Source organism: Desulfosoma sp. (assembly GCA_037481875.1).
Lineage (GTDB): Bacteria > Desulfobacterota > Syntrophobacteria > Syntrophobacterales > DSM-9756 > Desulfosoma.
In genome coordinates this window covers 288,358-403,700 of the sequence record JBBFKY010000001.1, presented here as the reverse complement: position 1 = coordinate 403,700, position 115,343 = coordinate 288,358, and the positions used below count along the sequence as shown (strand labels likewise).

General features: G+C 53.8%; 102 protein-coding genes, 1 tRNA gene and 1 other RNA gene (2 of these 104 only partly in view). 53 read left to right on the top strand and 51 right to left on the bottom strand.

The window, feature by feature from the left end; all coding sequences use genetic code 11:
- The 6 genes from ileS to pilB form a co-directional block, all read right to left on the bottom strand.
- On the bottom strand, positions 1 to 1,141 hold the 5' end (the start) of the coding sequence (ileS, locus tag WHS46_01785) for an isoleucine--tRNA ligase (GenBank protein ID MEJ5347407.1). The gene continues 1,649 nt to the left of window position 1, outside the view; 1,141 of the gene's 2,790 nt are visible here — the first part of the coding sequence; it begins with the start codon at positions 1,139 to 1,141; its stop codon lies off the left edge, out of view.
- A gap of 367 nt (positions 1,142 to 1,508) precedes the next feature.
- Positions 1,509 to 3,134 carry a chaperonin GroEL gene (gene groL / locus WHS46_01780; protein MEJ5347406.1) on the bottom strand — a complete coding sequence of 542 codons (1,626 nt, stop codon included), beginning with the start codon at positions 3,132 to 3,134 and terminating at the stop codon, positions 1,509 to 1,511.
- Positions 3,135 to 3,160: 26 nt separating this feature from the next.
- The gene (gene groES, locus WHS46_01775; protein MEJ5347405.1) at positions 3,161 to 3,451 is read right to left on the bottom strand and encodes a co-chaperone GroES; all 291 of its coding nucleotides are present in this window, start codon (positions 3,449 to 3,451) and stop codon (positions 3,161 to 3,163) included.
- A 121-nt stretch (positions 3,452 to 3,572) separates the two neighbouring features.
- A complete protein-coding gene (locus tag WHS46_01770; protein ID MEJ5347404.1) occupies positions 3,573 to 5,573 on the bottom strand; it encodes an ATP-binding protein in 2,001 nt (666 codons plus the stop codon).
- A 26-nt stretch (positions 5,574 to 5,599) separates the two neighbouring features.
- A complete protein-coding gene (locus WHS46_01765; GenBank protein ID MEJ5347403.1) occupies positions 5,600 to 6,817 on the bottom strand; it encodes a type II secretion system F family protein in 1,218 nt (405 codons plus the stop codon).
- Between the two features lie 10 nt (positions 6,818 to 6,827).
- Positions 6,828 to 8,579, bottom strand: a complete 1,752-nt coding sequence (gene pilB, locus WHS46_01760; GenBank protein ID MEJ5347402.1) for a type IV-A pilus assembly ATPase PilB — start codon at positions 8,577 to 8,579, stop codon at positions 6,828 to 6,830.
- A 288-nt stretch (positions 8,580 to 8,867) separates the two neighbouring features.
- Between pilB and WHS46_01755 the strand changes: the two genes are divergently transcribed.
- The 3 genes from WHS46_01755 to WHS46_01745 all read left to right on the top strand — a co-directional run bounded on the left by WHS46_01755 (position 8,868) and on the right by WHS46_01745 (position 11,670).
- Positions 8,868 to 9,152, top strand: a complete 285-nt coding sequence (locus WHS46_01755; GenBank protein MEJ5347401.1) for a PxxKW family cysteine-rich protein — start codon at positions 8,868 to 8,870, stop codon at positions 9,150 to 9,152.
- A 396-nt stretch (positions 9,153 to 9,548) separates the two neighbouring features.
- Positions 9,549 to 10,754 carry a transketolase C-terminal domain-containing protein gene (locus WHS46_01750; protein ID MEJ5347400.1) on the top strand — a complete coding sequence of 402 codons (1,206 nt, stop codon included), beginning with the start codon at positions 9,549 to 9,551 and terminating at the stop codon, positions 10,752 to 10,754.
- A gap of 16 nt (positions 10,755 to 10,770) precedes the next feature.
- The gene (locus tag WHS46_01745; protein ID MEJ5347399.1) at positions 10,771 to 11,670 is read left to right on the top strand and encodes a thiamine pyrophosphate-dependent enzyme; all 900 of its coding nucleotides are present in this window, start codon (positions 10,771 to 10,773) and stop codon (positions 11,668 to 11,670) included.
- A gap of 32 nt (positions 11,671 to 11,702) precedes the next feature.
- Here the strand turns inward: WHS46_01745 and WHS46_01740 are convergent, their stop codons facing one another.
- The 10 genes from WHS46_01740 to mnmG all read right to left on the bottom strand — a co-directional run bounded on the left by WHS46_01740 (position 11,703) and on the right by mnmG (position 23,751).
- Entirely contained in the window at positions 11,703 to 12,698 is a 996-nt protein-coding gene (locus WHS46_01740) for a beta-ketoacyl-ACP synthase III (protein ID MEJ5347398.1), read from the bottom strand.
- Positions 12,699 to 12,709: 11 nt separating this feature from the next.
- Positions 12,710 to 13,501 (bottom strand): SDR family oxidoreductase, encoded by a 792-nt coding sequence (locus WHS46_01735; protein ID MEJ5347397.1) that lies wholly within the window; start codon positions 13,499 to 13,501, stop codon positions 12,710 to 12,712.
- Positions 13,502 to 13,522: 21 nt separating this feature from the next.
- Entirely contained in the window at positions 13,523 to 14,332 is an 810-nt protein-coding gene (locus WHS46_01730; GenBank protein MEJ5347396.1) for a methyltransferase, read from the bottom strand.
- A gap of 72 nt (positions 14,333 to 14,404) precedes the next feature.
- Positions 14,405 to 15,757, bottom strand: coding sequence for a DUF1015 domain-containing protein (locus tag WHS46_01725; protein ID MEJ5347395.1), 1,353 nt, complete (start codon positions 15,755 to 15,757; stop codon positions 14,405 to 14,407).
- Positions 15,758 to 16,014: 257 nt separating this feature from the next.
- Positions 16,015 to 16,725, bottom strand: coding sequence for a DUF434 domain-containing protein (locus WHS46_01720; protein MEJ5347394.1), 711 nt, complete (start codon positions 16,723 to 16,725; stop codon positions 16,015 to 16,017).
- Positions 16,726 to 16,749: 24 nt separating this feature from the next.
- Positions 16,750 to 17,409 (bottom strand): DnaJ domain-containing protein, encoded by a 660-nt coding sequence (locus tag WHS46_01715; GenBank protein ID MEJ5347393.1) that lies wholly within the window; start codon positions 17,407 to 17,409, stop codon positions 16,750 to 16,752.
- Between the two features lie 513 nt (positions 17,410 to 17,922).
- Entirely contained in the window at positions 17,923 to 19,620 is a 1,698-nt protein-coding gene (locus WHS46_01710) for a long-chain fatty acid--CoA ligase (GenBank protein MEJ5347392.1), read from the bottom strand.
- 193 nt (positions 19,621 to 19,813) lie between these two features.
- Positions 19,814 to 20,800 carry an electron transfer flavoprotein subunit alpha/FixB family protein gene (locus WHS46_01705; GenBank protein ID MEJ5347391.1) on the bottom strand — a complete coding sequence of 329 codons (987 nt, stop codon included), beginning with the start codon at positions 20,798 to 20,800 and terminating at the stop codon, positions 19,814 to 19,816.
- A gap of 58 nt (positions 20,801 to 20,858) precedes the next feature.
- Positions 20,859 to 21,656 (bottom strand): electron transfer flavoprotein subunit beta/FixA family protein, encoded by a 798-nt coding sequence (locus WHS46_01700; protein MEJ5347390.1) that lies wholly within the window; start codon positions 21,654 to 21,656, stop codon positions 20,859 to 20,861.
- A gap of 202 nt (positions 21,657 to 21,858) precedes the next feature.
- Positions 21,859 to 23,751, bottom strand: coding sequence for a tRNA uridine-5-carboxymethylaminomethyl(34) synthesis enzyme MnmG (mnmG, locus tag WHS46_01695; GenBank protein ID MEJ5347389.1), 1,893 nt, complete (start codon positions 23,749 to 23,751; stop codon positions 21,859 to 21,861).
- Here mnmG and WHS46_01690 point away from each other — a divergent pair.
- Positions 23,750 to 24,748 carry a TIGR01212 family radical SAM protein gene (locus WHS46_01690; GenBank protein ID MEJ5347388.1) on the top strand — a complete coding sequence of 333 codons (999 nt, stop codon included), beginning with the start codon at positions 23,750 to 23,752 and terminating at the stop codon, positions 24,746 to 24,748. The two genes, mnmG and WHS46_01690, sit on opposite strands and share 2 nt — an antisense overlap.
- A 236-nt stretch (positions 24,749 to 24,984) precedes the next feature.
- Here the strand turns inward: WHS46_01690 and WHS46_01685 are convergent, their stop codons facing one another.
- Both WHS46_01685 and gltX read right to left on the bottom strand, forming a co-directional pair.
- Positions 24,985 to 27,186 (bottom strand): cache domain-containing protein, encoded by a 2,202-nt coding sequence (locus tag WHS46_01685; GenBank protein MEJ5347387.1) that lies wholly within the window; start codon positions 27,184 to 27,186, stop codon positions 24,985 to 24,987.
- A gap of 146 nt (positions 27,187 to 27,332) precedes the next feature.
- Positions 27,333 to 28,754 carry a glutamate--tRNA ligase gene (gene gltX, locus WHS46_01680; GenBank protein MEJ5347386.1) on the bottom strand — a complete coding sequence of 474 codons (1,422 nt, stop codon included), beginning with the start codon at positions 28,752 to 28,754 and terminating at the stop codon, positions 27,333 to 27,335.
- Positions 28,755 to 28,923: 169 nt separating this feature from the next.
- Here gltX and WHS46_01675 point away from each other — a divergent pair, with 169 nt between their 5' ends.
- The 19 genes from WHS46_01675 (at position 28,924) to WHS46_01585 (ending at position 47,711) form a co-directional block, all read left to right on the top strand.
- Positions 28,924 to 29,535 carry a nitroreductase family protein gene (locus WHS46_01675; GenBank protein ID MEJ5347385.1) on the top strand — a complete coding sequence of 204 codons (612 nt, stop codon included), beginning with the start codon at positions 28,924 to 28,926 and terminating at the stop codon, positions 29,533 to 29,535.
- Between the two features lie 559 nt (positions 29,536 to 30,094).
- Positions 30,095 to 30,625, top strand: a complete 531-nt coding sequence (locus tag WHS46_01670) for a DUF177 domain-containing protein (GenBank protein MEJ5347384.1) — start codon at positions 30,095 to 30,097, stop codon at positions 30,623 to 30,625.
- A 35-nt stretch (positions 30,626 to 30,660) separates the two neighbouring features.
- Positions 30,661 to 30,843, top strand: a complete 183-nt coding sequence (rpmF, locus tag WHS46_01665; GenBank protein ID MEJ5347383.1) for a 50S ribosomal protein L32 — start codon at positions 30,661 to 30,663, stop codon at positions 30,841 to 30,843.
- A gap of 33 nt (positions 30,844 to 30,876) precedes the next feature.
- On the top strand, positions 30,877 to 31,968 hold the full coding sequence (locus WHS46_01660) for a hypothetical protein (protein MEJ5347382.1): 1,092 nt from the start codon (positions 30,877 to 30,879) through the stop codon (positions 31,966 to 31,968).
- Positions 31,965 to 33,134 carry an acyl-CoA dehydrogenase family protein gene (locus WHS46_01655; GenBank protein MEJ5347381.1) on the top strand — a complete coding sequence of 390 codons (1,170 nt, stop codon included), beginning with the start codon at positions 31,965 to 31,967 and terminating at the stop codon, positions 33,132 to 33,134. The genes WHS46_01660 and WHS46_01655 overlap by 4 nt, the downstream gene beginning before the upstream one ends.
- Before the next feature lie 139 nt (positions 33,135 to 33,273).
- Positions 33,274 to 34,065, top strand: a complete 792-nt coding sequence (locus WHS46_01650) for an electron transfer flavoprotein subunit beta/FixA family protein (protein MEJ5347380.1) — start codon at positions 33,274 to 33,276, stop codon at positions 34,063 to 34,065.
- Positions 34,062 to 35,258, top strand: coding sequence for an electron transfer flavoprotein subunit alpha (locus tag WHS46_01645; GenBank protein MEJ5347379.1), 1,197 nt, complete (start codon positions 34,062 to 34,064; stop codon positions 35,256 to 35,258). Before WHS46_01650 ends, WHS46_01645 begins: the two co-directional genes overlap by 4 nt.
- A gap of 86 nt (positions 35,259 to 35,344) precedes the next feature.
- Positions 35,345 to 36,088, top strand: coding sequence for a 3-oxoacyl-[acyl-carrier-protein] reductase (gene fabG, locus WHS46_01640; GenBank protein MEJ5347378.1), 744 nt, complete (start codon positions 35,345 to 35,347; stop codon positions 36,086 to 36,088).
- A gap of 51 nt (positions 36,089 to 36,139) precedes the next feature.
- Entirely contained in the window at positions 36,140 to 37,393 is a 1,254-nt protein-coding gene (gene fabF / locus WHS46_01635; GenBank protein ID MEJ5347377.1) for a beta-ketoacyl-ACP synthase II, read from the top strand.
- A gap of 38 nt (positions 37,394 to 37,431) precedes the next feature.
- On the top strand, positions 37,432 to 37,884 hold the full coding sequence (rpiB, locus tag WHS46_01630) for a ribose 5-phosphate isomerase B (GenBank protein MEJ5347376.1): 453 nt from the start codon (positions 37,432 to 37,434) through the stop codon (positions 37,882 to 37,884).
- Entirely contained in the window at positions 37,881 to 39,200 is a 1,320-nt protein-coding gene (gene glyA, locus WHS46_01625) for a serine hydroxymethyltransferase (GenBank protein ID MEJ5347375.1), read from the top strand. The genes rpiB and glyA overlap by 4 nt, the downstream gene beginning before the upstream one ends.
- Positions 39,201 to 39,637: 437 nt before the next feature.
- Positions 39,638 to 40,747, top strand: coding sequence for a bifunctional diaminohydroxyphosphoribosylaminopyrimidine deaminase/5-amino-6-(5-phosphoribosylamino)uracil reductase RibD (ribD, locus tag WHS46_01620; protein ID MEJ5347374.1), 1,110 nt, complete (start codon positions 39,638 to 39,640; stop codon positions 40,745 to 40,747).
- 55 nt (positions 40,748 to 40,802) lie between these two features.
- Entirely contained in the window at positions 40,803 to 41,471 is a 669-nt protein-coding gene (locus WHS46_01615) for a riboflavin synthase (protein ID MEJ5347373.1), read from the top strand.
- Between the two features lie 313 nt (positions 41,472 to 41,784).
- A complete protein-coding gene (locus tag WHS46_01610; GenBank protein ID MEJ5347372.1) occupies positions 41,785 to 43,023 on the top strand; it encodes a bifunctional 3,4-dihydroxy-2-butanone-4-phosphate synthase/GTP cyclohydrolase II in 1,239 nt (412 codons plus the stop codon).
- Positions 43,010 to 43,471, top strand: a complete 462-nt coding sequence (gene ribE / locus WHS46_01605; GenBank protein ID MEJ5347371.1) for a 6,7-dimethyl-8-ribityllumazine synthase — start codon at positions 43,010 to 43,012, stop codon at positions 43,469 to 43,471. The genes WHS46_01610 and ribE overlap by 14 nt, the downstream gene beginning before the upstream one ends.
- 9 nt (positions 43,472 to 43,480) lie before the next feature.
- The gene (gene nusB / locus WHS46_01600) at positions 43,481 to 43,912 is read left to right on the top strand and encodes a transcription antitermination factor NusB (GenBank protein ID MEJ5347370.1); all 432 of its coding nucleotides are present in this window, start codon (positions 43,481 to 43,483) and stop codon (positions 43,910 to 43,912) included.
- Between the two features lie 551 nt (positions 43,913 to 44,463).
- Positions 44,464 to 45,243 carry a carbon monoxide dehydrogenase accessory protein CooC gene (locus WHS46_01595; GenBank protein ID MEJ5347369.1) on the top strand — a complete coding sequence of 260 codons (780 nt, stop codon included), beginning with the start codon at positions 44,464 to 44,466 and terminating at the stop codon, positions 45,241 to 45,243.
- A 15-nt stretch (positions 45,244 to 45,258) separates the two neighbouring features.
- On the top strand, positions 45,259 to 46,032 hold the full coding sequence (gene folE2, locus WHS46_01590; protein ID MEJ5347368.1) for a GTP cyclohydrolase FolE2: 774 nt from the start codon (positions 45,259 to 45,261) through the stop codon (positions 46,030 to 46,032).
- A 32-nt stretch (positions 46,033 to 46,064) separates the two neighbouring features.
- The gene (locus WHS46_01585; GenBank protein MEJ5347367.1) at positions 46,065 to 47,711 is read left to right on the top strand and encodes an AAA family ATPase; all 1,647 of its coding nucleotides are present in this window, start codon (positions 46,065 to 46,067) and stop codon (positions 47,709 to 47,711) included.
- Between the two features lie 181 nt (positions 47,712 to 47,892).
- Here the strand turns inward: WHS46_01585 and WHS46_01580 are convergent, their stop codons facing one another.
- The 4 genes from WHS46_01580 to WHS46_01565 are packed head-to-tail and all read right to left on the bottom strand — an operon-like array spanning position 47,893 to position 51,814.
- Entirely contained in the window at positions 47,893 to 50,358 is a 2,466-nt protein-coding gene (locus tag WHS46_01580; GenBank protein ID MEJ5347366.1) for an AAA family ATPase, read from the bottom strand.
- Between the two features lie 55 nt (positions 50,359 to 50,413).
- Complete coding sequence (locus WHS46_01575) at positions 50,414 to 50,644, bottom strand: KH domain-containing protein (protein MEJ5347365.1); 231 nt, start codon at positions 50,642 to 50,644, stop codon at positions 50,414 to 50,416.
- A 20-nt stretch (positions 50,645 to 50,664) separates the two neighbouring features.
- Positions 50,665 to 50,976, bottom strand: a complete 312-nt coding sequence (locus WHS46_01570; protein ID MEJ5347364.1) for an MTH1187 family thiamine-binding protein — start codon at positions 50,974 to 50,976, stop codon at positions 50,665 to 50,667.
- Between the two features lie 13 nt (positions 50,977 to 50,989).
- Positions 50,990 to 51,814, bottom strand: coding sequence for a sugar phosphate isomerase/epimerase family protein (locus WHS46_01565; GenBank protein MEJ5347363.1), 825 nt, complete (start codon positions 51,812 to 51,814; stop codon positions 50,990 to 50,992).
- 123 nt (positions 51,815 to 51,937) lie between these two features.
- Here WHS46_01565 and WHS46_01560 point away from each other — a divergent pair, with 123 nt between their 5' ends.
- Both WHS46_01560 and WHS46_01555 read left to right on the top strand, forming a co-directional pair.
- Entirely contained in the window at positions 51,938 to 52,288 is a 351-nt protein-coding gene (locus tag WHS46_01560) for a cupin domain-containing protein (GenBank protein ID MEJ5347362.1), read from the top strand.
- Between the two features lie 216 nt (positions 52,289 to 52,504).
- Positions 52,505 to 54,457 (top strand): acetoacetate--CoA ligase, encoded by a 1,953-nt coding sequence (locus WHS46_01555; GenBank protein ID MEJ5347361.1) that lies wholly within the window; start codon positions 52,505 to 52,507, stop codon positions 54,455 to 54,457.
- A gap of 185 nt (positions 54,458 to 54,642) precedes the next feature.
- Here the strand turns inward: WHS46_01555 and WHS46_01550 are convergent, their stop codons facing one another.
- The 3 genes from WHS46_01550 to WHS46_01540 form a co-directional block, all read right to left on the bottom strand.
- Positions 54,643 to 55,719 (bottom strand): hypothetical protein, encoded by a 1,077-nt coding sequence (locus tag WHS46_01550; protein MEJ5347360.1) that lies wholly within the window; start codon positions 55,717 to 55,719, stop codon positions 54,643 to 54,645.
- Positions 55,720 to 55,911: 192 nt separating this feature from the next.
- Positions 55,912 to 57,309 (bottom strand): class II fumarate hydratase, encoded by a 1,398-nt coding sequence (locus tag WHS46_01545; GenBank protein ID MEJ5347359.1) that lies wholly within the window; start codon positions 57,307 to 57,309, stop codon positions 55,912 to 55,914.
- Positions 57,310 to 58,405: 1,096 nt separating this feature from the next.
- On the bottom strand, positions 58,406 to 58,933 hold the full coding sequence (locus WHS46_01540) for a hypothetical protein (protein MEJ5347358.1): 528 nt from the start codon (positions 58,931 to 58,933) through the stop codon (positions 58,406 to 58,408).
- A 785-nt stretch (positions 58,934 to 59,718) separates the two neighbouring features.
- On the opposite strand from WHS46_01540, the gene WHS46_01535 reads away from it, so the two are divergent.
- Complete coding sequence (locus WHS46_01535; protein ID MEJ5347357.1) at positions 59,719 to 60,639, top strand: M28 family peptidase; 921 nt, start codon at positions 59,719 to 59,721, stop codon at positions 60,637 to 60,639.
- A 63-nt stretch (positions 60,640 to 60,702) separates the two neighbouring features.
- Here the strand turns inward: WHS46_01535 and WHS46_01530 are convergent, their stop codons facing one another.
- On the bottom strand, positions 60,703 to 60,933 hold the full coding sequence (locus WHS46_01530) for a hypothetical protein (GenBank protein ID MEJ5347356.1): 231 nt from the start codon (positions 60,931 to 60,933) through the stop codon (positions 60,703 to 60,705).
- A 136-nt stretch (positions 60,934 to 61,069) separates the two neighbouring features.
- On the opposite strand from WHS46_01530, the gene WHS46_01525 reads away from it, so the two are divergent.
- Positions 61,070 to 61,158: transfer RNA gene (locus WHS46_01525), tRNA-Leu, on the top strand.
- 134 nt (positions 61,159 to 61,292) lie between these two features.
- Complete coding sequence (locus WHS46_01520) at positions 61,293 to 61,643, top strand: sulfite exporter TauE/SafE family protein (GenBank protein ID MEJ5347355.1); 351 nt, start codon at positions 61,293 to 61,295, stop codon at positions 61,641 to 61,643.
- 29 nt (positions 61,644 to 61,672) lie between these two features.
- Here WHS46_01520 and acnA read toward each other — a convergent pair whose 3' ends face one another.
- Together acnA and WHS46_01510 are read right to left on the bottom strand one after the other, a co-directional pair.
- Positions 61,673 to 64,423, bottom strand: coding sequence for an aconitate hydratase AcnA (gene acnA / locus WHS46_01515; protein ID MEJ5347354.1), 2,751 nt, complete (start codon positions 64,421 to 64,423; stop codon positions 61,673 to 61,675).
- Between the two features lie 307 nt (positions 64,424 to 64,730).
- Complete coding sequence (locus tag WHS46_01510) at positions 64,731 to 65,117, bottom strand: VOC family protein (protein MEJ5347353.1); 387 nt, start codon at positions 65,115 to 65,117, stop codon at positions 64,731 to 64,733.
- A gap of 149 nt (positions 65,118 to 65,266) precedes the next feature.
- Between WHS46_01510 and WHS46_01505 the strand changes: the two genes are divergently transcribed.
- Together WHS46_01505 and WHS46_01500 are read left to right on the top strand one after the other, a co-directional pair.
- Positions 65,267 to 65,620, top strand: a complete 354-nt coding sequence (locus tag WHS46_01505) for a hypothetical protein (protein ID MEJ5347352.1) — start codon at positions 65,267 to 65,269, stop codon at positions 65,618 to 65,620.
- 167 nt (positions 65,621 to 65,787) lie between these two features.
- Positions 65,788 to 66,324, top strand: coding sequence for a bacterioferritin (locus WHS46_01500; protein MEJ5347351.1), 537 nt, complete (start codon positions 65,788 to 65,790; stop codon positions 66,322 to 66,324).
- A 90-nt stretch (positions 66,325 to 66,414) separates the two neighbouring features.
- On the opposite strand, the gene WHS46_01495 is transcribed toward WHS46_01500, so the two are convergent.
- Both WHS46_01495 and WHS46_01490 read right to left on the bottom strand, forming a co-directional pair.
- Positions 66,415 to 66,603 carry a hypothetical protein gene (locus WHS46_01495; protein MEJ5347350.1) on the bottom strand — a complete coding sequence of 63 codons (189 nt, stop codon included), beginning with the start codon at positions 66,601 to 66,603 and terminating at the stop codon, positions 66,415 to 66,417.
- A 155-nt stretch (positions 66,604 to 66,758) separates the two neighbouring features.
- Positions 66,759 to 67,562, bottom strand: coding sequence for an inositol monophosphatase family protein (locus WHS46_01490; protein MEJ5347349.1), 804 nt, complete (start codon positions 67,560 to 67,562; stop codon positions 66,759 to 66,761).
- A 320-nt stretch (positions 67,563 to 67,882) separates the two neighbouring features.
- Here WHS46_01490 and WHS46_01485 point away from each other — a divergent pair, with 320 nt between their 5' ends.
- The 11 genes from WHS46_01485 (at position 67,883) to cysS (ending at position 75,887) form a co-directional block, all read left to right on the top strand.
- Positions 67,883 to 68,482 (top strand): RlmE family RNA methyltransferase, encoded by a 600-nt coding sequence (locus WHS46_01485; GenBank protein MEJ5347348.1) that lies wholly within the window; start codon positions 67,883 to 67,885, stop codon positions 68,480 to 68,482.
- 15 nt (positions 68,483 to 68,497) lie between these two features.
- Positions 68,498 to 69,247: a YebC/PmpR family DNA-binding transcriptional regulator gene (locus WHS46_01480; GenBank protein ID MEJ5347347.1), complete on the top strand. Its 750-nt coding sequence runs from the start codon at positions 68,498 to 68,500 to the stop codon at positions 69,245 to 69,247.
- A gap of 18 nt (positions 69,248 to 69,265) precedes the next feature.
- Entirely contained in the window at positions 69,266 to 69,766 is a 501-nt protein-coding gene (gene ruvC / locus WHS46_01475; GenBank protein MEJ5347346.1) for a crossover junction endodeoxyribonuclease RuvC, read from the top strand.
- Complete coding sequence (gene ruvA, locus WHS46_01470) at positions 69,763 to 70,371, top strand: Holliday junction branch migration protein RuvA (protein ID MEJ5347345.1); 609 nt, start codon at positions 69,763 to 69,765, stop codon at positions 70,369 to 70,371. Before ruvC ends, ruvA begins: the two co-directional genes overlap by 4 nt.
- Before the next feature lie 16 nt (positions 70,372 to 70,387).
- Positions 70,388 to 71,407, top strand: coding sequence for a Holliday junction branch migration DNA helicase RuvB (gene ruvB / locus WHS46_01465; protein ID MEJ5347344.1), 1,020 nt, complete (start codon positions 70,388 to 70,390; stop codon positions 71,405 to 71,407).
- Positions 71,408 to 71,551: 144 nt separating this feature from the next.
- Complete coding sequence (locus WHS46_01460; GenBank protein ID MEJ5347343.1) at positions 71,552 to 71,764, top strand: dodecin family protein; 213 nt, start codon at positions 71,552 to 71,554, stop codon at positions 71,762 to 71,764.
- Between the two features lie 100 nt (positions 71,765 to 71,864).
- Positions 71,865 to 72,263: a cobalamin-dependent protein gene (locus WHS46_01455; protein MEJ5347342.1), complete on the top strand. Its 399-nt coding sequence runs from the start codon at positions 71,865 to 71,867 to the stop codon at positions 72,261 to 72,263.
- A 470-nt stretch (positions 72,264 to 72,733) separates the two neighbouring features.
- An RNA gene (rnpB, locus tag WHS46_01450) (RNase P RNA component class A) lies at positions 72,734 to 73,102 on the top strand.
- A 63-nt stretch (positions 73,103 to 73,165) separates the two neighbouring features.
- Positions 73,166 to 73,915 (top strand): 2-C-methyl-D-erythritol 4-phosphate cytidylyltransferase, encoded by a 750-nt coding sequence (ispD, locus tag WHS46_01445; GenBank protein ID MEJ5347341.1) that lies wholly within the window; start codon positions 73,166 to 73,168, stop codon positions 73,913 to 73,915.
- Positions 73,906 to 74,406, top strand: a complete 501-nt coding sequence (gene ispF / locus WHS46_01440) for a 2-C-methyl-D-erythritol 2,4-cyclodiphosphate synthase (GenBank protein MEJ5347340.1) — start codon at positions 73,906 to 73,908, stop codon at positions 74,404 to 74,406. The genes ispD and ispF overlap by 10 nt, the downstream gene beginning before the upstream one ends.
- The gene (gene cysS / locus WHS46_01435) at positions 74,403 to 75,887 is read left to right on the top strand and encodes a cysteine--tRNA ligase (protein MEJ5347339.1); all 1,485 of its coding nucleotides are present in this window, start codon (positions 74,403 to 74,405) and stop codon (positions 75,885 to 75,887) included. The genes ispF and cysS overlap by 4 nt, the downstream gene beginning before the upstream one ends.
- 34 nt (positions 75,888 to 75,921) lie before the next feature.
- Here the strand turns inward: cysS and WHS46_01430 are convergent, their stop codons facing one another.
- Positions 75,922 to 76,173: a zinc ribbon domain-containing protein gene (locus WHS46_01430; GenBank protein MEJ5347338.1), complete on the bottom strand. Its 252-nt coding sequence runs from the start codon at positions 76,171 to 76,173 to the stop codon at positions 75,922 to 75,924.
- A gap of 21 nt (positions 76,174 to 76,194) precedes the next feature.
- The gene (locus WHS46_01425) at positions 76,195 to 76,575 is read right to left on the bottom strand and encodes a NifB/NifX family molybdenum-iron cluster-binding protein (protein ID MEJ5347337.1); all 381 of its coding nucleotides are present in this window, start codon (positions 76,573 to 76,575) and stop codon (positions 76,195 to 76,197) included.
- A 307-nt stretch (positions 76,576 to 76,882) separates the two neighbouring features.
- Between WHS46_01425 and WHS46_01420 the strand changes: the two genes are divergently transcribed.
- Positions 76,883 to 77,338: a bifunctional nuclease family protein gene (locus WHS46_01420; GenBank protein ID MEJ5347336.1), complete on the top strand. Its 456-nt coding sequence runs from the start codon at positions 76,883 to 76,885 to the stop codon at positions 77,336 to 77,338.
- Between the two features lie 316 nt (positions 77,339 to 77,654).
- On the opposite strand, the gene WHS46_01415 is transcribed toward WHS46_01420, so the two are convergent.
- From WHS46_01415 to WHS46_01365, 11 genes are all read right to left on the bottom strand, one after another.
- Positions 77,655 to 78,947, bottom strand: coding sequence for a CBS domain-containing protein (locus WHS46_01415; protein MEJ5347335.1), 1,293 nt, complete (start codon positions 78,945 to 78,947; stop codon positions 77,655 to 77,657).
- Between the two features lie 540 nt (positions 78,948 to 79,487).
- On the bottom strand, positions 79,488 to 82,211 hold the full coding sequence (locus WHS46_01410; protein MEJ5347334.1) for a bifunctional acetate--CoA ligase family protein/GNAT family N-acetyltransferase: 2,724 nt from the start codon (positions 82,209 to 82,211) through the stop codon (positions 79,488 to 79,490).
- A 447-nt stretch (positions 82,212 to 82,658) separates the two neighbouring features.
- Positions 82,659 to 83,993, bottom strand: coding sequence for a GAF domain-containing sensor histidine kinase (locus tag WHS46_01405; protein ID MEJ5347333.1), 1,335 nt, complete (start codon positions 83,991 to 83,993; stop codon positions 82,659 to 82,661).
- Positions 83,994 to 84,003: 10 nt separating this feature from the next.
- Positions 84,004 to 86,655 carry a PEP/pyruvate-binding domain-containing protein gene (locus tag WHS46_01400; protein ID MEJ5347332.1) on the bottom strand — a complete coding sequence of 884 codons (2,652 nt, stop codon included), beginning with the start codon at positions 86,653 to 86,655 and terminating at the stop codon, positions 84,004 to 84,006.
- A 135-nt stretch (positions 86,656 to 86,790) separates the two neighbouring features.
- On the bottom strand, positions 86,791 to 87,495 hold the full coding sequence (locus WHS46_01395) for a hypothetical protein (protein ID MEJ5347331.1): 705 nt from the start codon (positions 87,493 to 87,495) through the stop codon (positions 86,791 to 86,793).
- Positions 87,496 to 87,499: 4 nt separating this feature from the next.
- Positions 87,500 to 88,789: a sulfite exporter TauE/SafE family protein gene (locus WHS46_01390; protein MEJ5347330.1), complete on the bottom strand. Its 1,290-nt coding sequence runs from the start codon at positions 88,787 to 88,789 to the stop codon at positions 87,500 to 87,502.
- A gap of 94 nt (positions 88,790 to 88,883) precedes the next feature.
- On the bottom strand, positions 88,884 to 89,294 hold the full coding sequence (locus WHS46_01385; protein ID MEJ5347329.1) for a response regulator: 411 nt from the start codon (positions 89,292 to 89,294) through the stop codon (positions 88,884 to 88,886).
- Between the two features lie 4 nt (positions 89,295 to 89,298).
- Positions 89,299 to 89,694, bottom strand: coding sequence for a response regulator (locus tag WHS46_01380; GenBank protein MEJ5347328.1), 396 nt, complete (start codon positions 89,692 to 89,694; stop codon positions 89,299 to 89,301).
- A 15-nt stretch (positions 89,695 to 89,709) separates the two neighbouring features.
- Positions 89,710 to 90,144, bottom strand: coding sequence for a response regulator (locus WHS46_01375; protein ID MEJ5347327.1), 435 nt, complete (start codon positions 90,142 to 90,144; stop codon positions 89,710 to 89,712).
- Positions 90,145 to 90,176: 32 nt separating this feature from the next.
- Complete coding sequence (locus WHS46_01370) at positions 90,177 to 91,958, bottom strand: ATP-binding protein (protein ID MEJ5347326.1); 1,782 nt, start codon at positions 91,956 to 91,958, stop codon at positions 90,177 to 90,179.
- On the bottom strand, positions 91,942 to 92,391 hold the full coding sequence (locus WHS46_01365; GenBank protein ID MEJ5347325.1) for a hypothetical protein: 450 nt from the start codon (positions 92,389 to 92,391) through the stop codon (positions 91,942 to 91,944). The genes WHS46_01370 and WHS46_01365 overlap by 17 nt, the downstream gene beginning before the upstream one ends.
- Before the next feature lie 407 nt (positions 92,392 to 92,798).
- Between WHS46_01365 and WHS46_01360 the strand changes: the two genes are divergently transcribed.
- Positions 92,799 to 93,728 (top strand): ATP-binding protein, encoded by a 930-nt coding sequence (locus WHS46_01360; protein MEJ5347324.1) that lies wholly within the window; start codon positions 92,799 to 92,801, stop codon positions 93,726 to 93,728.
- Between the two features lie 11 nt (positions 93,729 to 93,739).
- Complete coding sequence (locus WHS46_01355; GenBank protein MEJ5347323.1) at positions 93,740 to 94,141, top strand: response regulator; 402 nt, start codon at positions 93,740 to 93,742, stop codon at positions 94,139 to 94,141.
- A 248-nt stretch (positions 94,142 to 94,389) separates the two neighbouring features.
- On the opposite strand, the gene WHS46_01350 is transcribed toward WHS46_01355, so the two are convergent.
- The gene (locus tag WHS46_01350) at positions 94,390 to 97,002 is read right to left on the bottom strand and encodes a PEP/pyruvate-binding domain-containing protein (GenBank protein ID MEJ5347322.1); all 2,613 of its coding nucleotides are present in this window, start codon (positions 97,000 to 97,002) and stop codon (positions 94,390 to 94,392) included.
- The gene (locus tag WHS46_01345; GenBank protein ID MEJ5347321.1) at positions 96,999 to 99,641 is read right to left on the bottom strand and encodes a sigma 54-interacting transcriptional regulator; all 2,643 of its coding nucleotides are present in this window, start codon (positions 99,639 to 99,641) and stop codon (positions 96,999 to 97,001) included. Before WHS46_01345 ends, WHS46_01350 begins: the two co-directional genes overlap by 4 nt.
- 557 nt (positions 99,642 to 100,198) lie before the next feature.
- Here WHS46_01345 and WHS46_01340 point away from each other — a divergent pair.
- The 8 genes from WHS46_01340 to WHS46_01305 all read left to right on the top strand — a co-directional run bounded on the left by WHS46_01340 (position 100,199) and on the right by WHS46_01305 (position 105,282).
- Entirely contained in the window at positions 100,199 to 100,501 is a 303-nt protein-coding gene (locus WHS46_01340; protein ID MEJ5347320.1) for a DVU0150 family protein, read from the top strand.
- A 22-nt stretch (positions 100,502 to 100,523) separates the two neighbouring features.
- Positions 100,524 to 101,561: a sulfite exporter TauE/SafE family protein gene (locus tag WHS46_01335; protein MEJ5347319.1), complete on the top strand. Its 1,038-nt coding sequence runs from the start codon at positions 100,524 to 100,526 to the stop codon at positions 101,559 to 101,561.
- Between the two features lie 178 nt (positions 101,562 to 101,739).
- Positions 101,740 to 102,078, top strand: coding sequence for a hypothetical protein (locus WHS46_01330; GenBank protein ID MEJ5347318.1), 339 nt, complete (start codon positions 101,740 to 101,742; stop codon positions 102,076 to 102,078).
- Between the two features lie 118 nt (positions 102,079 to 102,196).
- The gene (locus tag WHS46_01325) at positions 102,197 to 102,412 is read left to right on the top strand and encodes a hypothetical protein (GenBank protein MEJ5347317.1); all 216 of its coding nucleotides are present in this window, start codon (positions 102,197 to 102,199) and stop codon (positions 102,410 to 102,412) included.
- Between the two features lies 1 nt (position 102,413).
- Positions 102,414 to 103,187 (top strand): hypothetical protein, encoded by a 774-nt coding sequence (locus WHS46_01320; GenBank protein ID MEJ5347316.1) that lies wholly within the window; start codon positions 102,414 to 102,416, stop codon positions 103,185 to 103,187.
- A gap of 49 nt (positions 103,188 to 103,236) precedes the next feature.
- On the top strand, positions 103,237 to 103,638 hold the full coding sequence (locus WHS46_01315) for a CBS domain-containing protein (GenBank protein ID MEJ5347315.1): 402 nt from the start codon (positions 103,237 to 103,239) through the stop codon (positions 103,636 to 103,638).
- Entirely contained in the window at positions 103,631 to 104,257 is a 627-nt protein-coding gene (locus WHS46_01310) for a DUF47 family protein (GenBank protein ID MEJ5347314.1), read from the top strand. The genes WHS46_01315 and WHS46_01310 overlap by 8 nt, the downstream gene beginning before the upstream one ends.
- Before the next feature lie 29 nt (positions 104,258 to 104,286).
- Complete coding sequence (locus tag WHS46_01305) at positions 104,287 to 105,282, top strand: inorganic phosphate transporter (GenBank protein MEJ5347313.1); 996 nt, start codon at positions 104,287 to 104,289, stop codon at positions 105,280 to 105,282.
- Here WHS46_01305 and WHS46_01300 read toward each other — a convergent pair.
- From WHS46_01300 to WHS46_01290, 3 genes are all read right to left on the bottom strand, one after another.
- Positions 105,223 to 105,621: a response regulator gene (locus WHS46_01300; protein ID MEJ5347312.1), complete on the bottom strand. Its 399-nt coding sequence runs from the start codon at positions 105,619 to 105,621 to the stop codon at positions 105,223 to 105,225. The genes WHS46_01305 and WHS46_01300 overlap by 60 nt on opposite strands.
- Positions 105,622 to 105,668: 47 nt before the next feature.
- On the bottom strand, positions 105,669 to 107,339 hold the full coding sequence (locus WHS46_01295) for an ATP-binding protein (protein MEJ5347311.1): 1,671 nt from the start codon (positions 107,337 to 107,339) through the stop codon (positions 105,669 to 105,671).
- Between the two features lie 178 nt (positions 107,340 to 107,517).
- Complete coding sequence (locus tag WHS46_01290; protein MEJ5347310.1) at positions 107,518 to 108,000, bottom strand: cyclic nucleotide-binding domain-containing protein; 483 nt, start codon at positions 107,998 to 108,000, stop codon at positions 107,518 to 107,520.
- A 421-nt stretch (positions 108,001 to 108,421) separates the two neighbouring features.
- Between WHS46_01290 and WHS46_01285 the strand changes: the two genes are divergently transcribed.
- Positions 108,422 to 111,040 (top strand): PAS domain S-box protein, encoded by a 2,619-nt coding sequence (locus WHS46_01285; protein ID MEJ5347309.1) that lies wholly within the window; start codon positions 108,422 to 108,424, stop codon positions 111,038 to 111,040.
- A 56-nt stretch (positions 111,041 to 111,096) separates the two neighbouring features.
- Here the strand turns inward: WHS46_01285 and WHS46_01280 are convergent, their stop codons facing one another.
- The 3 genes from WHS46_01280 to WHS46_01270 all read right to left on the bottom strand — a co-directional run.
- Positions 111,097 to 112,539 (bottom strand): sigma-54 dependent transcriptional regulator, encoded by a 1,443-nt coding sequence (locus tag WHS46_01280; GenBank protein ID MEJ5347308.1) that lies wholly within the window; start codon positions 112,537 to 112,539, stop codon positions 111,097 to 111,099.
- Positions 112,524 to 114,023, bottom strand: a complete 1,500-nt coding sequence (locus WHS46_01275) for an ATP-binding protein (protein ID MEJ5347307.1) — start codon at positions 114,021 to 114,023, stop codon at positions 112,524 to 112,526. Before WHS46_01275 ends, WHS46_01280 begins: the two co-directional genes overlap by 16 nt.
- 514 nt (positions 114,024 to 114,537) lie before the next feature.
- Positions 114,538 to 115,343, bottom strand: partial view of a hypothetical protein gene (locus WHS46_01270; protein ID MEJ5347306.1) — the 3' portion only. 616 nt of this gene lie beyond the right edge of the window; 806 of the gene's 1,422 nt are visible here — the last part of the coding sequence; its start codon lies off the right edge, out of view; its stop codon occupies positions 114,538 to 114,540.

Below are 115,343 nucleotides of genomic sequence, written 5' to 3'. Positions count from 1 at the left end.
TGGCATTCACGGCCGGATTGGCGTCAAAGACAAACTGCCCGGCAAAGAACGGCACATCCTCGGTGAAACAACCATCGTCGTCCACGGGGGAATACACATCCAACCCGTATTCCAGGGCCGTGTCATAGTCTTCCCGACCATGACCCGGGGCCGTGTGCACACACCCTGTGCCGGCATCCAGGGTTACATGGGTTCCGAGCACAAGACGCGACTCCCGATCGATGAAAGGATGGCGGCAGGTAAGCCCTTCCAGTTCACGGCTGGAAAAGGTTCGAACCTTTTCGTAGACGCTGATCCCAAAGGTTTTCATGCAGCTTTCCAAGAGTCCCTCGGCAAGAATCCACACCTCGCCGTTCACTCGAACGGCCGCGTAGGCGAAATCCGGATGCAGCGCAATGGCCAGATTGGCCGGAAGGGTCCAGGGTGTGGTCGTCCAGATAAGAACAAAAACGGGCACATCCTTTAATTCCGGGAAAGCCGCTCGACTTTCATCACTCAAGGGAAACTTCACATAGATCGACGGGGACACATGGTCATGGTATTCCACTTCGGCTTCCGCAAGGGCTGTTCGGCAACTGCAACACCAGTAGATGGGTTTCTTGCTTCGAATCACGCTTTCCCGTTCAAAAAACCGGCCCAGTTCTCGAGCAATGGTGGCTTCGTAGTCATAGGACATGGTCAGATACGGATTGTCCCATTCGCCCAAAACGCCCAGGCGTTTGAATTCCTCACGCTGAATATCGATGAACTTTTCGGCGTACGCACGACAATGTCTTCGAATCTCCACCTGGGTCATGCTTTTTTTCTTGAGTCCGAGTTCCTTGTCCACCTGGTGTTCGATGGGCAACCCATGGCAATCCCATCCAGGCACATAAATGGCGTCAAACCCGCTCATCTGGCGGCTCTTGACGATCATGTCCTTGAGAATCTTGTTCAGGGCCGTGCCTAAATGAATGTGGCCGTTGGCGTAAGGCGGACCGTCGTGCAGGATATAAGGTGTTCGGCCTGCAGAAGCTTGGCGAAGCTTTCCGTAAAGGTCCATGCGTTCCCACCGGGCAAGCATTTCCGGTTCGCGCTGGGCCAGGTTTGCCTTCATGGGAAAATCGGTCTTGGGAAGGTTCAGCGTCTTCTTGTAGTCCATCAGTCCTGTCTTAACCCCCTGAGTGTGGTGAAGTCGTGAATGCTGAGCGATAAGTCATGAATCGTGAAATCGTGGATCGTGATACCTTAAATCTTCCATCGTGTATCGGGTGAGTGTAAATCGCCAAGTCATTGACCGTCAAAGCACGGAGCCCAAATCGCACCATCGATAATCGCAAAAGCCTGAGTCGTCAACTCCGATAGTTTAAAGTCTCGCCCTCTTCCACACCCCCACACCCTCACCATTTCAAGACTCCACGACTCCACGATTCACAATTTCACGATTTCACGAAAAAAGGCCTCCCCGCAAGGAGAGGCCTTCCACGTGCAACTTAAAGGACCGGGAAGGAGTTCCCGAAAAATCCCTTTTAGTACATGCCGCCCATGCCGGCTCCGGCACCCGGCATTTCGGACTTTTCTTCCTTAGGCAGTTCCGCCACCATGCATTCGGTGGTGAGCATGAGGGACGCGACACTGGCAGCGTTTTGCAGCGCGGACCGAGCCACCTTGGTGGGATCAATGACACCGGCTTCATAAAGGTCGCAGAATTCGCCGGTTTCCGCATTGAATCCAAAGGCGCCTTCGCCGGCCTTAATCTTTTGGACGATCACAGAACCTTCTTCACCGGCGTTGTTGGCGATCTGACGAGCCGGTTCTTCCAAGGCTCGACGAACAATGTTCACGCCTTGCTGTTCTTCGCCTTCAAGCTTCAGATTTTCCAACGCCTTGAGGCAGCGCAGATAGGCCACACCACCACCCGGCACAATGCCTTCTTCCACAGCTGCGCGGGTCGCGTTCAAAGCGTCTTCCACGCGAGCCTTCTTTTCCTTCATTTCCGTTTCCGTGGCCGCCCCGACACTGATCACAGCCACACCACCGACAAGCTTCGCCAGTCGTTCCTGAAGTTTTTCACGGTCGTAGTCACTGGTGGTTTCTTCGATCTGGGTGCGAATCTGACGCACACGGCCTTCCAAAGCCTTGCGATCTCCAGCGCCGTCCACGATGGTCGTGTTGTCCTTGTCCACACGCACGGTCTTGGCACTGCCGAGATCCTTCAGGGTCACGCTTTCCAGCTTGATCCCCTTTTCCTCACTGATCACCTGGCCGCCGGTCAAAATAGCGATATCTTCCAACATGGCCTTGCGGCGATCCCCAAAACCCGGAGCCTTCACGGCGCAGACTTGCAAAGTGCCTCGTAGCTTGTTCACCACCAAAGTGGCCAAGGCTTCGCCTTCCACATCTTCCGCGATGATCAAAAGGGGGCGTCCCATCTTGGCGATCTGTTCCAAAATGGGCAGAAGATCCTTCATGCTGCTGATCTTCTTTTCATGAACCAGAATGAGCGGTTCATTCAGAACCACTTCCATCTTTTCCGGATCGGTGACAAAGTACGGGGAAATATAGCCGCGGTCGAACTGCATGCCTTCCACCACTTCCAACGTGGTTTCCATGCCCTTGGCTTCTTCCACCGTGATGACGCCTTCCTTGCCCACCTTATTCATGGCTTCCGCGATGATATTTCCAATGGTGGCATCGTTGTTGGCGGAAATGGTACCGACCTGAGCGATTTCCTTTTGGTCCTTGGTGGGCTTGCTGATCTTTTTCAGTTCATCAACCACGACCTTCACGGCCTTTTCAATACCGCGCTTCAAAGCCATGGGGTTGGCTCCGGCCGTCACCAGCTTGGACCCTTCAAAGTAAATGGATTGCGCTAGAATGGTTGCCGTGGTGGTCCCGTCCCCGGCCACGTCACTGGTCTTGCTGGCCACTTCCTTGACCATCTGAGCGCCCATGTTTTCAAACTTATCGGCCAGCTCGATTTCCTTGGCCACCGTCACCCCGTCCTTGGTCACCGTGGGACCACCGAAAGCCTTTTCGATCACCACATTGCGTCCCTTGGGGCCCAAGGTCACCTTGACGGCATCCGCCAGAGTATTCACACCCTTGAGCAGGGCTTCTCGAGCCTTGGTATCATAAATGAGTTGCTTTGCCATGAGACCGATCCTCCTTGTCTTTCGCTTTACTTTTCAATAATGGCCAAAATGTCGTCTTCTCGCATAATGAGCAGATCCTCGCCTTCCACCTTGACATCGGTACCGGCATACTTGCTGAAAAGCACTCGATCCCCCGCCTTCACATCCAAGGGACGACGGGTGCCGTCTTCCATGAGCTTGCCGTTCCCCACGGCCAGGACTTCCCCTTGAATAGGCTTTTCCTTCGCCGTATCCGGAATGATGATACCGCCGGCCGTCCGTTCCTCTTCTTCAATCCTCTTGATGACCACACGATCGTTAAGCGGTCGAAGCTTCATGGAACCCTCTCCTTTCCTTATAAAATCATGGATTTTTAAAGGATCACACCGAGGCTTTATTAGCACTCATCAAGAACGAGTGCTATATAATCACGAGGGTGAGCCTTGGCAAGAGGAAAAATTAAGGCTGAGGGAAAAAGACGCGGACACACATGGGAAAGGCGGCGGAGGAACCCACATGGATTCGGCCTTCGGCTTCTTCCACAAGGCGGCTCACGAGGCTGAGGCCCAGACCCAGGTGGCCTTCCTTGGTGGTAAAAAGAGGTTCGAACATTTTTTGGATCACGTCTTCGGAAACCCCTGCTCCGCTATCAGCCACCTTGAGCAGAATCCCAAAGCGGCCGTCTTCATGGGTGTGGCTTCGAGCGGCGATACGCACAAGACCTCCGTTCGGCAAGGCTTCCGCGGCGTTGGCCACCAGGTGCCAGAGGATCTGAAAGAGATGGCGCGGCACCAGAGTCACTTTGAGTTCTTCCGGAACATCCACATGGACTCGGTGTCGGTCCGTCAGGTGCTTGCTCATGGTCAGAGCTTCCAGGACCTGGCGTATGGTTTCGGCAATGGAGACGGGTTCGGGGCGTTCTGAGGCTTTGCCTTCTCGAGCGATCCATAAAAAACGGCTGACAAGTGTATTCAGTCGCTCGATTTCTCGAGTCAGAATCTCGTACAGGCGCTGTGAGACATCATCTTCCGCCCAGTGAGAAGCCATCATCTGGATGACGCCGCTGATGGCCGCCAAAGGATTTTTGATATCATGAACGACTTCTCCGGCCATTTTTCCGGCAAAAGCCAGTTGTTCCAGACGCTTCATACGTTCCTGCAGAGCTTTGAGTTCCGTTTGATCCTGAAACACAATGACACTGGCTCGACCCCTGGACACCGTTTCCAAGGGAGACATCGTCACCACAAAGGATCTTTTTTCTCCGCTGGAAGTTTCCTGCATGATTTCAAACACACGCGAAGGATTGCCCCGGTCTTGCGCCGCTTCCTTTGGCACAAGGTAGATGGATGGCGCGTGAAAACTTTGGGCCGTTTTGTCTTGTTCCCCGGCATTCGACAAAGGTGTTTCTTGGTTCGTCGCCGCAGAATCCGGGGATTGCTGAGCGTGAGGCTTTCCGTTTCCCGAGACTTTATCTGAGAACTCAAAATGAGCTTCCCCAGGCAACGCCGCTTGACGTAGGGGCACGGCGCGCCGTGCCCCTACGTTCGAAACCGTTTGTTTTTCTGGGAGTCCTGGCGTCCCGCCCGCAGCATGACCGGGCCGAAGGCTTACACTCCCAGGAACACCATCGATGGCCCTCACGGCCGGACAGCCTGCCAAACCGGGAAGCACCTGGTCGATGGGGCGACCTTCAAGGGGGTGCTCGGCAGTGTCCAGCAATCCCTGCGCCGCCCGATTGGCATAGGTGATAATCCCTTGAGTGTCTGTGGAAAGAAGCCCCGCACCCAGGTTTTCCACCAGCCGACGGTAAAAAAATTCCAAGCGTTCCATGTCTTGGCTTTGTTGGGCGGAAAGCCTTGCCGATTTCTGAAGTTCCGTGGCCAGATACCCACTCAGAAATGCCACGAGGAAAAATGCTGTCATTGTGACCAGCAAAGTATAGAAATACACGTCACTGGAAACGGGTGGTGTCCCTCTTCCCATAAAAGGCGAAGGATGCACCCAACCGAAGTACTGCAAATCCAGTAGGACTCCATAGGCGATAATCGCTGCTGCGGCCACAAGGAAACTGCCGCGGCGTTGAAACAACACAGCCGCCGCCATGATCAGGGCCATGTAGAGGAAAGGAAAGGGGCTGGTGACTCCGCCGGTATGGTAGATCAGAAAGGTGACGGCCATTATGTCAAAGGCAAATTGAGCTGCCGCAAAAAGTCCGTGACGCCATACCCTTGGCAGGACAAAGGCGCTGAAGAGGGTCACGGAAAAAAGCACCGCCGCGTAGATGTAAAGCGGCGTGAGCATCGGCTCCGAAACATCTCGGGACAAGCGAAGCTGAAAGACGAACGTGACGGCCAGCAGAAAAACCGCCGCAAGAAGCCTTAGCACAAGGTACGTGTGCACTTTGCGCTGAAAGGAGGCGTTTTCTTCGGCGCTTCCTGAACCGCGCAGGGCCTTCGTCATGGCCGAACTCGCTTCACCGTCCTCGATCATGCGCCTCGAGAGACCACGTCGGCCAATTGGAAAATGGGCATATACATGGCCACCAGCAATCCTCCGATGGTCACGCCGAGAAAAACAATCAGCATGGGTTCCAAAAGAGATGTCAGGGCTTCCACGGTAGCGTCCACCTCCTCATCATAGAAATCGGCCACCTTGGAGAGCATGCTGTCCAGAGCTCCCGTCGCTTCGCCGACGGAAACCATGTGGACCACCATGGGCGGAAAAATGCCGCTTTCCTGCAAGGGTTCCGAAAGGGTTTTGCCTTCAGAAACGGCCTGTTGCGCTTGCCGTATGGCTTTTTCAATCACGGTGTTGCCTGCCGTCGCAGCCACCAGTTCCATACTTTCAAGGATGGGAACTCCACTGCCCAACATAGTCCCCAAGGTGCGGGTCACCCGAGCCAAGGCCACCTTTTTGATTAGAATACCGAAGACAGGCACCTTGAGAAAGAAGCGGTCTGTGATGTCGCGCCCGCGCTGAGTCTTACGAAAACGTTGAAACAAAAAGCCGAGAATCACGAGGCCCAGGATCATCCAATGAAAATAATTCCTGGTAAAATCACTGATGTTCATGACAAGCAAGGTCATCGCGGGTAGGGAAACCCCGGCATCCTTAAAAAGGCCGGCAAAGACCGGAATGACATAAATGAGAATAACCGCGATGACAATGAAGGCGATGGCTACCACGATGGCCGGGTAGGTCATGGCGCCTCGGACCTTTTTCTTAAGCGAGGCGACCTTTTCCAGGTAAGCTGCAAGACGTGTGAGGGTTACATCCAAAATGCCGCCTGCTTCTCCGGCGGCCACCAGGTTAACGAAAAGCTGGTCGAACACTTTAGGATGCTTTCGTAGAGCGTCGGAAAAGGTGGCTCCTTCTTCCACATCTTTTTTGAGCGTTCGAAGCACCTTGCGAAAGGCCTTGTTTTCCGTCTGATCCCGAAGAATTTCAAGGCACTGAATAATCGGAAGGCCCGCATCGATCATGGTGGAAAACTGGCGCGTAAAAAGAACCAGATCCTTTTCCTTGACCTTTTCTTGAAGAACGGGAACGTATTCCAAAAGATCCTTGGGCTTGGGCTTAAGGGCTTTCAGAGAAAGCCCTTGACGTTCCAGCAGTTGGCGGGCGATGGTGATGTTGTCGGCCTCGATTTCCCCTTGAACCTTTTGCCCCTTACGATTGATCCCTTTATAGAGAAATTCCGGCATGGTGGACTCCCTAATCCCTCACCGTCGATCGAAGCACTTCTTCCACCGAAGTAATACCTTCTTTGAGTCTATTGATGGCGCTTTGTCGCAATGTCACCATTCCCAGTCGCATGGCTTCCCGCTTGATTTCCCCGGCTGAAGCCCCCACCAACACCAAATCCCGTATTTCATCGGTCATGGTCATCACTTCATAAAGGGCGATGCGGCCTCTATACCCCGTATTGGAACATGCCGGGCAACCTCGACCTCGATAGCACTTAAAAGTCCCCACATCTTCTTCTTTGACCCCGAGATCGATGAGGGCCTCCGGAGGCACCTCTTCCACCACTCGACATTCGGGGCACACTCGCCGAGCGAGCCGCTGAGCCATGACCAGATTCACAGCGGAAGCCACCAGAAACGGTTCGATACCCATGTTGAGCAGGCGGTTCACGGTGCTTGGTGCATCGTTGGTATGAAGTGTGCTCAAGACCAAATGGCCCGTCAAAGCCGCCTTGATGGCGGTTTCGGCGGTTTCAAAATCCCGAATTTCACCCACCATGATGATGTCCGGGTCTTGGCGTAAAAAGGACCTTAATGCCGCCGCAAAGGTGAGCCCAATAGCTTCATGAACTTGCACTTGGTTGATACCCGGAAGACTGAATTCCACGGGGTCTTCCGCTGTGGAGATGTTATGGCTGATCTTGTTCAATTCGGAAAGGGCGCTGTAAAGTGTTGTGGTCTTACCGCTTCCGGTCGGGCCGGTCACCAAAACCATGCCGTAAGGCCTGTAGATGGCTTCCCGAAACAGGTCCAATTGCTTGGGTTCAAACCCCAGCTTAGTCATGTCCAGCTGCAGATTGGACTTATCTAAAAGACGCAAAACCACTTTTTCCCCAAAAAGGGTCGGCAGAACGGACACACGAAATTCCATCTCGCCGCTTTTACTCTTGAGCTTGATACGGCCGTCTTGAGGCAGTCGGCGTTCCGCGATATCCAACCGGCTCATGATTTTGAGTCGGGAAATGATGGCGTTTCGAAGCTGGTAAGGAGGACGCATCACTTCGTACAGCAACCCGTCGATGCGATACCTTACCCGCATGATCTTCTCATAACACTCCACATGAATATCGCTCGCCTTCTTGCGAATGGCATCAAGAAGAATCAGGTTGACTAATTTGACCACCGGGGCTTCTCCGGCGGCGTTTTCCAGATGGGCTAGGTCAATTTCCTGAGACCCTTCCACCACCTCCGCTTCCGCTTCGTCACGGATCATGCCCATGACGGCCTCAAAACTTTCTTCGACTCCGGCCGTATGCACCGATTCAAAAGCCTTTTTGATCAAGCTTTCCGGAGCCACATGGACACGAATGTTCTTTTGCGTGATAAACCGAAGATCATCGATGGCGAAAAGGTTACCTGGATCCGAAATGGCCACATGCAACGTCGTGCCGATCAGGCCCAGAGGAAAAACCTGGTACTTTTGGATGACCTGAGGAGAAACAATCTTCAGGGCATCTTTGGGAGGCGTCAGGCGCGCCGGATTCACCATTGGAACACGAAACTGCTTGGCAAGAAATTCGGTCAGGATCCTTTCGTCGATGACACCCTGCCGAATGAGAATAGTCCCCAAACGATCCCCGTTTCGGCTTTGCTCTTGCAAAGCGCGCTCCAGGTCCTTTGGTGCGATCAGACCGGCTTCCAACAACAGTTGGCCGATCTTGTTCCTCTTGAGCGCGACTCGATCCGCGCTTCTACCCTGTCCATCCGCCGCCGTCATCATGGATGCTCGAATGTCCGCTCCCTGTATTGTTCACCATTCCAATGTCTCTTTAAGGGAATCGCCTTTTTTCGAAAAAACTTTAACCCGTTTTTGCCTCGTCCGGTCAGAGGCCCTGTGATTTTTAAACAAATCATGGGAGATCGAGAGGTTGCACGGGTTTGTCAGGACGAAATTTTTTTCGCTCCATTTGCAAAAAACGCGTCGCATCGAGCTTGACAGCGGCAATTTCATGAGTAGTATTACGCCGATTTTCGGGGCACATTATAAGAAAAAACGGAGGTGATCGCCATGATTTGTCAAACGGTGAAGGCGGGTGTGGACTGCGCCTTCATGACCAAGGCCGGCTGCGGGTACAATGGGGGCTCTTGCCATCAGGTGGTGGAGCAGTGCGAAGGGTGCCAGAGGATCGTTGAGGTCCCGGCGGGGCGTTTCTGTGCCAGTTATCCGAATCCCAGCATCAAGTGGAAAACGGGTCATTGTAATTTTGCGACCCATGTCAAAGCGCCTGTGACGACACAGCAAGCGAAGATTAACCCGCTCAAGGCCTCGAAGCGGGCGTCCAAGTCCAAGTAGTTCGCACCATCCTCCGGGATGACAAGGAGAGCCGCCCTAAGCTTAGGATGCACGGGCTTCGGCTCTCTTTTTTTGTCTCTACATACCCCCGACGGTGCGAGCGGGCAGGGTAGGTTCTCTCCATATTAAAATTCAGGCGTGGCATGCGGGGCGGACACATCGGTCCGCCCCTTCGGATCCTGCGCAAACCCCAAACGCATGAGGCCGTCCATAGGGTCCCTCGAGGCCATGTCGTCGAAAAGCCCCCCAAATCCACGCTACGGCCCTTTTTCGGCACAAACATCCACTTATTCCCATTGACTTGCAACGTTCGCATCGATATGTCAAAAACTCTTTCGACAAGGTCCATGGGCGAGACCTTTATTCCGCAAAAAGCAAAGAAAGGCTAACGTCAAAGTGGCGACCAAAATTCTTACCGGAAACCAAACAGCGGCCTTAGCGGCAAAGCTCTGTCGCGTTCAGGTGATTGCGGCCTACCCGATCACGCCTCAGTCCAAGATTCCTGAAGAACTTTCGGAATATGTGGAACGAGGTGAGCTCCAAGCGGAATTTGTTCGAGTGGAAAGCGAGCATTCAGCCATGGGCGTCTGTATTTCCGCTTCCCTTGTCGGGGCTCGCGCCTTCACCGCCACGGCCGCCAATGGGCTGGCGTATATGCATGAACAGCTCCATTGGGCGGCTGGAGCACGAGTGCCCATTGTCATGCCTGTCACGAACAGAGGGCTGGGAGCTCCTTGGACCATTTTGAACGACATGCAGGATAGCATCGCGCAACGAGACACGGGCTGGATGCAGTTTTATTGCCTGAACAACCAGGAAATCCTCGACCAGGTGATCCTTGCCTACAAAGTGGCCGAAAGGCTGTTGGTCCCTGTGATGGTGTGTTTTGACGGCTTTCGCCTTTCCCACACCATGATGCCCGTCGAGGTTCCTGACCAGGAAGCCGTGGATGCCTTTTTACCTCCTTTTACGCCGGCTTATCACCTGGACCCTGAACGACCGGTCAACATCAATCCGGTGGTTCTGACGGATCCCATTCCTGGGGCCGATGGTCGTCTGTACCCAGGCTATATGGGCATTCGACGCCGCCTTCAGGCGACTCTGGAATCCGCCCTGCCCGTCATCGCCGAAGAGGGGCGAGCTTTTGGGGAACGTTTCGGGCGAAGTTATGAAGACCCCATTTTCCGCTACCGGACCGAAGATGCGGACATTCTTTTTGTGACCATGGGTTCTTTGGGCAGTGAAGCTTCCGAGGCGTGTGACGTTTTACGAGATCAAGGCATCAAGGCCGGAGTGGCAAGCCTGCGTGTCTTTCGACCCTTTCCCAAGCGAGCGATCCGTGACCTTTTGGCCACACAAGCGCGTTTAGCCGTCGTGGAAAAGGCTATCAGTTACGGCCTGGAAGGAGCTCTGGCCACGGAAATCAAAGCAGCCCTCTATGGCCTTAATGGAAGACAACCCATAACCGCGGGCTACATCGTGGGGCTTGGAGGCAAAGACGTCAAACCTTTAGATCTCTGCGAGATCGCTCGACAAACCCTCAGCTTTGGCAGTCATGAAGAGGTCCCTGAACATTCCATTTGGTTTTCCAACGAAATTTAAAGAACAAGGACATACCATGCCGACCGCACTGATGGATCTTCCCGAAAAAGAATACATTCTTCCCGGCACGCGCACCTGCGCCGGATGCGGCCTTCCTATCGCCTACCGACATATTCTGAAGGCCCTAGGCCCCAAGACCATCGTGACCCTTCCGGCCTGCTGCCTCACCATTTTGCACGGCATGTACCCCAAAACGCCTGTGCTCGTCAATGCCGTGAACAACGTCTTCGGCGGCACCGCCGCATCGGCTTCGGGACTGGCCGCAGGACTCAAGGCCTTGGGCAAGGAGGACTATGTGGTGCTGGCCATGGCCGGAGACGGCGGCACGTTCGACATGGGTATTCAGGCGTTGAGCGGCGCTGCGGAAAGACAAACCAATTTTATCTATGTGTGTTACGACAATGAAGCCTACATGAATACGGGCGTGCAACGTTCCAGCGCCACACCTTCCGGAGCCATCACGACGACCACGCCGGTGCATCCCAAGGAACAGCCTAAAAAGGATTTCATTCAAATCATGGAAGCCCATCATCCGGCATACCTGGCCACCACCTGTTCGTCGTACCCCATGGATCTTTACGACAAGTTTTCCAAGGCACGCCACATTCAAGGAACCCGATTCATTCACTTGGCCGTGCCCTGTCCTGCCGGGTGGGGCTTTCCAACTCGAGAAACCGTAAAGATCGGTCGATTGGCCGTAGAAACCGGCGTGATCGTTCTTTATGAAGTGGAAGACGGAATTTTTCGCCTCACGGGAAAAAGCCTGAATCTGGCCAAGACGCGCCGTAAACGCCCCGTGGAAGACTATGTGAAGACTCAGGCACGGTTTAGAAAAATGACCCCGGAACAAATGGAAGCCTTCCAAAAAGCCGTGGATGAGCGTTGGGAAGGTTTTCTGGCTCGAGCCGGCATCTAAAAAGAAAGGGGGGCGGTTCGCCCCCCTTTCTTTTAGATCCAACGCATGAGGATACTTCCCCAGGTAAAGCCGGCGCCAAAGGCGGACATAACGAGATAGTCCCCCTTGCTCAAAAGGTTTTTTTCCAAAACGGCTTCGTAAAGGCACAATGGAATCGTGGCACCGGTGGTGTTGGCGTAACGATCAATATTGATGATGACCCGGTCCATGTCCAAACCCATACGATTGGCGCAGGCTTCAATAATTCTCAAATTGGCCTGATGGGGAATAAACACCTTCACATCTTTCCCAGAAAGCCCGTTGCGTTCCAAGATCTTGACGGAGACATCCGCCATTTCCGTCACAGCGAACTTAAAAACCTTCTTGCCTTCCTGGTACACATAGTGCTCCCGAGCCCTTACGGTTTCTTCACTGGCCGGGCGACGGCTTCCTCCGGCTTTCATGTGTAGATACGGCTCTCCAGCCCCATCAATCCTTTGAATAAAGTCTAGGACTCCGTACCCCTCTTCATCGCAAGGTTCCAAAAGGACAGCGCCGGCGGCATCACCGAACAAAACGCAGGTGTTTCGATCCGTATAATCAATGATGCTGCTCATGACATCGGCTCCGATGACCAAAACCTTCTCGTAACGACCCGATTCGATCATCATCACCCCTGTTGTCATGGAAAAGATGAAAGCCGAGCAGCCCGCCGAAAGATCAAATCCCCATGCCTTGTCCGCTCCGATGGCTCGTTGCACCAGGCACGCTGTGGACGGAAAAAACATGTCGGGAGTGACGGTCCCCACGATGACGGCGTCCACATCGGCCGGCGCGACCTGGGCACGCTCCAAGCATTCCTGAGCGGCTCGAGCCGCCATAAAGGAACAGCCCAAGCCGGGTTCGAGAATGCGTCGTTCACGGATTCCCGTTCGTGTGATGATCCATTCATCGGTGGTGTCCACCATCTTTTCCAAATCGGCATTGGTCAGTTTCCGTTCCGGAAGATATCGACCCACGGAACGAATACGCACCCCTCTTCGGCTCATGGCTCATCCTTTCACATCACGCCTTTGTAGTATCCGCCATCGATGTGGATGGAGGCACCCGTGATGTAGCCGGCTTGTTCCGAGGCAAGAAACGTCACCAAGGCCGCAAATTCTTCGGGGGTTCCCAAACGGCCCATGGGAATGGTGGCACGCCAACGATCGATGATGTTTTCCGGAGTCGTGCCTTCCTTTTGCGCCGTCACCACAGCCAGGCTTCGTACCCGTTCGGTCAACGTGTAGCCGGGACAGACATTGTTCACCGTGATGTTGTAAGGAGCCAGTTCGTTGGACAAGGTTTTGGCCAACCCGACCACGCCGGATCGAATCGTGTTGGAAAGGATCAAACCATCAATGGGTTGTTTGACCGAAACAGAAGTCATGTTGATGATGCGGCCCCAGCGCTTTTCCATCATGACCGGCACAGCTTCCCGTGTCATGACAATGGTGCTCAAAAGGTTCAACCGAAACCCGAAGTGCCATAGATCGTCGTCAATTTCTAGAAAGGTCTTGGCCGGAGGTCCTCCGGCGTTGTTCACCAAAATGTCCACGGTCCCGAAATGATCAAGGCCCTTACGAATGAACTCACGAGCCTGTTCAGAGACGCTGACATCGGCAGGAATCCCGATGACTTCACCTCCCGTAGTGGCCGCAATCTCTTCAACCGCTTTGGGGAGTTCGGGATCGTCCAGACCACAGATGGCCACCTTGGCCCCCTCCTGACACAAGGTCATCGCCACGGCCTTTCCCAAACCTTGACTGGCTCCAGCCACAAAAGCCACCTTGCCCTTAAGACCCAGATCCATAAGACCTCCTTTGCTCTCCGATCAGTTCTGTTCTTGATCCAGCCGATACCCCGCATGCAGCCGAAGCATCTCAGGGCTGTAGCGGCGACCGGTTTTATCGTAAATGAAAAAAGGCGGCATCACACGAAGATCTTGACCCGCTCCCTTGAGGCATTCCATGTGCACGAGCGTTGCCGGGGCCTGACAATGCGAATGAATGAGGGTCAATTGTTTAGGGCGCAATTTCGCTTCCAAGGCCCCCATGATCAGGTCGTCCAGCCGAGACGCCGGGTAGATCACGGCACAACGCCCACTTTGTTTTAAAAGGTAGGATGCGGCTTGAAACATTTCTTGCACGGTGCCGAAAATTTCATGGCGTGCCGCGGCTTTCTGATGATCGGGATTGATTCTGCCTGAGCCGAGTCGCCGATAGGGTGGATTTGAAATGACAAGGTCAAACCCTTCGGGTGGAAACACCTTTTTCACATGGTTCCAGTCCAGACAATGGATCCATACACGGTTTGTCAAACCGTTCGCTTCCACGTTTCTCACCGCCAAGGAAGCCAAGCGTTTTTGAATTTCCACCCCTTCCCAGTGTCTTCCCGCTTGTTGCACCGCCATGGCCAAAAGCACAACACCACAGCCGGTCCCCAATTCCATGATGCGATCCTCGGCTTTGACGCGAGTCAATCCCGCCAGCAGCACGGCGTCGATGGAAAACCGATAGCCGCGACGGTCCTGGTACAGGGTGAGAGCTCCCCCAAAAAGGCGGTCACAAGTGACCTCTTCCCCTTCTCCCAAAGATTCCGGTGACTTCGCTTCCGCCTCATCGAAACACATGGGATTGTGCACAATGTCAAGCCTGTCCCTTGAGCGGGCCGTCATGGGAAAAGGGGCAGCAGAAAGCCAAGGGGGATGAACAGGTCAGGAAACGGAAACACAGACCGTCTCTTTCACATCCATGGGATGCATGACAAGACCGCTGAAAACTTTTGGATAAAAATAGGTGGCCTTGTGCGGCATGATCAAGCCGGCACGAGCCACATCACGTACCTGATCCACACGGGTCGGGTTGACGAAAAAGCCCATGGCCGCTTGTCCGGCGGCTACGGCATGGAGCGCCGCGTCACGGTCATGACTGAATCGAATATTTTCGGCGTCTGAAAGGTACGTTTCATCCAAGCCCAAAAGACCTCGTAGAAAGAGGTGATCCACAACCACCACATCCAGCTCCTGCAAAACTTCAGGAAAGCCTTTCGGGGCGAGATAAGACCGGGCAGCCTTTCTGTCCACGTGAAGCACCCAATAAGCGTCACCTCCCTGACACACGAATCCAATGGCGGTTTCTTTTTGGACACGAAAAGAGTCCAAACAGTTCTGCCACCCTTCACGCCCGGCATCATTCATGGGAAAAGACAACACCTTAAAATAGGGTCGTCCCTTTTCGAGAAAAGCCGATGCCTTTTCGGCATTGAGCCGAGGCAGCAGTCTGTGGGTAGGAAGCACGAGCAGGCCGTCATCTTCCATGGGACAAAAATAGGTGAGCACGAAATGAAAAGGGGCATTGGAAGAAGCTTCCGGATGTTTTTCCATCATGAGCCGCCGGTAATTGAGGGCCGTCTCATAACGATGATGCCCGTCGGCGATAAAGATGTCCTTGTCGGCCAGCATGGCTTGAAGCTGCTGCACCTGGGTGGGATCACTCATGCGGTAAAGACGGTGGTCGCAGTTTCGATAGTCTTGGCATTCCAAAAGAGCTTTCTGTTTACAGTAACTTTCCAGCATGTGACGTACACGACCGTCCGAATCACTGAAAAGAACAAAGATGGGACTGAAATGCACGCCGCACTGCATTAAAAGGGAAAGTCTTTCCTCTTTCACCTTGTGAAAGGTTCGTTCATGAGGACGAACGCAGCCCTTTCCGAATTCTTCAAGGCGAAGCAAGCCAAAAAAACCTCTGCGAATCTTACGACCTTCTTGAAACGGATACTCCAGTTCATAAGGAAAAAAGGCCGGTTCGGCTTCACGCACGAGAATCCCCTCTCGGCTCCATTGATGAAGATATTGAGAGGCTCTTGTGTGAGCATTATCCTGAGCCGTGTCTTGGGGCGTTGTTTTTCCCAGTTCCAGGCGAATCATGTTGTAGGGATGCATGGCATAAAAGGCATCTTGTTCAACGGGACTGATGATGTCGTACGGAGGCGTGATCACGCGACCGAGGTCTCCGACCCGTTCCGGGTTATAATGGAGGGCACGAAAAGGAGCGACAACAGCCATGAATGCTTCGCCTTTCTTTGAAAAGTTTCTTGGTGCCTGTCCTGCCATGAGGACGCCTTTGAGCTTTGGAGCTGTAACAGCGCCTCCGTATCACACGCGCGTCATTGAAGCAAGAAGGGCATGCACCAGGATGCGACAGGTTTCTCCAAGAGGCGAAAACGGTGCGGATACATCTTTCCGCCCCTAAGGGTTCAATGGCGAAACGCTGAGAAAACCCTCCCTCGAATTCCAAGGCCTTTTGAAAGCCTTGAATTGGCTCATTCCCAGGCAGTCTGATGCATGCCATTGAGGACTCGAAAATCATAGCCGGAAAAGGGAAGTTTCATAAAATCCATCAGCCATCGAGCAAGATCGATCCACAACATGCAGGTTTCCAACACCACATGATCGCTGGAGGCAATAACTGCCTTGGAAAGGGGAAAATCTTTTTCCGGGACCGGCACAGCCCACGCATCACCCTGAAGGCCATGCCTTTGAAGGCTTTCCCTGTAACGAGCCGCCAATTCGCCGCTTCGGCTCAAGGGAGCATCAAACCGAAAGTGAACCTCCAAGGGCGCAAACGCCTGCAAGAACCTGCATACTAAATCCACAGCCGTGTCCGTGATCTGGGACAGGCGATAGTTTCGAGACAGGGCCGCCACGTCGCGCAAAGCTCCATCATTGGCCAGAACCATTGGTCTTTGAAGAAGAAGGCTTTCCACGGTGATGTGCACATTGTGGCCGTCCACCCATAAGGGGAAGCGGCGCCATCGAGCCCCACATACCCGTTTCGCCAGCCTTCGGGCCGCGCTCTTACGCGAAAACACACCACGCCAAAGGATGTCTCGATGGACGCGCACCAACGCGAAATGATTTCCCACCCATTGCAAAGCGGCTTCCCGAGGGTACCCTAGGTCCTGGAAAAGAAGAAAATCGCCTGCGGCTCGGTAAATTTTTTCGTCCGCATGCATCTGCCCTGGCCTCGGCATGTGAGAAGTCCCATACGGAAAAAGTTAACTTTCAGGGACTAGGTGAACGATGACGTAAAGGTCACCGGGTGGCCCCCCATACGGGGAATCTCCCCCGCGGCCGGCCATGCGAAGGCGCGCCCCGTCACTGACATTGGGCGGGATTCTCACGAAAACCTGTTCCAGGCGCTTTCCAACACGATAAGTGACCCAACGATTTTCACCCTGAGCCAAGCGCGATCTGGAAACCTCGATGTGCACTTCCAGCGAAGGGCCTTTTATTCCCGCAGATTTCTTCGAGGAAAAAGGCACCCGCTCCCCGACGTCCAATTCAGACCGTAACCATGGATCCTCAAAAGAAAAATCGTCCGCCAATAAGTGCTCGCGGATCCATGTAAGAAAGCCGTCTAAAGGGCTCAGTGGAAATGAAGGCCTCTGGGTTTCATAAGGGCAAAAAACTTGAGAAGACCTCACGGCGCTCGGCGAGAATCTCCTGGGTTCGGCATCATAGGCTTTCTTTTTTTCGGGATCTCCCAAAACTGAATAGGCTTCGTTGATTTCCTTCAATCTTTCTTCGCAGGCTGCATCCCCTTCGTTTCGGTCAGGATGATGTCTTCGAACCAGTTCTCGGTAAGCTTTTCGAATGTCCTCCCTGGAAGCGTCTCTGGAAACTCCAAGAATGCGATAGTAATCCTTGCGTCCCATGGGCTGAAACCTCCGCCCACACGTCGACTTGATAGGATTTCAAGTTCTCAAGCCATGACGGCTTCGGGTATCGATTATTGTAGCAAAAAAAGAAGGGTGAAGCACGGTTTCGGTTGACCAAGGGTGTGAGTTAAGTCATTGAGTCATTGAGTCGTTGAGTCGTTGAGTCATTGAGTCATTGAGTCATTGAGTCATTGAGTCATTGACTCGTTGAGTCGTTGAGTCGTTGAGTCATTGAGTCATTGAGTCATCGAGTCATTGAGTCATTGAGTCATTGAGTCGTTGAGTCATTGAGTCGTTGAGTCGTTGAGTCGTTGAGTCGTTGAGTCGTTGAGTCTTTGAGTCTTTGAGTCTTTGAGTCTTTGAGTCGTTGAGTCATTGAGTCATTGAGTCATTGAGTCATTGAGGGGTGAAGCATTGTCTCGGTTGATCCAAGAATGTGAGCGGTAAAGGGATCCGTTTCACAGGTGATTATGGGGCGGACACATGGGTCCGCCCCTACAAGAATCGACATTATGGGTTGGTTGAAGAGGCCTTCTGTTGGGCTTTGCGCAATTCTTCCGCTCTCAATTCCTTTCGTAAGATCTTGCCTACCATGGTCTTGGGTAACGATTCTCGAATCTCCACGGCTTTGGGCACCTTGTAAGCTGCCAGCTTGGATTTGCAAAACTGAATAATTTCCTCTTCCGTCACCGTTTCGCCGGGTTTGGGCACCACAAAAGCCTTGACCGCTTCCCCTCGGTAGGGATCCGGTACACCTACGGCGACGGCATCCAAAACCTTCGGATGGGTGTACAAAACCTCGTCGATTTCACGAGGATAAATATTGTAGCCTCCAGAAATGATCATGTCTTTCTTGCGATCCACGATGAAAAAGTAACCGTCATCATCCATCGTGGCGATGTCCCCGGTGTAGAGCCAGTCATCGCGTAGGGTTGAAGCGGTCTCTTCCGGCATGTTCCAGTAACCCATCATCACCTGAGGACCCTTCACCACCAGCTCCCCGGGCTGCCCTACGGGGGCTTCGCTCACTCCGTCTTCCAAGCTGACAATCCGTGCATCGGTGCTCGATACAGGAATCCCGATGGAACCAGGTTTTCTCATGCCGCTGATGGGATTCACATGAGTGACCGGGCTTGCTTCTGAAAGCCCGTAACCCTCCACAATGATGCACCCCGTCATTTCCTCGAATTTCTTCAACACCTCCACAGGCATGGGCGCGGAACCTGTGATGCAAAACCGAATGGAAGACAGGTCGTAGTCCTTGACCTTGGGGTGATTGATCAAGGCCACGTAAATGGTCGGAACTCCCGGGAACAAAGTGGGCTTGCTCTTGTGAAGAAGTTTCAGAAATTCATCGGCATCGAACTTGGGAACCACAATGGTCGTGCAGCCCCCATAAAGGGAAAAATTCATACAAACCGTCATGCCGAAAACGTGAAAGAAAGGAAGAATCGCTATGAGCCTTTCCCGACCCCACCGAAAATCAGGAAACCAGGCAGCGACTTGAAGCACATTGGCCAGAATGTTGCGATGGCTCAGCATAACCCCTTTGGATACACCCGTGGTTCCACCCGTGTACTGCAGCAGGGCGAGATCATCCAATTCGGCTTGACAGGCGTCCGTCACAGGGGCGTTCTTTGAGATCAGATGAGAAAAATTCACGATGCGACGGCCATCGTAGGGAACCGCCATGAAAAGATTCTGCTTCTTGGCTTTGATGGGATATAGGTACTTGAAAAGGAAAGGCAAATACTCTCGAAGGCTGGTCACCACCACCGTGTGGATTTTGGTGGCTCCCAAAACTTTTTCCACCTTGGGGAAAAGGTGGTCCAAAACAAAAAGCACCTCGGCCCCTGAATCGTTCCATTGGTGCTCCATTTCCCGTTCCACGTACATGGGATTGGTCATGACCCCCACGCCGCCTAACCACAAGGTGGCATAGTAGGCGATCATGGTCTGAGGACAATTAGGAAGCATGATGGCCACCCGTGTCCCTTTGCCCACCCCCATGTTCTTGAGAGCCTCGGCCAAACGCAGCACCTGATCCCAAAACTGCTTGTAAGTCAATTTGGCGCCGAAAAATTCCGTCGCCGTATTTGCGGCATACTTTTCCGCCGTCCGAGACACCAGGACCGGCAGCGACCAATTGGGAAACTCGATTTCCTGAGGCACCCTGCTGTTGTAATGTTTAAGCCACGGGCGATCCATGCACGTCCTCCTCCATGTCCCCTACCCTCACTACGCCGACCTTCCCCTTGACCCGACGATTTCCCCCTCCGAAACGTTTCAAGGCAGCAGCACGTGGGCCGGGGCGTTTGCACACACTCGACCATACAACACTCAAGCGTTTGCTCTCGGTGTCGAAACGTGGCCGCGCCCTGTCTCGACACCAAGGCTTCTCTTAACAGGTGCTCTTCAACTTGCGTACTTCTTCCGTAAAGGCCGGAATAAACTTGAACAGGTCTTCCACGATACCGTAGTCGGCTTTGGTGAAAATGGGGGCTTCCGGATCCTTGTTGATCGCCACGATGTACTTGGAAGATCCCATGCCGGCCAGGTGTTGAATGGCCCCGGAAATACCCACCGCGATGTACAGATTCGGGTTGACCACTTTGCCCGTCTGGCCCACCTGATCGGAATGAGGCCGCCAGCCGGCATCCACCGCGGCTCGTGAAGCTCCCACCGCGGCCCCGAGTTCCTTGGCCAGTGCTTCCAAAATGGCAAAGTTTTCCGCAGCCTTCATCCCACGGCCGCCTGAGACGATGATTTCCGCTTCCGTCAGTTCCACCTTACCCGTAGTATCCAGTTCTACACCCAAGGCTCGTGAGCGGGATTCCGGAAGAGTCGCTGTCACTTTTTCCACTTGAGCCTGCCGTGTGGCATCCGCCGCCTTGCAATCCATGACATTGGGACGGCATGAAATCATGGGCAAGGCCCCTTCAGCCCACTCACACCAGGCCAAACATTTACCGGCAAAGATAGGTCGCTTGGCCTTGATGACGCCGTCTTCACACACCACTTGAATACAGTCTTGAGCCAATCCCGTCTGTAACCTGGCCGCCAGCCGAGCGCTCAGATCTTTGCCGTCCACTGAAGCCGGCAACAACACCGCTGCCGGATTCCATTGTTCGATCAAAGAAGCCACCACCGGCACGTAGATTTCCGGCACATAATGTTCCAACGCGGGATCATCTGCCACAAACACCTTATCCACGCCATAATAGCCCAACTCCACAGCTTTATCGCTCACACCGGATCCCACGGCAATGCCGTAAAGAGGCAGATTCAAAGCATCGGCCACCTTTCGCGCCTCGCTGGCCACTTCAAAAGAAACACGCCGGAAATTCCCTGAACGAAATTCGGCAATCGATACAACACAATCGGCCATTTTCTATCTCCTTACGCTCCCATGGCGTTGAACTTCTGTTGGATTTTCAAGCCCTTACCTAAATCACCTTCGCTTCTTCATGCAGTGCCTTGACCAAAGCCGCGGCTTTGCCTTCCGTATCCAACCCGTCGTCGATGATGCGACCCGGCTTGCGCTCCGGAGGCATCTCCAAAGACACTATGCGAATCTTGGCGGCCTGGGATCCACATTCCTCGGCACTCAAACCCAAATCGGCAAGTTTTTTCATCTCCAAAGGCTTCTTCTTGGCCTTCATGATGCCGGGAAGAGACGCGTAACGAGGATTCCAGACGGCATGGGAGCCACCCATGGTCACCAAAGCCGGAAGCGTCGCCTGCAAGGTCACCTTGCCACCTTCGATGGGACGTTCAATGGTCACCGAAGAACCGTCCGATTCCAAAGAAACCGCCAACCCCAGATGCGGCCAGCCTAAAAGCTCCGCCACCATGGGGCCTCTTTGGGCCAAATCGTAGTCCACGGCCCGAGAGCCGCACAAAACGATGTCCGGCTGCAAGCCTTGCACGATCGCCGCCAAGGCTCGAGCCACCCCCAGACTGTCACCGCCGTCTAAAGCGTCGTCCTCCAAAAGGATCCCTTTGTCCGCTCCCATGGCCAGAGCCGTTCGAATGGATTCCACCACGCGCTGCGGGCCCCAACTGACGATGGTCACCGTACCGCCATGCTTTTCCTTGAGCCGAAGCGCGGCTTCTACGGCAAATTCATCATAAGGGTTGATGATCCATTTGAGATCCTGCGTGACGATGGATTGTCCGTCCGGAGCGATGCGAATAACCGATTCCGTGTCCGGCGTTTGCTTGAGAAGCACCACAATGTTCACGACCTGTCCTCCTTTTACTTTGTCACTTGCCGCTTCATCCTGCACAACGTCGCCCGCCTGCCTTCGGACGACAAAACCCTGCCTGAAAACAGTCGACGGCTAAAACACCGTCCTTTTACAAAGAATTGTCAACTCAAAAAATCACAGGCTCGCACCTTACACGAACCGACCCCCAAAAGCCAAGAAAAAAATGAATGACAATTCATTCATGAACGGCCAGAGCCGGTGCCTTTTCAGATGGATGTCGTTTGAGGTAGACCATCAGCACAGACAGAGCCGCCGGCGTCATGCCGGGAATGCGGGAAGCCTGGCCCAAATTCTCCGGGCGCACGGCCGTGAGTTTTTGTCTTATTTCATGGGAAAGCCCCGGGATCCGTTCGTAAGAAAAATCATCAGGAATACGCATTTTTTCCAGGTTCCGAAATTTGTGCATCTCTTTTTGTTGCCGCTGCAAGTATCCTTCATACTTGCATTCCACTTCCACCTGTTCTCGAACACGCTCCGGAAGGGGTTCTGAAGGCGGCGCCAAATGGGCCACATCGTCGTAAGTAAGTTCCGGTCTTTTCAAGAGCCGATCCAGGCTCAAGGGCTCCTCCAGGGGCGTGCTACCTTTAGACGCCAAGTAGGCGTTCACTTCCGCAGATGGAAACACTCTATGGTCTCGCAACCGTTTCAGTTCCTCTTCGATGGCATGCCTTCGGTCAACAAGCTCCTCATAGGTGTCCCGGGAATGAAGACCCAACTGGTAGCCCAACTCCAGAAGTCGAAGATCAGCGTTGTCTTCTCGAAGCCAGAGCCTGTATTCGGCTCTGGACGTAAAAATGCGATAAGGTTCATTGGTGCCGCGGGTGACCAGGTCATCCACCATGACCCCCATGTAGGCTTGGGAACGGTCCAGAATGAAGGGTGGACGCCCTTGGGCCTTGAGGGCTGCGTTAATACCTGCCCACAAGCCTTGAGCCGCCGCTTCTTCGTAGCCGGAAGTGCCGTTGATTTGTCCGGCCATAAAGAGTCCCGCCACCAATTTGGTTTCCAGAGTCCGCTTGAGTTGGGTCGGCTGGACGAAATCGTATTCGATGGCGTAAGCCGGTCTCATGACTTCCGCCTGTTCCAAGCCGGGAATACTTCGAATCAGGGTCAACTGCACTTCGTAGGGCAAGGAGTTGCCGGTCCCGCTGGCATAGATTTCTTCGGTGTCCAAGCCTTCCGGTTCCAGAATGATCTGGTGTTCTTCCTTGTGAGGAAATTTCATGACCTTGTCTTCCAGGGACGGGCAATAACGAGCGGAAACTCCCTTGATGGTGCCGTTATAGAGTGGGGAAAGATGAATGTGGCGGCGCACGATTTCGTGTGTGCGAGGGTGTGTGTGTCCCAGATGGCAAGACACTTGAGGCAGCTCAATGCGCTCGGTGAAGAGAGAAAAAGGTCGAGGATCGGTGTCTCCGGGTTGTTCTCGAAAACAACTGAAATCGATGGAACGTCGATGAAGACGTGCAGGAGTCCCGGTTTTCATGCGACCCAGTTGAAACCCCAAGTTTTTGAGCTGGTCGGCCAGGGCGATGGAGGGGAGTTCCCAGGCACGGCCGGCGGGAATGTGTGCCGTACCGATATGGATAAGGCCGTGAAGAAAGGTCCCGGTAGCCAATACCACGCAACCTCCGGCGTGAAAAACTCCCAGCTGATCCATAACACCGACGACGCGGCCTCCTTCCACAACCAGAGATTCCACAAGGCTTTGCTTGAGTTCCAGGTTTGGTGTCTTTTCGATTTCGTGTTTCATGACGGTGCGATAGCGCACCTTATCGTTTTGCGTGCGAGTGCCTCGAACAGCCGGACCTTTCTTGGTGTTAAGCCGCCGAAACTGAATGGCGGTTTGGTCGGTCACTCTGGCCATGACCCCGCCCAGAGCGTCCACTTCTTTCACCAGATGCCCTTTGCCGATACCTCCAACGGAAGGTGAACAGGGCATATGGGCCACGGTGTCCAAATAAAGGCTAAGGAGAAGGGTACGGCATCCCATGCGGGCGGAAGCGATGGCGGCTTCGCATCCCGCGTGGCCGGCCCCGACGACGATCACATCATAGGTGGAACTCATGGTGGTCTATCCTTCTGAACTCTTGTATACTTCTCACGTGATCTTTCCCGATCATGGAGGACCTTGGCATTCCATGTTTGACAGCGCCTTGCCCTACCGCGACTACAACAGTTATCTGCGAAGTCTCTTTCAGTGCCGCGTGCACAAGATCAGCCTGGATGCAGGACTCACCTGCCCCAACCGTGACGGCACTCGAGGAACCGGCGGCTGCATCTATTGCAACCCTCGCGGTTCGGGTACCGGCGCTTTTCATCAAGGTCTATCCATTCAGGACCAGATTCGAGCCGCCAAATCTTATCTTGCGTCACGATACAAGGCCAAGAAATTTTTAGCCTATTTTCAATCGTTCACCAATACTTACGCTCCCTTGGAAAAGCTTCGCCAACTCTATGAAGAGGCTCTAAGCGACCCCGATGTGGTCGGGCTCAGCATCGGCACTCGGCCCGACTGTGTTCCGGATTCGATCCTGGACTACCTCCAATCGCTTTCACAAATCTATCTCGTATGGCTGGAATACGGCCTGCAATCGGCCCATGACAAGACACTGGAACGTATTCGGCGCGGCCATAATGTGGCCTGTTTCGTGGACGCAGTGAAAAGGACCCGCGCTCGAGGATTACCCGTCTGTGTGCATGTGATCCTTGGACTTCCTGACGAAACCTTGGAACACATGATCGAGACGGCGACTTTTCTCAGCCGTTTGGATATCCAAGGGGTGAAGATTCATGTGCTCTATGTGGTTCGTGGAACGCTTCTCGAAAGCTTGTATCGGCAGGGACGTTATCGATGTCTGACAAGAGAGGATTACGTGAAAGCCTGTGCGGCATTTTTGGCACATCTTCCTCCCCATGTGATTGTTCAGAGGGTAACAGGAGATCCCCATCCGGATGAGCTGGTCGCCCCCCAGTGGGCTTTGGAAAAACAAAAAAACATTCAAGCTCTCTTGGCTTACATGGGGCGGGAACAACTCTTTCAGGGAAAATTTTGCAGACCGTAAGGATACGTCACCATTGAAAGTCAACGCACAACATGCGGGTCCGAAGCCCGTGTCCTCAACGAAAGACATGGTTTCAGGTCTGCAGGGGCGAACCGCCGCCTCGCCCCTACCTTGAAATGCCTTGAAACACCTTGGTATGGCCGCTTTACGGCCTGAATTCCAGGAGGGGCGAGCCGCCGCTCGCCCCTACTTTTTCGCCAACCCAAGGAAGCGCCGGCACCTCTGCATGGATCATCTCAGCAAACTGGAAAAGTCACCGTCAGAAGCAATTCTCTTTCTCCCTTGCGTTGCAGCCGCACAAGACAGCGATGCCGGTGAAGAATCATTTTGGCCAGTGGAAGATCCAGCAAGCGGGACTCATCCACGCGACTGGTAAAAGGGTAGAAGAAATGTTCGATATCATCGTCGGAAACATGCAAACCACAGGCTTTCACTTCAAAGAGGACACTGTTGAGCCCCGAGCTGGAAGAAATCTTCAGGGTGCCTCCGTCTTCAGGACAATAACTCAAAAGGGCTTCCACCAGGACATGTAAAGATTTCTTGATCAGGTCCCGGTCTAACATCAGTAAGGGCAAATCCGGCTGGAGGTGCGTTTCCCACCGTACAGCCTGGGCTTGAAGGCGCGGTGTAAGATCCTTGATGACTTCAGTGACCAAGGTGTTGAAATCGCTTTTGACGGGAACCACGACCACAGGCTTCAGATACTCTTGAATCCTTTCCAAAATGCTTTCCAGCCGTGCCATTTCTTTGAGGATAATCTGAACCTTTTGTCGATGAGGATCGTCTTCGGGCAGGCGAGTCAGAAGACGACGGGCAAATCCTCCCGCCACCGCAATAGGATTACGGATTTCATGAGCCAAGCGAGCGGAGATCTCGCTCAAGGTTCTCAGCTCTTCCGTTTGAATGATTTGTTGCTGAAGGGCGTGCCGTTCCGTCACATCCACCAAAAAGCCGTCCACCATTTGAACCTTGCCTTCCGCATCAAGAGCCGGCAAAGCATGATCCAGGACATAGATGGGTTGACCGTTTCGATGACGCAAGCGATATTCTTCGCGAAATTCTCGGCCTTCCCTTAAGCACTGATCCATGAGAGGCCAGATGCGGTCACGGTCTTCGAACCAGACTTTCTCTTTCCAAAAACGAGGCCTTTCCAAAATTTCCGCCTGAGACATGCCGAGCAGTTCTTCCACGAAACGATTGACGAAAACCATGTTTCCGTCTTTGTCCAAACGATACACCACCAGAGGCACCCGTTCCACCAGGGTGCGATACTTTTCTTCGGATTCCCGAAGCTCCCGCGTCCGAGCCTGAACCTTTTCTTCCAAGGTGGCGGCATACAGTTTGATCTGTTCCCGGGACATTTCCATGGACCCCAGCATTTCATCCAAAGCGTCAGCCAGGGTGCCCAGTTCTCCGGAAGGTCGCACTTCCAAGGGCCTGACAGCGCGACCCATGGCGATTTCTCGAGCAAAGGCGATCATACGGTCAATGGGGCGAGTAAAGATGTGCACAATGACATAGATGGCCCCTACCGAAAGGATCATGCCGAGGATGCCTAGGCCGAGCATCCAACGACGGTAGCGAACCGTCAAGGTCAAAGCGTCAGAGCGGTCCACTCCCACTTCCACCAGCGCTGCCGGATCTCCTCGATAGTTGGTCACAGTGTGCACGAGGAAAGCGTACGGTCGATTTCCTACCTTCGTGTTGATGTACCGAGGAGCGCCCGATTCATACACAGCGCTATAAGTTCCATGAGGTCTTTCAATAGGTTCGGGCAAAGTGGAGGCCACCACTTGAAATTCTTCGGGCCTCCCTTCGTGCGGCGATAGGATGGTCACATCCACATCACCGTGAAGCCGCATGGGCTCCAGAATCTTTTCGCTGAGGGAAAAGCCAACTTCCAAGAGGCCAACCAGCTGTTCCTGCCAATAGACAGGCACCACCCCGCGAATGCCATACCCAGTGGCTCCCAACTCCAGCCCATAGACCTCTCGGCCATCTCTGAGAACATTCTGAATCTGCTTTCGATAGGTCCAAAGCTCATCACCGAATTGATATAGCCTATGCAAACGCAGGAAAGAGCGCCCAGGAGGAATTTCAAAATGGAACTGGTGAATACCGTAATGGCGCCTCATGAATTCGTAGGCTGGATAGCACAATTGAAGGAGTCGTAGCCGGTCCCTGTCTGCGAGAGCTTTGGCGATTTCCGGGTTTCGAGCAAAACCGGAAGCCAAAGAGACCGCCCATTGCCCTCGCAATTCCAGTGTATGAAGAAAGGTTTTGTAGAAACTCTCGAGCCGTTGCTGTTCTTGACGCTGAATAAGGGTGTTTTGGCTGAGAATGGCAAGCCAGACAAGAGAACAGGTGCCGAAAAAGGCGAGGACAATAAAAGGCACAATGAGACGATAACGCAGGGGCAAACTTCTCAGTTGCTTCAAGGCCCAGGATTCCTTATTCGTATTCCCCACGTCGGTCGCCCGAAGCCGCGATATGTGCGGGCGCCATCCTCATCCATAGACATAGGAAACAAAAACGTGCGAGCCCTCCATGCCTTCTCACACCTCACGCGCAACTCGACCCGGATTCAGGAAGATTGCGCCTTGTCGTTCAAGGCTTCGATGTAAGCGCAGGCTCTTTGCAAGCGGTCCAACACGGCATCTTTTCCTAAAATATCCATGATCTCGAAAAGCCCAGGGCTCGCCGTTACGCCCGTTAGGGCGACACGCACCGGCTGAGCGATTTTTCCCAGTTTCACACCCATTTCCTCGGCCAATTCCCTGAAAATCTTTTCCACGGAATCTTCAGAAAATCGGTCCAATGCCCGCAACCGTTCCATGAGAAGTCTCAGGGGACGTGCCATGTCCGGGGTAAGAAACTTTCGAGCAGCCTGTTCATCGTAAGCGACTTCATCCACAAGGTAAAAACGTAGTCCCTCGGCCAATTCCTTTAGGGTGCGCGAACGAGGTTGAAGTGTCGCCACGGCCTTTTCAAGAAAAGCATCGTCTTTGTCGGGCAGATGAAGTTCTTGAAGAAAGGGGCGAAGAAGAGTTCGAATTTCCGAAGCCGGTTTTTCTCGAAGATAATGGGCGTTCAGCCACAGAAGCTTTTCCATATCGAAAACGCTGGCCGAAGATCCCACGCGATCCAGATCGAATTTTTCGATAAGCTCCTGTCGGCTGAAAATTTCCTGGTCTCCGTAAGACCATCCGAGGCGAACCAGGTAGTTCACCAGGGCTTCGGGAAGAAACCCCATCTCTTTGTAAGCCATGACCGATGTGGCCCCATGGCGTTTGGAAAGCCTTGTGCGATCCTGACCCAAAATCATGGGCACATGAGCGAATCGGGGTAGGGGAGCTCCCAGCGCCTGGTAGAGCAAAATTTGCCTCGGTGTATTGTTCACATGGTCGTCTCCTCGAATGACATGGGTGATTCCCATGGACACATCGTCGACGACCACGGCAAAATTATATGTGGGCATGCCGTCACTTCGAAAAAGGACCAAATCGTCCAGTTCCGCGTTGTCAAACTCAATGGGTCCCTTAATCAAGTCAGGAAGCACCGTGGTGCCCACTTGAGGGCATCGAAAGCGAACAACCCGACCGGGTCCAGGCCCCAAATTTTTGTCTCGGCATCGACCGTCATACTTGGGTTTTTTTCCAGCCCTGAGGGCTTCTTGGCGGCGTTTTTCCACATCTTCGGCGGAACATTCGCAATAGTAAGCATGCCCTGTGTCCAAGAGCTTTTGCAAATACTGTCGGTAGTATGCCATGCGCTGAGTTTGGTAAAAAGGGCCTTGATCCCAATCCATTCCGAGCCATTCCATGGCATTTAAGATGGCTTGAATGGATTCTTCCGTGGATCTTTCCAAATCCGTATCTTCGATGCGCAAAATGAAGATCCCACCATGGTGGCGGGCAAAAAGCCAGTTGAAGAGAGCCGTGCGAGCGCCTCCAATGTGGAGGTAACCTGTGGGGCTTGGAGCAAATCGCGTGATCACGGTGTCCATGGACGGGAGATCTCCTGAGTTGTTTTTGATCGACTGCAGCATGTCGTTTTTTTCATTATGCGCTATCATTTGGTCATTGAAACCAGGTTATCGCTTAACACAAAGCCAGGAGGATCTCAAGACGCCCGGGATCGCCTCACCAAGAACGAAAACAAGGAAGGAGCGGAACATGGAATGGAGTGCCCTGAATGAAAAGAGACGCTCGGTCAATTTTTTTGATCCCTCTGTAACCATCACGGCCTCGGATCTTCAAAAGATCTACGATGCAGCAAAGCTAGCGCCCTCTTCCTTTAACCTACAACCTTGGAAGGTGGTGGCCGTCCTTTCTAAGGAAGAAAAAGAGAAACTGAGGGCTGTCGCCATGAACCAGCCCAAGGTGACGGAGGCTTCCGCCGTGCTGGTTCTTTTTGGCAACACCCAGCAGTTTCTAGAATGCCAGGATGTGTTAGACGACCGAGTCACCAAAGGATACCTAAAAGCGGAAGCGGTCCCTCAGGTCACGGCGATAATGCAACAGCTCTACGGAGGTGAACGCGCTTTGGGCTACGCCTCTCGAAATGTGGGGTTATTCGCCATGAACTTTATGTTGGCGGCCTTGGACCAGGGTTGGGACACACATCCCATGGACGGTTTTGACGTGGAAGGCGTGCAAAAACTTTTCGGCCTGGACCCCAAGTATGTCCCGGTCATGCTCATTGCCATCGGCCGAAAGCGCCCCGACGCACCTTTGTTGCCTCGAGGAATGCGACGATCCTTTGAAGAGGTTTTCATTTTACGGTAAGGGTTCGCTTAAGCAGCGGTTTTCGAACCGAACGCTTCACATGGAAGAATCTTGCGTGGGTGCGCTGGTGTGCGTGCCCCCCGTTGCTGTTCCCTGAGCCTTTCAACGGTGTCGGAGGCCAGATAAACGCTCTTTTTTTGCAGCGGGTACGCCCGGGGACGCCCAAGCCGCACGGTCTTTAGCCTTGTGTCCGTTGCAGCCGGGTGTCTTGGGGCGAACACATCGGTGTCCCTCGACAGGCCCATGCCTTTTGTGCGGCCACGCGCCAGGGTGTGCTCCTTGCAGGCTCCACACCGCACCTCCCATGACGGACACTTAGGGGCGTCCCTACGGATGCCTCGCGGAGGGGCGCCCCGGCGTGTGCGCCCCGTTGCGGCGCCACGGGCCCATGAGGCGACCCTGTCTACCCTCTGGAGGCACCGTGTTCGCTTATGGGATTTCCCACGTGCCTATGTGCCGACTTCCAGCACGCATGGGTTTCAAAACGTGCAAAGTGTGCTTGACAGAAGGACGTTCCTGCCTATACTCAACGCTTTACTCGTGACCGTGAGAGGTATGCATGAAGATACGTGTGGATGAAATTCCAGATTCAGGGCGCCTGCTTCATGTCCATTGGACCCAGGATCGTTTGGAACGGATGCTGCCCCCCAACGATCCCAAAGGTTTTGCTTTGGCCCGGCCTCTCAACGTGGATCTGGAAATTCACAAGAAATCCGACCACATCGAAGTCACGGGAACCATTGCGGGGGATTTGGCTCTGAGGTGCGATCGCTGCCTCGATGAATACACTTCGACCATGCAGCGCGCCGTGCGAGTGCTCCTTTTCCATGAAATCCACGGTCCCGGCATGGAAGAGGTGGAACTGGAGCCTGATGAAATGGAATACGAGTTTTTTGATGGGGAGATCATCGAGGTGGACCGAATGATCGCCGAAGAAGTGTTTTTGGAGCTCCCCATTCGGTGCTTATGTTCCGAAGCATGTCGAGGTCTGTGTCCAGGCTGCGGCGCCAACCTCAACAGAGAAACGTGTTCGTGTTCCAAAACCAAGGCCTTTTCGGCTTTTGAAGTCCTCAGAAGTCTCAAACCGTGAATGCCTCGACGCTCATAGACAAGGAGATCCAAACCATGGCCGTACCTAAAAGAAGAACTTCCAAATCGCGAAGAGACAAACGTCGAAGCCATCTGCACTTGACGGCTCCATCCCTTTCCACCTGCCCCCAATGCCATGAGCCCTGCATGCCGCATCGCATCTGCCCGTCGTGCGGGTATTACAAAGGCAAGCCGGTTTTGGTCACGGAAGAAGTCTAAGACGGGGGCGTTGACCTTTGAAGGGCTGGGCCGATGGTCATCGCCGTAGATGCCATGGGGGGGGACACGGCCCCCGATGTGGTTGTGCAGGGTGCGCTCTTGGCGTCGTCTCGCACCCATGCGCGAATCCTTCTCGTCGGGGACGAGAAGCGCCTTCATCGATGCTTGGCCTCCGAACGGCATTCGCCGCCCGTCGATATTCTCCATGCTCCGGAAACTGTGGACATGGGGGACATCGGTCCTCTGGCCCTTCGAAAAAAAAAGCTCTCTTCTCTCTATGTGGCCATGGATCAATTGCAACGCGCTACCGTCGACGCGGTGGTCAGCGCCGGCAACAGTTCGGCCATTGTGGCCACGGCAACGCATCATCTGGGCCTGATTCCTGGACTCAAACGGCCGGCTCTAGGTGTGCTTCTACCATCCTTTGGCCCTGACGTGCTTTTGGCCGATGCCGGCGCTCACAGCGAATCCGGCAGCATTCATTTGGCGCAAACAGTCTTTTTGGCGGTTTCTTTTCTGAAACATTCCTGCGGTCGTCCCGATCCCAGCATCGGCATCCTCAATATTGGACATGAACCGACCAAGGGCCCACGCGCCATTCAAGGCGCCGTGAAACTTCTTGCAGAAACCTCCGCCCATCCCGTGCGTTATGTTGAACCGCACACGCTTTTTCACGGCACCGTAGACGCGGTGGTGTGCAACGGGTTTGTGGGCAACGCCCTGCTCAAGCTTCTGGAGGGAGTCTCCGATGCCGCCCGTCAATGCCTCAAAGCATTCTCAGACCCCGAGCTCAAGCAAAGAGGCGATGCCAAAGCGCCTCCACCTGCACAATGGCTTCATCGACTGGCTTTCAGAGAAATGGGGGCAGCTCCCCTTCTCGGGGTGCGTAAACCTGTACTGATCGCCCATGGCCGTTCTCAAGCTCACGAAATCGCCAATGCAATTCTGGAAGCCGAAAAGTTGGTGGAGCAAGGGCTCTACCCCAGCATGGAAAAGGATGGGGAACTTCTGGAGCATCTCACGGCCGTTCGGGGCCATTACACGAGATGGATGCTTTCGGGTCTCAAGGGACCATGGCGCTTCGGCACGAAGAAGCCGGAAACCGATAAAGGAGGACAGCCTTGAATTACTTTTTGACCGACGAACAAAAGATGATTCAAGAATTGGCCGCACAAATCGCTCGAGAAAAGATTCGGCCTGTGCGAGCGCAGTTGGACGAGGCCGAAGAATTCCCCACGGAGATTTTAAAAGTCTTGGCCCAGTCGGATCTTTTCGGGGTGTGTATTCCCGAGGAATACGGTGGTTTAGGAGGAGGTATTTTGGAAAACTGTCTGGCCGTGGAGCAACTGGCTCGAGCCTGTATCGGGGTAGCCACTTCCTTTGCCGCAAGCGGTTTGGGTGCTTATCCCATTTTGCTCTATGGATCGGAAGCCCAAAAAGCCGCTTATCTTCCGGACATCGCGTCCGGGAAACGGCTTGCGGCCTTTGCGGTGACGGAATCAGGAGCCGGAAGCGATGTCACGGCCGTTCGCACAACGGCCGTCAAAGACGGTGATTTTTATGTCCTCAACGGCACCAAGCAGTGGATTACGAACGGGGGTGAAGCGGACATTTACAGTGTCTTGGCCGTGACCGACAAAACCAAAGGTCCTCGAGGCGCCAGCTTTTTCATTGTGGAAAAGGGAGACCCGGGTTTTACTTTCGGAAAAAAGGAAAAAAAGCTGGGAATTCGTGCCTCGGCCACGAGGGAATTGGTGTTTCAGGATTGCCGTATTCCCAAGGACCGCTTGATCAGCCGGGAAGGCATGGGTTTCATCATCGCCATGAAAACCTTTGACAAATCCAGACCGGGTATCGGAGCCTTAGGGGTGGGACTGGCTCAAGGCGCTTTAGACATCGCCGTCGAATACGCGCGAAAACGCATCCAGTTCGGCAAGCCCATCATTACGTTTCAGGCCATCCAACACAAGCTGGCGGACATGGCCATCAAAACCGAAGCGGCTCGTGCTCTGGTCTATTGCGCCGCTCGGCACCTGGACACAGACCCGCCCGATGCCGGTAAAGTGGCTGCCATGTGCAAAGTGTTCGCCAGTGACGCGGCCATGGAAGTGACCACCGAAGCCGTGCAAATCCTGGGCGGTTATGGATACATGCGCGACTATCCCGTGGAAAAGATGTTCCGAGACGCCAAGATTCTTCAAATTTACGAAGGCACCAACGAAATTCAAAGAAACATCATCGGTCAGGAACTTAACAAGGAATATGGCCGTATGAAGGAAACGTTTTTTTAGCGCCCGTTTGAAATGCGCCGATGTTATCGGACAGGGCCGTCCATGAGCCCGTTCGCACTGCCAGGGCGGACCAATGTGTCGGCTCAAGCGAACGGGAGTTTTAAAACTTAGATTCAGCCATAGAAGGTCGCCGAAAACCATGAAAATCGTCGTCTGTATCAAACAGGTGCCAGACGCCAAAAACGTCCGCATCGATCCTCACACCCATACCTTGGTGCGTCAGGGCGTGGAATCCATCATCAATCCTTTTGATCTTTTCGCCGTGGAAGCCGCTCTTCGCCTTAAGGACTCCCACGATGCCCATGTGACGGCACTCACCATGGGACCACCGCAAGCGGAAGAGGCTTTACGGGAAGTCCTCTCCCGAGGTGTCGACGATGCGGTCTTGTTGAGTGACCGGGCCTTTGCCGGTGCGGACACCTGGGCGACAGCCACGGCGTTGGCCGCGGCCATTCAAAAACTTCAGAATGTGTCGCTCATCTTTTGCGGTAAACAAGCCATCGACGGAGACACGGCTCAGGTAGGCCCCGAACTGGCCACTTTGCTGAATATTCCCTATGCCACTTTTGTCAAGCACTTGGAACTTCAAGACAAGCACCACCTTCGTGTGGTACGCAAAACGGATGAAGGCACCGAGGAATGGCTTTTGCCTTTGCCCGCTTTGGTAACCGTTCTTCGTGATGTGGGTGATCCTCGGCTTCCATCCCTGAAGCACAAAATGCGCGCCAAAAAAGCCGACATTCCCGTGTGGGGCCTTAAGGATGTGGGACTTTCGGAAGACCAAGTCGGTCTTAGAGGCTCCTTCACCCAGGTGGTGCGCGTCTTTAGCCCGCCTAAACGTTCGGACCGATGGATGCTGGAAGGCTCCGTTGCCGAACAGGTGGAAAAACTTTACCAATACCTCAAAGAAGCCAAGGTTCCCGGTTTATGAAAGCACTCATCGATCTGGAAAAATGTACAGCCTGCGGCGTATGCCAAGATGTCTGTCCCGTAGGTGCGATTACGGTTTTGGAAACTCACGCTCAGGTTTCCGACGACTGCACCCTGTGCGGGATGTGCGTGGATACTTGCGAGTTTCAGGCCATAAAACTTCCCGATGTAGGCTCCGGCGTCGCGATCGATGCGGCGGCTTACAAAGGGGTGTGGGCTTTCGCGGAATGGCGCCATGGAGCGGTGCATTCGGTCAGTTATGAGCTTTTGAGTGCCGCTCGCCGCCTTGCGGACAAGAAAGGGGTTGAATGCGCCGCCGTGCTTTTGGGAGAAAACCTCGACGATGAGGCGGAGCACCTGCTTCGTTACGGGGCCGATGTGGTTTACGTGGTGGACCATTCGGCTTTAAAGCATTTTACGGATGAAGCCTACAGCCGGTGCCTTGTGGAACTGGTGCGAAGCAAGAAACCGGAAATCCTCCTTGCCGGAGCCACATCCATGGGCCGGTCCTTTATCCCTCGAGTCGCAGCCATGCTACGAACGGGCCTCACGGCCGATTGCACCGATTTGGACATCAGTGAAGAAGGTCTCCTTTTGCAAACCCGCCCAGCCTTTGGCGGCAACGTCATGGCCACCATCATCTGTCCCCACGGGCGCCCTCAAATGGCCACGGTACGCCCTCGAGTCATGCGTCCGGTTGTGGATCCACGCAACGGTCGAGTCGAACGGGTCACGATGTCCGAGGATGTTTTTCGTACGCGCGTGCAGGTCCTTAAGGTGACTCCTGAAGAAGACACCACGGCAAAACTTTCCGAAGCCGAAGTGATCATTTCCGGTGGACGGGGACTGCAAAAAGCGGAAAATTTCAAAATGGTGGAAGAACTGGCGCGGCTTCTAAAAGGAGCCGTGGGGGCTTCCCGCAGTGCCGTGGAAGAAGGCTGGGCTCCGGTATCCCATCAAGTAGGACAAACGGGACAGACGGTGTCCCCGACCCTTTATATGGCCATCGGTATCTCGGGGGCTATTCAACACATCGTTGGGATGCAAGGATCCAAAATCATCGTTGCCGTCAACAAGGACCCTGAAGCTCCCATCTTTGATGTGGCCTCCTGCGGCGTGGTGGCGGATCTTTTTGAATTCGTGCCGGCTTTCATCGACCGCATCAAGCGGGGTGGGACTTCAGACACTCCATGATCCTGAACCGCTGAAGGATTTTTACAGACAAGGTTTAAACGATATTTTGATCATTTGGGCGTGCGGCATAACACAGGGAGGAATCCATGGCGGAAACCAGAGTGGTTATGGTGACAGGAGCCAGCCGTGGTATCGGCCGAGCTGTCGCGGTGGCCTTTGCGGAACCGGGCACCACCGTGGTGGTCAATTATCAATCAGGGCGTGAAGCCGCGGAAGAAACGGCGCGCATCGTCAAAGAACGCGGCGCCCAGGCGGTTCTCAGCCCTTTTGACGTGGCCCACGCCGAAGCGGTGAAAGCGGCCTTCAAGGAGATCTCGGACTCTTGGGGACGCCTGGACGTCTTGGTGAACAATGCCGGTATCACTCGGGACAACATCTTGCCACGCCTCAAAGAATCAGACTGGGACGAGGTTCTGGCCGTGAACCTCAGGGGTGTGTTTTTGTGCTGCCAAGCCGCCATGCGCCCCATGCTCAAACAACGCTACGGTCGCATCATCAACATCACCTCCGTTGTGGGCTTTACAGGAAACGCCGGCCAGTGCAATTATGCTGCCGCCAAGGCCGGTATTCTGGGTCTGACGCGTTCGCTTGCTCGAGAAGTCATTTCCCGAAACATCACCGTCAACGCCGTGGCTCCGGGTTATATCGAAACGGAAATGACCCAGGCTCTCGGCGACGAGGCTCGACAAGCCCTTTTGGCCCAGATTCCCGCAGGACGCACGGGAACCCCAGAGGAGGTGGCTGCGGCCGTACGGTTCTTGGCTTCTGATGAAGCGGGCTATATCACGGGACAGGTGCTGCACGTGAACGGCGGCATGTTCATGGGATAGTCGCACGAAGCGACTCAATAGAGATTCTTGGGAAAGAACAACGAGGGAATCATGGCACAAGGCGGAAAGCGACGAGTGGTGGTGACAGGATTGGGCATGGTCACGCCCTTGGGGGTCGGCGTCGAACAGAACTGGACCAATGTGATCCGTGGTGTTTCGGGCATCGGACTCATCACACGATTTGACACAGAAGGATACGCCACACGTATCGCCGGTGAGGTCAAAGGGTTTCAGCCGGAAGACTTCATTCCCAAAAAAGACTTGCGCAAGATGGATATTTTTCTCACCTACGCCATCGCTGCCGCGCAATTGGCGGTTCAAGACGCGTCTTTGACCATTGAAGCCTCGGAAAGCCCTCGAGCGGGCGTGGTCATGGGGTGCGGTTTAGGAGGACTCACCACCATCGAAGAATGCCACAAAACCCTTTTGCAATCAGGACCGCGCAAAATCAGCCCGTTCTTTATTCCCATGCTCATCGGCAATATGGCTCCGGGACTCATCTCCATCCAACACCGTGCCAAAGGGCCCAACCTTTCCATTCAGACAGCCTGTGCCGCAGGCACGCATGCCATCGGACACGCCTTTCACCTCATTCGAGATGGAGCCGCCGACATTATGATCACCGGCGGGGTGGAATCCACTATCACACCCCTTTGTGTGGGCGGCTTTAATGCCATGCGCGCTCTATCCACACGAAATGACGAACCTGAAAAAGCGTCCCGCCCCTTTGACAAGGATCGGGACGGCTTTGTTCTGGGAGAAGGCAGCGCGGTGTTGATTTTGGAAGAGGCGGAACGGGCCAAGAGTCGTGGAGCGCGAATATACGCGGAAGTCATCGGTTTCGGCGCTTCCGGAGACGCTTACCACATGACGGCGCCGGCTCCCGACGGCGAAGGCGCCGTTCTGTGTATGCGGGCGGCTCTGGCCGACGCCGGCATTTCCCCTTGTGACGTCGATTACATCAACGCCCATGGAACCTCCACGGATCTGAACGACCGGTTGGAAACCCTGGCCATCAAGACCGTTTTCGGGGACCATGCCAAAAAGCTGGCCGTGAGTTCCACCAAGTCCATGACGGGGCACTTGTTGGGAGCCGCCGGAGGTGTGGAAGGGGCCTACACGGTGCTCGCCATTTATCATGACATCATGCCCCCGACCATCAACTACGAAACCCCGGATCCAGACTGCGATCTGGACTATGTGCCTAACGTAGCCCGTAAAGCCCCAGTTCGTGTGGCCTTGTCCAACTCCTTCGGGTTTGGTGGAACCAATGGCACGGTCGTCTTCAGAAAATGGACGGAATAAGAACAAGAAACCCTTAAAAGACTCCGTGAGTTTTTCCCATGAAAATCATGATCGGTGCCGATCACGCCGGCTTTGAACTCAAAGAAAAGATTGCTGAACATCTGCGCCGTGAAGGTCATGATGTGCACGATATCGGAACCTTTAGTCTGGATTCCGTGGACTATCCGGATTACGCTTTTACGGTGGCCCGAGCCGTTTCACGGGGAACAGTAGATCGAGGTATTCTTCTGTGCGGGAGCGGTATCGGTATGTCCATGGCCGCCAACCGAGTGCCCGGAGTGCGAGCGGTCCTGGCCTCGGAACCTTATGCGGCCAAGATGAGTCGGCGTCATAATGACAGCAATGTTCTGTGCCTCGGCGGACGTTTCCTCGGCTTGGATCTGGCTTTGGAAATCGTTGATGTGTGGCTGGCCGAACCTTTTGAAGGAGGTCGCCACTGCCGACGTTTGGATCTTTTGGACAATCCTTCCTCGTGGAGTCACCGTCAATGAACATGAAAGCCTTGGAAAAAACGGACCCGGCCATAGCAAAGGTCCTTCGTGATGAAGAGACCCGTCAGAAAAGCAAGCTGGAACTGATCGCGTCCGAAAACTTTGTCAGTGACGCTGTGCGAATCGCACAAGGATCGGTCCTGACCAACAAGTATGCCGAAGGATATCCAGGACGGCGTTACTACGGTGGTTGCGAGCATGTGGATGTGGCCGAATCTTTGGCTCAGGAACGTGCGAAAGCCCTTTTTCAATGTCTTTACGCCAACGTGCAGCCTCATTCGGGATCCCAGGCCAACATGGCGGTCTATTTCGCGCTGCTGGAACCGGGGGATACCATCATGGGCATGGATTTGCGCCAAGGAGGACACCTGACCCACGGCAGTCCTGTTAGCTTTTCCGGACGATTGTTTCGAGTGGTCTCCTACGGTGTCCATCCGGAAACAGAAACCATCGACTTTGACCAGATGATTCGGCTGGCTCGAGAACACCGTCCCAAACTGATCGTGGCCGGCGCCAGTGCCTATCCACGCCTCATCGATTTTGCCCGGTTTCGAGAAGTCTGTGACGAGGTTGGAGCCTTTTTGATGGTGGATATGGCGCACATCGCCGGCTTGGTCGCCGCCGGCTTGCACCCCACCCCTGTTCCCTATGCCCATGCGGTTACTTCCACCACTCACAAAACCCTGAGAGGGCCCCGAGGCGGTCTTATTCTTTCCAACGATATGGACCTGGGAAAAAAACTGGACAGTCAAATCTTTCCCGGCATTCAAGGCGGGCCGCTGATGCATGTCATCGCCGCCAAGGCCGTAGCCTTTCAAGAAGCTTTACAACCGTCCTTTAAAGAATACCAGCGACGTATTGTGCTCAATTGCAAAACTTTGGCCGATGAATTGCTCAAGCTGGGCTACCGTTTGGTTTCCGGCGGCACCGATAACCATCTCATGCTCGTGGATTTAAGAAATAAGGGCATCACGGGAAAAGTCGCCGAAGAGACTTTGGATCATGCGGGAATCACCGTCAACAAGAATTCCATCCCGTTTGATCCACAAAAGCCGAACATCGCCAGCGGCATTCGAATCGGCACTGCGGCTGTGACGACGCGGGGCATGGAACCTTCCCACATGCTTGATATCGCTCGGTTCATTGACCAGGCTCTGAATGCCGTCGGTGATGAGAAGCGCCTGGCTGAACTCAAACGGGATGTGGCTGCTTTTTGTTCCCAGTTTCCGCTGCATGCATGGTCGGAAAATTTCTCTGAACCCTGGGTCTCGGTGTCGGCATCGGGTGTGGCTCAAAAGGCGGGAGCCCTGCTTTAGCTGACAGCCTTTAGGTGTGAAACCTGACGGTCAAGACGCCGTCCCGTAAATGCATTCTGGCGCGGACATATCGGCCCATTCCTGCTCGAGGGGTGACACATCGGTCCGGCCCTACAGGGGGCTGCGATGACCCTTGGCCTATGGGGCCGTCACGTGCGAGGGGAGAAATGATGGGCCGATACATGGGTCCATGCCGACGGTTTGTGGCATATCGGCGCATGTATGGGTATAAGGGTTTGCCCCGGCGGTGTGGATGCAGGCTGCGCGGTAAAGCACTGTAAGGACGCACGGGTGTGTGCCCCGAAAACCTGCCCCGGTGAAGTGTTTAGGGGCGGACACATCGGTTCGTGCCTGCTCGACGGCGGACACATCGGTCCGCCTCTGCGTGGGCCAACATGGCAGTTCGACCCTGGGGTACGTTGCTCATGGAAGGCAGCATGGTTCAAGACGAGCATTTTATGCGGCGAGCCCTTCGTTTAGCCTGGAAGGGTCACGGACGCACAAGCCCCAACCCTCTTGTAGGGGCTGTGGTGGTGCGAGACGGAAACATTGTGGGGGAAGGCTATCATCAAAAACTAGGCGGCCCGCACGCTGAAGTGCGTGCCCTGCGTCGCGCCGGCGCTTCAGCCCAAGGAGCTACCCTCTACGTCACTTTGGAACCCTGCAACCACCATGGTCGAACGCCTCCTTGTACGGAAGCGGTTCTGAAGGCAGGGATCGCTCGAGTGGTCATCGGTATGGCCGATCCCAATCCAAAGGTAACGGGAGGTGGTGCGGAGCGTTTACGGCAAGCTGGACTTGACGTCACCATGGGGGTGTTGGAAAAAGAATGCCGTGCCTTGAACCAGCCTTTCATCAAGTGGGTGACTCGAGGCCGCCCGCACGTAACACTCAAATGCGCCGCCACCTTGGATGGGCGTATGGCTACACGCACGGGCGATTCTCGATGGGTCACGGGAGAAAAATCTCGGCGACTGGTCCATCAGCTTCGAGCCACCTTAGACGCGGTCTTGGTCGGTATCGGCACGGCTCTGGCCGACGATCCCATGCTCACGGCCCGTTTGGGTTCAAAATCTTGTCGTCAGCCCATTCGCATCGTTCTCGATACCCAGTGCCGATTGCCCTTGGCTTCCCGGCTTGTTCAAACCGCTTCACAAGTCCCCGTTCTTTTGGCCTGCGGCGAGACTGCTCCCAAGGTCGCACGGGAACGACTAATGGACCACGGAGTTCAGGTGGTCACGCTCCCAACAACCGCTACCGGCGTTGATCTGGAAGCCTTTTTGGATGAATTGGGGCGGCGTTCCATCACCAGTGTTCTGGTGGAAGGGGGAGCACGCCTTCATGGAACGTTCCTTGATCAGGGTCTGGCCGACGATTTTTGTTTCTTTTTTGCGCCAAAAATCCTCGGCAACGGCTCCAGCGTGCCCATGTTTCAGGGAAAATCCCGGTTGTTCATGCGCGAGGCTGTACCCCTACACGATTGTCATATGCAGCGCGTGGACATGGACTTTATGATCCGCGGACGTTTTCTGCCTGAACTTTATTGAAAGGTACTAACCGACCGTTTCCCATCGTTCGCCGTGTCGCTAGAGGTTTTTTCAGATGTTTACAGGACTTGTGGAATGTCGAGGGACCCTGCTGCGCGTGGAACGTCACGGAGTGGATGCGCGCATGGTGCTTCGATCGGAACGCGTTTTTACCGACATGACCCTTGGGGAAAGCGTAGCCGTCGATGGGGCCTGCCTCACGGTCGTCTCTTTTGACGGCGCTGTTTTTTCTGTGGATGTTTCGGCGGAAACCCTGGCGAAAACCACCCTGGGACGAAAGAGTCCTGGAATGTTGGTGAATCTTGAGCGGTCCCTGCGGGTTGGGGATCGCCTGGGAGGACACCTGATGCAAGGCCATGTGGACGGTGTGGGCACTCTGGTCCATAGACAAATGGAAGGCCGTTCGTGGCGTTATTATTTCACCGTCCCGGAACATCTTTCGCCGTTTATCGTGTCCAAGGGATCCATTGCCGTCAATGGCGTGAGCCTCACCGTAAACGGATGCAGCCCTGGCCGGTTTGATGTCAACCTTATTCCTCATACCGCCGAAGTCACCACGCTTGGCCTGCTCTCCCCAGGAGATCCGGTGAACATCGAAACGGACATCATCGCCAAGTATGTACAAAACTTTTTGCAGGCTTGGACCACAACATCCCCAAAGGACTCCACCGACCAATCCAAGGGAATCGACACGGCTTTTCTCAAACGACACGGTTTTCTCTGAAATCTCGGGATAGCCAGTGTCCGATCCCCAGGTTTTTCCGTCGAAAAAGAAAGCGACAAACGCCGTGCCTGTTGGGGCAGACCTATCGGTCCAACCCCACTCGATTCCTGGTAAGAGAAATCGAGGCTCGCTCTCCGAAGGTGTGCAAACAGCTCAAGGACCACAGAGACTTTCACGAAAAGAAACCCGTCTTGAGTCTCTTCGGTCGGCGTGTTATAGGTCACGCGTCTTGGCGCTCCCATGAGGTACGGCGCTCTCGGCAAAGGGGGAGAATCAAAATCCCCTGCATTTTTTGCGTGAAGGGAGTTTTCTCATGCCGCTTGCTACAATTCCTGAGGCTCTGGAGGACATTCGCCAGGGCAAGATGGTCATTTTGGTGGACGACGAAGACCGTGAAAACGAAGGCGATCTGTGCATCGCCGCTGAAAAGGTGACGCCGGAAGCTATCAATTTCATGGCCAAGTACGGCCGAGGCCTCATCTGCCTCGCCCTCACACCGGAATGGGTGGACCGGCTGCAGCTGCCCATGATGGTGCAACAGAACAAATCCTCATTTGGAACGGCTTTCACCGTTTCCATTGAAGCCCGCACCGGGGTCACCACAGGAATCAGTGCAGCGGACCGAGCTCACACGATCCTGACAGCTGTGGCCGACGACGCCCGCCCGGAAGACTTGGTCAGTCCCGGCCATGTGTTCCCTCTTCGAGCGCGAAAAGGTGGTGTTCTGGTCCGCACGGGCCAAACGGAAGGGTCTGTCGATTTAGCCCGACTTGCAGGCTTGAAGCCGGCTGCCGTCATCTGCGAAATCATGAAAGATGACGGCACCATGGCCCGTATGCCGGATTTGGAAAAATTCTCCGCGGAACACGGTCTCAAGATCGTTACCATCGCCGATCTCATTGAATACCGCATGCGCACTGAAAGCTTTGTGCAACGGGTTGCCGAAGCTCACCTTCCCAGCAAATACTGCCACGATTTTCGGGTCATCGCCTATAAGAACTCCATCGACGAATTCACGCACCTGGCCTTGGTCAAAGGGACCTTTGGGCCCGAGGATGAGGTCTTGGTGCGGGTTCACTCGGAATGCCTCACCGGCGATGTGTTTGGGTCGCTGCGGTGCGACTGCGGTGATCAACTACGGGCAGCCATGAGGCAAATCGATCGGGAAGGCCGAGGGGTTCTTCTTTACATGCGAAACCATGAAGGGCGAGGCATCGGGCTTGTGAACAAGATCAAAGCCTACGCCCTTCAGGAACAGGGCTACGACACTGTAGAAGCCAATGAAGCTTTGGGGTTCAAGGCAGATCTTCGAGACTACGGGATCGGCGCCCAGATTCTGGTGGACTTGGGCGTACGCAAAATGCGCCTCATGACCAACAACCCGAAAAAAATCGTCGGGCTTCAGGGGTACGGCATCACGGTCACCGACAGGGTTCCCATCGAGGTGGAACCCAATGAATGCAACCTGCATTACCTCAAAACCAAATGCCAAAAAATGGGACATGTGCTCCAGTGCTTCACGTCACAAGGGGTCGACAATGAAAGTGCATGAAGGACAACTGCGTTCTGAAGGATTGTCTTTTGGCATCGTGGTCAGTCGTTTCAACGACTTTATCTGTGAACGGCTCCTGGGAGGTGCGCTGGACGCTTTAAAGAGAACGGGCGCCAGCGAGGAAAACATTGAGGTGTTTCGAGTTCCCGGAGCTTATGAGATTCCGCTGGCGGCCAAAAAGCTTGCCGGAAGCGGCCGTTTTGACGCCGTAATTTGCCTCGGCGCGGTCATTCGGGGTGCCACGCCGCATTTTGATTACGTGGCCAATGAAGTGGCCAAGGGGATCGCCACAGTGAGCTTGGAGACTTCGGTGCCGGTCACCTTTGGTGTGCTCACCACCGACACTCTGGAACAGGCTATCGAAAGAGCAGGATCCAAAGCCGGCAACAAGGGTTTTGAAGCCGCCATGGCGGCTGTGGAAATGGCCAATTTGCTGAAAAGCATGTAAGCGCTGGGTATGGGAACACGTCGACAAGCCAGAGAAATGGCTCTTCAGGTCCTTTACCAGATGGACCTCAACCGCATGGCGCCGGATCGAGCCTTTGATCTGGCCTGTGCTTCTTTTGAGCTGCCTCAGGGGCCGAGGGCTTTTGCCAGGATCCTCGTGGACGGCGTGAGCGCCCATCAAAAGGACATCGACCGCCATTTGGCAGCCGCTTCCGAACACTGGCGACTCGACCGTATGTCTCCGGTGGATCGAAACATTCTACGCATCGCTCTTTACGAGATGCTGTATCGGGATGATATTCCACCGCGTGTGTCTATCAATGAAGCCATTGAACTGGCCAAGCGCTTTGGGTCGCAGGATTCCAGCGCCTTCATTAACGGCGTGCTGGACAAGATCTATCGCGAAAACCCCGCTTTTGCGACCCAAGCTAAGGAGGGGTGAAAAATCTGTCATCTCTTGCCAAGAGTCATCATTCTGTAAAGACGCTCCGCCAGTTCGTCGCCCTGAAAGGGTTTTCATGCCTTACCGCTAAAAAACGTCAAAACAGTGTTTTCCCATTATGTGGGAACGAGGCTTTTCCATCCATCGCTCCACAGCTCGATGCAGCCGCAGCACACGGAAGTTCGATTCGTCAAAGACGCCCAGTTCCTCCACGTGATCAAGGGTTTCAAGCAGCCGATCCGTTATCAGGTGCCCCTAGAGCTGTTCTTTCGGAAGCAATGCACGCCGACCCCTTCAAAGCACCGTCAAGGAAAGATCAAGCACCCTTGCCTGAAGCCGTAGACGTCTCCTCGGGTCCCTGGGTTCAAGGTTGTTTTACGAACAAAGAGCTCGAAGTGTACCCCGTTGCTGGACGGAACCCCTTGGCACGAACGCGCCTTTGCGGGCATGGCCTAAGAACGCCATTAAAGGTTGTCAGTCTTTCTGGGACGTATTAAAACGGGTGTGCAAGGTTCAAGCGCTACAGCTTTTCCAGGCAGGGAGGAAAACTTGTGAAGATTGCAGTCAGCGGCAAAGGCGGTGTAGGAAAAACAACCCTATCGGCTTTTCTGGCACGTTGGTTTGCCGAACATGGAAGATCGGTCCTGGCCATTGATGCCGACCCCGACGCCAATCTGGGTCATGCTTTGGGCATCACCGAGGCGTCCAAGATCACACCTCTGTCACAAATGAAGGCCTTGATCGCCGAGCGCACCGAGTCGGTGCCTGGAAGCTTCGGTGGTTTTTTTAAGATGAATCCCAAGGTGGACGATCTCCCCGAAAAGGTTGCTGTGCCCTGTGGTCCAGGTCTTCGGCTGATGGTCATGGGTGGGGTCAAAAAAGGGGGAACAGGGTGCGTGTGTCCGGAAAGTGTTCTTTTGAAGAACCTGGTGCACCATTTGATCCTTCGGCGGGATGAAGTGGTCATCATGGACATGGAAGCCGGCATCGAACACCTGGGTCGCGGCACTTCCAAGGCCGTCAACGCCTTGATCATTGTTGTAGAACCGGGACGACGCAGTATCGAAACAGCCTTGAAAGTGCAACAGCTTGCCGCAGATATCGGCATCGTCAATCTTTACGTGGTAGGAAACAAGATTCGTCACGAAAAAGACCAGACCTTTTTGCGGGAAAGCCTGAACGGATTCTCCTTTCTGGGTTTTATTCCCTTTGATGAAACCATTATCGAAGCGGATTGCGCCGGGGTTTTTGCCGACCGTATCAGCGAAACCACTCGAAAAGCCATGGAAGCCATCGCCGAGAACCTTAACCACCTTCAACCCATGTCCTGACAAGACGACGTGACCATGATCGACGTCCAAAGTCTTTTCGACCACAGAAATATTCACGTGGATAAGGTGGGGGTGAAAAACATCCGCTATCCCCTCACCGTCATGGACAAGAAAAACGGGGTGCAACATACCGTGGCCAGCATCAATATGTACGTCAGCTTACCACGGGAATTCAAAGGCACCCATATGAGCCGTTTTGTGGAAATCCTCAATGAGTTTTACGGACACTTGGACATTCGAGAATTTTCCAAAATCCTTCAAGCCATGCAATCTCGCCTCAACGCCGAATCCGCCCATTTGGAAATCAGTTTTCCTTACTTCATCGAAAAATTTTCTCCAGTGACCGCCACATCGGGGCTTATGGAATATTTGTGCCGTGTCAGCGGTTCCCTCAACGGCCAGAACGGTTTTGACCTCGTGGTCGAAGTCAATGTTCCCATTACAACGGTCTGCCCTTGTTCCCGCGAAATATCCGAACATGGGGCCCACAATCAGAGGGGCATGGCACGGCTTGCCGTTCGGTTTAAGAAATTTATTTGGATTGAAGATCTCATTCGCATCGTGGAAGAAGCGGCTTCCTGCGAAGTCTATTCCCTTCTCAAACGCCCGGACGAGAAATTCGTTACCGAAAAAGGTTATGAAAACCCTAAATTCGTGGAAGACGTGGTGAGAGATGTGGCTTACCGGTTGAAAAAGAATCCCAATATTCTGTGGTTTCAGGTGGATGTGGAAAACTTTGAATCCATCCATAACCACAGCGCTTATGCGTTCATTGAACGCACATTGTGAGGCACCGTTCAGCCCATGAGGATGCCACGCCCATGGAAGACACCATGGCCACCTTTGAAACGGTGTGCCGCGCTTTTGCCGACCCCGGCTTTTATCCTCATGATGTGACGTCGGTTCAGAGAATCGACACCCACATTTCGGCCGTGTTCCTCACCGGCACCTGGGTCTACAAGCTCAAAAAACCCGTCTATTTCGGCTTTCTTGACTTCAGAACCTTGGCATCGCGCTGCCATTATTGTCAGCGTGAAGTCAATCTGAACCAGCGTTTCAGCCGCGGCGTCTACGACAGAGTGGCAACGGTTCGAAAGGACATTTCAGGAAACTTGTCCCTGGATGGACCGGGATCCTTGGTGGAATGCGCCGTCGTGATGCGTCAACTACCTTCACACCAAAGTCTGGAAGTTCTTGTGTCCCAAAGCGCTTTGTCACCCAGGCACTGGCGTCAGTTGGGATATCATCTCGCCGATATTTACGAAAAAGCGAATAGAGACGATTCCATTCGCGGTTTCGGCACCCTTGTCGTCATTTCTCAAAATGTGATGGAAAACTTTGATCAGACTGCCCCTTTTGTGGGCGAATTGTTGGATGCGGAAAAATGGCGTCTTATTCGGAACGTGAACCACGCTTTCCTGGAAAACCACGGGGATCTTTTTGCATCTCGCCTGAAAGAAGACCGCATCTGTGACGGGCACGGCGACCTGAGAACGGATCATATTTATTTTTTGGATGACCGTATTCAGATTATTGACGCCATCGAATTCAATGATCGGTTTCGGTGTGGGGATGTGGCGGCCGATCTGGCCTTCCTCCACATGGACCTGGATCATCGAGGCGCCTTTTCGCAAAGTGTTCAGGTGCTTCACGCCTATGCGTTTCGATCCGATGACCCATCGCTTTACCGGGTTCTGGATTTTTACGCATGCTATCGTGCCATGGTGCGCGTCAAGGTCTTCTGCCTCAGGTACCGTGAACTGATAGAAAACGAAGGTCATCATCCTGAAGCTTTCGAACCTTCCCGCTGTCGAAATGATGCCGCCAAATACCTGGATTCGGCTTACATCTACGCTGCTACCATGACCCGACCCACCCTCTATGTGTTTTGCGGGCTGCCGGCATCGGGAAAATCGTTCCATGCACGCCGTCTGGCCGAAGCTTTTCGGCTTCCCATTTATCAGTCGGATGCTGTGAGGCGGAATCTGTTTCCGGATGTGGCCGACACAAAACCTGAGCATACCGAGTACGGCGCCGGTCTTTACCACAAGGATCGACGTGGCATGGTGTACGGTCACCTGCTCAATCTGGCCCATGAACAGCTTAAACAAAGACGTTCCGTGATCCTTGACGCTACCTTTAGCGAGAGAAAATGGCGGGAAGAAGCTGTTCGATTGGCTGAAGACCAGGACGCCAACGTGATTTTTGCAGAGTGCCGATGTTCGCTGAAAACCTTGGAACGACGATTAGTTGAGCGCATGGACAAACCGGGGATCTCAGACGCTCGAGCCCATCACCTTTCGCATTTCCTTGAAAAAAGTGACTTTATGATGGATGGTTTGCCTTTCCACAGCCATGTCCTGTGCGAGACCGAAGGCGATCCGCTGGAAGTGTTCCATCAACTCCTGGCAGACCTTTACACTCGGCAGTGCCTCCAAACCAGAAACCGGTTGGCCGCAAACGCTTAGCCCGTAACGGCGAAGGAACGACCTCAAGCTTCCACAACCTCTAACCACAGCATCAAGTGTGCCTTATTGTCAGACAACCGTTAAGGGCGGACACATCGGTCCGCCCTTAACGGCCGCGTTGGTCCCAAGCGCCCCGCTTACAAACCGTGAGGATCGCCCACCACGGCTGTTTTGAACGATCTTAGCGATCACAGGTGGGGCAACCGCCTCCACTCCCTTCATCCGAAGACTTTGTGCCGCCGTTTTCATCTTTGCCGAACTTTTTGACGATCTCGGCAATTTCCTTTAACCGGTCGTCGGCCTTTCGAAAGATCGTCCCTTCCGGATAGGTGCCGTCAGGCTGCAATTCTCCGGCAGGCACGCCCGTCAAAATCTCGATCCCTTCTTCAATACGGCTCACAGGCCAAATATGAAATTTCCCTTCTTTGACGGCATCCAGCACTTCTTGTTTGAGCATGAGGTTGCGGACATTCTTTTCCGGGATGATGACTCCTTGGTCTCCGGTCAAGCCCTTGTGGGCACAAATATCAAAGAAAGCCTCGATTTTTTGCGTGACGCCTCCCACAGGCTGAATCTCACCTTTCTGGCTCACCGACCCGGTCACGGCAATGCCCTGCTTAATAGGCACGCCCGACAAAGCACTAAGAATAGCATAGAGCTCCGTGCTCGAAGCGCTATCGCCGTCCACCATGCCGTAGCTTTGCTCAAAACACAATGTAGCGGTCAGAGATATAGGCTTGTTGTGGGCGAATCGCTCCTTGAGAAAACTGGTGAGGATCATCACACCCTTGGTATGAATATTGCCGCTCAGCTTGGATTCCCGCTCGATGGCCACCACACCTTCACGCCCCACGGACACCGTGGCGGTGATGCGGTTCGGTTTGCCGAATTCGTGATCCCCGGTCATCAAAACGGAAAGCCCATTGACCTGGCCCACTTTGGCACCCGAGGTTTCCACCCAGAAAATGTCTTTCTTGACCAGTTCCTTGACACGTTCCTCAATGAGGTTTGCTCGATAAATGCGCTTTTGCACAGCCTGATGCACATGTTCTCGCTTGATGAACTCGGAATTGTCCAAGGCTGCAAAGTAGTTGGCCTCCCGAAGCAGATCGCTGATATCCCCGAGTTCCAGGCTCAGTTTATCCCGATCCCCCGTCACTTCCATGCTGTATTCAAGCACGCGTGCAACTCCCGTACGATCCAGATGCCGAATCTTGTTCTCCTCACAGAACCGACTGATCATGCGAGCGCACTGAAGGACGGCATCTTCCTTGTGATCCATGCGGTCGTCGAGATGGGCTTTCACTTTGAAAAGTTTCTGAAACCGGTCGTCGTAGATATACATGAGGTAATAGAGGTACGGATCGCCGGTGAGTACGATCTTCACGTCCATGGGAATAGGTTCCGGACGAATGGTACGTGTGCTAAAAATACCGTAAAGTTCCCCGAGATCTTCAATCTTGATCACCCCGTCGCGCAGGGCCCTCTTGATGGCTTCCCAGGAAAGGTACCATTTAAGAAGGTCCAGGGCCTTCATGACCAGGTAACCGCCGTTGGCTCGGTGCAAAGCTCCTGGTTTGATCATGGTGAAATCCGTGAACAAAGCCCCGAACCAAGCCTGTCTTTCAATGCTTCCGAAAAGGTTGGGGTAAGCCGGGTTGGATTCGATGACTACTGGAGCCCCCTGGGTTTCTGAATTGTCGATAAGCACATTGACATCGTAACGGCGCATGGCCGCTTCACGAGGCGGCATGGGAAAGGGGCCCATCTGTTGCTGGCCTTCAGGTTTTTTCTTGAATTCTTCGATATTTTCAAGAATATCTTCCTGAACGGCCTTCAAGTATTCCAGAACGCCGGGTTCATCTTGATATTTTTCCAGATAATGTTCCAGCAGTTGACCGACGACGAACATGGCGATTTCATTATCGAGCTTGGCGTGCTTTTCTTTGAATTCGGCTTCTGCCTGACGAATGCGTTTGATGGCCGCCTTCATCTTTTCCTGAAGCTCATCACTTTTCTCGCGCAGAGCTTTCTTTTCCTCATCGCTCAGCTCGGTGAGCTCCTCCTGGCTCATGGGCTGACCTTCCTTATTGGCCGGAATAATGACCATGCCCACCTGAGAAAACTGCAAAATGAAGCCTTCCTCACGAGCCATCTCGGACAATTCGTCGATGATCTGACGCCGCCTTCGCTCAAAGCCCTGATGCACTTCGGCCTCTTTGGCACGGTAATCGTCACTGTCAAACACTTCGGGAATCTTGGCCTGAAGTGTCTGAATGAAGGCTTCCATGTCCTTTTTGAGTTCCTTGCCACGGCCGGGTGACAGGCGAAGACTCTTGGGCTCATCGGGTTGCTTGAAATTATAGACGTAACACCAATCCGGCGGTGTGGGTTCCTTTTTGGCCTGTTCTTCCAAAAAAGTGCGGGCGATGTAGGTGAGTCCGGCTTTGGCGGGGCCGGCAATGAAGATGTTGTAGCCTTTCTCCTTCATGCCCATACCGAACTTAATGGCGTCGATGGCCCGTTCCTGGCCCACGACACCTTCTTCCAAAGGGGTGAGAACCCCTGTGTGTTCAAAGGGAAAAGCATTCGGGTCCACGATCGCTCGAAGCTCTTCCACCGCCAGTTCCCTGAAATGTGTGGTCATGCCCTATCCTCCGCCTCTTCACAAAGGGTTCGTTGCCGCATCACCCCAAACGACTTCAGCCAAGAACTTCTAAACGGCACTTTTTCCCTACGCTGCTTGCCGCAAGCTGGACCACCGTTCTTAAAGCCTCAATGGTCTTGCCGCTTCTACCGATCACTTTGCCCATGTCCTCAGGGGCCACGGACAATTCCAAGAGTACCGTGTCGCCGCTGCTTTTTTCTTCCAAGACCACCCTATCCGGATGATCCACCAAAGCTTTTGCAAGATAAGACACAAGTTCACGCATGTCTTCCCCACCTCAATGCCTTATGAAGACGTCTCGTTCAATTTTTCCAAAACAGATCGTACTTTATCCGCCGGTGTGCCGGCGCGATCCCGTCGATCGTCAATCTTGATCTGGGTCAGGACCCTTTGCACACCCCTGTGAAAACAGCTTTCATGCATCGCTCGAACGATTTCCAAGATCTTGTCCAAATCTCCATAGATGATGGTTCCCATGGCTGTCAATTCGTAAGAAAGGCCGCTGGCTCTTAAAATTTTGACCGCACCGGCCACTTCATCGCTGAGGCTCGTCTTGCCCGTCCCTAAAGGAACCACACTTACTTCCACAATCGCCATGTTTGCCCCCTTTTCAGCGCTCAAGCATCCACGTTTCCGGAAGCATCTTATCTAAATTAACCAAGGTCTTTAACAAATGCTCCCTGGTATGCGGTTCCACCGTCAAAAGAGGTTTTCGCCCCTTTTGGACAAGTGTTTCAAAAAGAAAGGTAAAATTGATGGTGCCCATGCCTACGGGCAGATGGGCGTCTCGAGTGCCGTCGTTGTCGTGCAAATGGATTTCCAGAAGCCGTCCGCTCAAAACGTCAAGCCATTCCCTCAGGCTCGTTCGCGAAAAGGCGTGTTGATGTCCCACATCCAAACAAAACCCCAAATACGGCGAATCCAGCCGAGAAAAAATTTCTTCGTGAACCGATGGATCCTCTTCCCACACATTCTCCAGACACAAACACACATGCTGCCGATGAGCTCTCTCCACCAGAGGCTCCCATAACGCCAGAGCTCTCTGAATCCAGCCGCTCTTCTGTTCGCGATGATGTCGAGGATCATACCCTGTATGGCAGACAATGTGGGCCGGGCCAATGAGAGCCGCCACATCGAAAATTTGATGCCATCGCAGAAGGCTCACCTGACGGATGAGGAAGTCACAACTTCCCGCACACAAATCCCAAAATGGTCCGTGCACCGTCAGTCGGCATCCCCAAGACTTCAGCAGGGCCACCGTCCCTTCTAAAGCTTTCCAGTCCAAACGGTCCAGATCTTCCCCCGTAAAACCCAGTTCCAGATGAAACCTCTCCTGTCGAATCACTTCCATAAACTTGGGCAACATGGCCCAAGGCATATTGACATGCACGTGTCGAACACTTCGCGGCGTCCTTAGGCCGAAAAACCCTCCCATGTTTTCCCTTTCCCTCGACGATCCCTAAACAAGTTCTTGTCACAGCCACGCAAAACATCTAAATGCGAAAGGGTAAGATTCAAGTTTCCCAAAGACTTTAATTCAACGCCAGGAGTTTTGACCATGAAGATTCAATCCTACAAGGACATTCCCGGAACCTTTTTCGACAACGAAGCGGCTCGAGGCGTCACCGGCCGCGTGCTCATCGGATCACGGGACGGCGCCCAACGTTTCTATATGCGCCTCTTTGAAATCAACCCCGGTGGACACACCCCTTTGCACAGCCATGACTGGGAACACGAAATTTTTGTCCATGAAGGGCACGGCTCGGCTTACAAAGAAGGACAGTGGGTCCCTATCACTCAGGGAGACGCCGTCTTTATCCCTCCCAATGAAACCCACCAAATTAAGAACACTTCCGATAAACCCTTGCGCATCCTTTGCCTCATTCCCGCAGGTCCCCCGGAACTCTAAGGCACCTGGGTGGTGTTTGCCCATTTTTAACTTTTGTTCACGTGCAAAACCTGGTAGCATGACGGTGCGCTTCTATTCGTGGCCGTCAAACCTCGTGATCTCGCGATCAAGCCTCAGAATCTCATGTCGCTCCGCCTTCTCAGCTGATGGCATGCGGATGGAAGGAACTGGTGGGCAACTGGGAATGGACCACATTGATTGGAAACGGAGGCTTTCATGAGTCGACTGCTTTGGCAACCCAGCGAAGAGCGCATCCGCAGCACGAACATGTATCACTTTATGCAATATGTGAACGAAAAACATAGCAAAACGTTTCGCTCCTACGACGATCTGTATCGCTGGTCCATTGAGGACATTCCCACCTTTTGGGCGACGCTGTGGGACTATGCAGGCTTTGTGGTCAGTCGCGGCTATGACGAGGTGGTGGACGATGTGAAGAAGCTTCCGGGAGCCCGATGGTTTGAAGGAGCCCAACTGAATTTTGCGGAAAACCTTTTGCGTTACCGCGATGACCGGATCGCTCTCAGTTTTAAAGGGGAAGGACGCCCCACAGTGCACACCACCTATGCGGAACTTTACGACCAGGTGGCCCGGTTGGCGGCTTCCCTGAAAGCCATGGGTATTCAGCCCGGGGATCGCGTTGCGGGGTTTGTGCCCAACATGACGGAGACGGTCGTCGCCATGTTGGCGGCAACGAGTCTGGGGGCCGTCTGGTCTTCATGTTCTCCTGATTTCGGAATCAAGGGGGTTTTGGATCGATTCGGTCAAATTCAACCTCGCGTCCTCTTCACCGCCGATGGGTACCAATACAACGGCAAGACCTTCGATTCCTTGGAACGTATCAATGAGATTTTGAAGGATCTTCCCACCATCGAAAAGGTGGTGATCATGCCCTATATGCATTCGGAACCCGATGCGGGCCGAGTCCGAAACGGTGTTCTTCTTCAGGATTTCATGGCCAAGGAATCGGGACTTACTCTGGATTTTCGCCAGGTTCCCGCCAATCATCCACTCTACATTATGTACTCCTCGGGCACCACAGGCGTTCCCAAATGCATCGTTCACGGCGCAGTCGGAACCCTCATTCAGCACTTCAAGGAACTCAAACTCCACACGGATCTCACTCGCGATGACACCATTTTTTACTTCACCACCTGCGGCTGGATGATGTGGAACTGGCTAGTGAGCTCCCTTATGCTGGGAGCCCGCGTGCTCCTTTATGACGGCTCTCCTTTCTATCCCGACCCTGGAGCCATGTGGCAGATGGCTCAAGACGAAAAAATCACCATCTTTGGAACCAGTGCCAAATATTTGGCGGCCGTCGAAAAAGCCGGTGTCAAACCGAAGGAATCCTACGACTTGACGCCGCTCAAGGCCGTTTTGTCCACAGGCTCCCCTTTGGCCATCGAGAGTTTTGAGTATGTGTATCGGGACATCAAATCGGATCTTTGTCTGTCGTCCATATCCGGCGGTACGGACATTATTTCGTGCTTTGCTTTAGGAAACCCCATGGGTCCGGTCTATGCCGGTGAATTGCAATGTCGGGGTCTGGGCATGAAGGTGGAAGCCTGGAACGAAGACGGAAAACCGGTCATCGGTGAAAAGGGTGAATTGGTATGCACGGCGGCAGCACCGTCCATGCCCATCTATTTCTGGAACGATCCCGACGGCCAAAAGTATCATGACGCCTACTTTTCCACTTTTCCGGGCGTTTGGCATCATGGAGACTTCATTGAAATTACGGAGCACGGCGGCGTCATCATTTACGGTCGTTCGGACGCCACCCTGAATCCCGGCGGGGTCCGCATTGGAACGGCCGAAATCTATCGTCAGGTGGAAACCATTCCGGAAGTTCTGGACAGCCTTGTGGTAGGCCAAGATTGGGACAATGATGTCCGTGTCATTTTGTTTGTAAAACTTCGAGACGGATGCACGCTGGACGAAGACCTCATCAACCGCATCAAAACGGCCATTCGCATCAATACGACACCGCGCCATGTGCCCGCAAAGATCATTGCCGTTCCGGACATTCCTTACACCATCAGCGGGAAAAAAGTGGAACTGGCGGTCCGCAAGGTCATTCACAACCAGGAAGTGAAAAACAAAGACGCTTTGGCCAACCCCGAAGCCCTTGAATACTACAAAAACCTTCCGGAACTGGCTTCCTGATCAGGACTCAGAGGGCCGGCTGAAAACCGGCCCTCCTCCTGGAGGTTTTTTATCTTTAAGGACTAACTGAGAATTCAACATGGGCTGCTCTAAGGAATCCCGTTTCAAGGTGATCGGGGCGAGGCGGCGCCTTCCCCTCCATTCAATCTATCATGAACTGGTCTGAAGAATTCTCAGGCGGGCTTTTAGGCGACGTTGTCTTTCCCGGCATCCTTGAGCATAGCCAGGGCTATGGCTTTTTCTTCTTGAAAACGGCCCAGAAGAGCTTCCCGTAAAGAACCCCAAAACGCTCGACCCATTCGGCCTCGATCCCCATACACCGACTGAATGAGGGCCGCTTCATTCACGGAACCTTCACGCCCTCCCTGACGGCCCAAAGCCCGAATAAACATGTCAGCAGCTCGTCCCGGCCCATGCTGCACGGCCGTGCTCCACAAAACTTCTTGAACCGCTCGCGAGGCCCTGTTCACATCAATTCCGGTGGCTTCCACAATGGCCAGCCGTGCAGGCTCGTAATGGGTCTCGCGAATAAAAGCCTGCTGAAGCGCTGCAAAACGCTGCGGGTTTTCTTTAGCGATGGCTTTCCAAACTTGAGGCATCCTCCCTTGCGTGCTTCCCGTATCGGCGGGTCCGGCCGCTCGAAGCCGCTTGGCCCATTGAGGCTCATGATCTTCCAGGAAATCGAGAAATCGCGCCATGGTTCCGGGCTTGGAAGCAATCTGGTAAATGCCGTAAGATGTTCCGCCTCCAGGATCATACCCGATGGCTTCCACCCCTGCTTTTCCGGATTCGAACCGAGCGGATAAAAAACCTAGATCGTCGTGACCTGAAGATGGCGGTGATTTTTGCGTTGCTGGGCCTTCTTGTAAGGTGGAAATATCTTGCGTTCCTAAAGACGAGACGCCTGCACGGGAAAACCGAATCCCCGCGGAACCAAGATCTTTCCAGGTAGGCGATCCCGATCCCAAAGCGGAAGCCTTGATGTATGCCGCCGTGATCATGGCCTGCAGACTGGATGGATCCGCATTCTGGAATTCCGTTCGCACACGTTCCAAGCCTCGTCCCTGAGTCGGCGCCTGCATGAGGCTCATTTCTTCGCTTGCAGGCTGACCGGTTCCTTGCTCACCTTGTTCCGCTTCTCGCAGAACATTTTCAAAAAGCCTCTGCCCCATGGATCGAGCCAATGTGGCAGCCTGCTCTGCCGAAACCGTCGACCCCGACGTCGGGCCGGGCATCGTCTTGCGAATGAAGGACACTCCCACGTGGTTTTCCTCCTGTGCGGCACCTTTTTCCACGGCTGCCGGGATCGGCCCTTGACCCGGCTTGACGGCACATCCTTGTGCTGACTCCGGAGATAGAGGCTTGCAAAATCTAAGCCGAAAAAGATGAGTTAAAAGGCGCAAAGAAGCTGGGACGTATCGTCAGAGTTTTGACGTTACCGTTGTCATAAAATGTCATGAAATGGTGCGCCCCAGGGCTTTAGCCAAAACCTGATCGATCACATCGGGATCTGCGATGTTCAAGGCCAGAGCCGCCTCTCGCACCGTGATTCCGTCTTCGTGGGCTTTTTGGGCCACTTGGGCCGCCCGATCGTAACCCACAAGCGGCACGAGATAGGTGGCCAGAGCCAGGCTCTGCTCCACCATGGCAGCACAACGTTCCCGGTCGGCTTGAAGCCCCACAAGACATTTTTCCACCAACACAAGGGCGCTTTGGGTGATCAGATGAATGGACTCTAGAAGGGTGTCGGCCAGGAGCGGCAGCATCATATGGAGTTCAAAAATTCCTGCTTGTCCGGCCAGAGTCAGCGTCGTGTCGTTTCCCATAACTCGAGCAGCGGCCTGAAGCACAGCCTCAAGAATCACGGGGTTGACTTTACCCGGCATCATGGAAGATCCCGGTTGGACGGCGGGTAGCTGGATTTCTCCTAGACCGCAGCGTGGCCCCGAAGCAAGCCAGCGCAGATCATTGGCAATTTTCCAAAGGCTCACGGCAACCGTCTTAAGAGTCCCTCCCGTTTCCACCACGGCATCCTGACTGCTTTGGGCCTCAAAATGGTTCTGAGCCTCTCGAAATACACAGCCTGTTTCGGCTTCAATGCGCTCCAGGACTTCCTGCACAAAACCCGACGGCACACCCACGCCGGTTCCTACTGCGGTGCCCCCGAGGGCCACCTCACATAGCCGAGCCTGCACGGAACGCAGCCTTTCCACCGCCAAAGACACTTGGCGAGCGTAACCGGAAAATTCCTGACCTAGGGTGACCGGCAAAGCATCCTGGAGGTGCGTGCGGCCGATCTTGAGAACGTCGGCAAAGGCTTTGGCTTTTTCCTGAAGCGCTCCTTCGAGACGAACCAAAGCCGGAATGGTCTTGTCCTGGAGAAGGCGCCAGGCTGCAATATGCAGAGCCGTCGGAATGACATCATTGCTGGACTGGGCCATATTGACGTGGTCGTTGGGATGAACAGGATGTTTCCCCCCTCGGCGCCCCGTAAGGATTTCATTGGCACGCCCGGCCAGCACTTCATTCATGTTCATGTTCGTAGACGTCCCGGAACCTGTCTGAAACACGTCTACGGGAAACTGATCCCAGTGTTTGCCTGCTCGAACTTCGCGAGCCGCTTGACAAATGGCGTCCGCCAAAACGGAATCGAGCCTGCCGTGAAGCGCATGGACCTCCGCGGCTTTTTCTTTGATCAGCGCTAAAGCCTCCAGAAAGGGCCTGGGCATCGAACGCCCGCTCATGGCAAAATTTTCAATCGCTCTTTGCGTCTGCGCCCCGTAGTAAGCCGTCTCCGGCACCCATACTTCACCCAAGGTGTCCCGTTCCAGTCTCAAATTCTCGTGTTTCATTCTTTCCCCCCTCCTTAAGCTTGCTCGAGGCTCGCTGTTCGTCGGGACAGTTTGTGAGAAAATTGGCCTGTAACCGAACCTAGCCCAACTTTGTCATTTTTTGGCGTACGTTATTGTTTTTGCTTAATTTGTGTTTTTTCTTTTCCGCCACGGATTTTTCAGTCAACGCTCATAACACTCCTGGGCGGGCGATTTGGCAGCCCAAGAGCGTTGTCAATCTCTCCATGGATGCGTTCTGGCTTCGACCTATGCCAAATGTGAATCCTCTGCCCTATTAAGGTCACAAGATCTCGATCGCTTCTTTCTTCCTTAGATGCCCCCCGCCGGGCTCCCTCAGCGCTGAGGTTATCATCAAAATAGGTAGTGGTTAGATCGTCAAGCATAAGCCATACTCCAAGGCGAAAAGCTTTCGTTCTTGCACTAGGAGAGCCCCTGCAACTTTTTTGCGAATTCGTAACAAAACCGGGTTAAAACTTTGATAATGGTTCGAGGTTGCAGAACCTGTTGGGCGTTGTAACAGCAAAGTCCCTTCCCACGAGCTCCATTCCTGGTCTGCGTGGAAAAATTGATGGTATGGGCGAGAGGTTTGTGGATCTGGGGACGGCGTTCCATCCTGGCAGGTTGAGAATGCCGCTGGACGCCCCCAAATAGAAGGTGTTGCGAGAGACACCCGCGTGGCTTGTCAACGACGATCCGTTGCTAGGAGACACCATGGAGGTTCCTGTGGCGTAGGGGCCGGATCCTCCCAACCCGTAGGGGGCATTGCGGCTTCGCCTTCATGCGCCCTACGTTTTGGGTGGCATGGCTGGCAACTGGTTGGGTGGCATGGGTGGCGCATTACGCTTCGCTTCATGCGCCCTACGGGGTATGGGGTTGAGTTTGATGATGGGGGATACTGTAGGGCGGATGAAGCGAAGCGAAATCCGCCACCACCCATGAACCCATCTGTAGGGCGGATGGAGCGAAGCGAAATCCGCCATCACTCGATCACCCACGCGCACCGGATGGAGCGAAATGAAATCCGCGGTCATACATACCGAAGCAGAATCGCACGTCATACGCCCGCCAAACACAACGAACCGGAATCCGCTGCCGCTTACCCTAAAAATCGCAGCGTCCCCATGATGGCTGCCATAAGCCCGAAACCCAAGCCAATGGTCCATTGAAGCTGGGTGAACCGCTTGTCCATAGCCTCAAAACGAGCATTGGTTTCACGTTGCATGGCTTCAAAACGGGCGTTGGTTTCACGCTGCATCGCTTCAAAACGCTTTTCCATGGCTTCAAAACGCTTATCGACAGCCTCAAACCGTACGATCATTTCACGCTGCAGCGACTCAAAGCGTTTATCCATGGCTTCAAAACGCTTTTCGATAGCTTCAAAGCGCTTCTCGGAAGCCTTAAAATGAACAATCTGGATCTCTTTCAGGGCCCGCAGCTCTTCCTCGACCCGAACCACCCTTTCCATCAGGGAAAGTTCCCGCGCGCGCTGTTCGTTTTCCTTGACAAACGCGGTAAGCCTTTCCGAGAGAAGCTCATCGAGCTTTTCTCGAAAAAGGTGTTCCACGCTTTGCGCGATCCAATCCTTCACTTCCCTTTCGCTCAGAGATGATCCGGCAAAGCTCATGCGCCCAGCTCCCTCTTTCGGCGTGTTTTTTTAGAACTTTAGCAGCCGTGCCTGCTCCTGACAAGATCGGCCGAAAGGCTGCGTCGCCACAGCGCCCAAAGCCCAACCCATAACCCGTAGGGCGGATGAAGGCGAAGCCGTAATCCGCCATCCTTAGAGGTTAAGTGTAATCTGCTATCATTAGGCGCAACGCCGTAATCCGCCATCCTTAGAGGCTAAGTGTAATCCGCCACCATCAAATACGAAGCATAATCCTCCAAAACCACTCCCCCACCACCCCCCAATCGGTACCCATTCACCTTGTGCCTTGACACCTAATACAATGAGCGTACGCTGAATCGACGGATTCGGATGGGGCGGTTGGGGTGGTGCTTCCTTGCGGTGGAAGTTGTATGGCGTATCTCGTATGGCGTGGTTGGTATGGTGTTTTTTGTATGGCGTGGTTGGTATGGCGTAATTTGTGGGGCGTAGTCTGTACGGCGTAGTTGGTATGGCGTAGTTTGTGTGGAGTGGTTTGTGCGGTGTATTTTGTATGGTGTATTTTGTACGGCGCATTTCGCTTCGCTCCATGCGCCCTACGCTCCATGCGCCCTACGGTTTAATAAGAGCCAGGTTGATGAACGATGCCGTTGTCGAAAGAAGGCCATTCCCTGTACCATTCACTGACGGTTTGGTTTTCAAAGAAGCTTTTGAGAAAAAGAATCGGTCAAGGCCTGGGCGCAGGACAAGCACGTTATTGCCTAAGCTTTGTCATGTTTTTTTTGGGTCACACGACGGGGGCTGCCATGGCTGGTCCACTCCTGGTCGATCCCTCCCTGAACATGGTCGAGGTGGAAAAGGCTTTGCGAGACCATCTTCATGTCCTTACCGTGGAAATTGGGGAGCGCAGTGTTTTGACCCCCAAGAATCACGCTCAAGCTGCGAGTTATATCGCCGACACATTGCGGGCACAGGGGCTTCATGTCCGCGAAGAACCTTACCCTTACGAAAACACCACCGTGGCCAACATTCTGGCCGAAACCGGCCCTGAAAAGCCTCGACGTCGCTACCTTGTGGGAGCCCATTACGACTCTCTAGCAAGAACCGTCGGCGCCGATGACAACGCCAGCGCCGTCGCTGTTCTTTTGGAAACCGCCCGGCTGGTGCAGGCTCTTCGTTGTTTCGATACAGCTCAGGCGAGTGTCCAGTTCGTAGCCTTTGCCTTGGAAGAACCCCCGGCGTATGGAACACGGTTTATGGGAAGCCGTATGCGGGCTAAAAATGCCAAAAAGGCCAGGGAACGTATCGACGGCATGATCTGCCTGGAAATGGTGGGCTACACCTGCCGAAAACCGGGTTGCCAGAGTTATCCTTTTCCGCTGGGTTTCAGGAATTATCCATCTACGGGGGATTTTATCGGCATTGTGGGCAATTTCGGCTCACGCAGTCTGATCCGTGCCATGGAACAATCGTTTAAGAAAAACCCAGACCTTCCTGTCATCACTCTGACGGTGCCTTTCAACGGCTGGCTCATTCCGTCCGTGCGCTTAAGCGATCACGCGCCTTTTTGGGACGCCGGCTACCCAGCCGTCATGGTCACCGATTCCGCTTTCTATCGTAATCCCTACTACCACACCATCCATGACACCATGGAAACTCTGGACTTTGGCTTTATGGCCCAATTGGTTCGCAGCTTGGTGGGTTTTTTGTGCGATTCCACTTTCTGAGAAATGGGCTGGTAGACATGGGAAAAAGGGCAGGGCCAAAACCTGCCCTTTCTCACAAGCTTTTTACATTTTAAAATAGAGATCGTAAGTGGTATTAGGGTTGCCTCCATAATTACCCGAACCGCAAATACTCCCCGTATTCCAAACACCATCGTCGTACTGCTCATCCAAACTCTGGCAGACCTCACTGGGAACATTGTCAAAACCGACCCAATGAGTTGCCACACCAGGAACGGCCGAATAGCCGATTTCTTTTGATGGCGGCCACATCGGTCCGTCCTCCCAGAAAACCACGCTTGAACTCCCTCATGCTCAAAAGCCTTGCCTATTCGAGCCGCACCCTTGGGGCCGGCCAACAAGGGGCCGAACGGCATAGTCATATCCATTGCCCTTGCCAGTGGGCGGCAGGCTGTGCTACCGTTCATAGCGTGCCTGGGTGGTGGAATAGGCAGACACAAGGGACTTAAAATCCCTTGGGACTTTGTGCCCGTGCGGGTTCGATTCCCGCCCCAGGCACCACATGGAAGGGGCTTTTTCAATATGTTCGACACGAAATGAGCAAGGGTCATAAAAAGGTCGCCTCTTTCACTGACTTAAGCTTTTCTCCATCCGTTGGAACAAGAGCAGATTCTGGGAGCGCCCACGTGACAGGAATGTGGTGGATCTTGATGGCCAGCGGTATTTTGGTGGGAATCGGCGCCGCCTTCACGGGACTCGGAGGCGGCTTTCTCATGGTTCCCCTGCTCCTCTATTTGGGCTATTCCGCCCAACGAGCCGTGGGAACATCCTTCATGGCCATTTTGGTGATTTCCATTTCGGCCCTCGTGGCCCACAATAAATTGGCCAATGTGGATTACCGAGCCGGTCTTTTGCTGGGAATCGGGGGTATTCTGGGCGCCCAGATCGGCGCCCGACTGGTGGAACATGTATCCACGGCCCATTTCAAGAAGATCTTTGCCGTCGTTCTCGTCGGCCTTGCCGCCTACCTGTTCTTCAAGAAATAGGGACCGAAGCCGACATGGAGGCAGAAGGTTCACCCCTGGAGTCGTTTGCGTAACACGTAAGGCAAAATGCCTCCGTGACGGAAGTATTCCACTTCAATCTCTGTTTCCAACCGTGCGGTCACAGCGAAGTTCACGATGGTGCCATCAGGTTTTACTGCCGTCACTTCAAGGCGTTTTCGAGGTGCCAGGCCGCTCACCCCTTTCACATGAAAAACCTCCGTGCCATCGAGTCCTAAGGATTCCCAGCTTTCTCCCTTCTCAAAAACCAGCGGCAAAACTCCCATACCGACAAGATTACTGCGATGAATCCTTTCAAAGGATTGGGCGATGACAGCACGAACGCCTAGAAGCGCCGTCCCCTTGGCGGCCCAGTCCCGAGAAGAACCGGTGCCGTATTCTTCTCCGGCCAGCACAAGGAGAGGTGTGCCTTCTTTGGCATAGGCCATAGCCGCATCGTAAACGAACATGAGGCGATCTTCGGGGAACTTGCGTGTCCAAGATCCTTCTCGGTCATCAACCAACCGGTTACGCAGTCGAATATTGCCGAAGGTGCCACGAATCATGACTTCATGATTGCCGCGGCGTGCTCCGTAGGAGTTGAAATCCGATGGATTCACTCCATGCTCCATGAGGTAGCGGCCTGCAGGGTAATCTTTTGGAATGGATCCTGCCGGAGAAATGTGATCCGTGGTGACCGATCGGCCCAAAAGCAGCAAAACCCGAGCCCCTTCAATGTCACGAAGCGGCTCGGGTTCCGGAGGCATGGCTTCAAAATAGGGCGGCTTTCGTATGTAGGTGGATTCGGGCTTCCAGACGAAGGTGGTCCCTTCCGCAACCTCGAGGTCTTTCCAGAGGGAATCCCCCTCATAAACGTTCGCATAGGCCTTTTGAAAAAACTTCTTCTTGACCGACCTTTCTATCCACCGGGCCACCTCTTCGCTCGTGGGCCATAATTCTTCCAGATAAACCGGATCTCCGTTGGGGTCCAGAGCGAGCGGTTCACGCGCCATATCCACATCGATGCGCCCTGCCAAGGCGTAGGCCACCACAAGGATGGGGGATGCCAGGTAATTGGAACGAACACGCGGGTGAACGCGGGCCTCAAAGTTTCTGTTCCCTGAAAGCACTGCAGCCACGTTAAGCCCATGTTCCTCGATGACCTTTTCCACGGCTGGAGGCAGTGGCCCGCTGTTTCCGATACAGGTAGTGCAGCCGAAACCCACACAGTGAAACCCAAGGGCTTCCAAAAAGGGCAAAAGACCGGCATCGGCCAGGTAATCCATAACAACGGTGCTTCCCGGTGCAAGGGATGTTTTCACATGAGGTGGAACGGTCAGACCTCGACGCACGGCGTTTCGAGCCAGCAGTCCCGCTCCCATCATGACCGTTGGATTCGATGTATTGGTGCAGGACGTGATCGCCGCGATGACCACACTGCCATCTCCGATGTGAGAAAGCCGACCGTGAATGTCCACAGGGAAAAAACGTTGCCCTAGTGGCACACAGGCTTTCAATTTTTCCGTTCGACATCCGGATTCTTGCATGAAAACGGACTTCTGCGTCTTAGGTACGGTGGCATCGTAGCGACAGCCCAGGACATCCGCAAATTTTTCTTTCATGCGGCAGAGAGGAATGCGGTCTTGAGGCCTAGCCGGGCCGGCAAGGGATGGCTCCACTGTCGCCATGTCCAACTCGAGAACGTCTGTATAGCGGGGATCACGATCAGAGTCCGCAAAAAGGTGGAGCGCTCGAGCCCCGATTTCCACCAGGGTCGCTTGGGTTTCTCTGCCGGTGGACCGAAGGTATGCCACAGTAACAGCATCGACCGGGAAAAATCCCACCGTGGCACCATATTCAGGAGCCATGTTGGCCACTGTGGCTCGATCCGGTAACGAAAGATGCCCAAGCCCCGGACCAAAAAATTCCACAAATTTTTCCACAACGTTGTAGCCACGAAGCCGTTCTGTGACGTGAAGCACCAGGTCGGTCGCTGTCACTCCAGGACGAAGACGCCCCACGAGTCGCACGCCGATGACTTCCGGAAGGGTCATCCAGTAAGGTTGTCCCAGCATGACCGCTTCCGCCTCGATGCCTCCAACGCCCCAGCCCAGGACACCGATCCCGTTGATCATGGTGGTGTGAGAATCCGTTCCCACCACAGTGTCCGGATAAGCCCATGGTATGTGGCGGGAAGTAGAGGAGTCGGCGATGATCACTTGAGAGAGGTATTCCAGGTTCACCTGGTGACAGATTCCGGATCGAGGCGGGACCACCTTTAGAGTGTCAAAGGTTTTTTGAGCCCACTTCAAGAGTTCGTAACGTTCTCGGTTTCGTTCATACTCCTTGGCCGTGTTGATCTGGAGGGCTCTTTCAGTGCCGTAAGCATCCACCTGTATTGAATGATCGATCACCAAGTCCACAGGGACCAAGGGATTGATAACGCGAGGATCACCACCCAAAGCCTTCATGGCATCCCGCATGGCCGCCAGATCCACGACGGCCGGGACACCGGTAAAATCCTGCATGAGCACCCTTGCCGGATAAAAAGCCACTTCCGCGGAACCATTTGGTGAAGAACCCCATCGGGCCACATTTTCCAGGTCAGAATCCTTGACGGTCATCTGGTCCAGTTTCCTCGCCACGTTTTCCAGTAGGATTCGAATAGAGAAAGGAAGTCCCTGCAGATCCACGCCGAAATGTCGCGCCAGGACGTCGAGATCCACAACTTGAAAAGTTCGGCCTAAGACATTGATCGTTTTCGTCCAGTTTGCCGCGTTCATGAACACAAACCATCCTTTCTGCAATTGTGGGTTCCTGGAAGCCTGTCTAAGAAAGTCCAACGATCATTGCGTCGATTGCCCTTTCAAGGCAGGGGCGAGGCGCCGCCTTCTCCTGACAAACCTGAAACCGGCTTTGTTCCCAAGAGCGACGGGGCCACCCTCCGAAGAAGCGGACCTGAAGCTCACACACCGAAAAAAGTCATGGATCGTCCTCTGTGTCCGACAGATTTTCAGCTTCCAAGGGACCGTGTCCTCACGATCCGCCTGTGCGTTGGAGCGTGATCCGTATTCTGAAGACAGTTTCTTTTCACGCTGATAGATCGTTCTTCTGCCGCACCGGGCCGGCAAATCGCAAATGGATTCCGTCCGGACCCTCAATAACAAAATCCCTCAGCTGATAATACCGATCGCCCGGCGGCATCACCACGGTATACCCTAGGGCCTGAGCCTTATGGTAATACGCATCCACATCGGGCACCATCACCCGGAGGTTTCCCACAGGAGTCGGCGGCTCGGTCACATCAGGCCGCTCAACCAGAAACAACAGAGAATCCTCCCAACGTAGTTCCACAAAAGGGCCGTCCCGGCGGCTCAACTGAAAACCAAAATCCAAGAAAAACTTCAACGAGGTTTCCAAATTCCTCACATAAATGGCAAGCACCAGTTGTTCTCCCGGGGATACCATGTGTCCCATGCCTCGATCCCTCCCTATTTCGATTCGCCGAGATTCCTATCTCAAAAGGGTTGACGAAAAACCAACTTCACCTCTTCTTTTCGGTCTCGTTTCGGTTTAATTTAAACCTTAAACAACCCAAAACAACGGCATGCCTTGGAGACGAACCCATGGGCCGAAAACCTGATCCCCTGCTGCAGGATTTCTTGGATGGATCTGTCACCATGCCCGACATCGCCTGGGACACGGTCCCTCTCTCCGTTAACCCCCACATGGTCTGGAACGCTTTTGATGAAAACATCGAAGGCTGGGTTCCGGTATGGTACCCGGTTCGGGATCCATTGACCGGACGCTGCTTCAGCGAGTATGAAAGAGCCCATTATTTTCACGAGCACCTTGTGCAAACCTTGATTTCCATGCACCGGTGGCCTCTGTGGGGTTCTCGCCGAGCCAAGAAACACGCCGTAGGTATTGCCCTTTTACAGATGTATTGTGAAGTAGGTCATCAGGAATGCGCTCTTTGACGTGCCACAGTCTTTATACGGAATGACACCTAAGAACAATACGAAAATGACCGTCATTTCGACCGCTGCAGACTTGCCGCACGGGAGCGACAATTTTACTATACGAAAGGTTCGCAATACACCAATGTGAGACATGGCCCTGAAGCAAAAAATTGGAGGAGGTCGTGATGGAGAGCAAGGAAAAACGTCGAGAGAAAGTGATTGAAGTCCTCAACAAGGCCCGTTCTATGGAACTTTTGGCTATTCATCAGTACATGAACCAGCATTACAACCTGGACAACATGGACTACGGTGAGCTCGCTGCAAAAATGAAACTCATTGCCATCGATGAAATGCGCCATGCTGAAATGTTCGCCGAACGTGTCAAGGAACTGGGAGGAGAACCCGTAACAGGCCATGACGGCCAGGTGATCAAAGGCCAAGATGTGCGAGAGATTTTTCCGTTTGACGCCAATCTGGAAGACGACACCATTGACGCCTACAATCAATTCCGGCTGATATGCCAGGAAAACGGCGATGCCATCAGTATGAAACTTTTTGAAGACATCATCAAAGAGGAACAGATTCACTACAACTATTTTGACAATGTGGACGGCCACATCAAAAAATTGGGCGACACCTTCCTTGCGAAGATTGCAGGAACTCCGTCGGAAACGGGTCTGCCACCTCGAGGGTTTGCCGTGGGAACCGGCACTGAAGCTTAACTCCCGCGCATGTCCTTAGCCCATAGGACAGGGATGATGGAACCCGAGGGTTCAAGGGGCGGACACGTCGGTCCGCCCCCATCCATGCCCTCAGTCTTGCTCTTTTCGATTTTTTTCCTCCTGGGCAGCCGTCTCCTTGTAGCGGCACCAATCCTGATAAAGAATATGTCCCATTCCCCACTGCACATCTTCCGGGCGGGCAAAATTGGAGCACGCACAATGGATATCTTCAGGTTCGCACAGCCTATACCAAGCGCAATCCAGGCAGGTGTTCATCACGCGTCACGTCCCGTCTCGATGAAGTGGCACATCGTTCGGACCTCTTTTATGGGTCCTTCAAGGAAATCGACAGGACACAAAAAAACCTAAAGGTTTTTTTTCTCATCTCACACCCGGCCGGAACCAGATGCGCTCGGCCTGGCGCTTGACTATGTTCATGAACTTTGCAGATCCTGTAGATAGCCTCGAATCATCGCGTGAGCTCCGTCCGGTGCCGCCAGAAGAGGACCATCCACACGCCTGGCTTCGAAATATTCATTGAGATGGAGCGGTCTTCCGTCCAGAAACTGAAGGTTGCCCCCTGCAGCCTGCAGAATGATTTGAGCCGCCGCAAGATCTTGGTATGAGACGCTGCGCAGCAGAGCCCCTTCGGCACGTCCCATGGCCACATAGCTGATGTGAGCCGCCGTGCATCCCAGGTTTCGAATCTTTCCCGGAAAATTCGACCGGAAATGTTCATGCATGCGCGAATAGGTAAAAAGGAGACTCTCGTTGTTGACTTCACCCGTTGGAGCGATGCTGATGGGCATGTCGTTGAGATACGCACCCCGGTCAGGTTCTGCGTAAAAGCATTCACCTGTGACAGGCAAGTGAAATATCCCGAGAATGGGCCAGAAATTTTCAAACAGGGCCAGGGAAGTGCCCCAAAGGGGAATACCGGCTTGGAAATTGGCTACACCGTCCAGAGCGTCATAGACCCAGAGGTACCCTTTATGACCATGCACGTAGTCCTTGCGGGGCGGGGCATCACCAAAAAGCTCATGTTCAGGAAAACGCGTGCGTAGTTTGTCATGAAAAAAACCAACAAGATGCAGTTCCGCTTCCGTAACCAAGTCTTCGTCGAATTTTATATCCCTTCGGCCCTTACCGTAAAAGCGAAGCGCCTCCAGGCCTGCCTGCCGAATAACTTCCAGAGCGAATTCGCGAAGTTCCTCCATGCCGGCGCCCTCATGACTCATATCGCTCCTCCCTTCTGACAGTCTTCCCATTTCTATCCTTTTTTCTAATCCTTGTCCCATGGACCATAAAAGGTTAACGATTCCTTGTCAAAGATTCACAAATCCTCGGTTGCTATTTTGTCTCTGTCTGGAAGAGCTCGGGGGCATGGCGTGTCGTAGCCTTACGTCTGCAATCGGGAGTTTTATCTGGGAGCGCGGGCGTCTTCCCCATAATGGAGAAGCTGCGGCGTGATTCGCCGGAGTCGTTTGCAACCCATCGGCGGATGTGCTATGAACACATTCACTTGAAAAAAGGAATAATTAGAGGTTTTTTTGAAGGCATGAGTCATCCTTATCAGGATCATTACTTTCATCGAGCCAAGAAAGAGCAGTACCTTGCGCGTGCCGTCTACAAGTTGCAGGAGATTCAAGCGAAGCATCGTCTGGTACGTGCCGGGGATCGCGTCTTGGACCTGGGCGCGGCGCCGGGTTCTTGGATGCAGCTCACCAGTCGCCTTGTGGGACCAAAAGGCTTGGTGGTGGGCATCGATCTTCAACCCATCTCCCACCCTTTTCCCGACCATGTCGTGACCTTGCAGCAGGACATTTTTGATGAAGCCGCCATCAACGACGTGCTTCATCGATACAGCCCTTTCGATGTGGTGTTGAGTGATATGGCACCCAAGACTTCCGGCATCAAATCCGCGGATGCGGCTCGATCGGAGCTGCTCTTTGAAAGGGCCTTGCATCTTGCCTGCAAGTCCTTGCGCCCTGGGGGACATTTCCTTGCCAAGATTTTTCAAGGGGAAGAATTTCATCTTTTGCTTTTGAAAGCCAAGAGGCTTTTTCGGCGGGTCAAAGTGGTCAAGCCGGATGCCTCACGGAAACAGAGTCGTGAAATCTATATTCTTGCCATGGAGTTCAAGGGGACAAACGGTTGAACGGAGGACTTAGTCATGTCCGGACATTCCAAATGGAGCACCATCAAGCACAAGAAGGCCGCTCAGGACGCCAAACGCGGCAAAATCTTCACCAAACTCATTAAGGAATTAACGGTGGCCGCTCGATTAGGAGGCGGCGACCCGGAAGCCAACCCTCGGTTGCGGGCGGCCATTGCGGCGGCCAAGGCCGAGAACATGCCGAAGGAAAACATTGAAAGAGCCATCAAAAAGGGAACCGGCGAACTGGAAGGGACCGCCTATGAAGAAGCCATCTACGAAGGGTATGGTCCCGGAGGCGTCGCCATTCTGGTGGAAGTGACAACGGACAATCGGAATCGAGCCGCCAGTGAAATCCGTCACATTTTCAGCAAAAACGGCGGAAGCCTTGGTGAAGCCGGTTGTGTGGCCTGGATGTTCGAAAAACATGGACTGATCGTTTTCAATAAGGACAAGGTGGAGGAAGACACCCTTATGGAAGTGGCCCTGGAAGCGGGGGCCGAAGATGTGCGGGATCAGGGGGACCAATTCGAAGTGATCACCACACCGGCGGATCTGGAAAAAGTGAAGGCCGCTTTCGATCAAAGATCCATGGTCTACGAGATGGCCCAGGTGACCATGGTGCCCCAGAGCACCATTCGTGTGGAAGATGAAAAAACCGCACAGCAACTTCTGAAGCTCATGGATGCTCTGGAAGACAACGACGATGTGCAAAACGCCTACGCCAACTTCGATATCCCCGACGAAATTCTCAATGCGGTCGCTTGAAACCGAAAAGGATGGAGCATGCGCGTTTTGGGCATTGACCCAGGATCCCGACACACGGGCTACGGCGTGGTGGAAGAAGACGGAAATCGCCTGATTCCCGTTCATTACGGGTCTCTGCCTCTGCCGGCCTCTATGCCTCTGCCTGTGCGTTTGGGATCCATTTTTAAGGAAATTCGCCGTATTATTGAAGAAACAGGCCCCAAAGAGATGGCTGTCGAAGAAGTGTTTGTGGCTCGCAACGCACGAAGCGCTCTCATTTTGGGCCACGCTCGAGGGGCCGCCATAGCGGCGGGCATTCATGGCGGCCTTCAGGTCTTTGAGTACAGCGCATTAGAAATCAAGCAGGCCGTGGTGGGTTACGGCAAAGCCGAAAAAATTCAGGTGGCTCACATGACCCGGATCCTTTTGGGCTTACGCGATCTCAGCGATCCTCATGCCGCCGATGCTTTGGCCGCCGCCATCTGCCATATCCATGCACGGTCTTTAGTCACCCGTCACCCTACGGCTCATCGGTCATGATCGCCCATCTGGAAGGCCGACTTCGACATAAAGCTCCGGACCATGTCATTGTGGATGTCCACGGGGTGGGTTACTACGTTCATGTGCCGTTGAGCACCTTCTATGACCTTCCTGAAGTAGGGTGCCTAGCAAGCTTTTATGTGCACACGCATATGCGTGAAGATACCCTGCAACTTTACGGCTTCGGCACATCCGCTGAAAAGGACATGTTCCTGCATCTGATCGCCGTCAACGGGGTCGGACCCAAGATGGCTTTGAGCATTCTCTCGGGCATTCAGCCCGATGAATTGCGCCAGGCGGTGCTGTTTCAAGACCGGCAGCGATTGCAAAAGATTCCGGGCATCGGCAAAAAGACCGCGGAACGGATTCTTCTCGAACTCAAAGACCGTCTGCGTCTCCCTCAACCGGAACCTTCCCCCGCGGCATTGCCGCAGCCGTTGGAAGAGGATGACGGCTATGCCGATGCCTACTCGGCTTTGCTCAATTTGGGCTACCGTCCGGCGGAAGCCGGCAGAGCCCTGCAAAAGGCTCGGCGCTCCCTGGCCGCTTTCGACAAACCAACACTGGAACAGCTTCTGCGGGAAGCTCTGCGACTTCTGGCCTAACTAAGGAACAACACTCATGACGGACCGATTGTTGGAACCCAGGCCGCGAGAAGATGAACTACGCTTGGAGGCCAGCCTGAGGCCCCGAACCTTGGATGAATATCTCGGTCAGAGGGAGCTCAAGGAAAAGTTAAGCATTTTCATTCAGGCAGCCCGGCAGCGCGATGAACCCCTGGATCATGTCCTGCTTCACGGCCATCCGGGACTGGGAAAAACGTCTTTGGCATGCATCATCAGTCGTGAACTGGGCGTGCCCTTTCGATCCACATCAGGGCCCGTCATTGAACGGCCCGGTGATTTGGCGGCCATCCTGACAAATCTGGAACCGAGATCGGTCCTTTTCATTGACGAGATTCATCGTCTGAACCATGTCGTGGAAGAGATCCTGTACCCTGCCATGGAAGATTTTCAGTTGGATATCATCATCGGTCAGGGACCTTCGGCGCGTACCATCAAACTGGATCTTCCTCCGTTTACGCTGGTAGGAGCCACCACACGGGCGGGATTGCTTTCACCCCCTTTGCGCGACCGGTTCGGGGTGGTCTTACGCCTTGAATTTTACCGTGTGGAGGATTTGAAAGAGATTGTGTTGCGGGCCGCTCGCCTCTTGGGGCTGGCTATTGATGACGAGGGGGCCCATGAAATCGCTCGCCGTTCTCGAGGCACACCGCGCATCGCCAACAGACTGCTACGTCGTGTTCGAGATTTTGCGCAGGTGCGTGCTCAAGGATTCATCACTCGAGACGTGGCGGACACGGCGCTTCAAATGCTTGACGTGGATGAACGGGGCTTTGACCGCATGGACCGCCGGATTCTATCAACCATCATCGAAAAGTATGACGGAGGACCGGTCGGTATCGAGACTTTGGCAGCGGCTGTGTCCGAAGAGAAAGAAACCTTGGAGGAGGTCTACGAGCCGTACCTCATTCAAGAAGGCTTTCTCAAAAAAACACCGCGCGGCCGCGTGGCAACCCGTTTAGCCTTTGAACATCTGGGGTTACCCTATCGCCCGTCCCGGCAACTTTCGTTCCTGTAACAAAGACCTGTTGTCAGCCCTGAAAAGCGTGTATAAGACTTGTCAGAATCTAAGAAGCAGCAAGGCAGAGGTTTTATGGGGCGGCGGTTCCCGTCTGTTCTTTTTAGGTCGGCCTGTAAAGGCCGGGTCGCGAAGGAGGTTCCCATGGCTGAAAGTGTCTACAAGATCATTGAATTGGTGGGAACGAGTACGGTTTCCTGGGAAGACGCCGCCAAGAACGCTGTGGAAACGGCGTCGAAAACGTTGCGCGATCTGCGTATCGCGGAAATCACCAAATTGGATATGAAGCTTGAGGAAGGCAAGGTGGTGGCTTATCGAGCCCGTGTGGCCATCTCCTTCAAGTACCAAGGCAGCTGATTCGAAAACCATGTTCTCGATGCAAGGTGAAAGGGACTGAACCGCCGCCGTTCTTTCACCGCGTGACTCTTTTCGATGAAGCACGTTTGGAGGAAAATCCATGGGCCAACGGAAGGTGAGAATCCTCATGGCCAAATTCGGCCGAGGTTACGAAGAGGCGCTCATGCGCCTTGCCGCCGCCTTCAGTGAGGCGGGCTTTGAAGTCATCTACACCGAATCCGAAGATCCCCAAGCCATTGTGAACGCAGCCCTCCAGGAATCCGTCGACCACATCGGCATTACGACGCTTCCGGGAGCCCGGCTGGAACAGTTCTCTTCCGTGCTGGAACAACTCAAGGCTCACGGCGTGCACAACATCGGCGTGACGGCGGGAGGCTTTTTCGACGACGCTCTCGTACCCGAGCTGAAAAACCTGGGTGTGGCAGAATTTTTTCCAAAGGGAACCACCCATCAGCAGCTTATTGAGTGGGCACGAAGCCACATTCGGCCTATTGAATGAACCGACCTCTTCCCGGCAACGCGGGCGTTTCATCCGTATGACAGGCCGCACAGAAGCCCGCATTTTCAGGAAAACATCATGTCACCTTATCGTCAGAAAAGCCTTTTGTCGAATGATGGATGGCTTCTTTGGGCGGAACCCGAAGGACTCGCCGATACGGGAGGGAATGCCAATTCCTCAAAATGCGGGCAGTGGTCGTGCCTATAGGCGTGGCATGTTCACAAGGGAAGACTCACTCCCACACTTCTGATCCCTAAAAGACAATCATGGCGTCTGCCGGCACAAAATAAGGATGCAAACGATTAGAACTTACTCCACCCCCTTATGCGCCTCCTTCCGCAACAAAAGTCGGCGCAGAGTGCTCACCATAACGGACCAAAAAAAGCGCCACGTTTTTGCATGTGCTCCGGCCAGTTTCTTCCTCATAACTTGCACAAGACACCTTTTTTGGATACTTTCTTAAGGGATGTGAAGGAATCCACCCGATCGCCGGTTCCCTTTGGGAACGGGAGGAAAGTCCGGGCTCCGCAGGGCAGGGTGCTGGGTAACACCCAGTCTCGGTGACGAGCAGGAAAGTGCCACAGAAAGCAAACCGCCTCGCCGGCATGGCGGGGTAAGGGTGAAACGGTGAGGTAAGAGCTCACCAGTCCCGGTGGTGACACCGGGAGCTCGGTAAACCCCACCCGGAGCAAGGCCAAATAGAGGAGCGTTTGAGGGTTGCCCGCCCGAGGCTCCCGGGTAGGCCGCTTGAGCCTCATGGCAACATGGGGCCTAGAGGAATGATCGGGACCTTTCTCTTTGGGAAAGGCACAGAACCCGGCTTATGGGTTCCTTCACATCCCTTTGAACCATTCGCACCATTGGCAAGAAACCCTTTTCACCGGCTGAACGATGTCAGAACCGTGACTCGACTTTTTCCTATGGAAGAAACGTTTGCCGTGGTGCCGGCTGCAGGTTCCGGTGTCCGCATGGGGCTTGCCCATCCCAAGCAATTTCATCCCCTGCACGGTAAGCCGATTCTCGCCTGGACCCTGGAGCGGCTGTGCACCTTGCCTTTCATAGACGGCATTATGGTCGTCGTCCCTGCCAAGTCTGTGGGGGTTGTCCGTGGCATGTTTTCCCAAAATGCCTCCAAGCCTCTCGTGCAGGTGATCGCCGGCGGCGCCCGTCGCCAGGACAGTGTGCTGGCGGGTCTTCACGCCTTGCCGCCCACATGCCGATGGGTGATCATTCATGATGGTGTGCGGCCTATGGCAACTTCAGAGCTTTTTCGTCGGACCTACGAAGCCGCGCGCCGATACGGTGCCGCAGTATGCGCCTGCCGTGCCGTGGAAACCGTCAAAATGGCCGAAGATGGATGGGTGCAATCCACCGTGCCTCGAGACCGAGTCTGGCTGGTCCAAACACCTCAGGTGTTTCGCCGAGATCTTTTGGAAGAGGCCTTTCGGCAGGCAACCCTCCATGGATGGGACGCCACCGACGATGCCTCCCTTGTGGAACGCTTGGGGGTTCGTGTGGCCATTGTGGACGGAGAAAAATCCAACATCAAGATCACGACTCCGGACGATCTGCTCTGGGCCTCATGGTTTCTGGAGCAATCGGAAAAAGCTGCGACCTTCGGAAACGACGTTAAGGAAAACCCATGGGTATGAACCTACGAGTGGGCATGGGCTGGGATGTCCATGCTTTTGCCACTGGAAGATCCCTTGTCTTGGGTGGCGTGCCTATTCCCTATGACCGGGGTCTTCTCGGCCATTCGGACGCGGACGTTTTATGCCACGCCTTGTGTGACGCTTTGTTAGGGGCGGCCGCTTTGGGGGACATCGGCACCCATTTCCCCGATTCCAATCCTCAGTACAAGGACGTCTCCAGCCTCTTTCTGTTGGAAAGGGTGTGCCGCCTGGTGCATGAAGCTGGATACGACATTGTCAATGTGGATATCACCGTCTTGGCGCAGCAGCCTCGATTGGCACCCTATGTCGCCCAAATGCGTCGGACCGTGGCCCAAGCGCTGGATGTGGATGTTCAGTCAGTAAGTATCAAAGCCACCACAACGGAAGGATTGGGTTTTGTCGGCCGCGTTGAAGGTATTGCCGCCTGTGCGGTCGCCCTTCTTCATCAAAGACAAGGAGCCGCCTCATGAGCCTGGTTGTTTACAACACCCTGACGAAGAAAAAAGAACCCTTTATTCCTCTGGAATCCGGCACCGTTAAGCTCTATGTCTGCGGCGTTACGGTCTATGACCTGTGCCACGTGGGCCATGCCCGTTCGGCGATCGTCTTTGATGTGATTTACCGTTACTTGAAGCACCTAGGGTACCGCGTTATCTATGTACGTAACTTTACCGACATCGACGATAAAATCATTAAGAGGGCTCAGGAAGAAGGCACCGACTACCGCACCATTGCGGACCGTTACATTCAGGCTTTCTACGAGGATATGGATGCTCTGGATGTTCTGCGCCCGGACCTGGAACCTTTGGCCACAGACAATATTCCTCAAATGATCGACATCATTCGCCGCCTCGAAGAAAAAGGCATCGCCTATAAGGCGGGCACCGATGTCTATTTTGCCGTAGAAAAATTCCCCGAATATGGAAAACTCTCAGGACGCAGTCTGGATGACATGATGGCCGGAGCGCGCGTGGAGGTAGATGCCAACAAGCGTAATCCGTTGGATTTCGTGCTCTGGAAAGGAAGCAAGCCAGGGGAACCGGCCTGGGACAGTCCTTGGGGACCCGGGCGACCCGGCTGGCACATTGAATGTTCCGCCATGGGCAGTCGATACTTAGGGCCAACCTTTGACATGCATGGGGGAGGAAAGGACCTTATTTTCCCCCATCATGAAAATGAAATCGCTCAAAGCGAAGCGGCGTTCGGCGTGCCTTTTGTCCGCTACTGGCTTCATAACGGCTTTGTGAATATCAACAACGAGAAGATGTCCAAGTCCCTGGGTAACTTTTTTACCATTCGAGATATTCTCAAGGTGGTTCATCCGGAAGCCTTGAGGCTTTTCGTTCTCTCCAAGCATTACCGAAACCCGGTGGATTTTTCCGACGAAGCTCTTGGGGAAGCTGAACGGGCTCTGGAACGCGTTTATGCCACCCTGGAAGAAATCCACACACGAACACCCAAAGACCTGGATGCCAAAGGGTTCAGCGAAAAGGCTCTCATGGATCAAGACAAAGAACTCTTTCACAAAATCACCGATTTTCCCGAGGCTTTTCGCGAAGCCATGGACAACGATTTCAATACCGCTCAAGCCCTCGCTTTGCTCTTTGAATTGCAAAGATCCACACAGCGCTTCATGGACACTTTCGGCCGAAAAACCCTCAAAGGCCCGGCCGCCGCTCTTGCCCTCGCAGCCGGCTCATGTCTTCAAAATCACGGATCCATTCTGGGACTTTTGGAACGAGCCCCGGAAGTTTTTTTCGACGAAATCAAAAAGCGCAAGATCGCTCAGAAAGGTGTTTCTGAAGCCGACGTGGAAGCCCTTATCGCCCAACGCAACGCGGCAAGAAAGCAGAAAAACTTCCAGGAAGCCGATCGTCTACGTGATCGTTTAGCGGAAATGGGGGTGCAATTGGAAGACACCCCCGAAGGAACCCGTTGGCGTATTCGATAGCGCTCAGGGAAACGCTGCCGATCTTTTGGCCTGGCTAAGGAGCTTTTCCACAACAAGAGCCTGGAACACATCCTTGAGTCCCAGGACTGCTTCCGCAGCATCCCGTATCGCGGGAACCGGGAAGCCGATGGCCTTCTTTTACGCCGGAAGCCGTGGAAGAAACAGAAAGAAGTCTTTTAAGTTCGCCGCTGCCACATTCAGGGCATGCCACTGTTTCTTCCTTTGCAAAAACCAGGTGCTCCGAAACCCGACCGCATTCGCTGCATACGTATTCATAAATGGGCATAAGGCACCTTTACGTTCCCTTTCAGTGAGCGCATCCACCCCCGTGATGATGCCCAGCACACGTCCAATCGGCGGAAAAGAGCGGAAGCTTTCCCTGCCGCCACATATCTAGGTTATCCTTAACCGATCCTTCCATGGCCCTGTAAACTTGAATGCCTTGGGCCTGCAACTTCATCAGAGCCCCCATGCCGATGCCTCCGACCACAATGCCGTCCACGGAACGCCCCCCCAAGGCTTTGAGAGGCTGGCACATGCCATGGGCATGATGCAAATCCCCGTTGGAAACCTCTTCCACCTCACCAGACTCCGTATCCACGATGACAAAACCCGGAGCCGATCCGAAATGCCCAAACACTTCGCTGTCTAGACCGCTTAAATTCGCCGCCGGGAAACAAATCTTCATGCTCTTTTTCCTCCATGAATCACCGATGGAAAATTCACCCACCTCTCTGCGGATCGGGAATTTTGAAACGTTGTTTTTATAGGACCGTTCAACCTGGTTGTCAACTTGAGGACCGAAGGTTTTCATAATGCCGTTTGGAATCTTTTTTAGGATAAGAACGCGGGGTTCAAGGCCGGCTAAAGGGGTTCAGAAGCCTTCATGAGGGGATCGTGCGTTTCCTCTTTCCAATTGGGTTCGCATCTTCCTATAATGACATGAATCAATGGTATCGCCGCCATCGGCATCGCACACGTTCGGAGGTGAATCCATGGAAAATCAGGACTTCATCGTGGCCAACGAGGTGTTTATCAAAACGGACCGCCAGCAAGGCAACATGGTTATTTTGAAGGAATCCGAGGACGCTTCCCAGTATTTTCTCATGTTCGTCGGTGATAGTGAAATCACGGCCATCGCCAAGGAAAAGGGGTTCGTGGAACCCAAACGCCCCTTGACCCATGACACCTATCTCACCATTTTGCAACGGGCCGGCGTGCGCTTTGAACGTGTGGAAATTTATACCATGAAGGAAAATACCTATTACGCCCGAATCATTGCACGCATCGGTGACGAACAGGTGGTCTTTGACAGTCGCCCGAGTGATGCCGTCGCCCTTGCTTTACACGAAAAATGCCCGATCCTCGTCAATAAAAGGCTTTTGCGTCGGGAACTGACTCCGGAAGAAGTGAAAGAATACGAATCCATCATCAAGACGGTAAAGTTCTGATTCAAGAGACTTTTCCGAGCATGCACACTGACCGTGACATTCAATGCCATTTCATAAGGCGGGCGAGGCATCTCGCCCTTAGAAAACTGAAACGGGGTTTTCGTAAGCACGGGGTCGTAAGCTCGCAGAACTTGGGGGCCAGAGAAACGTCCTCTCAGGAAAGAGGCTGCCTTTCCTCTCTGTCAGCTCTGTTTCCACGGATTTAGCGCCCACGACGTGCCGGGCCTTGAGCCGATTCGGCTTCCGTAGGGTTATCAATCAAGCTTTTTGGGCACAAAAGGTCGGCAGTGCGCGTCGAAGCGACGTGGGCAGCCTCCTAAATCAAATTGTAATAGTAGAGCATCAAGTCCGAGCGTGTCACAATCCCAATCAATTTTCCATTTTCCACCACCGGTAAGCGCCCGATGTCATGCTTGACCATGAGCCTCAAGGCTGTAGGAATGGTCGCATGCGGGTCAATGGTGATCACATCTCTTTTCATGAAGGCCTTGACGGGAGCCGATCGCTGGGTCGGGCGTTCCAGCTTGATGAGGTCGCGCACAGAAATCACCCCCACCAATTGTTCACCATCTGTAACCGGAGCTCCTGTGTGTCCTCGTTCCTTAAGTTGCGCGTGAACCGATTCCACCGTTTCGTCAGGGCCGACGGTAAAGACCGGAAAGGACATCAGGTCAAAGATAGGAATGGAGGCATGCCCATTTTGAGCCATGAGTTCCCGTAGCCAATTTTCGATGCCTTCTGGACGTGTGCCTTTGACCAAAGCGGAGGCCGCTTCCGGCCGACCTCCTCCGCCCAGGGGTTTCATCAACACGGACACGTCCAGACTGTCGGGTCCGCTTCTGGCAATGACAATGCTTTGTTTACGTCGTCCATCCCAGAAGATGCCAAAAGCGGCATCAGCGCTCAAAACATCCCGAAGCATGGTCACCACGGACCCCAGGCCGGAAACATGGCCGTTCAGCTCAGCCTTGGCGAAACACACCACATGCCCGTTCATGCTGATGCGCTGGGCGGTTTCCAAAAGATGGCTCAGAATTTCCTTATGCTGAGGGCCATACCCAGGTCTTAGAGCTGTTTGAATCACGTTGAGGTCCGCCTGCACTTCCAGAAGAAAAGCGGCCGCTCGTGCGTCGTCGGCCTTGGTGCACGGAAAGCTGAGATGACCGGTATCTTCGTAAATGCCTGCCAAAAAGAGGGTCGCCTGAATGGGGTCAAGGGCTGCACGACGCCGCTCCAGTTCTTGCACCAACAAGGTGGCAGCGGATCCCACTAGGTTCTGCTTGCCGTAAGCAGGCAGAATATCCCCGATATCGGGATGGTGGTCCCAAAGGTGCACTTCGAGATCCGAGCGATCCATGAGCGGCTCCATACTATCCAAACGTTCCCAGCGGTTGGCGTCCACCACAATGAGGCGGGACACCCGCTCATGAGGCACCCCCAAAGGACTCATGAAAGGAAAGAGATCCTTATGAATGGAAAGAAAAGCCTTTACATTGGCGTTGATGCTTCGAGGAAGAACGATATGGGCTTCGGGATACAGAATTTTGGCGGCCACCACGGAGGCCAGCGCATCGAAATCCACGTTCTTGTGCGTCGTGATGATCTCCATCTTTAGGGCATCCAGCAAGTGTTTCGAGGTCTCAGGGTTTCATCGAAGAATATCGGCACGCCTCAACCAAAACTTGAAAGTTTTCACAACCCCTTCCAGGAGCCTGGGCGAGAACTCACAATATTAGAGTCTTGAACGGCATCGGAAGGGAGCGGCGAGGTGGCGCTTCGCCCCTACAAGCCTGAAACGGGAGGCTTTTCCCTGGAAACGAGAACCTTTGCTCTGCCATGTGTGCGGACGAAACGCCGGCGCTTCCAAGGAAAAACCCGTTCTCGAACAGTCTCCTTTCAGGAGCCTGGCCGAGAACTCACAATACAAAAGCCTTTAATAGCATGGGAAGGGAGCGGCGAGGTGGCGCCTCACCCCTACAAGCCTGCAATTGGACCTTTTCTTCAGGGCGGCGGAACTCCAGGCCGCCATGTGTCCTGGTGAGACGCCGGCGCTTCCAGGACAACAGCGATTTTCGGGTGTAGGGGCACGCCGCGCCTTGCCCCTGTGTCTTGGGCTCGAATGGCTCATTTCAAGTTGTCGGACAAGCTCCTAAAAGGGCTGAATTCGCCCGTTTTCATCAAAAGTGACAGCGCGCAAATCGATGGTCAATTCACAATCGGTGCTTTCAGGAACACGACAGATCGCAAACCCCAGTTTTCGGCCCAAAGCCAGCATCTGCGTATTTTCTCTGAGCACGGTGCCCCATACGGTTTCGATCCCCCGTTCCTTGGCGATATGCAGGCAATTTTCCAAAAGTAAGGCCCCGATGCCTTTCCCTTGCCAAGGATCCCCCACCAACACGGCAAATTCGGCTTTTTTGCCGTCGGGATCACTGATGACTCGAGCCACACCAAGCAGTTTTTCCTGATCCGTTCCAGGAGATTCCACGGCTACCAACGCAATTTCACGATCGTAATCGATTTGGGTAAATCGAGCCAGCATGTCTTCGGTGAGTTCTTTGAGGGGGCTGAAGAAGCGAAAGTAAATACTTGTGGGAGAAAGAACATGAAAGAGATCCACCAGAAGCGGCGCATCTTCTGGCTTGATGGGCCGAATAAAAACGGGCAGACCTGCCGAAGTGACGGCATGTTTTTCATAACGCGCCGGGTACGGGCTGATGATAAGATGCATGGGAGACGCCACCGAGCTGGGCTGCACGATAACTCGAGCATCCACCGCCCAAGGCCTTCCTTGCTGCAAAATGACGGGGTTCATATCCAGCTCGACAATTTCGGGAAAATCCGTCACCAACTGACTGAGCCGAATGAGGAGCTCCTCCAAAGCCGCCATGTTGGCCGGGGGCAGATTCCGGTACCCTCGAAGCACCTTGTAAACTTTGGTGTCTTCCATGAGCCGATGAGCCAAAGCTCGATTCAGCGGAGGAAGCCCCAAGGAACGGTCTTTGAGCAATTCAGCCAAGATACCGCCCATGCCGAAAAGGATCACGGGACCGAAGTGATTATCTTTTTTGGCCCCTAAGATAAGTTCGACGCCCGTCGATCCCTGGACGCTGCGCACCATGGGTTGCACCGATACCCCATGAATGTCTGCGTCCGGCTTATAGGCCCTGGCTTTTTCCAAAATGCTTCGGTAGGCGGTACGCACTTGCTCCTCGTTTTGCAGATCCAGATGAATGCCTCCTGCTTCCGTTTTGTGCAGAATGTCCGGCGAACAGATCTTGAGCACCACAGGAAATCCCATGTCACGGGCTAGAAGCGCCGCTTGATCTTCGTTTTCAGCAAGGCGGGTGACCGTTGTGGGAATGCCGTAGGCTTCCAGGAGATCCTTGGATTCCACTTCGGTGAGGACGCCGTGAGATCTGGTAAGACCTTTTTGGAGAATTCTTTTGGCTCTTTCCTCATCAAAGGTGAGATCTTCCCGAAACCTCTTGGGAATTTCTTTGAGCATCTTTTGATTCACGGCATACTGGTACAACTCCATGAAAGCGCCGATGGCCTGTTCCGGAGTCGCGTACGTAGGAATGCCGGCTTGATTGAGAATCCGGCGTCCTTCCTCCACATGAACACCTCCCATCCATGAAGCAAGGATGGGACATGACCGTTTGGAAGCCATAGCGGCCACCTGACGGGCTACTCCTGTGGGATCCGTCATAGCCTGGGGTGTAAGAATCACAAGAACCCCATCGATATCCCTGGATTCCACGCAGATCTGAAGGGTTTTGGCATATCTTTCCGGAGAGGCGTCCCCGAGAATGTCCACGGGGTTATTGCGACTCCAAAACGGCGGCAGCACGGCATTCAAAGCCGCCAAGGTCTCATCGCTCAAAGGTGCCGGCTCCAGGCCGTATTCCGACAGAGCATCCGCCGCCATAACGCCGGGACCGCCGGCATTGGTGATGACGGCCAACCGAGGCCCTTCAGGTCGAGGTTGTTTCGCCAGGAGTTCGGCACAATCGAAGAGTTCGCCGATGGAGTTCACTCGAAGCACACCCGCTCGACGAAAAGCCGCATCATACAAGGCATCTTCTCCGGCCATGGCTCCGGTATGGGAGGAGGCGGCCCGAGCTCCGGCTGGGCTTTTTCCCGATTTCAGCACGACAATGGGCTTGACGCGGGAAACCGCCCGTGCGGCGCTCATGAACTTCCGCAGATTGGCAATGCTTTCCACATAAAGAAGAATGCTGGTCACACGAAATTCGTTGCCCAAGTAATCGATGAGGTCGGCAAAATCCACATCCACCATGGAGCCGATACTGACAAAATGGCTGAAGCCGATACCTTCTTGCAGGGAAAGATCCAAAATGGCCGTGCACAGAGCGCCGCTTTGAGAGATAAAGGCCAACCGGCCGGGTTTGGGCATATGGGCGGCAAAGCTGGCGTTGAGTTTCGCTCCGGGGCAAATAAACCCAAGACAGTTGGGACCGATGAGGCGAACCTTGTTCGCGGCGGCCTCGCGTGCAATCTCCTCCTCCAACCGTCGCCCCTTTTCCCCCACCTCCCGGCCACCCGCCGAAAGAATCACCGCACCGGCAACACCTTTGGCGCCGCAGCTCCTAATAATTCCTGGAACGGTCTCAATGGGCGTGGCCACCACGACCAGGTCCACAGGAGCTGGGGATTCTTCCACACGCGCATAGGCTTTCAGTCCCCAAACGGCGGAATGTCGAGGGTTGATGGGATAAATGGGGCCTGGAAAACCGCCTTCCACGAGGTTTCTCATGACGGCAGCCCCTACGCTTTCCGGCCTTTCACTGGCACCGATGACAGCGATGGACTTCGGATTGAACATTCGGTCGAGATTGAACAGTCCCATGGAGACACTCCCGTTTGTGGTCGATGTTGCGATACCGGATGAATGATTCGTTATCCGTTCACTGCCGTTTGCTTGCTTTAGAGTCTTGAAATGAAAATCGGCGCCTTGGACCCCTTTGCCGTGGCTTCGAGCATGGCCGCTGTAAGACTACATTGAGGCGAGGATCGGGAATTTCCATGGCAGCGGCTCACTCTGGACGAATATCCCAACCTGCCCTCAACAGGCATGATTGTGACCAAATTCTGGGGCCCATGCAGGGGTACACCGATGGGCGAGACCCTCGATCCGTCCCCAAACTGGGGGCTTTGGAACGGACATATCGGGCCGCCCCTATAACGTGCTCCTTGTACCCCACACAAAGAGCTCATCACAACCCCCATAGGGGTTTAACATGAACAATGGCCCACCGCATCGTAGGGCGCACATATCGGGCCGCCCCCACAGGGTTCATGAGATGTCTTTCGTGTCGTGTCGCGGAGCTTCCGCCGCATGATTGTGCGGTGGCACGCATCCGCAAGCCATCTCAGCTACCTTGGCAAGACTAAAGAAAAAAACGGCCCCTTTTCCAGGCTCGGATCGCACCCAGGCTTCTCCGCCATGCCGGTGCGCCACTTCCCGCACAATGGCCAGGCCAAGCCCTGAACCCTCCACACCCTTTGAAGGCTTGAGCCTGGCAAAGGGTTCAAACAGCTTCCTTTGGTGTTCAAAAGGAATGCCCTCCCCGTCGTCCGCCACCCAAAAGACATAGAACCCTTCTCTCTCCTCACAGCCCACCTGAAGACTTCGCAATCCGGGCCCTGCATGGCTGAGGGCGTTCTGGACAAGGTTTCTTAAAGCGCGAAGCACCAGGACCTCATCCGCCGTCACTTCAGTAACCCGAGAATGTTCCGACCAGTGCACAGATTTCTTGGCAAGCTCCGAGGCAAATTCCTGCCGCAGGCTGTCCCAAAGGGAAGCCACGGGCAAGGGCTGCAGACGAACGGCCATTTCTCGAGTGCGCAAGAAATTATTGAGTTCATCCACCATGCATGCAATCTGTCTGGTGGCTTTAAGTATCTGCTCACAATAGAGCATTCCACGCTCATCCAGCAGCTTCGCGTAGCGTTCATGGAGTCTTTTGGCAAATCCGTAGGCAGCCACAGCGGGCCCTTTCAGATCATGGCCGACGGTGGAAACAAAAAGCTGAATCGTCTCGTTTCGCTGCTGAAGTTCTTCAACGATTTCCCGTAAAATCTCTTCCGTTTCCGCATGAATGGCCGCAACCCCGATGAGATGCCCGATCATCATCAAAAGATCCACCTCGTCTTGATGCAACTGCATGGGGCTCTTGGCCGCTAGGTTCATGACCCCTTCCACGCGATCCAAAACAACAAAGGGAACACAGACCACCGTGTGAATCCCTTTAGAAAGCAAAAGCTCGGCCCTTTTGGCATCTCCTAAGGCATCTACAGACTGGGCGATAAAAGCACAAGATTTGGCCGCTCGACCCGTAAACCCTTCCTCCAAGTTCACCCGCTCCAGCCCCTGGACATCCATGCCTCGAAAGGCAGCCAGTCGAAGGCTTTGTCGATCCGGTTCCATGAGGTAGACACGGCCGGCATCAAAAGCTGTGTGTTCCAGAACGTAGTCCAACGCTTGGGTCAGGAGTTCGTTGAGGCCTTTGGATTGGGATAGCACTTCGCTTAAGCCCAAAAGCACGGATAGGGCTCGGTTTCGGTGCATGAGTTTTCGACGACTGAAAGACACCGTCGTCAAATCAGTTTGAAATGATATGGGACCCATGGATAAACTCCTACGCACAGGTCAAGCCTTGTGCCTTTCGAACACTTTCAATCTCTTGAAGCATCTTGGTCCGGTACCGATGCACGGAATCCGCATTATGCATGACCATGTCTAATTGGCGCGTGTGAATAATGAGATAACCCAAAGTCCGTAGTCGATCCAACATAACGTCTTGCGGACGCCCTTCCAACCGTGCGAAGGCGGCATCCTCCCTGACTTCGCACCTAAAATCAAAGGACTCCAGCAAATCCGCAACAAACCGAGCCCTGAGCACCCGTCGCGTGCGGTCGGCGGCTCCACCCTTGAATTGAAAGCTCACGTAGTTTTGCGATGTGCGTTCGTCCACCAGAGCTTCCAACGTGGAAAAGTGAAACCCGAAACGTGATTGAAGACTACAGAAGTTTCTGGAAATCATGAAATAATTTCGCACCGAGTAAGGGGAAGCCACAGAAGGATCCAGACCCGGGTTGGTGGTGGCTTCCATGAGAATAGACATGAACCCCTTGGTGTCCACAGGGGGCGGCCCTTCCCATGGAACGGCCGTCATCCCATGCCATAGGGCAAGCATCGGTAGGGACACGATCTGATCCAATGTCACATAAGGCCCTTCAACATCCTCTGTGAACCCATCATCCAAATTGATGATCCAGAACTGCATGGGAACACGGCACATGAGCTGCTTGGCCGATTTCTGAGGAAAACGATGCTCCGAACCGAACCGAAACATCTCCTCTACGGCCTTTTCATGGCAGAACCGGGTGATGTCATGAAAGGTGGTGCACTGCTTTGGGGAAAAAGAGGGAGAATCCGGATCCAGCAGGTTAAGGGGGATGATCCAGCGGATCACGCCTTCCAAGACCTCGTAGACGGGTGTGCCTTTCATGAGAGCCGGCTGAGAGGCGGTTTCCGATACCTCGATAGGCACATCCCCTTCATACACACGTCTTTGATCCGCATCCACCGTGACCACTTGACCCGAAGCCAGTGATTCCATAATACCGGAAAGGCCGAAGACGGCAGGCACACGAAATTCTCTGGCCACATTGGCCAAGTGCCCGGCGACACTTCCCTGTTCACTCAGCACCGCCGCCACACGCCCCAAAAGCGGCGCCCATCGGGGCAGCGCCTGCGCCACCACCAGGACGGCTCCCTGTGGACATTGAAGCGCGTCTGCATCACGACGCACCACGTGCACCGGGCCCGAGGCGATTCCAGAAGAAGCCGTCACACCGCCTTGTGCCAAGACATTAAGTCCATCTCGGCCAGCGTCGATGGCCTGCAACCCGCTGGTCTCCGTCGCCTGATGCGCTGAAAACGGTCTCGTCTGCAGGATCACCACATGCCCGGAAGCATCCACAGCCCATTCCACATCCTGTGGAGCTCCGTAGTGGGCCTCGATACGCAAGGCAACCCGAGCCAAAGCCGCCACCTGCGCATCGGTTAAGCACGGCTGCCGGCTCTCGTCCCCTGCCGTTTCCAGCCGACAAACGCCTTCATCCGGGTAGCAGACGTATTTGACCGTTTTCTCCCCCACATGTCTTTCAAGCACTCCATGAGGTTCCTTGCGGGACACGACCCAGACGTCAGGGCTCACACTGCCGTCCACCACGGACTTTGGGAGTCCCCACACGCCGTTGATGACCAGGACATCTTCTCGAATATTCAATGGATTTCGAGTGTACAGGACCCCGCTGGCCGCGGCGTCCACCATCACAAGGCAACCCACGGCCATGGACACATCTTCGTCCCTCAAACCTCGACGGAGCCGATAGGTCATGGCGGCAACCCCGTATTTGCTCGCCACCACTTCCTTGAAAGCCTGCAGAATGTTTTCTTCGCCCACGTTTAATTCGGAACGAAATTGTCCGGCAAAGGACATTCCCGGAAGGTCTTCCGCCAGGGAGCTGCTTCTAACCGCAAAACGAAGCCTTCCTCCCAGCTTTGCCTTCAGATGGGACACCTGCGCAGCAACGGCCTCCCGTAATTCCTCGGGCACAGGTGCTGCAATGACCAGATTTTGAATCTGAGCGCTTAAAGCAAAGAGCTCATCCAAGCGATCCGCCTGCACCGCCTGAAGACGCCGGTCGATTTCTTCCTGAAGCTGGTTTTCTTGAAAAAAACGCGCCGTCCCGAATGTGGTGATGGCAAATCCTTCGGGCGTAGTCAGCCCGAGTTGACGTTTGATCTCTCCAAGGTTTGCCATCTTGGATCCCACCCAGTCCCCGGTTTCCTTGCTCACCTCCTCCATGGACAACACTAAAGGTCCAGAACCGGATGAACCGGGGGTGTAAATGTAGGTGTTGATCTGTTTCTGAATGGTTCGAAAGGCGTCGTAGAGCTGCTTGTATTTTTCTGGAGCCAAAGCGTCCAAATGCTGAATGATTTGAAAAACATTGGTGGAAACTTGGGTGCATCGAGACCGAACGAAGGTCATGCCGAAAGGGCGAGTGCCTTGAAGCATCTCTTCCATTTCGGTCATGATTTCCAAAGCGCGATTGTTGGCGTTCAGAAGTAGCTTAAAGTGATGATATCTGCGCTGAAAAGCCAATCGGAGATCTTCCAGACTTTCCTCGGGCAAGGGATCTTTCGATAAGGAGAGTCCTAAACCGGCAAGAGCCTTCTGAGTCCATCTTTGGAGATTTCTTGTGAAACGGCTCGCCACATGACCCTCCTTGACGATCCCGGCTCGCAGAGTTCCTTTCCATGTTCCCCAAGCGGCAAAGTAACTCCATGGCTTACGCTCTGAAAATAGACGGAGCCTTTCCGACGGCGAACCCGTCGGAAAGGCTCAAGAATCTTAGACTTCTTTCTTCACACCTTTTTTCATTTCAAGCCCTAGACCTTCACACAGATACAAGATGGCAAACCCCCACCACATGGTGTAAATGACGTAAAAAACCAGGGAAAAGGTCAAGATGCCGGCTCGAGCAGTCGCCTTTTCGGGAGCAATGCCGTAATAATTGTAGCCCACTTCGACACCGCGAGCGATGACTTCATGAACTTCCTTGGACTCTTTAAATTTCTTTTGCTCCTTTAAAGCCTTATCCATGGCTTTGAGGGCGTTCCACCACGCAAAAAGGGCTTCTTTTTCGGGAATGCCATAACGACCGCTCAGATCTTCGCCCCGGTTGTGGTACATGCTGTCACTGTCCTTGATGGCCGCCGAGAGAATGGCTCCGAGTGAACCCTGGACCCTTAATTGTTCTCCTTCCTTGGCCACCATGATGCCGTTGGTCATCAAGAGTTTGGCTACATTGTCTCGAACTTTTTCAGGGCTGACCGAAAGCTTCACGTCCACGGTCGTTGCTTCCAAAGCCTTGGCTTTTTCCTGTAAGCCCGGAATGTAATAGGACGATCCCTTGGAAATGGTGTTGAACAAACGGTCCGCGGCGTGGAAAGCGTTCTCTCCACCGAAGTACGGCTGGAACATGATCCACAGCACAACAAAGAAGCCAACCGTCAAAACAATCCCAAGAGTGAACATTTTCTTGTTCGTAATCATGATCTTATGCCTCCGTTCCACGAAGGGCTCCAATGCGGGTCACAAAGGTGCCGATGATCCACAGCGCGAAGATGCTCACAACGATGAAAAAGGCCCAGTTGCCCACGACGGTCAAAATTTTTCCGGTTTCAGGAGCCAGGGTAATGTATTTCATCTCCGCCAGCTTTTTGGGCAGAGCAAACAGACGGTTGACGAAGCCGGCCATAATGGCGACGGCGTAGAAGCCTCGAATGTAGATTCCCTTGACCACTTTGGTGGTCAAAGCTCCCAGTTGCACGCCCAAAAGAGAACCTAGGAGCATGCCCATGGCCAGTGTGTAGAAAATGAAGCCATAGATGGCGTACTGAAAAATGGCGGCGTAAGCTCCCGTAAAAATGATCTGCAAAATGTCCGTGCCCACCGTGGTAAAAGAGGAGACTCCAAGAACGTAAACGAAGATTGGAAATGTGAGAAAACCGCCGCCCACACCCATGATGGCGGCCACAAATCCCACCAGGGCACCGGAAATGATAACGAAAATGGCAGGAATCCTTTTACCTCCAGGCACCAGGTCTTCATCAAACCGAATGTACGGGGGAATATTCGTGGCTTGCAGGCGCGCGGGCAGACCGACTTTGCCTGAGGTGGCTTCAGCGCCGTGAGGACTCTCGCCGTGATGCGCCCCCACATCCACACCGGCTTTTCGCAGCTTGAGAAAATCGGTGAGCGCATAAATCCCTAGGAATCCCAGCAAGATCACATAGACGACGCTTATGAAGGTATCACTGAGCAGTGGATTGATCTCGTAAAGGGTTCTGTTGATAAAGCCGCCACCCGTGACGCCGACCCCGGAACCTACTAGGAACCAGACGGCCAAAGGCACGGACACGTTGCCCAGTTTCTTGTGCACGGTCGTGCCCATAATGGCCTTGGCAAAGATGTGAAAGAGGTCCGTCCCCACCGCCAGAATACCCTTGATTCCAGCACTCATGAGGGCCGGTGTGATGATGAAGCCACCACCGGCTCCGATACAACCTGTGATAAGCCCGGCACACAAACCGACGAGGATGGAAATTAGAAAGATTCTGGTGTCGTAAAAAGCCGGCGTGTAGGCTTCCTTGCCTCCTAACATGCCGGGAAGTCCGCCACCAGAAGGATCCGCGGCAAAGGCCACGGCAAAAAGAAGGGCCGGAAGCGCCAACAAGCCGAGAATCACAAGTCGCTTTCGGCTTCGCACAATGTTAAGGGAAGTTTCATACTCCCATCGCGCATGCGCCTTGGACGCACTCAGCAACATATCATAAAATTTCCGCATCTTTCTCATCGCCACAACCTCGATCTAGAGTTTTCGTAATGTCCTTGACCGACCCGAATCTCTCTCGCTGTTCGTCTGTTCCTCGCTTTCGCTCTTATTCCACCCCCCTTCTTTTCAGCATTCTTTTTTCGTGAAGTCTTTTCTTCTTGCAGGCATCTTGGACCTTGTAGAGGAGCTCATCGATATCCATGGGTTTCATGAGGTAGTCAAAGGCGCCCAGTTCCATACCCTGAATGGCCACTTCCACGTTGGCATGCCCCGTGAGCATGATCACCTCCACAAGGGGATGATTTTCTTTGATGGCCTTTAAGGTTTGAATGCCGTCCATGCCCGGCATTTTGACATCAAGGACCACCACGTCCACCGGGTTGTTTTCCAGGTATCGCAGGGCGTCCTCCCCGCTTTGAACCCCCGCCGTTTCCACCTGCCGTTTTCGCAGGCGCTTAAGCAAGGTATCGAGAAACTCCACCTCATCGTCCACCAACAAGACACGAATGGTTTCCACGAAATCACCTCACCGCTTCCACAGCTCGATGAATCTTTTCGACCAATTCCTCCAATTCACAGGGCTTGGTGAGATAGTCAAAAGCCCCGTGGGTCAAGCCTTCTCGAGCCGCCTGTTCCGAGCCATGACCCGTCAACATGATCACCGACATACAGGGATCGATTTTCTTGAAAATTTTCAGAACATCGATTCCATCCATGTCCTCCATCTTGAGATCCAGGACCGCTACATCGAATTTCTCATGTCGAAGCTTTTGAATGCCCTCGGCGCCACTGCAGGCCGTGGTCACACGCATGGCACGTCGACTGAGGCGCCGGGCCAGCACATCGACAAAGCCTCTTTCGTCGTCCACCAAGAGTACGCGTAGCTCATGCGGTCTGGAGGTATCTGAGCTGGTCATGGGCCTATCCAGTCCTTAGTCACCACGACGAAGAGCAATCGCCTTTGCCTTGGCTTCCATGATCTTGTCTTCATGGCGAGCTTTCTTTTCCTTGGCTTCCTGAACTTTGCCCACCAACTCCTCGATGTCACAGGGCTTCATGAGGTAGTCAAAGGCGCCGAGCCGCATCCCTTCAATGGCCGTTTCCACCGTGGCATGGCCTGTGAGCATGATGACTTCCACCAAGGGATGAGCCTTTTTGATTTCCCTCAGGGTTTCAATGCCATCCATGCCGGGCATCTTGACGTCCAGGACGACCACGTCCACTTTTTGGTTCTTGGCAAGGCTTTCCAGGGCCTCGAAGCCGCTGTAAGCTTGAAGGATTTCAAGTCCCCGCTTGCTCAGCCGCCGGGTCATGGTGTCCACAAACGGTACTTCGTCGTCCACGAGCATTACGACCGTCCGATTCATGCACATTCCTCCTTCTTTAAAGTTTCCATTCCTCAGAAAGGCCTTTCCACAACCCCGTCACCCGCAGGCAAGTGAATGTGAAACGTGGTTCCCACACCGACGGCGCTGTTGACCGTGATGTCACCTCCCATCTTTCGCACAATGCCATAACAGATGGAGAGCCCGAGGCCGGTTCCCTTGCCTACGGGTTTGGTAGTAAAAAAAGGGTCAAAGATCCTTTGCAGGTTTGCCTGAGGAATCCCTTCCCCTGTGTCCGCCACGTCCACGATCACTCGACCGTTGTCGTAACGTGTGGTGATATCCAGCGTTCCTCCGGTCTTTTCCATGGCGTCCAAAGCATTGTTAATGAGGTTCAGAAGCACCTGTTGCATTTCGGAAGGTGACATGGCCACCCAAGGAAGGTTGTCCGTCAAATGCGTTCGAACGTTCACACCGGCGTATCGAGCCCTCTGTTCCACCAATGCCACCACTTCCTGCACAAGCTTATTGATCTGAACCTGCTGCACGGTCGGATCAGTGCGACGCGCGAAGCTTAGGAGTTTGTGGGTAATCTCTTTGCATCGAGCCCCCTGGGTCCGTATTTGGGCCAGAGAACGGCGCACTTCCTCCACGTCCAAAGATTCTCCCCGCTCCATGTCCTGCAGCAGATCTTGAATCCATCCGGCTTCTTCCACCATGATGGCCACCGGATTATTGATTTCATGAGCGATCCCTGCCGCCAGTTCCCCAATGGATGCCAGCTTTCCCGCCTCGATGACCTGTTCGTTCATCATCTCCTTTTCACGATCCACCTGAATAATGCGCTGAACCACGCGTTGTGACAGAGCCCATGCCGTGAAAGCCACCCCCAACGCACTGAGGGCCAGAACCCCTAGGGTGAGTGCCCGGGCCTTGTAGAGATCATGGAAGGCGTCCTGTGTTTCCTGGACATAAAAAAGGTACCAGCGACCCCCTTTAAGACTTTGATAGAAGACAAGAAACCGACTTTGGCTTTCAGGGACGGTATATTCAAACCAGTAGGCTGCGCCTGATGCGTAGGGATCTCTGGCAACGGCGCCGAAACTCTCCGTGATATTGAGTCCTTCCACTGCCGATGGATAAATTTCCATCTTGCTCGAATGCTCCCCGCGAACAACACGTAGAAGCTCTTTTGGGTTCAATCCAAGCTTGGTGTGGGGCTGAGTTTGAAACTGCCCTTCGGTATTGATGATGAAAGCCTGGCCTGTTTTACCGACCCGCAATTCTTCCACAAGCCGGTTAAAAGCGACAAAATCGATGGTGGATCGCAGAACCCATTGATGCCCACCCTTGTCAATGCGCACGGCCACAATGAAGTGCGGCAGCCCACGCAGTCCAAGGAAAACATCGCTGATCGTAAAGGGCTGGTTCATGGCTTCTCGAAACCATGAGGCGTCCCTGTATTGGGCACGAATCAACCGAAACGGGCCGGCGTACGCCACCTGCGTCCCTTGTTCATCCACAAGGCCCAAATCCACAAAGACCCCCCTGTGCTTTTCTTGAAACATGGCCAGAATGTTTTCCATCTCCTGAGGGTCCTGAAGCTTTTCTAAAGGTTTAATGGCCGCCAAGGAGCTGATATCCGCAAGTTTTTCGTTAAGAAAGGTGTCTATATGCACCGCGTGACGTTCCACAAGAGCGGCCAGATGGTCCACCACCTTGTGCCGATAAGCCGTGTGAAACTGGTAGCCGGCAATGGCCATCATGGCCAGCAGAGGCATCAGGGACACGGTGATGATAATGGCCATGATGTTACGGCGCAGGCTGCTGTAGTACCTTTCATCCGCCGTGATCATTCCGTTCCCCTTCCTTGTCCCTTGACTGAGGCCATGAGCCTTCGCAGGAGTTTGGCTTCGTTGGGTCTTCCAAAACCTCAGGTGCGAGCAGGCGAGACACCACCTCTTTCAATTCCTTAAGGGATCCCGTTTTGGACACCGCAGCGTGCACGTGCTGGACCAGGCACGCATCGTCCCAAAGGCTGTGAAGCACCACGCGCATTGATGGATATCGCTCTCGAAGATTCCGCAAGATTAGGCGATGGCTCTCCCAAGCAATGTCCGGATCAAAAACCAAAAGGTCCACGATCACGGGAGAACGTAGAATTTTTTGCACTTCCCGACAGTCTCCGGCTTCCATGACCTCGTATCCGTCTTGTGTGAGTTCCCTTCGAAGAAAGGCGCGCACATGACGGTTTCGGTCGGTTACCAGGATGCGAAACGGTCGGTCCATGAACGCGGTGGTCCTTTTCCACTTGAACGAGCGATTCGTACCGGTTGACGAACACCAGCCATCGCAACAAATCCTGTTTCTCGGCTTACGGTTTTCTGGACGGGCAATGAACGTGCCAGGATAACCGGTCGCCTCTTCCCTTTGAAAAAGGCTAATCTTCAGCCGTTCTGAATGCCAAACCGTGCACCCCGGCCAGGTGTGGACAGAATTTTCGCTGTCAGAACCTTTTACAGTTCGTCAAACACAGCCGGCACCTTGCCCGGCCCCTGTGAAGGCGGACCGATGTGTCCGCCCCAGAATGCCATGGGCGGCCTTGTTACCGTCGACCCTTTTTGCCTCCTGTGGGCGCGGGTTTTGCTTCATGAAATGGAGGCGTGCGTCTTCAAAGGGACAGGGATAATGATTTCATGAAAGAGCATCTACGGTTCTTCTGGGCCTATCTTCCAACTTTGGGGGCTTTGGGCATTGGTGGGCATGCATTGGCTCAGGGGCTGTGTTCCCTAACGGCCATCCTTGTTCCATGGGCGGTTTTGTCCTTGGGGGTCAGCTTTCTTCTGGTCCGCATGCTCGTTCTGGAACGGGCGAAAGATGAGTTCACCACACGCCAATTATTGCAGGCGCAAAAAATGGCCACCATCGGTGAAATGGCCTCGGGGATCGCCCACGAAGTGAACAATCCTCTGGCTGTCATCGGCCGAGAAGCGGAATGGATTCTGGAACTTCTCAAGGAACATCCACCCTCCGACCCCGAGGCAGCCCAGGAAATCCAAGATTCTCTTCAGGTCATCGCCTCACAGGTGTCCCGATGCGCCGAAATCACTCACAGGCTGCTCAATTTTGCACGCAAAAGCCAGCCCGTGCTTCAGTGGGTCGATGTCAACGGATTGATTGAGGAAATGGTTCGATTGGTGGAGCGGATCACCAAAGAGAAAAACATCACCTTTCAAAGATCTTACCAAGACTCCATGGTCCCCTTATGGACGGATCCACCTCTTCTCCGTCAGGTTGTCTTGAACCTCTTGAACAATGCCGTTCAAGCCATTGAGTCTCAAGGAACGGTGATCGTGACAACCCAGGAAGATGCCAAGGGTTGGGTCGATATCTCCATTGCCGACACGGGTTGCGGTATCAGTCCATCCCATGTGCCTCATCTCTTTGACCCTTTTTTCAGCACCAAGGACCCGACTCGAGGAACCGGTTTGGGCTTGGCCATTTGCCAAAAGATCGTCACCGCCCTCGGTGGTTTGATTTTTGTGGAATCCTCAAAGGGTTGCGGCAGCCGTTTCACCGTAAGGCTGCCTCGCCGACCTGACACATTACAGAAAAAACTGGAATAGGAGGTCCCGGCATGACATCGCAAACGGCACGCGTCCTTCTTGTGGACGATGAGGAACGGTTTCGAACGACCATGGGAAAACTCCTAAGGAAGAGGGGCTTTGAGGTGGAGGAAGCCGGATCCGGCCACGAGGCTATGGTGCGTCTTCAGCAAGGAGATGTGGACGTGATCGTCTTGGATGTGAAAATGCCCGGCATGGACGGCATTCAAGCCTTGGCGAAGATAAAAAGCATGGACCCTTTGCCTGAAGTCATTGTTCTCACAGGCCACGCCAATGTGGATGCCGCCGTTGAAATTATGCGCCTTGGCGGATACGAGTATCTTCTCAAACCGTGCCCTATCGACGAGTTGGTAGCCAAGATCGAAGGGGCTTTGGAAAAGAAAAGAGCCAAAGAAAAGGTGCAGCGCTCCTGACCTTCCGTCGCAACGTGGCCACAAAGCACCCATCGAGCTTGTCCGACAACGAGTCTTTCCCTGGGAAGGCGAGCGTGCCGGTCGCAGAATAGGCGGGCCGGGACTCCGTGCTCCCTTCCATAAAGAGACACAGTTTCAGGGTTGCAGGGGCGAGGCGGTGCCTTGCCCCTACATACAAATGATAACCAAATCAGCGGTCATCCTTGTTTCTTGTCGGCTTCCTATAGCCGTTATTGCGGCAAGTCATTTCAGGCGGTCAAAGAATACTGTTCTTCCAGGAAGCGGCGGGCCAATTCCTCCACGGAACGTTCGCTTTCCATAAACATATCCAACTGTCTCGTGAACTGAAGCAGGCGACCGAGTCGTTCCAGGCGCTCCAGAATTTTCTCGAGGGGATACTTTAGGACACGAGCCGTCACGCGATCCCCGACCACATCGACGCGAAAATCCATGTGTTCCAGAATGCGGCCGATGGTTCTCACACGTCGGTTTCGCCGAACCTCATCGGCCGCACCTCCCATGAAGGAAAAGGTGATGTAATTTTTGTGGGAATCTTGGCCGCTGTATGTGTCCACAATGCTGTAGTGATAACCGACCCGGGAACTGAAGTTCATGTATCGGTCCGCAATGATGGCATAGCTCTTGTCACCGAACCTTTCGGCGCCCAAACGAGGTGGCGAAAGCATCTGCTCGGTCATGACGGACAAAAAACCTTTGAGATGCACCGGCCTCGGCCCTTGTTCCTGCAGGGCTTCATGGGTCATGCCTTCCAGAAGCGCCCGCAAAGGGGCGCATGTCAAATGTTCCAGGTGCACTCGAGAGCCATGGGCGCCTACCGGCGCTAACCCTCCACCCAGGTCAATGACATAAAGATCGATGGGCAACCGAGCTTCCACCTTAACGGCTCGGCCTTCGCCCTCGGCAAAACTGTCGCTTAACCGAAACATTTCCTGGTAGGACATTTCATGGGCAAAGCGCATGACATCATGTAAGGTGCGGCATCCTTCCGGCCGAAAAGAGGCATCTCGAGGATCCACCAGGTTCAAAGGGACAATCCACCTGGCGACTCGGCTCAAGCTTTCATAAACAGGTGTTCCTTTCATGAACGGACGTCTTTCTTGAGACTCCCGGATCAGATCTTCTCGAACGCCGTCATAGATACGACGTCGCAAGGCATCCACTGTGACCATAAGGCCTGGTTTCAAAACACGCATCAGACCAGGAACCCCAAGAAGTGTTGGGACACCGAATTCTCTGGCCACGGAAGCCATGTGCCCCGTGATACTGCCGGCCTCCGTGACAATGGCCGCCGCTCGAGCCATCACGACCACATAGGATGGCGACGAATGCGCCGCCACAAGCACGCCGTTCTGAGGAAAGTCAGCCAAGTCTTCATCATTTCGAACCGTATACACCGTTCCGCACCCGACCCCCGGCACGGCCGTGGCGCCTCCGGCTGCAAGCACTCCAGGCTCATTCTCACCGGACTCTCCCTCCGCCGAAGCGCTTTCAACAGACTCCCAAAGAATCTGCAATGGACGGCTCTGAAGAATAAACAGCTCTCCCCTCCCGTCCACCGCCCACTCCACGTCCTGGGGGCCCCCAAAGTGTTTTTCCAACCGTGTGACAGCCTCGGCCAACCGTTGAATGGTCTCATCCGAAAGACACAATCGGTCTCTATCCGACTCTGGCACAGGAACCTCCCTCAGTCCCCCCTCCTCATTCATGACCAGGCGCACCGGCTTGAAGGACGGTTTTTTTTCTAAAATATGAAAACCTGGTTTCTTGGACACCCGCACCATATCGGGCGTCATCACGCCTTCCACCACGTAAGGACCTAAACCGTAAATTCCGGAAATCAACAATTCTTCAGGATTCGGGTCCAATGGATTCGTGGAATAGGCGACTCCGGCGGCTACAGAATCAACCATTTCCAACACCGTGACGCCCATGGCCGTGTCTTCGTCTCGAATCCCCTTCTGATACCGGTAGGCAATGGCTCGAGGCGTATAAAGGCTGGCCACGATAATCCGGTATGTATCCGCCAGCTTCGAACGCTCCACATTGAGAACGCTTACATACTGACCCGCAAAGGAAAGATCGCTGTCTTCCCCGATGGCGCTGCTACGCATAGCAACCCGCACATCCCATTTCAGCTCATCCCTTTGAGACACGTGGGTTGCCAGAGTATCGTAAGCTGACAGCAGAGCTTCCTGAAGTTCTCGAGGCACAGGGGTACGCAAGATCAGGTGCTGCACGGTTTCACTCAGTTCCTGCACAGAAGCCGGCGAGGACATGTCCGTTTCGTTTTTGTACTTTCGAATCCAATCTCGAAGATCCCCTTGATCCATAAACAATTGGAAAGCTCGAGTGGTGACGGCGAAACCTTCCGGTACACGAAGTCCTGCACGAGCTGTGATCTCACCAAGGTTGGCGCTCTTTCCTCCCACCCAGTCCACCATGCCCCGGTGCACTTTTTCCAACGGGATCACCAGTTCAGGACACTCTTCGGTTTTCTCCAGCTCCGACTCCAATTCCTTCACTATAGCCATTCGAATTTTTTCCAAAGCCTGTTCCAAAGCAGCGTATCGGTGAAAAGACAGAGCATTGAGAGCGCGCACCATACGCACCGCCTGAGACATGGCCAGGCTCGCCTTGGAGCGTACGTATCCCATGCCGAAGATGTGGTAACCTTGTAGTTTCTCGCTCATGTCTGCAATGATCTGAGCCAGATCCGTGTTGGACTGCAGCAGATCTTTGAAGTGGCTGTACTTGAAACGAAAAATGTCGGCAATGTGCTCTGGGTTTTGTTCTCGCTCCAAGCCTAATCGATTCTTGAGCCGTTGCCACAGATTCCTCATGAAGACCCTCCGAATGTTTGGTTCCCAGAGGCCACAAGGCGTCCTCGATGCAAAAGTCTGTAGCGCGTTGCCGGGCCTCGACCTGTTTTTTTGAGCAGCCCTTTGGCAACCAAGTCCTGCAAATCACTGAGCGCCGTCCGTGGAGCGATTCCACCTCCCACAATCTCCTGGTACTCGGCACGCGTCATATGGCCTCGCTCAAGAATGGCTTCCAGTGCTTTTCTCTGCCGCTCATTGATCTCCACCAGGGTGGAAGAAGGTCCACCCTTGGACGATGGCTTCGGTTCCTCTTTCTGTCCTTCGTCGAAACGGACCGCGCCCAATTCTCCCACATCCGTCGAGGCGCCCTTTGCACGTGCTTCCAAGACTCCCTTCAAAGTATCCACAGAGTCCGAGCCGTTCATCAAAGGATCCCGATCCAGTTCCAAATCAGAGGCATGAATCAAAGATCCTTCTGCCATGGTCACCGCTCGAGTGAGACGGTTTTCCAGCTCCCTCACATTGCCAGGCCAGGGATGCGCCATGAGTGCTTCCAAGGCTCCTTGGGTGAGGGACACGTTGGGACGTTTGAACTGACGCCCGGCTCTTGCCAAAAAATGCGCCGCCAAGAGCGGAATGTCTTCTCGGCGTTCCCTCAGGGGAGGGGTGTGCAATGTGAGCACATTGAGTCTGTAATAGAGATCTTCGCGAAAGAGACCTCGGCGTGTGAGATCCAACAGATCCTCATTGGTTGCGGCCACGAGCCGCACATCTACAGGGACTTCCCTGTCGCTCCCAAGAGGGCGCACTCGACGCTCGGCAATAACCCGCAAGAGAGCCTGCTGCACTTTGGGCGAAGCCGTGCCGATTTCGTCTAAGAAAAGTGTTCCGCCGTCGGCGGCCAAAAAGGCTCCTTTTCGATCGCCCTTGGCTTCGGAAAAGGCCCCTTTCACATGACCAAAAAGGGCGTCCAGAAGCAGGTTTTCATCCAAAGCGCCACAGTTGATGGCCACAAAAGGCTGGGAGGCTCGGCGACTGAGAGCATGAATGGCTTCAGCTGCCAGCTGCTTTCCGGTTCCGGTTTCTCCGACGATCAGGACATCCGCTTCGGCAACCGCGGCCCGAATGATGAATTCACGAAACCTTTGCATCGCCCTGGATTGGCCCACAAGCCTGGCCAAGGGTTCCGGAAGTTTTTCGCGCTCCACCCGAAGAACGTCGCATTCCTCCTCCAACGAGATCCTCTCCCGCATGATCATTTCCCGCAACTGCCTGTCTTGCATCTCCAAAGCCGCCATTTGTTCCTGAAGGCGCTGAATCAGTCCATTGACAGCTTCCTTGAGCATGGCCGTTTCAAGATCCTTGTCCGGAATCTCTATCGTTTCCAAGTGTCCGCTTTCCTGCAAGGCATTGACCGCGGCCGTCAATTGATACAAGGGCCGGGTGATCACACGGCTGATTCCCCACAAAAGCAGGACCACCAGCAAGGAACTCAAAAGGCTTATGATGAACATCACGTCCACTTGACGGTACCCTGCCATGGTTATGAGACGGCTTCGGTCCACAAAAACGACGGCGCCGTAGAGACTCGCCCCATCGGGCCCCCGCGAGAACAAGATCGGGGCATATCCGATGTAGACACGATCCACTTTGCTTTCCGAAGTCGGAGAAATCCGTCTCACCAAAACGCCGGACTTCCTTTCGCGAATATTCCCGACAATCTCCCAGTAATCCCGCTGGTCCACATTGGGGCGAAACGCAAAGGGAAGCCCAGGACGCCCGAAAGTTCCTGTGAGGCCGCTTCGCGCCGTATCGGTATTGAGGGCTTTGCCTGCATCGACCTCATCTTCTGATTGAAAAAGGATCCACCCCTGAGGATCCATGAAATAGAGGTAGCGCAACTCCGGACTGCGAACAAAGCCAAACAGCGGAGAACGCCTGGAATTGTAAAGCGAAAGAATATCCCTGTACTGCCGGGCGTCCATGGAGAGAAAGAAAAAACCTTCTTCACCCTGGCCGTCCCTCGATTCACTCCGGCTAATGAATCGAACCACATGGGTGGCCTTTCCATAAAAAACCGAACCATCCCTCGATCGATACCCCACATGGACTATCGAACTCACCCAGGGTCCAGCTTCGCCTTTCGAAGGGCCTTGGGTTTCCGCCGACGCTATCCCCACACCATCCCACAGGGAAGTCCCAGGTTCCAAGGAGACTCGCTCGAGGCCTTCTTCCGATTCCGCCAAGATCATGGCTTTGGATCCGCTTTTGTCCATGAAGCCCATTTCCACGTAACCCCACCCTCGCGCGGCCTTGAGATGGGCCCATTTTTTTCGCAATCCTTCCTCGGTCACCGGTCCGAGGGACAACTCCACAAGATCTTCTCGGCACCGAGACATCATGCTTTCGTACTCGTGCGCCACCGCTAAGGTCTGTAAAAGCACCGTGCGGCTAACCGATTCTTGAAGAAATTGACGCGAAAACCAGTGCGTCACGTATCCCGTCACGGCCAGAATCGTCACCACCGTAGGCACCAACGTGAGCCACAGTTTGGTGCGAATGCGTAAAGACCGAAAAGACCCAGTTACTGCAGAACCGTTAAGGTCGTGCTGGAGCCATTTGAGCTTCATGGACATATCGTCACCCTTGCCGTCGTCCATCCCTTGATACTGCCTTCAGCATTTTCCCCTAGGCAGGTTTTGTGCCAAGACAAAGCCTTCAAGGAGCGGGGCTCTTGGTCCACTTATCTCATTGTATGTATTGAATAAAAAGTTCTATCGAGCTTTCTTTTGATCGTGATCGGCTTGAATGCTGCTGTCAAGGGTTTTGTCAGTTCTGCGTGTCTAACAGTTTATCCATGTTATTCCAAGTAGTTGTTCAATATGGCATAGCGTCAGCAAACCATTGCGAGACACTTTCTCTGACCTTGATCGAAATGCGCGATTTTTTTTCTTGAAAAAATGTAAGCGGCTTCAAACTTAACTTTATAGGCTATCGCGCAATGCTCGCTCCAGAAACCGGCACGGCTTTTGATCCTTTTTCAGGCTGGCAAGACAGCCATAAGGACAAAAATTATCGATCCAAATAAGAGAGGCAGACGCACAGGGAAAAGGAAAGGAGGTGTGCAGATCAAAGGAACTCGATGACAAACATAAGACAGGACTTCAGCGGGATGGAATCAGAAATGGACAAAGGCAGAAGGCAGGAGGAACAAACCATGAGAAAGCTTGCAAAGAAAATTGCCGTCATGGTGGCAGGGTTCTTAAGTGTTGTACCGTCCTTGGCATGGGCTGCCGGAGGTGAAAAAGTCGCCCAGCTCATCGTGGTGGCCGACACACGTGTGCTTAACAACGCTTTCGTCAAGTACATCGCCGACCTTTACAACACCAATACGCTCCTTTTTGCGGTCTGGGCCGTGGTCTTGACTGCCTTGTATGGAACATTTCTTGGCTTCTTGATGGATTTTCTTATGGCCCGCACTGGCTTGGATCTTAAGAGCCGCAAAATTGTAGAGCACTAATCCACTTGAAAGGAGGATTCCCATGGATTGGTTGTATCTTTACATGCCCATTGCAGGAATGGACATTTTGTGGCCTGGCCTGGTTATTATCGGATTTTCCGTGGGCGTCATCGGCGGGTTTTTCGGCATGGGCGGCGCCTGGATGGTCACCCCAGGTTTAAACATTTTGGGATTTCCCATGGCCTTTGCCATCGGAACCGATATTGCTCATATCGCAGGAAAGTCCATGGTGTCCACCATGCGTCATTCCAAGTTCGGCAACGTAGACTACAAGCTTGGAATTGTCATGATCATAGGGACCATGGTGGGCATTGAATGCGGTGCCCAGCTTATCATGTATCTGGAGCGTTTAGGTGTCGTTGGTGGTGTGGTTCGTTGGGTTTACGTGGGTTTTCTCGCCCTTATCGCCTGGCTCGTGTTCTATGACTTTTATAAAGCGGAAAAGAAGAAAAGAGCCGGCATTGTGGATGGCGAAAAAGGCACGGAAGGTATCACCTGGTACAAGACGCTTCACAAGATTCGTATTCCTCCCATGGTCCATTTCAAGACGGCCGGGTTCACCTGTTCCGCTTGGCTTCCCATCATGGTGAGCTACGCCACGGGCGTCTTGGCCGGTTTCCTGGGCATCGGCGGCGGGTTGTTGAGAATGCCCGCTCTGGTGTATCTCATCGGTTGTCCGACGCATATCGCGGTGGGCACCGATCTTTTTGAAGTTATGATTTCAGGCCTCTACGGAGCTTTCACCTACAGCTTGAAGGGAAGAATCGAATTGGTGGCGGTCTTTGTGATGCTGACCGGAGCTGCCATTGGTGCTCAAATCGGCACCGTGGCCACGAAGTATGCCAAAGGTTACGGCATTCGCATCCTTTTCGGCGCTGCCGTGTTGGCCTGCATGGTCTCCATCATTCTGAAGCAGTACGGATTTTCGAACTCCGCTGCCGTGGTGGTCCTTGGAGCCATCAGTGTGATTTCGCTTTATATCTGTGTCATCATGTTCAGAGGAGCAGCTCAAGAGCTTCGGGAAAAGAGGGCTCGAGAAGCGGCAGCCCGACTACACTAGCTTGGCACATTCATGACCGGTGGCGCCAAAGCGCGGCCGGTCCATGAGGTTCCGGATCTCAACGATAAGTTCAAACAATAAGCTTTTGTGAGCTTGCGAGAGCCATGAGCCGGCCGATAGAGTCGATTGCGGCAAGCGACACATGAGTTCAAAAAACCCTAAAACTGGAGGTCTTTTCATGAAACGAATCCTGTTTGGCGCCCTTTTGGTCTTTGCGGCCTCACTTGTCATGACATCCGTCAGCCTGGCCGCAGAGGTCGCTCAAGGAAAAGTTCTCTCGGTGGACAAAGCCAACAACACGTTGACTATCGAGGAATTCGATACGCACAAGAGCCAGGAACATCCCTACGGCCGTCCCACGGGAGTGACGTCCGAGTATAAGATCGTGAAACAAACCCTTATCGGCATTCCACCACAACCCGGGGATGTGATACGTATCGCTTTTCGAACCCAAAACACAGAGCGCATCGCAGTACGCATTATGAATGTCTCCAAACAAGATCTAAAGAAAAAATAAAAATAACGGCCTTTTTGTGATTGTGAGCGGTGCTTCGGCGAACTCTTCTCGCGCCGAAGCCCGCTTTGCAAGGAGTGGAACAAAAAAAGGGAACTCCGTTCAGGACCGGGAGGTCGCCATGATAACGCGGAAAAGACTGATCGTTCTCCTTATGGATCTATTGCTTCTGGCAGAGCTGGCGGTAAGCATGTACTGGAGCGCGCCTTATGGAAAAGCCATGGCTAATGTATTTCTCAAAACCTACCTGCCCATGGCCTTTGTTACCGTGCTGACGGCTTGGATCCTTGTGCGGCGTCTGTCCGGAGTCAGTCTGACCGCACACGGAGAGAACTGACATGGCCTCTACCCATGGAGCCCAACCAACGGTATTTCAGAAGCTCGGCCTTGTGGTCGGGCTTATACTGATCCTGTGCGTCCTTGACGGTATTTTGGATATCCTTCGAACCCCGAAACGTGAGATTCGCCTGTACCCCGGCATGGAAAAACCTGTGGCGGGAAAGACGGAAGCGGCCATTCCCGATTTACGTTGGTTGACCTACGAAACCACGGCTCCTGGCGTTTCCCTTCAGTTTCTTGAAGCAACAGGCCGGCTCTGGCGAGCTCAGCTCACCGTGGAGCCGACAACCCCCGAGGGCTCCTATACCCTCCGCGTGTTCCTGCATGGAGAAAAACCTGAGGAAGCTGCCGAAAACCCTTTGTACTCCTTGCACGTTTTCGCCGATGCGCAGCTCTACCACGCTTCACAGCGATCCCTTGTGCAGCGTTACCTTGGTGTCAGCCCCTGGGTTGGGGCCGCCTGCGCTTTTCCGATTCTTGTGTTGTGCTTCTGGTTGTCCTATAAGGCTGGTGACAAGATGGACCAAGAGTTGCGGCGACAAGGCATGGCACCGGTTTATCGAACCCTTCAAAACAAGGACAAAACCATCACCGTTTTTTTCGGGCTGGGAAGCACCGACGGTCTGGCGCCGGGGGACACTGTAAAGATTGTTACCCATGATGGTCGAGTTTTGGGCACGGCCCAAGTGGAATCGGTCAGCCTCAACGACGCTCAAGCCCGGCTTCAGGAAACGCAGAGGCTGCCCGCCGTTGTCTACGTATCCCGTCTTTAGTTTTCCGGGTTCGTGAAACCCCTGCAAAGAGTTCCAGGAAGAGGAGCTTATGAAACTGGAAGAGATCATGACACGAAAGCTGGAGTCGATTTCATCCAACGCTACGGTCTACGAGGCTCTTGAGAAAATGGTCGACAAGCGCATTCGATCCCTGCTTGTGCGGGCCTCTCAGCCTTCGGAAACGGATGGGGTGGTCACGGCCCGGGATGTCGTCTTTAAGGTGCTGGCCAAAGGGCTGAATCCTATGACGGTTCGCGTGGGAGATATCGCGTGTCGGCCTCTGCGATGCGTGTCCAAGGATGAAAGCGTCCAGAATGTGGCGGCCCTTATGGAACAGGCCAATGTGGCTCGAGTCTTCGTCTGCGACCAGGGAAAGCTTGTGGGCGTCGTCGCCCTTATGGACATTATGCAGGCTGCGCTCATCGATAGGGCAAGGAACGCTCATGTTTAAGAAGTGGATGCGCGGAGACCGCAAAGAGGAAGCCGCTCTCACGGCCATGCACGAGCATCTGCGTCTCCTGTGCTCGGCCAATGGAGTCTTGGCCGATCTTATTCATCAAGGCGAAAAATCACGAGCCGAAACCATCTACGACCTGGAACGTGAAGGTGACATGGCCAGACGTCACGCTTTGTCCATCATCTTCGAAGGGGCTTTTCTACCCTATATTCGGCCAAATTTATGTCGTTTCGTGGAACTGGTGGACCAAGCTTTTGATACCGTGGAAGACACGGCACGGTATTTTGAACGCATCAATCTCCATGACTCCACTGCTGAAGAATGCCGTACCATCACCTCGCTTAACAAGGAAATGTGTGAAATCCTCAGCATCGCCTTTCAAAGGGCCGTCCAAGGCCAGGACATTCGCGAACAGGTCTTGGCCATTCGCATTTTGGAAAAACGCGTCGACGACCTAAAAGCGGAAATCTACCAAAAAATCCACAGTCTTCCTGTCTCCGAGTTTTGGCAGGGCAAGTTTTACGCCGACTTTCTTGAAAGCCTCACCACCTTTAGCGACCTCATTGAAGATGCCAGCGACGCCCTTTATGTGCTCACCGTGAGCTTCCGCTAGACAGGTTCTGAACAAGAGGGGCGGGAGTAATGTGGCGGATCTTCGGCGGGCTTTTTCTGGGATGGAGTCTGGGGGCGAATCATTGCGCCAATATTTTCGGAACCGCTGTGGCCAGTGGCCTTCTGCGCTTCTCCCAAGCCCTTTGGCTTACCGCGGCTTATGTGGTTTTGGGAGCGGTCGTGGAAGGAACCAAGTGCGTAAGCACTTATGCCAAGCTGGCCTATGTTCACGCCGACACCGCTTTCATTTTGACCAGCTCTACCGCCGTGACCATGACGGCGCTCACACGAGCAGGTGTCCCGGCTTCCACATCTCAAGCCCTTGTGGGGGCCATTCTCGGCTGGTCCCTTCTGAACTCGTCCCCTGATTTTTCTCAACTGACCAAAATTGTGATCTGCTGGACTCTCACCCCGCTTAGTGCCCTGATCGCCAGCAGCCTTTTGCATCGTGGCCTTGAAAAACTCGTGACGGTCCAGATCAAGTCTTTCTCGGCTCGAAACCGGTTCTATTTCGTGGCCGTGCTGGTAACCGGCTGTTACGCAGCCTACAGTTTGGGAGCCAACAGTGTGGCCAACGTCACAGGGGTCTATGTCACCTCGGGACTTCTGGACCTTCGTCTGGGGGCTCTGATCGGAGGTTTGAGCATTGCCTCAGGGGTCCTCACGTACAGCGGGCGTGTCATGATGACGGTGGGCAAAGGAATCGTGCCTTTGGATCCTTTTTCGGCCATGGTCGTGGTGTTTGCCGAAGCCGCCACCCTTCACCTGTTCACCCAGGTGGCGGTGCCCGTGTCGTCCTCCCAGGCCGTGGTGGGCGCTGTTGTGGGCATTGGGTTCGTCAAAGGACTTCAAACCATTAACAAAAGAGTGGTGCTCAAAATCGGTCTCGGATGGGTTCTGACGCCCATATGCGCCGGAATGCTCACTCTGGGACTCCATTCGCTCTTTCTTCTCGTGGGGGCCGATTCATTGCAAAGCTTTTTCGCGAAGGCATTTGCGTTCATAGGCCAGCTCAATCTTCGGTAAAAGCTCAGTCAGCTTACAGGGTTTCATGACGTAATCGAAAGCCCCCAATTCCATGCCCTGAAGTCCGGATTCCACCGAGGCATGTCCCGTGAGCAGAATAACTTCCACAAGAGGCCAGCGCTTTTTGATTTCCTGAAGCACCTCCAAACCGTCCATGCCGGGCATGCGCACATCCAAAATCACCACATCCACAGGGCGCTGCGAAAGAACTTCCAAGGCTTCCCGCCCCCCCGGAACCCCGACGACCTCCACTTGACGCTTTTCCAGACGTCGAACAAGGGTTTCCAGAAAATCGGCTTCGTCGTCCACGACCATCACTCGGTACGGTGGCCGATCCATAGAACCATACCTCCCTTCAACACGTTCTCTCTCCCTGACCGGCTTTTTTACATGGCAGGAGACGCCCCCGGAGCCTGCAAGGGCAGGGTGATGATAAAAACGGCGCCCCCTTGAGGGCTGTTGCGTGCTTCAATGCGACCTCCAAGTTTCGTCATGATGCTATGGCAGATACTCAACCCCAGGCCTGTTCCGCTGCCAAGCTTTTTGGTTGTGAAGAACGGATCGAAAATCTTGTCCAAAATTTCATCCGGAATACCCGGCCCCGTATCCCGAACTTCCACCATCACTTGTTGCAAAGGCTTTTCGAAGTGCGTTTTGATGAACACATGCCCGTCTTTTTGCACAGCATCAATGGCGTTATTGATGATGTTCAAAAGTACTTGCTGCACCTGAGCCCCGTCACTGATCACTTCCGGAAGACCTTCCTCCAGTTCCACATGCATTGTGATATTGCGATGCCGCGCTTCGTTCTCCAAAAAGGTCAGGGTTTCCTCCACAACTTTGTTCACATTGACGGGATGTCTCACGGGTTCCATGCGGCGTGCAAAACCAAGAAGCCGATGGGTCACGTTGCGGGCGCGATCCACATGGTGCTGTATCTTGGCGATGGCGGCTTCAAATTCTCTGAAATTCTCACTTTTCCTGAGATCTTCCTCTTCTAACAGATCCTGAATCCAACCTGCCTTTTCCTGAATGACAGCCAAAGGATTGTTGATTTCATGGGCGATGCCCGCCGCCAAACGACCCAAGGCAGCCATTTTGCTCGTCTGCATGAGGTCTGCATCCAGCAAAGCTTTTTGCCGGTCGGCTTCTTGAAGCTGCAAAATCATGAGGTTCACCACAAAAACGGCGCCGAGCACCACGGCAGCGACACCCGCCGCTAGAAGAATCAGAGCCAAAGATCGAGTCTGAAGGATGGGAAGATACTCTTCCTGAGGATCTTCCATGACGACCAGCATCCAGGGGACGCTCGTCAGCCATGTGGCCCCGACGATCATGGAACGCAGGCCGACGTCTTGGGTCATGATGCGGGTGCCGACGAACCGGGGCAGAGCGGGGATGCCCGGATTTGCCATAACAGGTCCCAGAAAGCGAGAGGAGGTCTGCAGCACGTTTTCTTCATTGAGCAGAAAAGCATCACCGTATTCTCCCGTTTGCGCCGCCTTGACCATGGATTCAAAAAGATCCGTGTTGATGGTTGCCCTGAGAATCCAAGACCTGTCGCCTTCGCGACGCAGGATCGCGATGACAAAATGGGGAAAGTTTCGTACCCCCAAGAAAACATCGCTGATATGAATCCCTCGAAGGCGCACCGATTGAAACCAATCGGAATCCTTGTAATTAACGCCTTTGAGGGAATACGGCCCCACATAGGCCACATGATGGCCTTGATCATCAATAACCCCTAAGTCCACATAATATTTGGAGCGGCGCTGCATGAGGTCAAAGATCTCGTTGAGTTTCTCCTGGGAGCTGATCTGGTCAAAGGTCTGGGTGTAAGCCACGGTGTAGAGTTGGGAAAGGCGTTCTTCAAAAAAAAGATCCAGGGCATGCCGACGATCATTCAACAAGCTTCCAAGGTTGTTTTCCACTCGAGTCCGATAGGCTCTGTCGAACTGATAGTAGAGGCTGATTCCCACAATAAAGAGCGGAATCAAGGAAAAGGCCAGCATTGAAGCCAAAAACTTTAGTCGAAGATTGGAATATTTATCTTCCATGGGCGTCTCATGAGTGCTCGAACAGGCAGATGAAAGTATCTTCGCCAATGTCCTTCCCGCCAAACCATGTTCCAGGCTGAACGGGAGGTGAAGACCGCCCTTCGGCGCAAGCCGCCTTCGCAGCTTGCGCCTTCCGTTCCATGATCTCGACAACGAGCTTTCGCAACCGCTGAAAAGCCTACCCCGGCAGAGCGGTAATCAAGGTCGGTGTCTTGACCATTTGATACAGTTGACGTTTGCACAGTCGATATCTGTCAAAATAGATATGAGCCACTTCCTTCATGAGAATGTAGCCGATGGATGGCGCCCATTGAATGATTTCTTCGAGACCCTTGACATTCACTTCGTAGAGTTCGGTGTCCTCCTGACATAGGGCCGTAAGGGTGTAGGCTTTGGTGGGCATGAGGGAGGCTACTCCAAAAAGTTCTCCGGGACCCCGTGTTTCAAAGGCGATGCCGACGGCATCCCCGGGCTGGAATTCCCGAAGGCTCACAAGGCCTTTTTGGACAATGAAAAATTTTTGGGCGGCATCCCCGTTTCGGTAAACCACATCGCCTTTTGTGTACTTTTTCTTTTCGGTCACCTGAGCGATCTTTTCCAGCTCGGCATCGCCGAAGACCAAGAAGAAACGGCAGGCCTTGAGTTCATCGACGCTCATCATACACAACTCTCCTTGTGCAAAAGACCCACAAACACCGTGCGCCGCTCGCCATTCGAGCAATCCTGTTTCAGAAGCTTGTCCCTACGGTCCCCAGCCCACAAAAGATGAAGGGCAGCCGGACTCGAAAGGAAAAAGCTTGGTTATCAATAAGGCAAGAATTGCACCAATCTTAAAAACAAGCCTGCCTCTGTGGAATGCCTTGAAGCATCGCCTTGCTTGTGCTTGAAGGCACACAGAATTTGACGGACTGTAAAAGAAGCTGACAGTTCCAGATTTTTCAAAGCCACGGGTCGACTCGATGTTGACAACCCCTTGAATTTCGACAAATCTGATGAAACCTTTTTTCGGTGTCTCGTAAAGCCTGAGGCGCTTTTCCGAACAGGCCCGTCCAGGGCCGACGTGAAGACGGGGGGAATATTCCATGCAAAGGCCTGGGGTGGAGCTTAAAGACCAATGGAAAAGGGTCGAGGCCGATCCTTCTTATCGTAATCTTGTGGAGCATCTTCCGGCGGTGGTCTATTGTGAGACCCAAAGTGAAAACGGCCGTTGTCTTTACATCAGTCCGCAGCTGGAACGGATCTTCACCGCTTCTCGCGGGTCCAATGAGGATGATTTTTGGCATGCATGTGTGCATCCGGAAGACAGGGAAAAGGTCTTAGCCGAACGGCGTCGAGCTTTGGAAAAAGCCGAGCCCCTGTGCTGTGAATACCGTCTCGTCACTTCGGACGGTCAGGTTCGCTGGGTCTTGGACCAGGCGAGCGTCGTGCATGCCAAGAACGGCACGCGAGAGCTTCACGGCATGCTTCAAGATATTACCGAAAGAAAGGCTCTGGAACAGGCGCTATCCGCACGGGATACAATCCTTCAGGCTGTCGCCTATGCCGCCGAATACTTTCTTCTCCATTCACGAACCGAGGTTCCCCTGGAAAAAGTTCTGGGTCGACTGGGAGAAGCCGCTCAAGTGAGCCGGGTTTATATCTTTGAAAATCACCGCGCCTCGAACGGCACTTTGCTGACCAGCCAGCGTTATGAATGGACGGCTGAAGGAATTTCTTCGCAAAAAGGAAATCCCGACCTGGAAAATTTTCCTATGGTTGAAGCAGATTTTGGACGGTGGCTTGAGGTGTTCCTAAAAGGAGAACCCATTTACGGCCTTGTCGAGGATTTTCCTGCTTCCGAACGCCCTGTTCTTGAAGCTCAAGACATTCTTTCCCTGGTGGCGGCACCCATCTTTTTGGACGGAACCCTCTGGGGTTTCATCGGCTTTGACGATTGTGTCACACGCAGGCATTGGACCACCGTGGAAATCGACGCCCTGAAGACGGCGGCACATCTGGTAGGGGCCATGCTTCAGAAACAGCATTCCGAGCAAATCCTGGATCAGGCTGCCCGGCGCTTGGAAGAAGAAGTGGCCGCAAAAACAGCCGAACTTAAGGAAGCTAACGCTCGGCTGCACGAAGAGCTTCAGCGACGTCATGAGGCTCAAGCTCAGCTGGCGGAATCGGAGCGGCGCTACCGGGAGCTGTATGAGCGAAGCCGAGACGGGTACGTTCGCACGGATTTTCAAGGTGTCATTTTAGAATGTAACCGGCCTTTTGCTGTCATGTTGGGTTACGACGATCCTAGTGAAATCGCGGGGGTGGCTTGCGGGGACATGACCCCACCTCATCGGTTTGATGCTATGACGCGAGCCATGCGTCGACAACTCTTTGATCGAGGGTTTTCGGACAAATTTGAAAAGCAGCTGATTCGAAAGGACGGTACCCTCTTGGACGTGGAAGTCCGCATGTATCTTCATCATGGTCCCGACGGCACCCCGGATTCCATCTGGACTTTTGTTCAAGATATAAGTGATCGAAAACTTGCGGAGCAGGAGCGGCTTCGAGCGCAAAAGTTGGAATCACTAGGGCTTCTTGCGGGAGGAATCGCCCATGATTTCAACAATATTCTTACTGGCATTTTGGGGCATATTTCTCTTATCAAACACGCCTTAAAGAACGGAGCTGTCGTCGGTGATCGTCTGGATCACGTGGAAAAAGCTTGCCTCAGAGCCCAGGAACTCACCCGTCAGCTGCTCACTTTTGCAAAGGGTGGAGCTCCTATCAAGAAAACGGGCTCCTTGCAGGACCTCATTCGAGACTGCACGGAATTTTCCCTTCGGGGCACCACCTCCAAGTCCTGTTTTGATCTTCCCGAAGATTTGTGGCTTGTGGACTACGATCCCGCCCAAATCAGCCAAGTCATGCAAAATCTGGTCATTAACGCTCATCAGGCCATGCCTCAAGGAGGCACCGTGGCCGTCAAGGCCCGCAACGTTTTTGTGGAGGAAGGCGGTGATGCCACTCTGGCTTCCGGCCGCTATGTGGCCGTGTGCGTTGAGGATCAGGGTATCGGCATTCCCGAAGAGCATTTGGATAAGATCTTCGATCCCTATTTCACCACCAAAAAGGAAGGCAGCGGCTTAGGGCTTTCGACAGCTTATTCCATCGTCAAAAGACATGACGGCCACATGACCGTACGCTCCAGGGTCGGCCAGGGAACCAGCGTGACCTTTTACCTTCCGGCCTCCTCAACCGAGACCGACCAGGCTCAAGCTTTTATGGAGGAGGAACCTTTTCGAGCAACAGGGCGCGTTCTTGTCATGGATGATGATCCCCTCGTGCGGGATGTGCTCTCGGCCATGTTGCAACAACTGGGATTGACCAGTGAGACCACGGAGGAAGGGGCCCAGGCCATTTTGTGCTACAAAAAGGCTTTGGAAGCAGGAAAACCTTTCGACGCCGTCATCTTGGATCTGACAGTGCCTGGAGGTGTGGGCGGTCGGGACGTTATCGAAAAGTTGCGTGCCCTGGATCCTCAAGTGCGCGCCGTCGCCTCCAGCGGGTATTCCAACGACCCGGTCATGTCTCAACCCCAAGCCTATGGGTTTCAGGCCGGCATCGCCAAACCTTACTGCATGGAGGATCTGCAAGCGGTGCTGCGCAAGGTGCTGCCCACAAGCACCGTGACGAAGTTTCTTGGGAATTCTAAGGGCTCTTAAATGAAGGCGCCGTTCCCACCAGCTAAAAGTCCTGACGCTTCAGAGGGCGGCACCCGTTAGGACGCCACGGTGGCTTCGACCCGAATGCCGTATTTTTCCATGCGCGCCAAGAGGGTCGGCCGAGAAATGCCCAAAAGTTTGGCAGCATGGGTTCGGTTTCCTTTGGTCACTTCCAAAGCTACCCGAATGACTCGGGCGCTGAAATCATCGACAAGAGAATCGAAAAGCCTTTCGGAAACATCCTTTCCCAAGTGTTGAAGAATCCATTGATCCAGCACGGAAGCCGTTTCATCGAAATCTTTGGCCTTTTTTTCCGACTCCTCCCCGTTGGATTCCCCACCCACCACACGCTGAACATCGGCACGTTCCAGAGGAAAACCTCGATTGAAAATAAGAGCCTTGCGAATGACGTTGGCCAACTGACGAACATTGCCCGGCCAGTCCATGGCCATCAAACATTCCAGGGCGTCTTGGGTGATCCCGGGATTAGGAACCCCCATCTCGGCGGCGCAACGGCTGAGGAAATACTCTGTCAGAAGAGGAATATCCTCCCTTCGGTCACGCAAAGGAGGCAGGGTCAAGGTCACCACATTGAGTCGGTAAAAAAGATCGTCACGAAAGCGCCCTTCAGCCACCGCATCTTCCAGGTTTCGGTTGGTGGCCGCGATAATGCGGACATCCACGGCGATGGGACGTTTGCCCCCTAACCTTTCAATGCTGCGTTCCTGAAGCAGCCTCAAAAGCTTAGCCTGAATGCTTATCGGCATGTCGCCGATTTCGTCCAAAAACAAGGTGCCTCGATGAGCTTGTTCCACCTTGCCCATTCGGCGAGTGACCGCGCCGGTAAAGGCCCCTTTTTCGTATCCGAAAAGTTCGCTTTCAAGAAGCGTTTCAGGAATGGCCACACAGTTGATGACCAAAAAAGGCCCATGGGATCGATGGCTGTGCTGGTAGATGGCTCGAGCCACCAACTCCTTGCCCGTCCCCGATTCTCCACGGATGAGCACGGTGGCATCGGTTCCTGCCACACGCCCGATGGCTTTGTAGACTTCCTGCATGGCTCGGCTTCGGCCGATGAGAGCGTCTTCTTGCGGCGATTCAGGCTGAGCGTCCAAAGCCACCTTGCTGCGCATGAACCGACCTGCTTTGATGGCTTGCGAAACCAAGTCCAGCAAGGCGGGAATGTCAAAGGGCTTCAGGACGTAATCAAAAGCGCCCATTTTGGTGGCTTCGATAGCCGTTTCCGTGGTGCCGTAAGCGGTCATGACGATTACGGGCAATTTGGGGTCCACCGCTTTCATGGCCTTAAAGGTTTCCAGACCCGACATGCCGGGCAGACGCACATCTAAGACCACCAGATCCGGCACACGTTCCTTGACGGCGGCCAGACCTGCTTCCCCTGATCCGGCCATGCGCACCTCATGGCCTTCGGCTCGTAAAATCTTTCCAAAACTTTGCCGCAGCTGCGGGTCATCATCCACAATCAGGATCTCAGCCACAGCCCCCGCTCCTCGCAGGGCAGCCCGACCACGAAAGTGGTCCCCTGCCCTACCTTGGAATGGACATGAATCCATCCCTTGTGATCCTGAAGGATCCTTCTGGCAATGGCCAGCCCCAATCCGGATCCCTCTTCCTTGGTGCTGAAGAAAGGCTCAAAGATCTTGTCCTTGATTTCCTCCGGTATACCGGGTCCATTGTCTTTTATGCGCACAAGAACCACAAACCCCTGATCCCCTATCATGCCGGACTCTTCGACAATGCGTATCTGCCCACCTTCTCCCATGGCTTCGCAGGCATTCAAGATCAGGTTCACCAAAACCTCCTTCATCTGGTCAGGATCCAGCATGGCCAAAGGAAGCCTTCCTTTTCGATCCACCTCGATGCGCACGCCGTAAGATTCCAATCGATGTTTGAGAAGTTGTAGAGTCGTATCCACTACGTCGGAAAGGCTCATGGGCTGCATCCTGAGTTTCGGCGGGCGGCTGAATTCCAAAAAATTGGCCACAATGGTGTCGATATGGCCGATTTCTTCCGAAATCACTTCAAAGTCTTCGCGTTGCATTGGAGTCAAATTGAGGCTCCTTTCCAGGGAGAAAAGGCGCATTTTCACGGAGGTGAGAGGATTGCGAATACTGTGGGCCACACTGGCGGCAAGCTTTCCTACCATGGCCAGTTTTTCTGACTGTATCAAATGTTCCCGACTTTCCTCCAATTCCTCATGGGCCCGGTCCACATCCTCCAGCAAACTGTGCATGCGCCGACTCAGGGCTTTCACTTCGTCTCGAGCCTCTTCCTCCGGAACCGAAAGACCTTCCTTTTCCTGAACAAAAGCCAAACGCCGAATGGGTTCCAGAATCTGGCCCCATAGAACCACAGCCAATCCGATGCCCATGAGCAGGACCAAAGGCAAAGCCACCCAAGCCAGCGTGGTCAGGCTTCGAGCTTTACGTTCAGACAACTGCTGGTGACGGTCGATTTGAGCCTCCTGCAGGCTTTTGAACTTCTCGGTGAGCTCATAGATGCCGTGAAACTGATCCCGCACCGTCCAGTGCTGTCGGGCTCCCTCCTCCTTGCGTCCATCCTTGTAGAGTTGAATGACCTGATCCCTGGCCGTTTCAAAGCGCTCATAAGCCTTGCCGATCTCATCCAGAATGCGCCGGCCTTCATCCATCCGTGTGCGCTCTTGGGCCACTTCCAACCAGTGATGAAACGCCCTCTGATGTTCCCTCAGCCGCGTCAACCATTGTTTGTCACCCGTCAGATAATAATAGGTGACGTAACCTTTCTGCATTACCAAGGCGCTGTTCAATTTTTCCGCCGCAAGAAGCGCCTGAAGATCTCTTTTTACCACGGATTCGGACATCTCCAAAGTCTGGGACGTTGTCCAGATGGTCATCAGCGCTCCAGCGCAGTTGACACCCATCAAGGCGACAAGAAGGATAAAGATTCGAGATCTCAGGGTCAAAGAGGGAAGCCTAGGCATGTCCTCCGGGCCTTTCTATAAAAGCCTAAAATGCCTTCGCCGACACCGGGCTGCACATCAAAAAAAGAGGGCTTGCAATCCCAAAGGCTCACAGCCTCCCTCTTTTTTGGACTCTGAATCCTAAGGGTCTTTTCGAGAACGACAAAGACCGATCCATCTCATCCCATTTTGTCGGAGCGAGGCGGCGCCCCGCCCCTACGCCGCAAGACCTTTGTTTTTCTGGGAGCTCGGGCCTTTACCTGCTTTTACGGGATGCCCCAGCTCCCAGGGATAAATTCTCGGTCACCTTCGTAGGAGCGAACCCATGTGTCCGCCCCTAGCTGTTCAGGCACGACAATCCTATGGGGCGGACACACAGGTCCGCCCCTACAAACGGGGTACCGGCAGAAGCCTCCAAGCTTGCGTGCCACTGAAAAAAGGCCATGGCTTTTCCTGGAAAATTGATTCCCGCCACGCTCATGATGCGGGCGGGACGCCAGCGCTTGCAGAGACAAATCCGTTCTTGGACAGCCTTCTAAGGCCTAATGTCAATGCTCGGATACATCCCTTTCATATCACCTTCCGGGTAAGGCTGAATAATGTTGAACACGATGTTCTGGCCTTTTTGCGCATGCCCCATGTGTCGGCTACCATCAAAGTAGGCACCGTTTTCTTCCAGAATGTGCTCGATACGATGCTGAAAGGCTCGAACAAAAGCCGATCCGTTGCCCCGAAAGGTCATACCCTCTCGCCTCAGCTCCCCTTCCAGCGTCACCAACTCATCCACGGAAACACTGTTCTCTTCAAGATCCCGAGCCGTACGAACATGTCCCCACACCACATGGCGCGGCGGGATCACCACCTCCTCTTCCACGTCAATGATCGTATGGGGCATCACGATGGACTCCTCCCCAATGACCAAAGGAGCCCTCTGAGAAGAACGAACAAAAGCATTAAAGCCCACAAAGACCTTGCGCCCCAAACGCGCTCCTATGATTTTTCCGCCGTGGGCCGTCACGTTGAACCCTTCCAGATGCGCATCGACGATGTAGCAGTTTTCCTGGGCATTGGAGCCCGGCCCCATCCAGGCGTTCATCAGGTAGGCTCTTTGGGCCACCAACACATTTTCCCCAATAGTGCTTGCCCCTTTTACCACCGCGTACCGACTTACAGACGCTCCCGTGGGAACTTCCACACCGAGGCTGCAGGTGACCGAATCAAAAACGCATTGAAATTCCTCTTTACGCCCTTCCACAAAATCCATGAGTTCCCCTGTCGGTACAGCCCCTGGCTCCACCCAAATGTAACGCTCCAGCACGCTTTTCGGAAACCGATAGAGAA

What these genes read in the sequence shown, in the direction of transcription:
- groL (MEJ5347406.1), bottom strand. Translation starts at nt 3,134, where the DNA reads ATGGCAAAGCAACTCATTTATGATACCAAGGCTCGAGAAGCCCTGCTC.
- groES (MEJ5347405.1), bottom strand. Translation starts at nt 3,451, where the DNA reads ATGAAGCTTCGACCGCTTAACGATCGTGTGGTCATCAAGAGGATTGAA.
- WHS46_01770 (MEJ5347404.1), bottom strand. Translation starts at nt 5,573, where the DNA reads ATGACGAAGGCCCTGCGCGGTTCAGGAAGCGCCGAAGAAAACGCCTCC.
- WHS46_01765 (MEJ5347403.1), bottom strand. Translation starts at nt 6,817, where the DNA reads ATGCCGGAATTTCTCTATAAAGGGATCAATCGTAAGGGGCAAAAGGTT.
- pilB (MEJ5347402.1), bottom strand. Translation starts at nt 8,579, where the DNA reads ATGATGACGGCGGCGGATGGACAGGGTAGAAGCGCGGATCGAGTCGCG.
- WHS46_01755 (MEJ5347401.1), top strand. Translation starts at nt 8,868, where the DNA reads ATGATTTGTCAAACGGTGAAGGCGGGTGTGGACTGCGCCTTCATGACC.
- WHS46_01745 (MEJ5347399.1), top strand. Translation starts at nt 10,771, where the DNA reads ATGCCGACCGCACTGATGGATCTTCCCGAAAAAGAATACATTCTTCCC.
- WHS46_01740 (MEJ5347398.1), bottom strand. Translation starts at nt 12,698, where the DNA reads ATGAGCCGAAGAGGGGTGCGTATTCGTTCCGTGGGTCGATATCTTCCG.
- WHS46_01735 (MEJ5347397.1), bottom strand. Translation starts at nt 13,501, where the DNA reads ATGGATCTGGGTCTTAAGGGCAAGGTGGCTTTTGTGGCTGGAGCCAGT.
- WHS46_01725 (MEJ5347395.1), bottom strand. Translation starts at nt 15,757, where the DNA reads ATGGCTGTTGTCGCTCCTTTTCGTGCCCTCCATTATAACCCGGAACGG.
- WHS46_01720 (MEJ5347394.1), bottom strand. Translation starts at nt 16,725, where the DNA reads ATGCCGAGGCCAGGGCAGATGCATGCGGACGAAAAAATTTACCGAGCC.
- WHS46_01715 (MEJ5347393.1), bottom strand. Translation starts at nt 17,409, where the DNA reads ATGGGACGCAAGGATTACTATCGCATTCTTGGAGTTTCCAGAGACGCT.
- WHS46_01710 (MEJ5347392.1), bottom strand. Translation starts at nt 19,620, where the DNA reads ATGGATCGCCCGTGGCTTAAACATTACAACAGCAGGGTGCCTCAGGAA.
- WHS46_01705 (MEJ5347391.1), bottom strand. Translation starts at nt 20,800, where the DNA reads ATGGCCGATTGTGTTGTATCGATTGCCGAATTTCGTTCAGGGAATTTC.
- WHS46_01690 (MEJ5347388.1), top strand. Translation starts at nt 23,750, where the DNA reads ATGGTGGTCTATCCTTCTGAACTCTTGTATACTTCTCACGTGATCTTT.
- mnmG (MEJ5347389.1), bottom strand. Translation starts at nt 23,751, where the DNA reads ATGAGTTCCACCTATGATGTGATCGTCGTCGGGGCCGGCCACGCGGGA.
- gltX (MEJ5347386.1), bottom strand. Translation starts at nt 28,754, where the DNA reads ATGGACACCGTGATCACGCGATTTGCTCCAAGCCCCACAGGTTACCTC.
- WHS46_01675 (MEJ5347385.1), top strand. Translation starts at nt 28,924, where the DNA reads ATGGAATGGAGTGCCCTGAATGAAAAGAGACGCTCGGTCAATTTTTTT.
- WHS46_01670 (MEJ5347384.1), top strand. Translation starts at nt 30,095, where the DNA reads ATGAAGATACGTGTGGATGAAATTCCAGATTCAGGGCGCCTGCTTCAT.
- rpmF (MEJ5347383.1), top strand. Translation starts at nt 30,661, where the DNA reads ATGGCCGTACCTAAAAGAAGAACTTCCAAATCGCGAAGAGACAAACGT.
- WHS46_01660 (MEJ5347382.1), top strand. Translation starts at nt 30,877, where the DNA reads ATGGTCATCGCCGTAGATGCCATGGGGGGGGACACGGCCCCCGATGTG.
- WHS46_01650 (MEJ5347380.1), top strand. Translation starts at nt 33,274, where the DNA reads ATGAAAATCGTCGTCTGTATCAAACAGGTGCCAGACGCCAAAAACGTC.
- WHS46_01645 (MEJ5347379.1), top strand. Translation starts at nt 34,062, where the DNA reads ATGAAAGCACTCATCGATCTGGAAAAATGTACAGCCTGCGGCGTATGC.
- fabG (MEJ5347378.1), top strand. Translation starts at nt 35,345, where the DNA reads ATGGCGGAAACCAGAGTGGTTATGGTGACAGGAGCCAGCCGTGGTATC.
- fabF (MEJ5347377.1), top strand. Translation starts at nt 36,140, where the DNA reads ATGGCACAAGGCGGAAAGCGACGAGTGGTGGTGACAGGATTGGGCATG.
- rpiB (MEJ5347376.1), top strand. Translation starts at nt 37,432, where the DNA reads ATGAAAATCATGATCGGTGCCGATCACGCCGGCTTTGAACTCAAAGAA.
- glyA (MEJ5347375.1), top strand. Translation starts at nt 37,881, where the DNA reads ATGAACATGAAAGCCTTGGAAAAAACGGACCCGGCCATAGCAAAGGTC.
- ribD (MEJ5347374.1), top strand. Translation starts at nt 39,638, where the DNA reads ATGGTTCAAGACGAGCATTTTATGCGGCGAGCCCTTCGTTTAGCCTGG.
- WHS46_01615 (MEJ5347373.1), top strand. Translation starts at nt 40,803, where the DNA reads ATGTTTACAGGACTTGTGGAATGTCGAGGGACCCTGCTGCGCGTGGAA.
- WHS46_01610 (MEJ5347372.1), top strand. Translation starts at nt 41,785, where the DNA reads ATGCCGCTTGCTACAATTCCTGAGGCTCTGGAGGACATTCGCCAGGGC.
- ribE (MEJ5347371.1), top strand. Translation starts at nt 43,010, where the DNA reads ATGAAAGTGCATGAAGGACAACTGCGTTCTGAAGGATTGTCTTTTGGC.
- nusB (MEJ5347370.1), top strand. Translation starts at nt 43,481, where the DNA reads ATGGGAACACGTCGACAAGCCAGAGAAATGGCTCTTCAGGTCCTTTAC.
- folE2 (MEJ5347368.1), top strand. Translation starts at nt 45,259, where the DNA reads ATGATCGACGTCCAAAGTCTTTTCGACCACAGAAATATTCACGTGGAT.
- WHS46_01585 (MEJ5347367.1), top strand. Translation starts at nt 46,065, where the DNA reads ATGGAAGACACCATGGCCACCTTTGAAACGGTGTGCCGCGCTTTTGCC.
- WHS46_01580 (MEJ5347366.1), bottom strand. Translation starts at nt 50,358, where the DNA reads ATGACCACACATTTCAGGGAACTGGCGGTGGAAGAGCTTCGAGCGATC.
- WHS46_01575 (MEJ5347365.1), bottom strand. Translation starts at nt 50,644, where the DNA reads ATGCGTGAACTTGTGTCTTATCTTGCAAAAGCTTTGGTGGATCATCCG.
- WHS46_01570 (MEJ5347364.1), bottom strand. Translation starts at nt 50,976, where the DNA reads ATGGCGATTGTGGAAGTAAGTGTGGTTCCTTTAGGGACGGGCAAGACG.
- WHS46_01565 (MEJ5347363.1), bottom strand. Translation starts at nt 51,814, where the DNA reads ATGGGAGGGTTTTTCGGCCTAAGGACGCCGCGAAGTGTTCGACACGTG.
- WHS46_01560 (MEJ5347362.1), top strand. Translation starts at nt 51,938, where the DNA reads ATGAAGATTCAATCCTACAAGGACATTCCCGGAACCTTTTTCGACAAC.
- WHS46_01555 (MEJ5347361.1), top strand. Translation starts at nt 52,505, where the DNA reads ATGAGTCGACTGCTTTGGCAACCCAGCGAAGAGCGCATCCGCAGCACG.
- WHS46_01545 (MEJ5347359.1), bottom strand. Translation starts at nt 57,309, where the DNA reads ATGAAACACGAGAATTTGAGACTGGAACGGGACACCTTGGGTGAAGTA.
- WHS46_01540 (MEJ5347358.1), bottom strand. Translation starts at nt 58,933, where the DNA reads ATGAGCTTTGCCGGATCATCTCTGAGCGAAAGGGAAGTGAAGGATTGG.
- WHS46_01535 (MEJ5347357.1), top strand. Translation starts at nt 59,719, where the DNA reads ATGGCTGGTCCACTCCTGGTCGATCCCTCCCTGAACATGGTCGAGGTG.
- WHS46_01520 (MEJ5347355.1), top strand. Translation starts at nt 61,293, where the DNA reads ATGTGGTGGATCTTGATGGCCAGCGGTATTTTGGTGGGAATCGGCGCC.
- acnA (MEJ5347354.1), bottom strand. Translation starts at nt 64,423, where the DNA reads ATGAACGCGGCAAACTGGACGAAAACGATCAATGTCTTAGGCCGAACT.
- WHS46_01510 (MEJ5347353.1), bottom strand. Translation starts at nt 65,117, where the DNA reads ATGGGACACATGGTATCCCCGGGAGAACAACTGGTGCTTGCCATTTAT.
- WHS46_01505 (MEJ5347352.1), top strand. Translation starts at nt 65,267, where the DNA reads ATGGGCCGAAAACCTGATCCCCTGCTGCAGGATTTCTTGGATGGATCT.
- WHS46_01500 (MEJ5347351.1), top strand. Translation starts at nt 65,788, where the DNA reads ATGGAGAGCAAGGAAAAACGTCGAGAGAAAGTGATTGAAGTCCTCAAC.
- WHS46_01490 (MEJ5347349.1), bottom strand. Translation starts at nt 67,562, where the DNA reads ATGAGTCATGAGGGCGCCGGCATGGAGGAACTTCGCGAATTCGCTCTG.
- WHS46_01485 (MEJ5347348.1), top strand. Translation starts at nt 67,883, where the DNA reads ATGAGTCATCCTTATCAGGATCATTACTTTCATCGAGCCAAGAAAGAG.
- WHS46_01480 (MEJ5347347.1), top strand. Translation starts at nt 68,498, where the DNA reads ATGTCCGGACATTCCAAATGGAGCACCATCAAGCACAAGAAGGCCGCT.
- ruvC (MEJ5347346.1), top strand. Translation starts at nt 69,266, where the DNA reads ATGCGCGTTTTGGGCATTGACCCAGGATCCCGACACACGGGCTACGGC.
- ruvA (MEJ5347345.1), top strand. Translation starts at nt 69,763, where the DNA reads ATGATCGCCCATCTGGAAGGCCGACTTCGACATAAAGCTCCGGACCAT.
- ruvB (MEJ5347344.1), top strand. Translation starts at nt 70,388, where the DNA reads ATGACGGACCGATTGTTGGAACCCAGGCCGCGAGAAGATGAACTACGC.
- WHS46_01460 (MEJ5347343.1), top strand. Translation starts at nt 71,552, where the DNA reads ATGGCTGAAAGTGTCTACAAGATCATTGAATTGGTGGGAACGAGTACG.
- WHS46_01455 (MEJ5347342.1), top strand. Translation starts at nt 71,865, where the DNA reads ATGGGCCAACGGAAGGTGAGAATCCTCATGGCCAAATTCGGCCGAGGT.
- ispF (MEJ5347340.1), top strand. Translation starts at nt 73,906, where the DNA reads ATGGGTATGAACCTACGAGTGGGCATGGGCTGGGATGTCCATGCTTTT.
- cysS (MEJ5347339.1), top strand. Translation starts at nt 74,403, where the DNA reads ATGAGCCTGGTTGTTTACAACACCCTGACGAAGAAAAAAGAACCCTTT.
- WHS46_01430 (MEJ5347338.1), bottom strand. Translation starts at nt 76,173, where the DNA reads ATGCCCATTTATGAATACGTATGCAGCGAATGCGGTCGGGTTTCGGAG.
- WHS46_01425 (MEJ5347337.1), bottom strand. Translation starts at nt 76,575, where the DNA reads ATGAAGATTTGTTTCCCGGCGGCGAATTTAAGCGGTCTAGACAGCGAA.
- WHS46_01420 (MEJ5347336.1), top strand. Translation starts at nt 76,883, where the DNA reads ATGGAAAATCAGGACTTCATCGTGGCCAACGAGGTGTTTATCAAAACG.
- WHS46_01415 (MEJ5347335.1), bottom strand. Translation starts at nt 78,947, where the DNA reads ATGGAGATCATCACGACGCACAAGAACGTGGATTTCGATGCGCTGGCC.
- WHS46_01410 (MEJ5347334.1), bottom strand. Translation starts at nt 82,211, where the DNA reads ATGGGACTGTTCAATCTCGACCGAATGTTCAATCCGAAGTCCATCGCT.
- WHS46_01405 (MEJ5347333.1), bottom strand. Translation starts at nt 83,993, where the DNA reads ATGGGTCCCATATCATTTCAAACTGATTTGACGACGGTGTCTTTCAGT.
- WHS46_01395 (MEJ5347331.1), bottom strand. Translation starts at nt 87,495, where the DNA reads ATGATTACGAACAAGAAAATGTTCACTCTTGGGATTGTTTTGACGGTT.
- WHS46_01390 (MEJ5347330.1), bottom strand. Translation starts at nt 88,789, where the DNA reads ATGCGGAAATTTTATGATATGTTGCTGAGTGCGTCCAAGGCGCATGCG.
- WHS46_01380 (MEJ5347328.1), bottom strand. Translation starts at nt 89,694, where the DNA reads ATGACCAGCTCAGATACCTCCAGACCGCATGAGCTACGCGTACTCTTG.
- WHS46_01375 (MEJ5347327.1), bottom strand. Translation starts at nt 90,144, where the DNA reads ATGAATCGGACGGTCGTAATGCTCGTGGACGACGAAGTACCGTTTGTG.
- WHS46_01370 (MEJ5347326.1), bottom strand. Translation starts at nt 91,958, where the DNA reads ATGATCACGGCGGATGAAAGGTACTACAGCAGCCTGCGCCGTAACATC.
- WHS46_01365 (MEJ5347325.1), bottom strand. Translation starts at nt 92,391, where the DNA reads ATGGACCGACCGTTTCGCATCCTGGTAACCGACCGAAACCGTCATGTG.
- WHS46_01360 (MEJ5347324.1), top strand. Translation starts at nt 92,799, where the DNA reads ATGAAAGAGCATCTACGGTTCTTCTGGGCCTATCTTCCAACTTTGGGG.
- WHS46_01355 (MEJ5347323.1), top strand. Translation starts at nt 93,740, where the DNA reads ATGACATCGCAAACGGCACGCGTCCTTCTTGTGGACGATGAGGAACGG.
- WHS46_01350 (MEJ5347322.1), bottom strand. Translation starts at nt 97,002, where the DNA reads ATGAGGAATCTGTGGCAACGGCTCAAGAATCGATTAGGCTTGGAGCGA.
- WHS46_01345 (MEJ5347321.1), bottom strand. Translation starts at nt 99,641, where the DNA reads ATGGACGACGGCAAGGGTGACGATATGTCCATGAAGCTCAAATGGCTC.
- WHS46_01340 (MEJ5347320.1), top strand. Translation starts at nt 100,199, where the DNA reads ATGAGAAAGCTTGCAAAGAAAATTGCCGTCATGGTGGCAGGGTTCTTA.
- WHS46_01335 (MEJ5347319.1), top strand. Translation starts at nt 100,524, where the DNA reads ATGGATTGGTTGTATCTTTACATGCCCATTGCAGGAATGGACATTTTG.
- WHS46_01330 (MEJ5347318.1), top strand. Translation starts at nt 101,740, where the DNA reads ATGAAACGAATCCTGTTTGGCGCCCTTTTGGTCTTTGCGGCCTCACTT.
- WHS46_01325 (MEJ5347317.1), top strand. Translation starts at nt 102,197, where the DNA reads ATGATAACGCGGAAAAGACTGATCGTTCTCCTTATGGATCTATTGCTT.
- WHS46_01320 (MEJ5347316.1), top strand. Translation starts at nt 102,414, where the DNA reads ATGGCCTCTACCCATGGAGCCCAACCAACGGTATTTCAGAAGCTCGGC.
- WHS46_01315 (MEJ5347315.1), top strand. Translation starts at nt 103,237, where the DNA reads ATGAAACTGGAAGAGATCATGACACGAAAGCTGGAGTCGATTTCATCC.
- WHS46_01310 (MEJ5347314.1), top strand. Translation starts at nt 103,631, where the DNA reads ATGTTTAAGAAGTGGATGCGCGGAGACCGCAAAGAGGAAGCCGCTCTC.
- WHS46_01305 (MEJ5347313.1), top strand. Translation starts at nt 104,287, where the DNA reads ATGTGGCGGATCTTCGGCGGGCTTTTTCTGGGATGGAGTCTGGGGGCG.
- WHS46_01300 (MEJ5347312.1), bottom strand. Translation starts at nt 105,621, where the DNA reads ATGGATCGGCCACCGTACCGAGTGATGGTCGTGGACGACGAAGCCGAT.
- WHS46_01295 (MEJ5347311.1), bottom strand. Translation starts at nt 107,339, where the DNA reads ATGGAAGATAAATATTCCAATCTTCGACTAAAGTTTTTGGCTTCAATG.
- WHS46_01290 (MEJ5347310.1), bottom strand. Translation starts at nt 108,000, where the DNA reads ATGATGAGCGTCGATGAACTCAAGGCCTGCCGTTTCTTCTTGGTCTTC.
- WHS46_01285 (MEJ5347309.1), top strand. Translation starts at nt 108,422, where the DNA reads ATGCAAAGGCCTGGGGTGGAGCTTAAAGACCAATGGAAAAGGGTCGAG.
- WHS46_01275 (MEJ5347307.1), bottom strand. Translation starts at nt 114,023, where the DNA reads ATGCCTAGGCTTCCCTCTTTGACCCTGAGATCTCGAATCTTTATCCTT.